The sequence below is a fragment of the Curtobacterium flaccumfaciens UCD-AKU genome (assembly GCF_000349565.1).
Taxonomy (GTDB): Bacteria; Actinomycetota; Actinomycetes; order Actinomycetales; family Microbacteriaceae; genus Curtobacterium; species Curtobacterium poinsettiae.
In genome coordinates this window covers 128,785-224,552 of the sequence record NZ_KB714609.1, presented here as the reverse complement: position 1 = coordinate 224,552, position 95,768 = coordinate 128,785, and the positions used below count along the sequence as shown (strand labels likewise).

Here is a 95,768-nt window from a genome sequence, read left to right as displayed (position 1 = left end):
CGGGCCTCCCGTCCGTCGTCCCGTCGCCTTCGCCCGCCACGCGCGCCGAATCACAACGACTGGTCATGGATCCTCGTCTGCGCCGGTTCCATCCGACACTTGCTGACCAGTCCGCGGAGCTGAGCGGGGTGTCGTGACCGGGCGGCTCCACCGAGGCCGAAACCGAGGTCGTCGCTCTGCACGAACTCGGCCGACACCCAGGTGGCGCGCCGGGTCCTGACAGGGCGTTCAGGGATGCTGGGGGCATGACGACTGCCGTGACCGCCCGCGCCATGACCGTCGCCAGTGGCGACTCCACCGCTCCTTCGGACCTCGGTGGGCTCTCCGGCGTGGTGCTCCAGCTGATCGACGCCCTGGGGGAGTGGGGTGTCGGGCTGATGCTCTTCGTCGAGACGGTGTTCCCGCCGATCCCGTCCGAGGTGATCCTGCCGCTGGCCGGGTTCCTGGCGGGTGCCGGTCAGATGAACCTGGTGCTGGTCCTCGTGCTGGCGACGATCGGCTCGTACCTCGGGGCCCTGGTGCTGTACTGGCTCGGCGCGAAGATCGGGTTCGAACGCACCACGCGGTGGTTCGGCAAGCTGCCCCTCGTCGACGAGGACGACTTCCGCAAGGCGGCCGGCTGGTTCCACCGCCACGGCAAGAGCGCGGTCTTCTTCGGCCGGTTCATCCCGATCGTCCGCAGCCTGATCTCGCTGCCCGCCGGCGCCGACCGCATGCACCTCGGCACCTTCTCGGTGTTCACGATCATCGCGAGCGGCATCTGGAACAGTGCACTCGTGCTGCTCGGTGCAGCGTTCGGGTCGCAGTACGACAAGGTCGAGGCCTACACCGAGTGGATCGACCGCGTGCTCTACGTGGCCATCGCGGTGGTCGTGGTGAGCTTCGTGGTGCGGCGGCTCCGCCGGGTGCGGGCCGAGCGTCGTGCGGGCGGGTCCGACGACCACGACGACCGCGGCAGCAGCAGCCCGGCCGCGAGCGGTGCCCGGGGTCGTCGTCGCGCCGAGCCCGCCCGCGACTGACCCTCAGGCCTTCGTCAGCGCCGACTCCTTGTGGGCGGCCTGCTTGCCGCTCTTGCCCGACTCGACGATCCAGTACGGGTCGTCGTCGGTCGGCTTGAAGTGCTGTCCGTCGAACTCGAAGTCGCTCGTGCGCTTCCGCACGAGCGTGCCCGTCGTCTTGCCTTGCGAGGTGTTCCAGCGCACCTCGTCACCCTTCGACAGCGCCATGCTGTCCTCCTTGCGCGTTCGGTCTTCCTGATGGGTGTCGGACTGTACCCCGGAGATCCCCGGAGATCCCCGGAAAACCGGGGAAGTACGGCGGTCACGATGTCGTAACGGCCCCTGCGGATCAAGAGTCGGACGCGTACCGTTTCCCACGAGCACCACACGTCGGCACCAGCCGCGGAACCACGGCGCTCTGGACGGGACGACGGACACCATGACCCTGCTGGACAGCGCGCGGGCGGACACCGTCCTCGCTGCGCGCTACCGGCTCGTGAAGCTCATCGGCACCGGCGGCATGGGATCCGTCTACGAAGCCCGTGACGAGCACACGTACCGCGCCGTGGCCGTGAAGCTCTTCGCCACCCCGGACAAGATGACCACCGCCGACCGTGTGCGCCAGGAGCGCGAGATCCGGCTGCTCAGCATGCTCTCCCACCCCGGCCTGATCCCGCTGTACGACGCCGGCACCCACGAGTTCGAGGACGGCCCGCACCGGTTCATCGTGATGGAGCTCATCGCCGACACGACGCTGCTGCGCCGCCTGTCCGAGGGCGCGCTGCACAACTACGAGGTGGCCGACCTCGGCGCACAGCTCGCCGACGCCCTGGCCTACGTGCACTCGCGCGGCATCGTGCACCGCGACGTCAAGCCCGCCAACATCCTGATCAGCGACGAGGGCTCGTCCGGGTTCGCCCGCACCGTCAAGCTCACCGACTTCGGCGTCGCCCACTTCGTCGACGGCTCCCGCTTGACCAACGACGGCACGGTCATCGGCACCGCCGCCTACCTCAGCCCGGAGCAGGTCGCCGGCGAGCCCATCAGCTTCGCCACCGACGTGTACTCGCTCGGACTCGTCCTGCTCGAGGCGCTGACCGGCAAGCAGGAGTACTCCGGCACCCTGATCGAAGCAGCGCTCGCCCGGCTCCGCCGAGACCCCGAAGTGCCGGACGACGTCGCCGACGAGTGGCGCGAGCTGCTCAGCCGGATGACCGCCCGCGACCCCGAGCGCCGGCCCACAGCGGTCGCGATCGCCAACGCGCTGCGCGGTGGGTCCACCCAGATCACCGGCCCCGTGCCGCTCGGCCCGGAGCGCGTGAAGCACCAGCGCGACCACCGCATGCACCGCGCTGCCCACCGCCACGCCCGGCGCGGCACGTTCTCGGCGGTCCGCCGGTGGCGCCGACGGAACGTCCTGGTGGGGTCCTTCGCAGCGTTCGGCGTCACCGCGGCCTGCGTGGCCGCCTACGTCGCGGGCGCCCTGCACTGAACCACCCGCGGATCCGGACTCCGGACTCCGGAGACCGGTGCGCTGCGGACAGCGGCACCCTGGCAAGATGGAAAGCATGACCGACCAGCGCTGGATCAAGATCTGCGGCCTGTCGACGCCCGACACCGTGGACGCCGCCGTCGACGCGGGTGCCGACGCCGTCGGGTTCGTCTTCGCGGCGGGCAGCCCCCGCACCGTCACCGCCGACCTGGCGAAGGAACTGGTGGAGCGGGTGCCGGACGGCATCGACGCCGTCGGGGTCTTCCGCGACCAGAAGATCGACGAGATCGTCGGCATCGCGTCCGAGGTCGGACTCACCACGCTGCAGCTGCACGGTGGCGAGTCGCCGTCCGACTTCGCCCGGGCGCGTGACGCCGGCTTCTTCACCATCCGGGCCCTCGCGGCCGAGGACTACCTGCGCGAGACGCCCGAACAGCGCGCCGCGTTCGACCACGACCTGCTGCTGCTCGACGCGGCTGTGCCCGGCAGCGGCCGACTGATCGACCCGGCCACGATCGACGGCGTCGACGAGGCCTGGATCCTGGCCGGCGGGCTGACCCCGGCCAACGTGGTCGCCGCGGTCGAGGCACTCGACCCCGACGGCGTCGACGTGTCGAGCGGCGTCGAGTCGGAGCGCGGCGTCAAGGACCCCGCGAAGATCCGCGCCTTCGTCGAGGCCGTCCGCAGCCTGGGCTGAGCGCGCGCTCGCGCCGATCGGCCGCAGTCGCGGCTCTGGACGCGACCGCGGACGGACAGGAGGCGCGGGGCGGGCCCGCCCCGGGCCTCCCGTCCGCCGTGCCGTCCGTGTCGGGCGCGGAAGACGCCGTCGTGTCCTGTCGACGCCGCGATGCGTCCGAGACGCCGCCGGATCCGGCGGCGTCTCGGCGACGCCGCGGCGTCCTGGCGAGACGACGGCGTCTCGCGCGGGGATCAGCGCAGGGTGGGGATGAGCTCGGTCAGGAACGCGTCGGTGTCCTCCCAGCCCTCGACCGCGTGGCAGGGGACGCCCAGCGCCTTCACCGGGTAGTCGTTGCCCTCGGGGTCGAGTCGGTCCCCGACGAAGAGCATGTCGTCGAGCGCGATGCCGGTGATCTCGGCGAGGCGCTGCATGCCGTAGGCCTTGTCGATGCCCTTGCGGGTGATGTCGATGCTCGTCGAACCGCCCGAGCGGACCTCGAGGTCGGCGAGGTCCTGCTGCACCAGGCGGCGCAGGTGGTCCTTCTTCTCGCCCGTCGGGTCCCACTGCTTCTTGACGTCCACCGGTGCCGACTGGCCGAGGGCGGAGAACGTGATCTGCGACCCGCGGTCCTCGAGGATGGGGCCCCAGGTCTCGGACTCCCAGTACCCGGCTTCCTTCGCACGGGTCTCGACCGCGGCGAGGGCGCGGTCCTTCTGCTCGTCGGTGAGGTCCTCGGCGTACTGCAGCGCCCAGTCCTGGTCCTGCCACCGGTAGTAGCGGGTGCCACAGGTCGGCAGGAGGTGCAGGGCGTCGAGCGTCAGCCCGTCGCGCTGCCGGAGCGGGGTGACCAGCTGCTGCTCGAACTGCGTGAAGTTGCCGCCGGAGATGACCGCGACCGGCACGACCTCGAGCAGGGACGCGAAGGTCTCGAGCATGCGGGGGTCGAGGGAGGACTTCGACGGGGCGAGCGTGTCGTCCAGGTCGAAGGCGACGAGGCGGGGCGTGGTCATGCCCCTGATCCTGCCAGAGGCCGCCGATCACATGCCGCGTGCGGTGCTCCGGGTTGCCGGGTGCTGCGTGATGTCTGCGGGGTCACGCGCGGTGCGTGGCGGGGACCCGGTCGCGGGCGTAGGTGATGTCGGTGTAGCCGTGCGGGGCGGGGTTGCCGTCCTCGTCGAGGTTCACGAACACGACCTCGTCGATCGTCAGGATGCTCCGGTGCGTGAAGAGGTTGCGCGCCTCGGCCCGCATGGTGAGCGACGTCCGGCCGAACCGGGTGGCAACGAGGCCGATCTCGACGATGTCGCCCTCCTTCGCCGAGGACAGGAAGTTGATCTCCGACATGTACTTCGTGACGACCTTGCCGTTGCCGAGTTGGATGATCGCGTAGACGGCGGCTTCCTCGTCGATCCAGCGGAGCAGGCTGCCACCGAACAGGGTGCCGTTCGCGTTGAGGTCCTCCGGTCGCACCCACTTCCGGGTGTAGAAGTTCATCTCCGGCGGGGCGTCGTCCTGGTGCTGATCCATGTCACGTCATGGTACGCCGACGGCCGCGCCCCCCGCAGGGACACGGCCGTCGTGACGATCGTGGGCGGCGGTGTGCCGCCGTCGCTCACTCCTTGACGAGGACGACCTCGTCGAGGGCGATGCGGCTGCGCGGGGCGACCTCGCGCTCGGCGGCCTTCTCGTCGAGCTGTGACGGGTGCGCGACGGTGCCGACTGCCGTGACGGTGTACGGGACGAACCGCTCCGGCAGGTCGAACGCGGTGCGCAGTCCGGCGGCGTCGATGCCCGCCATCTGGTGCACGTGCAGCCCCTCGGCGTGGGCCTGCACCGTCAGGGCGGCGAGCGACTGGCCGAGGTCGTACTGGGCGAAGGGACGCTCGTCGCCGTCGGCGGTCACGGTCTCGAGCACACCGACGACCAGGGCGCTGGCACGGAACGCCCACGCGGCGTTGAAGCCGAGCAGGTTCTCGTTGATCTTCCGGAACGTCTCGGTACCGCGGCGGCCGGCGATGAAACGGCGGGGCTGGAAGTTCATGGCCGACGGTGCCCAGCGAGCTGCCTCGAGGACGGCGTCGAGCTGGTCGTCCGAGATCGTCGCGGTCTCGTCGTACGAGCGGGGGCTCCAGCGCTCCTCGAGCAGCGGCACGAGCGGCTGGCTGGAGTCGGTGGACCGGGTCAGGGTGTCAGCGTTCGTCGAGGTCATGGTGCGCTCAACGGTATTCGATGCGTACGCATTTCCGACCTGAGTGACGTCACATCCCCGCCTCCAGGTGCCAGGATGGAGGGGATGGGTGGCGTGTTGACCGGCTTCGCGATCATCGGCGTGATCATCGCCGGTGGGTACGTCGTCGGACGCATCGGTCTGCTCGGCCCGCACGCGCAGTTCGTGATGAGCCGGCTCGCGTTCTTCGTGCTCATGCCGTGCCTGCTGTTCCACACCATCGCGACGGCCGACATCGCGTCGCTGCTGTCGTCGATGCTCTGGGTCTCACTGCTGAGTGCTGCCGTGGTCGCCCTCGCCGCCGCCGTGGTGTTCCGCTTCGTGCTGCGGCGGTCCGTCACCACGACCACCGTCGGAGCGCTGGCCTCGAGCTACGTCAACGCGAACAACATCGGGCTGCCGGTGGCCGTCTACGTGCTGGGGCAGGCGACCGCGGTCGTGCCGGTGATCCTGCTGCAGCTCGTCGTGATGGCCCCGATCGCGCTCACGATCCTCGACGCCGCGACGGCGGGTGGCGGCGGGTGGGGCAGGCGGATCGCCGGGCCGTTCCGAAACCCGATCATCATCGCCTCGCTCGTCGGGCTCGTGTGCTCGGCGACGGGGCTCACCCTGCCCGACCCCGTGCTCGAGCCGTTCTCGCTCGTCGGCGCTGCCGCGGTGCCCGTCGTGCTGCTGTCGTTCGGGATGAGCCTGCACGGTGCGACCCCGCTGCGGGACCCGGCGATCCGGACGGACGTCATCGTGGCGTCGTCGATCAAGCTCGTGGTGATGCCGGCGGTGGCGTTCGTGTTCGCGCGGTTCGTGTTCGGCCTGGGGGACCAGGACGTCTTCGTGCTCACCACGCTCGGCGCCCTGCCCGCGGCGCAGAACGTCTTCAACTACGCGCAGCGGTACGGGGCCGCGGTGCCGGTGGCGCGTGACGTCGTGCTCATCTCGACCCTCGGCTCGGTGCCCGTGCTGGTCGCGATCGCTGCCCTGCTGCACCCGTAGCGCTCGAGACGCCGGCGTGCGGCGTTGCGGAAGACGCCGTCGTGTTGTCGAGACGCCGGCGTGTGGCGTTCCGGAAGACGCCGTCGTGTTGCCGAGACGCCTCGATCTCGCCGAGACGCCGCCGCATTCGGCGGCGTCTCGCGCACTTGCGGGCGTCGTGCGCGCACGCCGGCGTCTTCCGTGTCCTGGACCTGCGGCGGGACGGACGGGAGGCGCGTGGCGGGGCTGCACCGGGCCTCCCGTCCGTCACGTGGTGGCGACCACCGCGGACCGTGCGCAGGAGCGGTCGGGTCGCGCCCGCCGACCCGACCGTTCCTGCTCACGAAGTGGGAACAGCGCGCGCGTATGGTGGCGGGCACGCGGGGCGGACCGCCTCGCGACCGATGACCACGACGAGGAGACCTCCGATGGACACGATGGCGATGATGCAGAACATGTCGACGACGGACATGCCCGTGCAGATGGACATGAGCACGATGCAGGACACGATGATGGCGATGAACGCCGCGTCGATGGCCGCGACGATGTGTTCCGCGGCCGACATGCGCATGGGCGGCGACATGGCCACCTGCGCCGCGATGTGCTCGAACACCGCGATGCTCGCCGACACCGGCATGCGGATGATGATGCGTCCGATGGGCATGGACCAGGCCGCGATGCAGGCGATGCTCATGGCCGTCGTCGCGATGGGCACCGCGTGCGCCGCCGAGTGCCGCACGCACCAGGACATGGACGAGTCGTGCCGCTACTGCGCGATGGCCTGCGACGAGATGGTGTCGAAGTGCCAGGCGATGCTCGACGCGATGACCGCGTGAGCCGCTCCGCGTGAGCCGCTCCGGCTGCGCTACGCGACGCGCGCGGTGGTCTGCCGGCTGCCGGCGCTGAGGATCTCGGCGACCGGGTGGTGGGCGACCGGTTCGCCGACCGACAGGACGCCGTCCGCGTCCGCCACCCGCAGCTGGGTGATGCTCCCGTCGAGGAACAGCACCACGGCGTCGGCTGCGCGGGTCTCGACGACGATGCCGTCGCGCCACGCAGCGGGGGCCGCGGTCGCCATGAGGCGCTGGATGGGAAGGATCGTCGTGCGTGACATGGCTTCACCTGCTCTCGAAGGGGTTCGGTGCAGGAAACCTACGTCGACGTGACGGTCCTCGGCGCGACGGCGGACGCCGGGCGTAACAGAGCGGGTGCCGACGTTCCGGCCTGGTGACCCGGCTCCGCTCAGAAGATCATCGGGCGGTCGTCGTCGAGCGACGTGTCCAGGTCGAGGTCCACCACCACGGGCACATGGTCGCTCGGGGCGTCGCCCTTCCGCTCGTTCCGGTGGATCGACGCGTCGGTGACGACGTCGGCGAAGGCTTGCGAGCCGAGCACGAAGTCGATGCGCATGCCCTCGTCGCGCGGGAACCGCAGCTGCTTGTAGTCCCAGTAGGTGTACCCGTCGGGCACGATCGGGCGGACGACGTCCTGCAGCCCCCGGGCCTCGAACTCGCGGAACGCTGCCCGCTCGGGCTCGCTGACGTGCGTGGACCCTTCGAACACCCGCAGGTCCCAGACGTCCTGGTCGAGCGGTGCGACGTTCCAGTCGCCCATCAGCGCGAGCGGGGTCTCCGGCGACGCCTCGATCCACTCCGACGTGCGGTCGGCCAGCTGCGCGAGCCAGTCGAGCTTGTACGTGTAGTGCGGGTCGCCGAGCTCGCGGCCGTTCGGCACGTAGAGGCTCCAGAGCCGCACGCCGTCGACCGTGACGCCGATCGCGCGGGCCTCGACCGGCAGGTCCGGCCCCTCGTGGCCCTTCAGGAACCCGGGCTGGCCCGGGAAGTCGCGGGTGACGTCCTCCAGCGGCAGACGGCTGGCGAACGCGACGCCGTTCCACTGGTTCAGGCCGTGGGCCTCGACGTGGTAGCCCGCAGCCTCGAACTGCTCGACCGGGAACTGCTCCGGCTTGCACTTGATCTCCTGCATACCGAGGACGTCGACGTCCTCACGCACCAGCCAGTCGACGATCCGACCCACTCGGGTGCGGACGGAGTTCACGTTCCAGGTCGCCACGCGCATGGAACAAGAACCTACCGGTGCCGACTGACGACGAGGTCGGCACGTGCATCGTCTGTGCGGCGTCCGGCACGATGGTGTTCGCTGGAGGCCAGCAATCGACCGCACGGAGGCAGCAATGGCATCGACGACGAACCGCGTCGACGGGACCCCGACCGGGGCCACGCTCGGCACCGGGGCCGGCAACACCCAGCCCGCAGGCACCACCACGACGCAGGTCACCGCCAAGGGCAAGACCATCATCGACGACACGGTCGTCGCGAAGGTCGCGGGCATCGCCGCTCGCGACGTGCCGGGCGTCTTCGCGCTCGGCGGCAACGCCTCGCGCGCGTTCGGCGCCATCCGCGACGCCATCGGCTCGAGCGCGCTCGGCCAGGGCGTCCGCGTCGAGGTCGGCGAGACCCAGGTGGCGGTCGACCTGACGATCGTCGTCGACTACCCGACGCCGATGATGGAGGTCGCCTCCGCGGTCCGCGCCGCCGTCACGAGCGCCGTGACCGAACTCGTCGGCCTCGAGGTCACCGAGGTCAACATCGCCATCAACGACGTGAACATCCCGGCCCTCAACGGCGTCGCGGACGAGCTCGACACCCGGGACGGTCGGGTCCGTTGAACGCCACCGTCGTCGGGATGGGCGTCGGTGCCCTGCTCGCGATCGTCGCCGTGACGCTCGGGTTCTGGGCGTTCGTCGTGGTCGCCGTCTGCATGGCGCTCGGCGCACTGGTCGCACGCATCGTCACCGGCGACGTCGACTTCCGTCGCCTGCTCGACGTGCTGCGCGGACGCCGGAGCTCGTCGTGAGCGGCGCCGCCGTCGCCACGACCGGCGACCGCGGCGTCCGGGTCCCCGGTTCCGGTCCTGGCGCTGCTCCCGTCGGTGTCCGGGTCCCCGGTTCCGACAGGATCGGAGCGCACGCGCTGGTGCGGACCGCGCAGGCGGTCGCCGCCGAAGCGCTGCGCGTTGCCGCCCGGGAGGTCCGTGCCCGCGTCGCCGACGACGGCCGCGGTGCGCTGGCGGTCGAGATCACGGCCCCGCTCGCCCTGCCGGTGCTGGGTTCGCACGCACTCCCCGACGAGCCGGTCGTCGCCACGGCGCACCGGGCCCGCGGCACGATCGCCGAGCGCTTCCGGACCATCACCGGCCGACAGGTCGCCCGCGTGACGGTGACCTTCGCGTCGTCGGTGGTGGACACCCCGCGGAGGGTCCGGTGACCGCAGCACCCACGGTCGGCCGCCCCGATCCGGTCGTCCCCGCCGGTCCGTCGCGCGACGACCACGCCCCGACGTACCGGCGTCTGCTGCGTCGCGAGACCCACGTCTCCCGCTCCGGTGCCGTCGTCGTCGCGATGCTCATCGCCCTGGTGCTCGCCGCCGCTGCGGTCTTCGCCGGGGCGCTCGTCCTGCTCGACCAGAACGTGCTCGGTGTCGACCCCCGTGCCGTGGTCGACGCCGCCCTCGCCGCGCCGGACGGCCTCGACACGACGATCGTGATCGGTGTCGGCGCCGTCGTCGCCCTGATCGGCCTGGTGCTCCTGCTGCAGGGGATCCTGCCGCAGCGGCGCCCACGCCACACGATGTCGTCCGACCGGCTCGCCGTGGTCGTCGACGACGAGGTCCTGGCCTCCGCCGCGGCCCGCGCCGCCCGATCCGCGACCCGTCTGGGCGCCGACGCCGCCGTGGGCACAGTCGGCCGTCGCACGGTCGACGTCGTGCTCCGGCCCGCAGCCGGGGTGGACGTCCCCGCGGTGGCCGCGACCGAGGCCGTCGAGCGGGAGTTCGCCGCGATCGACGCGCAGCCGGCCCTCGCCGCGCGCGTCCGGGTGCAGCCGACGGGGCGGGTGGACGGATGAACGCCACCAACCGTGCACTCGGACGCACGGCACTGATCGTGCTCGGGCTCGTCCTGCTCGTCGCCGGAGCGGCCGCGATCGTGGTGCAGACCGCACAGGGGGTGCCCCTCGTCGCGTCGTGGTGGCGCGCGGTCGGCGATGCCCTCGCCGGACTCGGCACGGGGGCACAACGGGACGACTCGGTGTTCGCGTGGACCTGCGTGCTCGGCGGTGGCGTCGTGCTCGGCGTGCTCGCACTCGTGGTGCTGACGACGCTCGGCGGGGGCCGCGAGAGCACCGTCGTGGACAGCGACGGTTCGGCCGACGGCGTCGCCGGCTCGGTGCGCATCGAGTCCACGGCCGTGCAGCACGCGCTCTCCTCGGCCATCGGCGACCTGCCCCAGGTCGGCTCGCTCGCCGTCGACGTCTACCGGGTCCGTGGTGGTCGGGCGATCCGGGTGCGGGTCCGTCCGCGCCGGGGTGCCGCGCCGCGCGAGATCACCGATCGGGTCGAGGCCGTCGTCGCCGACCTGGACGCCCTGCTCGGCGAACGCCTGCCGGTGCTGCTCGAGATCGCCCGTGGCGGGTCGGGGTCGTCCCGCCCGGACCGCGTGCACTGAGCGTCGCCGTGGTGCGCTCGATCGGTGGACTGCCCCGGCCGGGTGAGACCGTCCCGGAGCCGCGCGTGGTCACCCAGGCGGCCCGAGGGCGTGAGGTCGCGCTCGTCTGGCACAACCAGATCGGCGGGACGACGTTCCGCATCGGGCCGGACGCGCACGCCGAGGAGTTCGTGAAGGTCTTGCCGCACGCCTACGGGTCGTGGATCAGCGGCGAGGCCGCGCGGCTGACGTGGGCGTCCCGGTACGCCCGGGTGCCGGAGGTGCTCGACCACGGCGCCGACGAGGACGGCGTCTGGCTGCACACCCGCGCGGTGCCCGGCTGGAGCGCCGTCGACCCGCGTTGGCACGACGAACCCCGGACGGCGGTGGTCGCGGTGGGCGAGGGGCTGCGCGCGCTGCACGACGCCCTGCCGGTCGACGACTGCCCGTTCACGTGGTCCACGGTGGACCGGCTCGATCGCGCGCGTGCGGCCGACACCGACGCCGACCGTGGGCCGGGCTCGCTCGGTCCGGAGCCGCCGACCGACCGGATCGTCGTCTGTCACGGCGACCCGTGCACGCCGAACACGCTCATCGGTGCGGACCGGCGGTGGAGCGGGCACGTCGACCTGGACGCGATGGGGGTCGCGGACCGCTGGGCCGACATCGCGGTGGCGACGATGGCGCTCGGCTGGAACTACGGACCCGGGTGGGAGCCGCTGTTCCACCGGGCGTACGGGCTGCCGGACGACCCGGAGCGCACCGCGTGGTACCGGGCGCTGTGGAACACCGACGTGGACGACGTGGGGCCTGCCGCGGGCTGAGCCGGAGGCGGGCTGGTCCGCTAGAAGGCGACGCCGCGCGCCGACATGAACGGCACCGGGTCGGTGGTGGCGCCGTTGATGTGCACCTCGACGTGGCTGTGGCAGCCGGTCGATGCCCCGGTGGAGCCGACGAGTGCGATGAGCTGCCCCGCGGAGACCTGTTGTCCGGTGGCGACCCGGAAGCCGCCGTCGACGATGTGGCCGTACGCGGTCTGCACGCCGCCGCCGTGGTTGATCCGGACGTAGTTGCCGTACCCGCCGTACCAGCCGACGTAGTCGACGGTGCCGGCCGACGCCGCGACGATGGGCGTGTAGCAGCCGCTCGCCAGGTCGGTGCCCTCGTGCATGGTCACGACGCCGGTGATCGGGTGCACGCGGTACCCGTAGGGGCTGATGACGTAGCCGCTGGCGGGGCGGACCCAGCCGGTCCCCGAGCCCGCGCCGACGGAACCGCCGCCGCCGGAGCCGCTGCTGCCGGTCGAGCCGCCGCCTGACGGCGCGCCCCCGCCGGAGTTCGCGGCAGCCTGTGCGGCGGCCGCTCGCTGCGCGGCTGCTGCGCGCTCTGCAGCTTCGCGTGCCGCCTTCTCTTCCGCCGCCTTGCGGATGCGCTCACCCTTGGCGAACTCGGCTTCGGTGCGGACCCGGCCCGAGGTCAGCGTCGCGAGCTGGGCGTCGAGTCGTGCCTTGTTCGACTGCTGCTCGTCGTAGGCGGCCTGCACGGCGTCGGACGCCGTCTGGGCTTCCTGCATGCGGTCTTCTGCTTCGGCGGCGAGGTCGCCGAGTGCTTCGGCGGCGCGGTCTGCCTGCGCTTCGAGCGAGCTGGCGACGGCGGCGTCTGAGCTCGCGGCGGCCTGCACACGCTCGGCCTGCTCGGAGAGCTTGCTCAGTGCGCCGAGGTTGTAGAGGAGGTCGCTGGCGTCCTTGCCCTGGGTGATCACCGAGGTGGTGACGTCGGCACCACCGGAGCGGGACATCTGTGCGGCGAACTGGCCGGCCTGCGCGGCGCTCTGGTCGGCGACCTCCGCGTGCTCCTTCGCGTCGGCGCGGAGCTGCTGTTCCTTCTCGGCGGCGGTCTGGGCCTTGCGCTGCGCCTTGTAGAACACGTCACCGAGCTTCTGCGCCTTCGCCTCGGCAGCCTCGACCTTGGCGTCGAGTTCGCTGATGATGCCCCGGATCTCGGTGATCTGCCCCTGCTTCGCGGATTCCTTGCCACGGGCGGACTTCACTTCGTCCCACGTGGGGTAGGTCACCGCCTGGGCTGCCGGGGCATCGACCACGACCGTGCCGACGAGGCCCGCGAGCGCCAGGCCGGTGACGGCGAGGCGCAGGCGCACGGGGACACGGGGGACGCGGAGGCGTGAGGGGCGAGACATCGAGCACGAGCCTATACATCCGTACAGCGAGCATCGGACGGCAACGCGCCGCTGTGGACAACTTCAGCAGCGGATCAGAAGCCGCGCTCGCGGCGGATGACGTCGGCGCTCCCGACGACGTCGCGCCGCAGGAGGGCCTGCCCCGCGGTGCCGGCGTAGTCGTAGACGTCGAAGCCGGTGCAGTGGGTGATCGTCGCCGGCGGGCCGAGGGAGTCCTCGACCGCGGTGGTCCAGAGGTCGTGCGACCCGACCACCACGAAGCTCGGGTCGGCACCGCGGTACGCCCCGAGGTCGACGAGCCACGGGTACGTCTCGAAGGTGTCGCGGACCTGCAGCAGCTCGAGGTTCGTCGACGCGTAGGTGGCGAGGGGACGGACGGTCCAGAACTGTCCGACGCCGGTGACCTGGCGCCCGTGCGCCCAACGGTCGAGGCACGCCGCCGCCGGGTACCGGGCGGTCGCCACGGCGTGGGCGGTCCCGGGGGTCACCGCGACGCCCACCGCGAGCACGGCGGCCATCGCGACCGCGACCCCCGCTCGGACGCCCCGGTGGGGACGGTGGACCCGTGTCCGGCGCACCGCGGTGCGGGTGAGCTCGGCCACGGCGACGAGTGCGAGCAGCGGTGCGGTCACGATCGGCTGCAGGTAGCGCGGGGTCTCGGACCCGGCGACGACGACCCCGACGGACACCGCGACGACGGTCACCAGGGGGAGCAGCGTCGCGACCAGCACGGTGCGGGCGGTGCGGACCCGCCAGGCCCAGACCGTGCCGCCGACGGTGACGAGCACGCCGGCGAACAGCAGCAGCAGGCCGACGTCGCCCGGTGCCGTGCCCGCCCGGTCGTCGGTCAGTGCCGCGAAGAACCGCAGCGTCTCACCGGCCCGCGACGGCTGCACGTACGTCGCGGGGTCGAGGGAGACGAACGGCCGCAGCGGGATCCGCACCAGGTACCCGACGACCGAGCCGATGGTGACGGCACCGGACAGCAGCGCCGCCGGACGCCACGGCACCCGGCGCGCCAGCACCAGGAGCCCGAGCGTGACGACGACCGGAGCGGCGGACCACGGCACGTACAGCGGGTTCGACGCCGTCGTGCACGCGGCGACGAGTCCGAGCACCACGAGCAGCAGCACCGACGCCCGGCCGAGCCGCACCGACCGCAGCACGAGGACCGCGGTGCCGAGCATCGCCAGCACGGCACCGTAGTAGTAGGTCGTCGTGAGCAGCAGCGACGCCAGCTCGAGCGAGGTCGCCGTCGCCGACGACTCGGTCAGCACCAGCAGGGTGACGAGGCCGAGCGCCCCGGCCGACACCGCGATCCGGGCGGGGCGCCCGGCGGACGGCATCAGTTCGTTCGCGGCCGCACGCACCAGGGCGTAGACGGCGAGGAGCACGAGCACCCCGTTCAACGCCAGGGCCTGCTGTGGTGTCGCGGTCACCAGCGCGCTGAACAGGTACGCGGGCAGCTCCGGGAAGAAGAACAGCGCGGGCGACATCGCCCACTCGAACGGCTGCCCGGCCTGCAGCGAACGCTCGACGAGCGGCAGCAGCACCGAGTCGCCGTCGTACCAGAGCAACGCCACCCGTTCCGTCGCGATGACGTGGCGCAGGGCGATGACGGCCAGGGCCAGCGCGACCAGGCCGCCAAGGGCCTCCCGTCCGATCGTGACGGCCACGGCGCCGGGCCGGCGGCCGCCGGCCGGGGCCGGCTCCACGGCGGCGCGACGCGGTGCACGGGACATGCCCCGGAGCGTACCGACGCTGCCTCGGTGCCAGCACGCACAGACGCTCAGGCTGGGGGAGCGCGCTGCGGGCCCGACCGGCTACCCTTGTGCGCTGTGACCGACGCGCGCGAACAGTTGATCCAGTACATCTCCTCCGAAGCGGTGTTCCACGGCGACTTCACCCTGACCAGCGGGAAGAAGGCGACGTACTACATCGACCTGCGGAAGGTCAGCCTGGACCACCGCGTCGCGCCGCTGATCGGACAGGTCATGACCGAGCTCGTGCAGCAGGTGCCGGACGTCTCCGCCGTCGGCGGGCTCACCATGGGCGCCGATCCCATCGCCAGCGCCGTCCTGCACCAGGCCGCCGCCCAGGGACTGACCTACGACGCCTTCGTCGTCCGCAAGGAGCCGAAGGACCACGGCCGCGGCAAGCAGGTCGAGGGCCCGGACCTGCAGGGCAAGCGCGTCGTCGTGCTCGAGGACACCTCCACCACCGGCGGCTCGCCGCTCAAGGCGGCCGAGGCACTCGAGCGTGAGGGCGCGATCATCGCCGCCGTCGCGGTCGTCGTCGACCGGGACACCGGCGCCAAGGAGACGATCGAAGCGGCTGGCTACCCGTACTTCGCAGCCATCGGGTTGGCTGATCTGGGGCTGACCGCGTGACCGAGGAGCGTCCGGACGACGCACGCGAACCCGACGGCACCGCCGGCCCGGCAGACGGGGACGACGGCCAGGAGGCTCGGCGTGCGTCCGGATCGGACGCTCCGTTCCACGGTCTCCGCAGCGCTGCGGACATCTTCGGGGCGCCGCGGGGCGAGGAGGACTGGCCGTCGCGCCGGGAGCGTCGCGAGGCCGAGCGCACCGCGCGTGAGACGGGCGCACCGCTTCCCGAGCCGTTCGTGCCCGAGCCCGAAGATGCTGCGCCTGCGCCTGCTGCTGCTGCTGCTCCTGCTGCGCCGGACGACTCGACCCAGGCCATCTCGATGCCCGCCGAGCTGCTCGCGCCGTCGGAGAACCCTGACGCCGCCGTCGAGCACGAGCGCTCCACGCTGCACGACCGGATCCCGGCCGCCGCGGACGTCCCCCCGGACTCCACCGCACCGCACCCGTCGTCGATCGTGCTGCCGACGGCCCAGGCCCACCGCGACGAACGTGCCGCCGCGTCCAAGGCGATCGAGGACGAGCGTCGCCGCGTCGACCCGTTCGGCGAGGGCCGTGCCGACGTCGACTGGCTCGGCCGTGCGACGGGATCGCACCCGGAGCCCGTGGCGCCCGCTGCGCCGCAGCCCCTCGGCGTCGAGAACGTGCTGCCCCCGACCGAGGAGCCGCCGACCTTCACCGACCTGTTGCGCATCACGAGCACCGGGCCGGTCCCCACGCAGACCGGCGCCCACGACCGGCCGTTCGACTGGGCGATCGGCGACGACGACGAGCCCGGCGAGGTCCCGGCGACGCTGACCACCGACTCGTTCGACACCACCGCACAGTCCGCAGGGTCCTGGTCGCTCGCCGACGAGTTCGACGACGAGGACGAGGTCGTGGCCGGCGAGGTCGACACCCCGGCCGCCGGGCTGCCCCAGGCGCCGCGCACCTACCCGGTGCCGCCGGCCGTGCCGGTGCCGCCCGCGGTGCCGCCGGCTGTGCCCGCTGCCGCCGCTGCCGGCGCAGGTGCTGCCGCCGCTGCTGCCGGCGCCGCTTCGCCGGACGCGAGCGACCCCGCGGACCCGACCGAGGCAGTGGACGCGCCCCGTGCGTCCACCGGAGCCGACGAAGCGGAGGCGACCGAGGGCCTCCGATCCGACGCCCCGACCACCGCGATCCCGGCAGCCGGGACGCCCTGGTGGTCCGAGCCCGACGCGACCGTGCCGCCGACCGCTGCGCCGCCGCTCGTGGAGCCGACCGCGGGTGCCCAGGAGTACCCGGCACACCTGCCGCCGTCGGTCGGACAGGACCTGGACGCCGTGCTCGGACTGGGCCGGACCGACACCGGTCCTCAGTCGGAGTCGCTGCCCGCCGCCGCGCCGGACGACCTGGACCAGTCCGAGTGGGACGGCCGCGAGACCAGCGACACGAGCGCCATCAAGGACCTGTTCGGCACCGAGGCCGTCGGGCAGCTCGGCGACACCGGCTACGACCCCGAGGACACCGGCACGCGGATGATGCCCGCGGCTGCCGTGCCCACTGCTGCTGCGCCGGCTGCGGCCCGCCCTGCTGCTGGTGCTGGTGTCGGCCGGTCCGCGGCTGGTCCGGACCGACAGCCCGGCGAACGCGACAACTTCATCAACGAGGGCTTTGCGCGGCTGCGGAACGAGGGCAAGCGCGGCAAGCAGCTGCTGATCTACGGGTCGATCGCCCTGATCCTCGTGCTCATCGTGCTGGTCTTCCTGCTGTCGAAGTGGATCCTCGGCAACAACATCGCCGACCAGGCCGTCCCGACGAAGTCGCCCTCGGCTGCGTCCTCGGCATCGGCGGCCCCGACCGCCGCTCCCTCGACCGCGCAGTCGAGCGAGGCCACCGCACCCGCCGCCGCGCTGCAGTTCGCGACGACCCCTGCCCTGCCCGGTGAGCACCCGTGGACCGACCTGGCCGGTGGGGAGTGCCTGTCCCCGTTCACGAACGCGTGGTCGCAGACCTTCACGGTGGTGGACTGCGCGACGCCGCACATCGGGCAGCTGACCGCACGCCTCGCCGTCGAGGGTGACACCTACCCCGGTGCCGAGGCCCTTGCGACCCAGGCGGCCGACCAGTGCCAGTCCGACACGGCCCTGAACGCCTCGGCCGCGGCTGCCGTGGGCGACGTGCAGGTGCAGGGTTCCTACGCGCCGGACCAGGCGACGTGGGACCAGGGTGACCGGTTCATCGCGTGCTTCGTGACGCGGTCGTCGGGGCAGCCGCTGACCGGGTCGTTGGCTCCGGGGGCGTAGGGGCGCGGGGCGGGGCGCACCCGTTCTGCGACGATCCACCCCGTGATCGACGGGTGCTCTGTCGGAACTTGCACACGCAGCGGATGCGTGCGCAACGAACGACATCCCACCCGTCGAACGACGAGTGGGATGTCGGAACATGCACGCGCATCCGCTGGCGCGCGGGCGTCAGGCGCTCGCGGGCACCTTCGCCGACACGTCGGACAGCGTCTGCAGCTCGTCGGCGGAGAGCTCGAGCTCCGCCGAGGCCAGCAGCGCCGGCAGCTGCTCGGTGTTCCGGGCGCTCGCGATCGGCGCGACGACGTCGGGCTGCGCCTGCAGCCAGGCGAGTGCGATGGTGGCGATCTCGGAACCGTGCGCATCGGCGATCGAGGACAGCGCGTCCACGACGGCGAGCCCTTCGTCGGTGAAGTAGCCGGACACCTGGCCCTCGCGGTCCTTGCCGGCGAAGTCGTCCTTCGTGCGGTACTTGCCGGTCAGGAACCCCGCGGCGAGCGAGAAGTACGGCACGACGCCGAGCCCGTGCTCGTGGGCGAGCGGTGCGATGTCGGACTCGTACGGCTGGCGGGTGACCAGGTTGTAGTGCGGCTGGATCGCGACGGGCTGGGCGAGGCCGTTCTCCGTCGCGATGCGGATCCACTCCGCGGCGCGGTCCTTCGAGTAGTTCGAGATCGCGGTGTACCGGACCAGACCGTCCTGCACGAGCTGGTCGAAGGCGCGGACGGTCTCCTCGAGCGGGGTCGACTGGTCGTCGAAGTGCGCGTAGTACAGGTCGATCCGGTCGGTGCCGAGGCGCTCGAGGCTGGCGCGGGCAGCGGCGGCGACGGTGTCGGCGCCCAGGCCCTGGAACTCCGGGTGTTGCGAACCCTTGGTGGCGATGACGACGTCGTCCCGCTTGCCCGAGGCCCGGAGCCACGAACCGATCACACGCTCGGACTCGCCACCCGAGTTGCCCGGCGCCCACGCGGAGTAGACGTCGGCGGTGTCGATGAAGTCGCCGCCGGCCGCGGTGTAGGCGTCGAGGACCTGGTGCGAGGTCGACTCGTCCGCCGTCCACCCGAAGACGTTGCCGCCGAGGGCGAGTGGGAACACGTGCAGGTCACTGGTACCGATGCGGGGCATGCGGAGGTCCTTTCGTGGTCGGAGGTGCGGTGGGAGCGAACCGCACGTCTCCCGACGCTATGCCCCGATGCTTGACACGGCCCCGGCGCGAGGGGCTTCGATGGAGGGATGACCACGCTCACCGATGCCCTCACCGACGCGCGATCCTCTGCCCGGTTGCAGGCCGTGATGGCCGCGGGCACCACCCCGGACCCGTCGGACCTCGAGGTGCTCGTCGCGCAGTGCGCCGTGGAGCCGGACTTCTTCGTCCGCGACATGCTGACGTGGGCACTGACCCGACACCGGGCCGAGGACGTCGTGGCCCGGGTGCTGCCCGAACTCGAGCGCCCCGAGCCGCAGGCCCGCAGCCAGGCGCTGCACACCCTGTCGAAGATCGGTGACCCGGACGCCTGGCCGGCGGTGCGCCCGCTGCTCGGGGACCAGGACGACGAGGTGCTCCGAGCCGCCTGGCGTACTGCGGTCGCCCTGGTCCCCGGCGACGAGCGGGCGTCGCTCGCGCGGACCCTCGCGGTGCAGCTCGGCGTCGGCGACCGGGATCGTCGGCTCAGCCTGTCGCGTGCGCTGGTGGGACTCGGCGAGGACACCGTCGCGCCGGTGCTGGCAGCGGCTGCCGACCGGGGCTCCGACGTCGTCCGCGAGCACGTGCGCGAGACCGAACGCCTGCTGCACGACCCCGGCGTCGCCTCCGAGTACGCGCTCGAACGGGCTCGGCGCGAGGTCGCCCTCGGCCGGACGCGTTCGGTCAAGGGGTAGGGCCGGCGGGCGCGCCCGGCCGGGCGCGCCGGGTGGTCGCGGACTGTCGGTTTCGGGGCTGTCGGGCGACGGATGGTGACCGGTCGGCGGACGTGAGCGGGGTGTCGTGACCGGCGGGGGTGTCGGACGGGAGGCGCGTGGCGGTCGCGCGCTGAGCCTCCCGTCCGTCGCCACGCGCGTTCGCGGGGCGCGGTGCGGTCGCGACACCCCGTGCGCTGGGCGCCGAGCGGTCGCGAATCGTCGGTTGCGGGGCTGTCGGACGACAGTTCGTGACCGCTCGGCGGACGTGAGCGGGGTGTCGTGACCAGCCGACCAGCCGACCAGCCGACCAGCCGACCGGCCGACCAGCCGCGACCAGCCGGCCAGCGGCCGCAGCGCGGTCAGTCGCCGTCGGGCGCCAGCCAGATGGACGCGGCGGCGGCGGCCGGCAGGTCGACGAGGGACTCCGAACCGTCGGTCGAGCGTCGTGACACCGCGATGACGCCGGCGTAGTCGCGCACCCGCTCCACCCGCAGGTGCGTGCCCAGCCGGACCCCGAGCTCGTCGAAGTACCGCAGCAGCGACGGGTCGTCGTCCGAGACCCGGTCGACCGTGCCGCACGCACCGGGCTCGATCGCGCCGAGGAGCGTGCCGGGGGAGTCCGGCACGATGCCGTCCGCGCCGGGGATCGGGTCACCGTGGGGGTCGTGCGTCGGGTGCCCGAGGTCGGCGTCGACACGGTCCAGGAACCGCTCCGAGACCGCGTGTTCGAGCGCCTCGGCCTCGGTGTGGACCTCGTCCCACGAGTAGCCGAGCCGTCGCACCAGGAACGTCTCGATCAGCCGATGCCGGCGGACCATCGCCACCGCGACCTGCTGGCCCAGGGGCGTGAGGACGACGCCGTAGTACGGGGTGTGCTCGATCAGGCCGTCACGGTCGAGCTTCTTGAGGTTGCCCGACACCGTCGACGCCGACACCTTCAGCGACGCGGCGATGTCCCGCGTCGCCAGCCCGGGCCCGCCGCGCTCGCTGGCCTTCCAGATGAGCTTGACGTAGTCCTCTGCCATCGTGGACAGGGAGGGCAGGCGCATACCGCCAATCGTACGTCCCGCCTGGTACAACCGGGAGGTGACCACGACCACCCCCACCCGAGCCCGCCGCCGTCGCTGGCCGGTGCCCCCGTCGCTGCTGCTCGGGCTCGCGCCGCTCGTGGTGTTCGCGGCCATCAGCGCCTGGCGCTCGCGGCCGAGTGACGACTACGCGACCCTCGCGCAGACCGTCGACAGCGTCGTGCACGCCCTGGTCATCCCCGAGGGCATCGCCGTCGCCGCGCTCGCCGTGTTCGTCACGGCGCTCGGCTGGTGGCGGATCGCCACGGTCGACCCGGTCCGGACGCGGGTGCGGGTGCGGTGGACGATGCTCGCGCCGATCCTCGTGCTGGTGGTGTGCGTCGTGCGGCTGCCCCTGATCGACTGGACGGCGCTGCCGGCGCACTACTTCCTGCTGCTCGCCGTCGGGGTGCTGTTCGTCGGGGTGTTCGAGGAGCTGATGGCCCGCGGGACCCTGCTCGTCGGGCTGCGCCGCCGCCTGCCCGAGATGGGTGTCTGGGCGTTGTCGTGTGTGCTGTTCGGGCTGCTGCACCTGCTCAACGCGCTCGCCGGGGCGGGCATCGGACCGACGCTGATCCAGGTCGTGTTCGCGGCGTCGTTCGGGTCGACGCTGTACGTCGCGCGTCGGCTGACCGGGTCCCTGCTCGCACCGGTGCTGCTGCACGCCTTCTGGGACTTCGGGTCGATCGGGTTCTCGGCGACCGCGGACACGGGCGACTTCGGGAAGCTGACCCTGCTCGGCCTGATCGGGCTGTTCTCGTTCGGGGTGCTCGCGTTCGGCATCGTGGCGGGCGGGGTCGTCGCCTGGTACGACGACCGACCGCGGCGGCTGGCGAAGCGGTGGCGGACGGTACCGCCCATGGGGGCGGTCGTGGTGCCGGGAGGCGAGCCGCGCCTCCAGGCCGACGTGGTCTGAGGGAACGGACGCGACGGGCGCGGGGCGACCCCGCGCAGACGCGACGGTGCCCCGGAACGCAGCACGCTCCGGGGCACCGGTCTGTCGAGTCAGTCGGCCCGACACGTCGTGTCAGTCGGCCCGACGCGTGGTGTCAGTCGGCCCGACGCTCCGTGTCAGTCGGCCCGACGGCGGAGCTGGCGACGGCGGATGACGACCAGCGCGATGCCGGACATCAGGAACACGATCGCGGCGATCGTGACCCCGGTGAGCTGCGCACCGGTGAAGGCCAGGCGCGTCGCCGACGGGTCGGTCGCGGACGGGTCGGCGGCGACGGTCTGCCCCGTGGCCCCGGCTCCTGCTGAGGCACTCGAGACCGGCGCTGCCCCGCTCCCCGTGCCCGCACCCGTGCTCGAGCCGCTGCCGGTCCCACCAGCGGAACCGGTGCTCGCGCCCGTACCGCTGCCGGAGCCCGTGTGCGGCTTCGTCGTGGGCTTCGGGGTCGGCTTCGGCGTGACGGCCGTCGACACGATCCGCGAGACCGCACCCGTCTTGGTGTTCAGGAGCACCTCGCGGTGCTGCGGGTGCGTGAAGTCGAACATGCCCCGGAGGGACCCGGCACGAGCATCGAACGACTGGTCACCGATCCGGCCCGTCGACCAGTTGTCCTCGATGAACTTCGTGGTCGAGGTCTGCTCGATGGCGGTGTGGTCGACGTGGTTCTGCTTGGCGAACGGCGAGATGACCAGGTACGGCAGCCGCTGCGAGGGGCCGCAGCGGTCGAGGTACCCACCGGCGACACCGACCTTGGTCGCGGCCGTGGTGCAGACCGTGGTGTCGTTCGAGGAGTCCGTCGAGCCGTTCAGGATCGTCGGCGCGACGTGGTCGTACCAGCCGTCCGAGTCGTCGTAGTTGATGACGATGGCCGTGCTCGACCACTCCGGCGACCGCTCGATCTCGTTGATCTTCGACGTCAGGAACTTCTGCTCGTCGAGCGGGTCGGAGTACGCGGCGTGGCCGTCCTGGGCCTCGGGTGCCTTGAGGAAGGACACGGCGGGCATCCGGTGCTCGGCGAGGGCCGTGTCGAACGCGGACAGGTCGTACTGGTGGTTCGCCCGGTCGGTGGAGCCGATCATGCGGTCGCTCGTCGGTGCCAGGTGGTGCGGGTTCGACGTCGACGCGTAGTACGCGAACGGGTTGTGGTGCGGCGAGTAGTCGTTGCTGACCGAGCCGCCGACGTTCGTCGTGGTGGCGTCGCACTTGGCGAGCGTGCCGGTGCCCGCGTAGGCCGTCGTCGGGGTGAAGCCGCCCTGGAACCAGCCCCAGGTGACGCCCTTCGCGTTGAGCAGGTCGCCGATGTTCTTGCCCGACATCTTCACCAGGTTCGACGTCGACGTGTGGTCCTTGTCGGAGCAGTCGTCGTAGGCGGGGTCCGGGTCGGCGGTGACGGTGCCCTGGCCCGCGGCGTCCTTCGCGACGACGGCGGTCGAGGTCGGCACCGTGGCACCGGTGACCGAGTCCACGCCCGTGCCGCCGTGGGTGTTGCCGCTGATCAGGTTGAGCGCCCCGGGGGTGGAGGGTCCGAAGCCGGTGTCCCAGGCGTTGTCGCTCATCGCGTAGTTCTGGGCGTAGTTCCACAGCCCGGTCGTGGTGTTGCCGTCGTAGTAGTCCATCGTCAGGCCCGGCGAGCCGTACAGCCCGGTGCAGGTGTCCACCGAGGTGCTCTCGACGAACTTGTCCATGGCACCGCCGTCGACGGCCTTCTGCTCGGGCAGGTAGTTGTGGTTCTGGTCGCAGGTGAGCGCCTGGGCGGGCGTCAGCCGTGACGGGGCGTAGGCGTTCGGGTTCTTCGTCAGGGTGCCGGAGGACGCGAGCGTGTTCACCTTCGGGGTGCTCCGTGCGGCGGTGAAGCGGGTGCCGTCGGTGTTCGCGGCCTTCGGGTAGGTGCCGAAGTAGTGGTCGAACGACACGTTCTCGTCGTACATGACGACGACGTGCTTGATCGGGGTGGTGGTCCTGAGGGAGTTGTCCGCGGCGGACGCCGACTGCGGGATGGCGAGGGCCGTCCCGGCGACGGCCGCCAGGGCCATGATGGCGAGCGCGCCCTGTTGGACGCGTCGTTCGGAAGGTCGGAACACGTGGAACCTCTCACTGGTCGGGACGGTGGGGTGGTGGGGGAGCGGTGGGGCCCGGCGGGCGGGCGGGTCCGGGCGGGTCCGTGCGGGCGGGGCCGTGCGGGCGACGGCCCGGGCTGGGATGTGCGAGCGTCGGCCCTGCTAGGTCCGTGCGAGCAGTCGACGGCCCAGCCAGTCGTCCGCGTGGCGGACCCCGGGCAGGGCGAAGAAGTAGCCGCCGCCGACCGGTGACACGTAGTCGACCAGGGGCTCGTCGACCAGGCGCTTCTGCACGGCGACGAACTGCCGTTCCAGGTCGGCCTGGAAGCACGCGAACAACAGGCCCATGTCGAGGTCGCCGTTCGTGTCGGTGCCGTTGTCGTAGTTGTAGGGACGACGGAGCATCTGCTGCGCACGGGCCTCGGCGGTGCGCGGGTTCGCCAACCGGATGTGTGCGTCCATCTGGATGACGTCGCCGGTCGGGTCGTCCTGGTACCGGGGGTCGTCGAACTCGCCGCTGCGGGTGAGCGGGGCACCCGAGTCGCGGTGCCGGCCGATCATGTTCTCCTGCTCGTGCAGCGAGACGCGGTCCCAGAACTCGACGAACATCCGGATGGTCCGCACGACGTGGTAGCTGCCCCCGGTGACCCAGTCGGGTTCGCCGTCCTGTCCACCGCGGGTCCAGACCAGGTCGTCCATCACGCTGCGGTCCGCGGTGGAGGGGTTGCCGGTGCCGTCCTTGAACCCGAGGAGGTTGCGCGGGGTGCCGGAGGGGCGCGGCGGGGACGCGAAACCGTCCTGGCGCCAGCGCACCTGCATGCCGCCGCGGGTGGCCCGGGCGATGTCGCGGACGGCGTGCAGGACGGTGTCGGTGTTGTGCGCGCACACCTGCAGCAGCAGGTCGCCGTCCGAGATCGACCGGTCGAGGTCGTCGTTCGGGAAGTCCTCCATCGTCCGCAACCGCGCCGGGCGCTGCCCCGACAGGCCGTACCGGTGGTCGAAGAGCGAGGCGCCGACGCTCGCCGTCACGGTGAGCCCGTCGGCCGCGACCTGCGGTCCGAGCACGCCGGAGTCGGCCGGCGGCGCGGTGATCCCGACGTCGGCAGGCGTGCCGCCGCGGGTCAGGAACCGGGCCCGCTCGGTGATCGTCCGGAGCAGGTCGGCGAGGTCCCCGCGGTCGGCCGCGGTCACGTCGAACGCCAAGAACGCCGACTGTCGCTGCGCGGGTGTGGTGATCCCGGCCTGGTGCGCGCCGTGGAACGCGTACGAGGCGTCGGCACCGCCGGTGGTCGCGGCGGCTGCCTGGAGGCCCGTCCCACGCCCGGCGGTCAGGCTCGCTGCCGCCGCGGCGGCTCCGGCACCTGCCCCGACCGCGCTGGTCAGGAACGCGCGGCGTCCGACCCCGCGGGTGGGGCCGGGCTGCTGCTGGTCGTCCGGTGCGCCGGCGGGACACACACTGCCGTCGGCGGAGAGCCCGAGGCGGGCGTGCGCCTCGGCCATCCGGCGGTACGTCGCCGCGTCCATCCCGCGTGGGCGCTGCTGGCTCCGGGGGCCCGCCGGGCCCGGGCGCTGCGGTCGTTCGGTCACGAGGTCCTCCTCGGGTCGCAGATGGCGGCGACGGGCGCGAGCTGTTCGAGCGCAGCGTCGAGGTCGGCGTCCAGGTGCTCGCGGGCGCTGCGGTCGAGACCGTCGAGGGTGTCCCAGCTGCCGTCGGTCCGTCGGTGTGACTCGACGTCGGCGCGCAGGGTCGCCAGCGCACGGTCGGTGGCCCGGAGGCCCGGGTAGCGGGTCCGCAGGATCGACCGGAGCGGCTCGAGCGCGTGCTCCGTCCCGCTGATGTTCGCGTCGATCGTCGCCAGTGCCGTGTGGCTGCCGGCGTCGGTGGCCCCGGTCGCCTCGAAGCGGAGCGCGTTCTCGAGGATCTCGTGCGAGCGCAGGCCGATGTCGAGCGGGTCGACCCGCTGGGTGGGGAACGTCCGGCGCAGGTGTTCGACCGCGGCGACCAGGGCGTCGGCGGGTGCGACGGCGCGGCTGCCGGGCGCTGCCGACCACAGCAGCGCCTCGACGCGGTGGAAGCCGGTCAGGTGCGGGTCGTCGAGTGCGGTCCGTCCGGCGGCGGGGAGCCCGTCGATCGCGGTGTCGTCGTCCCCGAACGCGCCGTAGGCGGCTCCGAGCTGCTCGTACTCGCGGTGACCGACCAGCCAGTCCCGTCGTGCGGCCCGGACGTCACCCGTCCGGACGTCGGCGTCCAGTGCACGCACGTCGGCGAGCAGCGTCGGCAGGCGGCTCTCGATCCAGTCGCCGTACGACTTGGCGGCGGGGATCAGGTCGTCGCGGGTGACCGGGACGATCCCGGGGGTCTCGTCGCTGACGTGCGTGGCGCCGCGCAGGTGGACGACGGCCCCGGTGCCGGGGTTCGCGTCGGCGGGCAGGCAACGGAACCGGTACTGGCCGCGGGGGAGTCGGACGCCGTAGTCGTGCGTCGCACCCGCTCCCAGCCCCTCCGCGTCGAGGTAGACCGCGCCGTTCGTGGGGTCGACCAGCTGCACCTCGATCCCGGCGACGGAGGTGTTGTGGATCCGGAACGTCTGGGGGCCGGCGAGAGCGCGGTCCGGACTCGCGGGCCACCCCGTTCCGCAGGCGTCGGTGCCGGCCTGCACGGTGACCGCGCTCGTGTGCGGCGACGTCGGAGGGACCAGGTGCGGGGCGACGATCGCGGTCCCCACGAGTGCTCCGAGTGCGCCGACGACCACTGCCGTCGTGGCACGAACCGACATCGGCACCGATGACCCCATCCTGTAGCAATTCACAGAAAACCCTGGTCAGAGCCGCTTTCAGCTCGACCAGGGCAACCCTAGGGTCGCTCCCGGGGCAGTTTTCCCGTCGTTCACCGCGGAACGGTTCTGTTCACCGGATCGTCATCGTGCGCCGCGCCGCGCCGCGCCGCGCCGCACGGTGCGGGGTGCGCGCCCCCGTGCGAGCTTGACGGCTGGGTGCGGCGCTGCAGGCTCGCACGGAACCACCAACCCGGCACCAGCTGCCCAACCCCGCACCGTGCGCCGCCGCCAACCTCGCGCCCGGCCGCGGCACCCGCTGCTCAACCTCGCACGGTGCGCCGCCGCCAACCTCGCGCCCGCTCTGTCTCGCCGGGCTCGGCACGGTGCAGGTTCGTACATGCGGTGCGAGCTTGACGGCTGGGTGCGGCGCTGCAGGCTTGCACCGAACCAGCACCGCGGCACCAGCTGCCCAACCTCGCACCGTGCGCCGCCGCCAACCGAACGGCCCACCGCACGGCCTGCCACCGGCCACGTGTCCGGCTGCGCCCCGTCTCCCCGGGCTCGGCACGGTGCGGGTTCGTTCATGCGGTGCGAGCTTGACGGCTGGGTGCGGCGCTGCAGGCTCGCACGGAACCACCAACCCGGCGCCCGCTGCCCAACTCCGCACCGTGCGCCGCTGCCGCCCACCGAGCGCCGCCACCCACCCCGCGTGCGACCTCGCCCCCCCGCACGGCGCAGGCTGCACTCCGAAAGCCGCCCGGGGTGCGTGGGCCGCTAGGGTTCCACCATGAGCATGCAGCCGACCGGTGGGGCGCCGGCGCCGAGCCCAGTACTCGTCTCGATCGGATCCGTGGGGGTGACGCAGGACCGCATCGTCACGCCGAGCGGGACCTGGCCGGCCGCGCAGGTGAACATCACCGCGCAGGACCAGTCGTCGTCGACGTCGCACATCCCGACGTGGGCGATCGTGATGACCGTCATCACGGTGTGGTTCTTCCTGCTCGGACTCCTGTTCCTGCTCGCGAAGGAGCGACGGACGCAGGGCAACGTCTCCGTGTCGATCTGGGCCGCGAACGGCCAGTCGCACACCGAGTTCGTGCAGGTCTTCTCCGAGGAACAGCGCGTCGACGTGTTCAACCGGGTCTCCTACGCGCAGAACATCATCGGTCAGGCGCGCTGGCGCGAGTCGGCTGCCGGCAACTGACCGGCCACCGGCGCACTGCCGACGGCCCGACGCCGGTGGGTCGTCAGGGCTAGAGCTCGACCTCGAACGGCTCGGTGCGCACGAGTTCGTGCACGCCGGAGATGACCTCGCTCGGACGGAACGGGTACCGGTCGATCTCGGCCTGGTCGCTGATCCCCGTCATCACGAGCACGGTGTGCAGCCCCGCCTCGATGCCGGCCTGCACGTCGGTGTCCATCCGGTCGCCGATCATGCCGGTGTTCTCGGAGTGCGCGCCGATCCGGTTCATCGCCGACCGGAACATCATCGGGTTCGGCTTGCCCACCACGTAGGGCTGCTTGCCGGTCGCCTTCTCGATCATGGCCGCGATGGCGCCGGTGGCCGGCAGGACCCCCTCGGCGCTCGGGCCGGTGGCGTCCGGGTTCGTCACGATGAACCGTGCGCCGTCGCGGATGAGCCGCACGGCCTTCGTGATCGCCTCGAACGAGTAGTTGCGGGTCTCGCCGACGACGACGTAGTCGGGAGCGGTCTCGGTCATGATGAACCCGGCCTCGTGCAGGGCGGTCGTCATGCCGGCCTCGCCGATCACGAACGCGGACCCGCCCGGCATCTGCGACTTGCAGAAGTCGGCCGTCGCGAGCGCACTCGTCCAGATCCGCTCTTCGGGCACGTGCAGGCCGGAGCCCCGCAGCCGGGCGCTCAGGTCGCGCGGCGTGAAGATCGAGTTGTTCGTCAGCACGAGGAACTCGGTGCCGTCGTCGAGCCACTGCTGGATGAGCTCCGGCGCGCCGGGGAGCGCCTGGTTCTCGTGGACGAGCACGCCGTCCATGTCGGTCAGCCAGCACTCGACGTCGTCTCGGGTCGCCATGCGCCTCACCCTACTGCGCGGGGGTTCAGGTCCGGCTCGCGTCGGCTCGTGGTCGGCTCGGAAAGGGCCGGGAGGCCCGGGGCGGCTCTTGCGCGCTGCTGCCAGACCCGAGATGGTCGAGACACCGAACCGCGGTCGGGTTTGCCCTACGCTTTTCGGGACACGTACCGAATCAAGGAGGCCCCCTCGTGCTCGTCGAACCCGGAACCCCGTCCACCGCGCCCCGACCCACCCCGGTGTCGGAGACGGAGCTCGAGGTGACGCCGCGACGACGCCGAGGCCGCCCGAACGTGCTCTCCCGCGAGCAGGTGATCGACGCCGCCACGACCATCGCGAACGAGGACGGCCTCGACCGGCTGTCCTTCCGTGCCCTGGGCGTCCGGCTCGGCGTCGCCCCGATGACCGTGCACCGGACCATCGGCGGCCTGGACGACCTGCACGCCGAACTCGTCCGCCGCACGGTCGACGAGTTCACCGCCACCTTCGTCTGGCCCGACGAGTGGCACGCCGTCGTCCGCACCTTCGCCACGACGTTCCGCGACCTGATGCGCACCCACCCGCTCGTGCTCGAGTCGCACAGCCAGCGGGCCCCGCTCGCCTCGACCGAGTCGGACGCCGTCGTGGCGAAGGTCGTCGGTGCCCTGCAGGACGCCGGGCTGCCGCCGGCCGAGGCGATGTACGCCTTCTTCGTCGTGTACGACTTCGTGGTCGGGCACGCCGGGGTGCAGGTCGGACGCGGGGACTCCGAGGCCGGCCGACCCGAGCGGCACCGCCTGGTGGGCGAGATCCTCGGCGAGCACTCCTACGACGACCGGTTCGCGCTCGGCCTCGACATCCTGATCGCCGGCATCGAGGCGCGCATCGCCCGCACCGCCTGAGCCGGCGGCGCCCGACCCCGCGCCCGGCCGTACGCTGGTCGGGTGACCACTGCGCCCGAACCGTCGCACGAGCTGACGACCAACGGGGTGGGGCCGCACCCGGAACCCTGGCCCGACGACCCGAGGCTCGACCCGGAGCTGCTCGCCGCGGGGGACTCCCGGAACGTGCTCGACCGCTACCGGTACTGGTCGATGGACGCGATCGTCGCTGAACTCGACACCCGCAGGCACGCGTTCGACGTGGCGATCGAGAACTGGCAGCACGACCTGAACATCGGGTCGATCGTGCGGAGCGCCAACGCGTTCCTCGCCGGCACGGTGCACATCATCGGACGGCGGCGGTGGAACAAGCGCGGGGCGATGGTGACCGACCGTTACCAGCACGTCCGGTACCACCCCGACGTCGAGGCGTTCCTCACCGCGATGGCCGATGAAGCGCGTCCCGTCGTCGCCATCGACAACACCCCGGGTGCCGAACGCATCGAGACCGCGACGATCCCGGAGCGCTGCGTGTTCCTGTTCGGGCAGGAGGGCCCCGGGCTCACCGAGCAGGCGGTCGCCGGTGCCGACGCGCACCTCGAGATCGCGCAGTTCGGGTCGACGCGGAGCATCAACGCCTCGGCCGCCGCGGCGATCGTCATGCACAGCTGGGTCGTCCAGCACGCGGAGTTGCCCGGCGCGACGTCGTGAGCAGAAGTGGTCGGGTGCGGGCCCTGGACCCGACCATTCCTGCTCACGAAGCGGGCGTGACGGACGCGGGGCGGGCCTCCCGGCCGGGGGCAGGGGTGCCGCGTCAGCGCGCGGCGGTGGTGCGGCGCGCGACCAGGCGGGGTTCGACGAGCAGTTCCGTCGCGGCGATCCGCGGATCGGCGATGCGGGCGAGCAGACGCTCGCCGGCGCCGCGGCCGATCTCGACACTGCGGTCGTCGATGCTCGTCAGGCCGACGTACCGCATCGCGGCCACGGGGGTGTCGTCGTAGCCGATGACGGAGACGTCCTCGGGGACGCGCAGCCCGCGTTCGGCGAGTTCGGACAGGGCCCCCAGGGCCATCACGTCGTTCGCGGCGAAGACCGCCGTGACGTCCGGGTGCTCGTCGAGGAGCATGCCGAGGGCACGCGAACCGGCCTCTTCGGTGGGCTCGCCGGGCAGCACCGTCGTGACGACGGACGCACGTGTCGCCGCTACCTGCTCGAACCCGGCCTGGCGTTCCGCCGAGGCCGCCGAACTCGCACCGACGAACCCGAGTCGGGTGTGCCCGAGGTCGAGCAGGTGCTGCGCCGCGATGCCGCCACCGGCGTGGTCGTCGTTCGCCACCGTGTCGGCGCGCGGGATCGCGACGCGGCCGCCGGCGATCACGAGCGGCATCGAGGCGGGGATCGCCAGGTCGGTGGTCGGCTCGCCGGCGATCACGATGCCCTCGACGCGCATGGACAGGAAGCCCTCGACCGGTGAGGCGTCGAGCCCCGTGTTGAGGAAGCGGTCGGCGACCACGAGCCGGTGCCCCTGGTCCTGCAGGCTCTCGCGCAGGCCGGTGAGCAGGTCCACGAACCACTGGTTGCGGAAGTCGTCCAGCACCACACCGATGGTGCGGCTGCGGGTGCCGGCGAGGGACACTGCCGCGGTGGAGGGCCGGTAGTCGAGCTCCTGGATCGCCTTGAGCACCGCGGCCCGCCGCTGGTCGCTGACCCGGGGGGAGCGCTGCAGCACGAGGGAGACGAGGGACTTGGAGACCCCGGCGCGTGCGGCGACGTCGTAGATGGTCGCGGGCTTGCCGTCTCCCATGATGCGCTTCGACCTCCGTTGGCTCGTGCGTCGATCGTAGCGGTTGACGTGACATGGCCGGCGGGCGGGGTGGTGGTGCGGGTGGTCGAGTGAGCAGAAGACGACGGGTCCCGAACAGCCACTCGTCGTCATCTGCTCACTCCCTTGGGTTCGCGAGTCCTCCACAGGGGAGGCGCGGTGCCGGTTCTGCACGGAACTCCGGTTCGGTGAGCGGGGCGTCGGCGCGGGGCGCGAGCGTGTCGGCATGCGACCACGACCACTCCCTCCGGCGCTGCGAGGTCGGGCCTTCGACATCGGCGCGGCTGATCGAGCCGCAGTTCCCCGACAACGACTCCAGCGGAAGGACCTGACGTGCCCGACGCGATCGATCCGATGGCCCCGGGACCGACCACCCGATCCGATCCGCCGCATCCAGGCACTGCGGCCGGTCCTGTTGCCCGGACAGTTCGTCAGCCACACCTCGGCGGCGGTGTTGTGGGGTCTGCCGGTGCCTTGCGGCCCTGACACACCGGTGCACATCACCAGCGTGCACCCGCAGGCGCAGCCCCGGCGCGTCGGTGTGGTCGGGCACCGCGTGGCGGCTGACCGGGTGAACACCCGGCAACGCTGGGGTGTTCCGTCCAGCAGCCCCGCGACGCTGTGGGTGGAGTGCGGTGACCTGCTCGGACTCGATGAGCTCGTCGTCCTGGGTGACGCCATCGTCACGTCGCGGGCCTGCGCGACCGCGCTGGAGGACCTCGCCGCCGCGCTCGCCGGGGCGGGGAATCGTCGTGGCGTGCGGAAGCTGCGCGTTGCACTCGAGCTCGTGCGGGTGGGGGCCGGGTCACCGCAGGAGACCCGAGCGAGGCTGGCGATCGTCCGGGCGGGGCTGCCCGAGCCCGAACTGCAGGTCAACGTGCTCGACGAAGCCGGTCGGTTCGTCGGCCGTGTCGACATGGCCTACCCGGAGCACCGCATCGTCATCGAGTACGAGGGCGACCACCACCGGACCGACGCCGAGCAGTGGGGCCGTGACCTCCGCCGCTACCGTGAGATGGAACGACTCGGCTGGGTGGTGGTCCGGTGGACCAAGTCCGACCTGACGCTGCACCGCTCAGCCGCAGTGGCGCACCTGAAGACGCTCCTTGCACGCGGAGGTCGCGTCGAGTGAGCAGAAGACGACTGGTCGCTATTGCACACCCGTCGTCTTCTGCTCACTCGATGTCGCGGCGCCGCCGCCCGCGCCCCGCCGCCGCCCCGCGCCCGCTACCCGATCAGGCTCGGGCGCAGGTCACGCAGCGTGCGGGAGCGGGTCTGCCGCGCCGTGACCACGAAGGACACCAGGAGCGCCCCGAGCAGCCAGCAGAGCAGCACGCCCGCGTCGGACCACGCGGCGCCGAGGTTCCCGCCGTACATCGTCTGCCGGATCGCGTCGACCGAGTACGTCATCGGCAGCGCGAAGTGCAGCGCCGCCAACGGCCCAGGCAGCGTCTGCCACGGGAACGTCCCACCGGCGGTGACGAGCTGCACGAGCATGAGCACCAGGCCGAGGAACTGTCCCACCGATCCGAGCAGCACGTTGAGCGCCATGATGATCGCCGCGAAGGTCGCCGAGGCCAGCACCATGATCCCGATCGTGCCGCCGACGTGCACCACGTTCAGGTCGAGGGCGAAGCGCACGATGAAGAACAGCGCCACCATCTGCACCAGGCCGAGGAGCGCCGGGGTCAGCCAGCCGCCGAACACCACCGCGAGGGGCTTCCGCGCCGCCGTGATCGCACGCTTCGAGATCGGCTTGAGGATGAGGAACAGCGCGTACATGCCGATCCAGGCCGCGAGCGAGATGAAGAACGGCGCGAGGCCGGCGCCGTAGTTCGACGCGGCGGCGACGTTGTCGTCCCCGACCTTGACCGGGTCGGAGATGACCGAGGCCTGCGATGCACGCTCCGAGGCGTTCGACGCCGGGATCTTCGTGCGGCCCTGGTCGAGCGACGACGCGAGCTTCGACGAGCCGGTCGTGAGCTTGTCCAACCCTGACGCGAGCGACGAGGCGCCCTGGTCGGCGGTCTTCGCACCGGTCGCGAGCTGCGATGCACCGGACGACAGCGTCGGGGCGGCCGAGGCCAGATTCGACGTGCCGTCGGCCACCTGGGCGGCCCCCGATGCGAGCGTGGACGCCCCCGTCGCCGCCGAGGAGATGCCGGACGCGAGCGTCGGCGCCGCGGAGGCGAGCGACGACGTACCGGCTGCGACCTGCGCGGAGCCGTCTCGGAGCCTGTCCACCGAGGACTTCGTGCTCTCGTAGGTCTTCTTCGCCGAAGCGCCGGCGCTGTTGACCCGGGTGACGGCATCGGTGACGGACGACTGCAGGGCGGTCTGCTGGTCCTTCGTGAGCTCGACGCCCTCGGGCAGGTTGTCGGTGATGCCTGCGATCACCGTCTTGGCGTCCAGCGGCTGGAGCGACTCGACGTCGGGGCTGTAGGAGTCGACCGTGTCGGCGAGCTTCTTGTTGCCGGCCGCGACCCGCTGCGCCCCACTGTCCAACTGCTGCGTCTGCGACGGCAGCGCCGCCGTCTGCTGCTGCGCGCTGGCCAGCCCGGACGCCAGGGTCGACGCCCCCGACGCCACCTGCTGCGCCCCGCTGTCCAGCTGCTGGGTCTGGGACGGCAACGACGCCGTGCCGGAGGCGAGCTCCGCCGCACCGGACGACAGCTTGCCGGTGCCGTCCGCGAGCGTGTGGGCACCCCGGTCCGCCTTCTTGGCCCCGGAAGCGAGCTCATCGGCACCGTCGACGGCGTCGCCGAGGCTGTCGCGGACGTCGGCGAGCCCGACGAGCAGGGTCTTCGCGGCCTGCTTGCCGACGCGCTCGGCGACGGCGGTGCGCATGGTCTTGCCCGCCTGCTCGGCGATGGTCGAGGCCAGGTACGAGTTCGTGTCGGCCGTCGTCATGACGAGCTTCGCCTGCGTCGGGTCGTCGGACTGCGCGGACACCAGGTGCTCGGAGAAGTCGTGCGGGATGGTGACGACGAAGTCGTAGGTGCCGTTCCGGACACCGGAGCGGGCGTCGGCGGCGCTCGTCTTCGTCCACTTGAAGTCAGCGCCGTCGATGGCCTCCTTCGTGACGTCCTTGCCGTAGTCGACCTGGTCGCCGTCCAGCGTGGCGCCGGCGTCGAGGTCCACGATCGCGGCGGGGATCTGGTCGAGCTTCGCGTACGGGTCGCGGTTCGCCCACAGGTAGGCGCCGCCGTAGAGCAGCGGCACGATCATCAGCGCGATGAACGCCAGGCGTGCGAGCGGGGTCGCGGTGAGCCGCGCGAGTTCTGCGCGGACGAGCGAGGTGGTGGTCACTTCTGTGCCTCCGTCGGGACGGTTGCGGATGCTGTGGTGACGGAAGGAGCGGCCAGGAGGCCCGGCTCGGTTCCGTCGGTTCGGGCCACGTCCTCGGGGTCCTCGGTCTGGGGCTGTTCGAGCGTCTCTGCGACGCCGGGCGCCGCGACGTCGTCGTGCGTCTCGATCGTGTCGAGCAGGTGCTCGACGGTCGCGGCGGCGGCCTTCGAGGTCACCAGCACCACGGTCACGCCCCGTCGGGCGACGTCGCGGACCACCTGGAACCAGTCCTCGACGGCGCCGCCGTGCCGCTCGGGCGAGGTGATCACGATGCCGGTGACACCGTCGCGGAGCAGCGCGAGCTCGACGAGCAGCCGGATGCGCACGGCCGTCGGGACCCGCTGCACGGCGGTGTCGACGTAGTCCCGCAGTCCGAGCTCGTCGAGCACCGTGTCGACGTGCTCGCGGTTCGGGCGCTGCCCGGCGAACGCGAGTTCCTCGCGCACGATCTGCTTGAGGGTCAGGACGGGGAAGGGTTCGGCGATCCCGGGGGTGTCGACCAGCGCGAACGCGCGGCGGACGGCTGCCGGGTCCTCGTGCCCGTCGAGCAGCAGGCGGCCGGTGTCGGGCTGCATGCGGCCACCGGCGACGAGGGACGCGAGCACGGGTGCCTGCTCGGTCTCGACGGCGAGGACCCCCGGGCGTCCGGGCGCGGCGACGGCGGAGACGACGGGCAGGGGTGCGCCGGGCTCCTCGCCGATGCCGACGTGGTCGAGTTCGAGGGTCATACGTGGTCCTTCGGGGCGGGAGCGGGAGCTGCGGGTTCGGAGAGCAGTGCGGTGCGCCAGTCGATGCCGGCCGTGCCCAGCGCCGACACCACCACCATCCGCCGTCCGTCCTCGTCGCTCGTGCCGGAGCGGGTGGCTTCGTCGAGGACGGCGATGCACGCGCCCTCGACCAGGCGGCCGAGGGTCTCGGGGTCGACGTCGTCCCGCATCGCGCCGTCGGCGATGCCGAGCGCGCACGCCTGACGCACCTGTGAGCGCAACGGGGCGAAGACCTCGGCGACGGGTTCGGCGAAGGGGCTGCGCACGGCGATCCGGGCCATCGAGCGGACGTGCGAGACCTCGGTCCAGAGCGTCACCGCGATGGCTGCCAGGCGTGCGGCCGGCGGGAGCCCCTGCAGGTCCGAGGCGGTGGGCATGGCGGCGGCGATCCGGGCGGCGCCGGCGGTCACGACCTCGCGCACCAGGTCGTCGCGCGAGGGGAAGTGCCCGTACACCGCGCGACGCGAGAGGCCGGCCGCGGCGGCGATCGTCTCGATGGAGGCGTCCGGGTCCTGCTGCAGGCAGGTCCGCGCCGCGTCGAGGAGTGCTGCCCGGTTCTCCGTGGCGTCGCGGCGGGGCGCGCGGGAGGGGTGCTCGGTGGTGGTCACGCACCCCATCGTAATAACGTGCACACGTGTGTGCAACTTAACAGGTTCCGTCCCCTGGACGAGGGGTGTCCCCCAAAGTGCGGACTGTCTTCCCTGAGAACGAACGCATAGCTTCACAGGAATCTCATGCGAACCACGGACTGAGCCTGGAGTGCCCTCTTTGAACCGTGCAACACCGAACACCGACCCGAAACCCACCCCCCATCGCTTCACCCGCGTCCTGACCGCCGGCATCGCCGTCGCGGCCCTCGCATGCGGCGGTCTCGCAGTCGGGGGCGCGGCCTCCGCTGCTCCGGCCGGGATCCCGGTGGCCGACCTCAAGCTCTCCGCGCCGCTCCGCGACGCCAAGCCGACGAAGACCGTCGCGGCGTTCGTGCGCACGACCGGCCAGGGCGCCCTCGAGGTGGACGCCAAGGCCAAGGGCGGCGACCTGACCCAGTCGCGCAGGCAGTCCTCCGCCGCCGCGGACCGCGTCGAGGCGATCCAGTCCACCGTCGCCGCGGTGCGGTCGGCCGTCAAGCGCGCCGATGCCGACGCGACCGAGCTCTACTCGACCGAGTACACCGTGCCCGGCGTCGCGGTCGTCGCCGACGTCGACGCGTTCCGGAAGATCGCCGAGCGCTCCGACGTCGAGAGCATCATCCCGCTCACGCCGAAGAAGATCGTCGAGCCGACGGTCAACGAGAACGCCGACGCCGCTCCCTCGGGCGTCGACCCGAGCCTGGTGCGCCCCGGTGCCGACGGCGTCTCGCCGAAGAACGCCGCGAGCGACGTCTACACGCGCTCGCTCAACGCCTGGCAGCAGACCGGCCACACCGGCAAGGGCGTCAACGTCGCCGTCCTCGACACCGGTCTCGACTACACGCAGGCCGACTTCGGCGGCCCCGGCACCACCGAGGCGTACCAGCAGGCCCTGGCGAACGCGAGCAGCGGCGCCCCGGACCCGAGCCTGTACGACGCGTCGAAGTTCCTGGGCGGGTACGACTTCGCCGGTGCGACGTACAACGCCAACCCCGAGGACCCGAACACCTACGACCCGGTGCCGGCTCCCGACGACAACCCGATCGACGGCAAGGGCGGCGACCACGGCACGCACGTGTCCGGCTCGATCGCGGGCTACGGTCTGACCGCCGACAAGCAGCAGTTCGACGGCGACTACACCAAGCTCACCACGCAGCAGGTGCAGGACATGTGGATCGGTCCGGGCACCGCGCCCGAGGCCGGCCTGTACGCCCTGAAGGTCTTCGGTGACAACGGCGGTTCGACCGACGTCACCGGTGCCGCGCTCGACTGGGTGGGCAAGGCGCTCACCGAGGGCAAGGACATCAACGTCCTGAACCTGTCGCTCGGCTCCGACTACGGTGCACCGGACGACCCCGACAACGCCAAGATCGACGCACTGACCGCGCGGGGCGTGCTCCCCGTGATCGCCTCGGGCAACGCCGACGACTTCACCGACATCGGTGGTTCGCCGGGCAACGCCGAGGGTGCGCTCACCGTCGCCGCGAGCGCCACCGGCCAGTCGCTCTACGACGGCGTGCAGGTCACCGCACCGGCCGACGTCGCGAAGACCTACCGGTCGCAGTACTCGTCCAACTTCAAGGGCACCCTGCCGGTCGAGGGCGACGTCGTCGTCCCGACCGCGAACATCGACGGCTGTGCCGCGTTCAGCGCCGCCGACGCCGCGAAGATCAAGGGCAAGGTCGTCTGGCTGAAGTGGACGGACGCCGCGCTCGAGTGCGGTTCCGCCGTGCGCTTCGACAACGTCGAGGCCGCCGGCGGTGTCGGTGTCCTGCTGGCGGGCACGCTCGACACGTTCGAATCCGGCATCGGTGGCAACGCGACCATCCCGGGTGCCGAGCTGACCGCGAAGAGCGTGGCGAGCCTCCAGGCCACCGCGAAGGCGGGGACCCTGCACGTGCGCTTCGCGGACGAGCTGAAGGGCTTCGAGGTCGCCATCGAGGCGGACGCCGTGAACACGCTCGCGTCGTTCACCAGCCGTGGTGTGCACGGGTCGTTCGACGACATCGTCAAGCCGGACATCGCCGGCCCCGGGGTCAACGTGATCTCGGCGGCGAACGGCACCGGTGACGGCCGCATGTCGATGAGCGGCACCTCGATGGCCACGCCGGACGTCGCGGGCATCGCGGCGCTGACGTTCCAGTCGCACCCGACCTGGTCTGCCCCGCAGGTCAAGGCGGCGCTGATGAACACGGCGACGCACGACGTGAAGGACGGCAACCGTTCGGCCACCCTGCTCCGCCAGGGCACCGGTCGCGTGGACGCGCTGCAGGCGGTCACCGCCGGCACCACGGTCCGCAGCGCCGAGAACGACCAGCTCGTCACCGCGTCGTTCGGTGTCGTCGAGGTCGCGAGCGGGACGAGCGAGACCCGCACCCTGCAGGTCGACAACACCGACAGCACGGCGCACACGTACGACGTGTCGTACCAGCCGCAGGTGTCGCAGCCGGGTGTGACCTTCGCGCTCAGCTCGAAGCAGGTGACGGTGCCCGCCAACGGCTCCGCTTCGGTCACGCTGACGTTCTCGGTCGCCGACCCGACGAAGCTCCGTCGTGTCATCGACCCGACGCAGGACGCCGTCCAGAAGGGTTACCAGCGCGAGTTCGTGACCGCTGCCTCGGGCATCGTGGCCTTCGCGCCGACCGACAGCACGCTCAACCCGATGCGCCTCGGTGTCTACGTGGCACCGAAACCCGTCAGTGCGGTGCGTGCGCGGACCACGGTCCCCTTCACGGGGCCGGGCAAGTCGGCCGAGCTCACGCTCAAGGGCCGCACGCTCGACCAGGGCGGCCTGACGACCGGCTACCACGCGGCCGTCGCCCCGTTCGTGCTCGGTGGCACCGACCCGGCCGAGACGTTCCCCGAGGGTTCGGCGGAGCAGTCGCTGCTGGCGGCCGACGTCCGTTCCTACGGTGCGTCGTACGACAAGGCGTCGGGCACCATCGCGTTCGGTGTGCAGACCGCCGGTCCGGATGCCGACCCCGGTGCCGTGACCAACGTCGAGGTCCTCATCGACACGAACCGTGACGGTGAGCCCGACTACCTGGTGTACGACGCGAAGTCGGCCACCATCGACGCCACGCTCGCGACGACGATGAACCTGGCAACGGGCAAGACGGTCGACGCACAGCCGCTCAACGGCGGAGCGGCCGGCCAGGACGTCAACACCTTCGACAGCTCCGTCAAGGTGCTGACCGTCGGTGCCTCGGCGATCGGCGCGTCGACGAAGTTCGACTACACCGTGCTGACCGAGTCGGCCTACGCCCCGGGTGCCGCCACCAGTGGTTCGTCGGTGGTGGACGAGACCAAGCCGGTCACGTTCGACCCGACCAAGCCGAAGCTGTCGTTCTCGCAGGACGGCGCCACCGGCGTGCTGTTCGCCGACGCCGACTCGCTGACGGTCACCCGCGCCTCGGGTGTCACCAAGGCGACGGTGCTGCTGCTCCACCTCGACAACGCGGCGGGCAAGCAGGCCGACACGTCGACCATCAACGTGGTCCCGCCGAAGCTCGCGCTGGCGAAGGGGAGCAAGGTCACGGTGAGCGGGACGGCGAAGGTCGGCTCGACCCTCACCGCGAAGCACGGCACCTGGAGCACGACGAAGGCGACGTACAAGTACCAGTGGCTGCGTGACGGCAAGGTCGTGAAGTCGGCCACGGGGTCGAAGGTCACGCTCGGCTCGTCCGACCTCGGGCACCGCATCAGCGTGCGGGTGACCGCCCATGCCTCCGGGTACGAGGACGGTACGGCGAAGTCCGGCGCGACCGCGAAGGTCACGCGCCGCTAGGACGGAGCCGGGGCGCGGTTCGCGCGCCACACGGTGAGCAGGAGATGTCGGGTCCCTCGTGGGGACCGGGCATCTCCTGCTCCTTCGTCGCCCGGAACGCGTGTTCGGGACAGGTAGTTAGACAAACTAGTGAACCGGTGCCAGTGTGGCTCCCATGCAGAGCACGCTGAACCAGCTCCGGTCCAACCCGGTCGAGTGGCGCCGTCGTGGACTCACTCCGCCGGACGTCATCCAGGCCATGATCGAGCAGCGTCTGGCCGAGCCGGGGCACTCCCAGCTCGTCGGGGACCCGTCGTACCAGGACTTCTTCCGGAGCTGATCCGGACACCGTCGGACGGTCCGGGACGCACCGGACGACGGAGGGGAGGCGCGGTGCCAGCTGGNNCCGCGCCTCCCGTCCGTCCGTCTGGTCGCGTCCGGAGCCTCGCGCAGCGCGCCGTCCACAGGGGCGTCACGCCGGGTGGCGCGCAGGTGACCAGCCGATAGACTCGGGTGGACCACCGGCCCGGACGGCCGTGTGCGGTCCTCCGCCAACGTGAGGAGAACCAGATGCCCGCAGCAGTCATCATCGGCGCCCAGTGGGGCGACGAGGGCAAGGGGAAGGCCACCGACCTCCTCGGCTCCCGCATCGACTACGTCGTGAAGTTCAACGGCGGCAACAACGCCGGCCACACCGTCGTCGTCGGCGGCGAGAAGTACGCCCTGCACCTGCTGCCCTCCGGCATCCTGACGCCCGGCGTGACCCCGATCATCGGCAACGGCGTCGTCGTCGACCTCGAGGTGCTGTTCCAGGAACTCGACGCCCTGCGTGCCCGCGGCGTCGACGTCTCGAAGCTCCTCGTGTCGGCCAACGCCCACGTCATCACGCACTACCACCGCACCGTCGACAAGGTGACCGAGCGGTTCCTGGGCAAGCGCCAGATCGGCACCACCGGTCGCGGTATCGGCCCGACCTACGCCGACAAGATCAACCGCGTCGGGATCCGGATCCAGGACATCTTCGACGAGAACATCCTGCGCCAGAAGGTCGAGGCCGCGCTCGACCAGAAGAACCACCTGCTGGTCAAGGTCTTCAACCGCCGCGCGATCGACCCGGAAGAAGTCGTCGAGTCGCTGCTCTCGTTCGCCGAGCGCCTGCGCCCGATGGTCGCCGACACCGCCCTCGAGATCCACCGTGCGCTCGAGCGCGGCGAGACCGTCCTGTTCGAAGCCGGCCAGGCCACCATGCTCGACGTCGACCACGGCACCTACCCGTTCGTCACCTCGTCGTCCGCGACCGCCGGTGGCGCCGCGACCGGTTCGGGCATCGGCCCGGGCAAGCTCGAGCGGATCATCGGCATCGTCAAGGCGTACACGACCCGCGTCGGCGCCGGTCCGTTCCCGACCGAGCTGTTCGACGAGTCGGGCGAGTTCCTGCGCGCCAACGGCTTCGAGTTCGGCACCACCACCGGCCGCCCGCGCCGCTGTGGCTGGTACGACGCCCCGATCGCCCGCTACACGGCACGCATCAACGGTGTGACCGACTTCGTGCTCACCAAGCTCGACGTCCTGACCGGGCTCGAGACGATCCCGGTGTGCGTCGCGTACGAGGTCGACGGCGTCCGCGTCGACGAGGTCCCGGTCAACCAGTCCGACTTCCACCACGCGAAGCCGGTGTACCAGGAGTTCCCCGGCTGGACCGAGGACATCACCGGAGCCCGCACCTTCGACGACCTGCCGAAGAACGCGCAGGACTACGTCCTGGCGATCGAGGCGATGTCCGGCGCACGGATCTCCGCGATCGGTGTCGGCCCCGGCCGTGACGCCATCGTCGTGCGGCACGACCTGCTCGGCGACGACGAGCGTGCCGACCAGCGCGCCGGCGAGCGCACCGACGCAGCGTGACGATGCGGATCCTGTTCGTCTGCAGCGGCAACATCTGCCGGTCGCCGCTCGGCGCGCAGGTCCTGACGGCACGACTCGGCCCGGACGCCCCCGCGTTCGTGGTCGAGTCGGCCGGCACCATCGCCGACGACGGCGCCGCGATGGACGCCGCCGCGGCCGAGCAGTCCGTCCGGCTCGGGGGCGCCCCCTCGGCGCACCGGTCGCGGTACCTGACGGCCGAGATCGTCGCGAGCGCTGACCTGGTGCTGACCGCGGAGCGATCGCACCGTGCAGCCGCCGTCTCCCTGGCGCCCCGGGCCTCCAAGCGGACCTTCACGATCAAGCAGTTCGCGCGGGTGCTCGCCGGCCTCGAGCCCGGTGACCTGGCCGACGTGACGACCCCGCAGGAACTCGTGGAGCGCGTCGCCCGGCTGCGGGGCACGGTCCCGCCGCCCGCCGACCCGGCCGACGACGACGTGGACGACCCCTACCGTCGCTCGACGGCGACGCATCAGCGCGTGGCCGACGAGGTCGACGTGGCCCTGACGGGCATCGCGGACGCATTGCGCGCCGTGGTCTGACCCCCTGACGGACAGGAGGCCCGGTGTCAGTTGACACCGGGCCTCCCGTTTGTCCCGACTGCTCGTGTCCTGCGAGTGATAACGATTATCAGTTGCATGTAAGGTCGCTGTGGCAGCGCGCAGCGCTGCGTCCCCGCCTCTCAGCAGACCAGGAACCCATGCGTCCACGCTTCCTCATCGGTGCGCTCGCGCTCGCCGTGATCATCCCCGGCACGCTCCTCGTGCGCCCCGCACCGCCCTCGCCCGACCGACCGCTCGCGGACTCCGTCCCCGCCTGGACCGCACACGCCGAGCGCGGCGACCCGGTGACCGCCGACGAGTTGTCCCTCACCGTCCTCCTCGACCCCGTGCACCTCGACCGCGCCCCGGCCGTGGCGACCTGGTTGCGCGGTGCCGGGCTCCACGTCGGCCCCGTCGAGCGCTCGATCGCATCCCTGCCCGTTCGCGGGACGGCCGCGCGCATCGCGGACGCCTTCCACACCTCCTTCGCGCGGTGGGACGTCGCCGGACAGAGCGCCGTGGCACCGGTCCGCGCCCTCGCCGTGCCACGCGGGCTGACCGCCGTCGTCGGCGTGTCCGGAGCCGTTGACTCTGACGCCGTCCGACCGACCGAGACGACCACTGCAGCAGCGGCGGCACCCACCCCGGCACCGGGTGAGACCGTCCCGCGACCGCCGGTCCTGGCCGACGACGGACAGTGCGCCGCATGGTGGGGCGAGCGCCTCACGACGGACTGGCCCGCATCGGTGCCGGTCACGCACCGATCGAACGCGCTGTGCGGGTACCAGCCGGCCCAGTTGCGCGAGGTCCACGACGTGCCGGCCGGGTACACCGGACGCGGCGCGACCATAGCGATCGTCGCCGCCTACGACGACCCCGACGTCGAAGCGAACACGGACACCTACTTCCGGGCGGCGGGCGCCCAGCCGTTCCGCTCGGGGCAGTACCAGCACCACGCTCCGGCGTCGCCGGACACCTCCCGCTGCGGCGGGCCGCAGAGCTGGACAGAGGAGCAGCACCTCGACGTGCAGGCGGTGCACGCGATGGCCCCCGACGCCGACATCGAGTACTGGGGTGCCGACGACTGCAGCACCACCTCGTTGTTCTCGCGGATCCTCGACGTCGTCGAACACGGCAGTGCGGACGTCATCAGCCTGTCGTTCGGGTCCACCGAGGACCTGGACACCGCGGACGACCGGACGCTGCTGAACCGGGTGCTCGTCGAGGCGGGGGCCCGGGGCATCTCGGTGTTCGCGTCCTCTGGCAACGACGGCGACAACAGCGCCGTCGGTGACCACGACTCCGGCCCCGACGTGTCGTCGCCGGCGTCCAGCCCGTACGTGACCGCGGTCGGAGCGACCAGCACCGGGCTCGCCCGTGACGGTTCCGTCGCGGTCGAGGCTGGTTGGGAGACCGAGACCCGCTTCGCGCGCAACGGTGCCCTCATCCCGCCGGGCTTCGCGTACGGCGCCGGCGGCGGCCAGTCCGACGTCTACGGCCGACCGACGTGGCAGCGCCAGCTGCTCGACGAACCGGGGACCGGGCGACTCGTCCCCGACGTCGCGTCGATCGGCGACCCCAACACCGGCTTCGTCGTGTACGGGCCACACAAGGGCGTGACCGGCTACGTTACGCACGGCGGCACGAGTCTGGCGACCCCGATGGTCGCCTCGATGGTCGCCATGGCCAAGGCCGCCACGGGGGTCCGGATCGGGCTCGTCACGCCGATGCTCTACGAGATGCTCGGGACCGACGCCGTCCGCGACGTCCGCCCCGCTTCCGCTGCCACCTGGTCGCCGCGCGGGCCCGATGCCGGAGCGCTGTGGCCCGAGACCCTGTTCCTCTGGGACACCGGTCGGCAGGGACTCCGGTCCGCACCCGGCTGGGACGACGTGACCGGGGTCGGCGTCCCCGCCGGCCGCGCCTTCTTCACCGCGTTCGCCGAGGAGGCCCGCCGATGACCGATCGTCCACGCACCAGTTCCGTCATCGCGCTCGCGGCCTCGGCACTGCTCGGCATCGGCCTCGTGGCGCCCATGCTCGCGCTGCCGGCCAGCGCGGACACCGCGGCCGACGGCGCCACCCTCGCCGCCGCGTCGGGCGTCGAACTGACCGACATCGACGGTGGCACGCTCACCGCACCGACCCCGGCCGTGCGCTGGGACTCGGGCGACCCGACGGTGGCCCGGGTCGACACGACGCAGGACGTCCTGAAGCTCAACACCACCCGCACGAGCGGTCTGCGCTCGGAGGCCGGCCCGGACGGGGCGACCTCGACGATCGCGAGCGGGGAGTTCACCCTGCGCGATCGTCCCCCCGTCGTGTTCACCGGACTCCGCGCCGCGTGCACTCCCGGCGGCACCCCCGCGGTGTCGTTCGACCGCCTGACCATCGACGGCGACGACGTCACCACCGAGGCCACCGCGACGCCCGGGTGGAGCCGCGACCTGCCGGAGTCCCGTTACGGCGCCACCAAGGTCGTCGTCGGTAGCACCACGACGGCCGCCGACGGCACCACGACGACGGTCGCGCTCCGCATCGACGCCGAAGCCGGTGCCTCCGAGATCTGGCGCGTCCGTGCCGGATCGGTCTCCTGCGCGGCGGGTGACCGCTGGCCGGCACCCACCCCGACGCCGACGCCCACCCCGACCCCGGCTCCGACGCCTGATCCCGCGCCGCAGCCGACCCCGGCCCACGGCGACGCCCTGGCCACCCGGAGCGTCAGCGGTGTGCAGGTGACTGCCCCGGACGGAACCGTGCTCATCGACGGGCAGCCCACGGTGACCGGCGTCGCGAAGCGCACCGCCGACCGGGTCGACGCTGCCGACGGTTCCCCGTCGACCGCACGTGGGGTCACCGTCTCGACTGCGGCGGACGGTACTTCGGACGTGCACCTCGACTCGTTCGAGCAGATCCCCGACCGGGCCTCGGACCCGGTCGCGGAGTACCGCTGGCCAGCGCTGCGCGTGTACGGCCTCGACGCCCACCTCACGCCGGAGGGGACGATGACCGTGGACTTCGCGAACGAGTCGAACGCGGTGTTCGTCAACGGGGTGTGGATCAACACCGCCACCGACCTGTACACCGGCGTCGACGCTGACGGCAAGGAGCGGGTCAGCGTGGCCTTCGGGGAGCGCACGGTGCACGCGGACGGCAGCACGACCCTGACCGCGCTGCACTACCGCGACCTGACGGGGGCGCACCCCGACGTGCGGCTCGGCGCCGTCACGATCCCGGCGAGGGCGAGCAGCCCGACGGACGCTCGGGTCACCGCCGCCTTCGGGGTGGGCGTCCGGGGGACGGACGGTACGGCGCTGGTCGCCCCGCAGCCGCGGATCACCAGTGCCGGGGAACACCGTTCCGCCGCCCGCATCGACGCGACCGCCGGCTACCCCGCCCGGGCAACCGACGTCACGGCGGCGATCGGGGACGACGGCGACACCGCGACCATTTCGGTCGGGCACTTCGAGCAGATCCCGGACGAGGCCACCGACCCCGTCGCCGCCTACCGCTGGCCGGCACTCCGCGTGAACGGGTTGCACGCCGAGGTGACGGCGGCCGGCACGATGACGGTCTCCTTCGACGACGAGTCGAACGCCGTGTTCGTCAACGGGGTGTGGATCAACACCGCCACCGACCTGTACACGGGGCTCGCCCCGGACGGGACCGAACGGGTCCGCGTCCACATCGGCGAACGGACCGAGAACCCGGACGGGACCGTCACGCTCACGGCGCTCCGCTACGAGGACCTGACCGGGACGCACCCCGACGTGCTGCTCGGCCAGGTGACGTTGGCGGCGGCGCAGCCCGCCCCGGACCCGACCCCGGGAGGGGGCGGCACCACGCCGACACCGGAGCCGCACGACCCGGCCATCGCACGCTGGCACGCCTTCGCGCTCCGGGCATCCGGACCGAGCGACGTCCCGGCGCAACCCGTCGCTGCGCCCGCCGCCGACGGCACCACCGTGACCGAGCGGGCGGACGAGGCCGGGGACGGCGCCACCGGACAGCTGCGTGTCGACGGGGTCACGGTGCGGTCGGCGAGTGACCGCGGCGAGGTCCGACTCGAACGGGTCGTCCTCTACCCGGGCACGAGCATCGCCGGCGAGCTCCGTGACGTCCGTGTCCGGGTGACCCACGGCGGTGCCACCGTGACGACCGCGGGTGGGCAGATCGCGGGCACCACCATCCCGGCGGGCACGATCCGGGCGAACACCCGGATCGCCCTGCCCGGCGGGCTGGGGAAGGTCGTGCTCAACGAGCAGCGGACCCGCGGGCGGGACCGGACCGTCACCGCGCTGCACCTGAGCGACCCCGCCGGGTTGGCAGCCGACGTGTCGGCAGCGGTGGTCACCACGGCAAAGGTCGATCCGCCCGCGAACGGCGGGAATGGCGGGCAGGGCGGCGGCAGCGCAGCCGGAGGCCCGGGCAACGAAGCGGCTCCCGGTGCCCTGACGCCGGACGGCACGAGCCCGGCCGGTACGAGCGGTACGAACGGCATCGGGACGGGCAGCGGAGACCTCGCGTTCACCGGTGCCTCGCTCCTGCCGGGCCTCATCGCGGCGGTGCTCCTGTTCGGTGCGGGTACCGCGATGGTGGCGCTGCGGCGTCGACGGCGCGTGCGCTGACCGCAGGCCCGCGGGATCGCGGGACGTCAGGCCCGGTGCCGGTCGGCACCGGGCCTGACGTCCGCCGCGTGGGGGAGGCCCGCGCGACCGCCAAGTGCGAGGATGACTCATGCCCGTCGTCGAGTCCCGCTGCGTCGTCCCGGTCGAGCCCGACGTGGCCTTCGCCGTCTCGCAGACACAGGGGGCGATCCGGAAGCGTTGGGACCCCTTCATCCGCCGCCAGCACCTGATGGACGGGGCCACCGTGCCGGCGAAGGGCGTCCGGACGTACACGGTGCAGCGGTTCGGGCTGGCGATGGAGAGCGAGTACGTCTCGTACCACCCGCCGTCGAACGTGGGGATGAAGATGACGAAGGGCTCGTGGTTCTTCGAGCGCATGGGCGGGGGCTGGCGCTTCACGGCGGCCGAGGGGCAGCCCGGACACACGCTCGCGGTCTGGCGCTACAACTTCACGTGCCGGCCGAAGTGGCTCGCGCCGATCGCCGAGCGAATCGGCGTGCTGGTGCTGCAGCGGGACATCGACCGGCGCATCCTGGGGTTCGCCCGCGGCTGCGAGGACCCCGTCGTCCTGGCCCACGTGGCCGCACAGCGCGCTGCTTGAACGGACCCGCGAGACGCCGGCGTCGTGCGGGCGAGTCGGTTCGGAAGACGACGGCGTGTTGCGAAGACGCCGCCGAACGCTCGAGACGCCTCCGGATTCGGCGGCGTCTCGCGCATCAGGGGGCGTCGGACGAAGACGACGGCGTGTTCAGGAGCGCCGGACACGACCACGAGCACGAACACGAACACGAGCACGAGCCCGGACACGAGCACGAGCCCGGACACGACCACGAGCACCTGCATCCTTCGATGGAACTCCCGCAGGTGCGTCCCGAAGCCGGTCGTCCCCGGGCGTGATGATTCCTAGCGTCGTCTGCATGACGAACACCACCCAAGTCCGGCCTCCCGCCGGCACCGCCGCCCGCGACCGAGGGGGTGTCCGCGGCCTCATCGCCCGGCACCCGCTCGTGTCCTTCTTCACCATGGCACTCGGCCTGAGCTGGCTCGCGTGGGTGCCGTACATCCTGTCCCCGCACGGCATGGGGGTGTGGGACATCCACTTCCCCGAGGTCCTGGGCAGCGGTCAGTTCACGGGCGTCCTGCCCGGTGCGCTCCTCGGCCCGTTGGGCAGCGCGTTCATCGTCACGGCGGTCGCCGACGGTCGCGCAGGCCTGCGCCGCTGGGTGGGGCGACTGTTCCGCTGGCGGGTCGCCTGGTACTGGTACGCACTGGCGCTCGTCGTCGTGCCGGCCCTGATCGTCGTGTCCGCGCTGCCGTTCGCCGGTGGTGACGTGCGGGCTCCCTCGGGCCTGGCCTTCGCCATGCTCGTGCCCGGACTGATCATCCAGCTGTTCTCGACCGGTCTGAGCGAAGAGCCCGGCTGGCGCGACTTCGCCCTGCCCCGCCTGCAGCACCGCTTCGGGGGCCTCGGTGCGGCGGCGATCCTCGGTCCGATCTGGGCGCTCTGGCACATGCCGCTGTACCTCAGCGACTGGGGCGGGTGGCCGAACGCGCACTGGAGCGAGCCCGTCGTGTTCGCCCTGTTCACCATCACCTTCAACGTGGTGATGATCCAGGTGTTCAACAAGACCCGCGAGAGCCTGCCCCTGGCCCTGCTGCTGCACGTCGGCGTGAACAACACGATCTCGACCCTGTTCCCTGAGATGTACCCGAGCATGACCGCCGGCACGCTGATGATCGGCCTGACGATCATGTCGACGATCGCCGCCGTGGTGCTGCTCGTCGCGACCCGTGGCCGCCTGGGCTACGACCCCGCCCGACGCGCCCTGCCCCTCGACACACCGGTCCCCACCCGCGCCCGCCTCGTAGGATCCAACGATGGCACCCGCTGAGCACGACGCGCTGCGCGCACCGGATGAGCCGGCCGCGCAGCCGGCCCAGCCGGCCAAGCCCGCGCAGCCAGCCCAGCCAGCCCAGCCGGCCCAGCCCACGCAGCCCGCCCAGCCCGCGCAGTCGCCCCGACCCGCCCAGCGCGCCGGCCGCGTCGACGTCCTCGTCGCCCTCGGCACGGCCGTCGTCGCCCTCGGGCTGCTGCTCGGCCTGCCGCCCCTGGACAGCCTGGAACCGGACGGCCCCGCCCTGGCGCTGGGGGTCCCCGCAGTGTTCTCCGCCGCCTGGACCATCCTGGCCCTCGGCCTGCTGGCCCAGTCCGCCGCCCTGCTCGCCACCCGCCGGGCACCCCGCACCGCGCTGATCGTGGTCGCCGCACTCCCGGTGCTCGTCGCCGGGCTCGCCCCGCAGTCGTCCGACCTGTTCGGCCTGACCGCCCTGCCGGTGCTCGTCGGCGTCGTCGTCGCCGCACTCCGCGTGGCGCTGGCCCGCCTCTGGCCGACACTCGTGGTCGCCGCCGCCCTGGTGGCAGCCGGCAACGTGGTGCTCGCGCTCGCCGGTGACGCCACGACCGCCGGTGACGCCACGACCGCCGTGTCCGGCTCGCTCGGGCAGGGCGTGCTGCAGGCGATCGGCGCGGTCGGCCTGCCCCTGCTGGTCACCCTGCTCGTGCAGTCCCGCCGCGAGGTCCGCGTCGCCCGCACGGCCGAGGCCAGCGCCGTGGACCGTGAGCAGGACGCCCTGGTCGACGCCGCCGTGTCCCGTGAGCGTGCCGCGATGGCCCGCGAACTCCACGACATCGCCGCGCACCACCTGTCCGGGATCGCACTGATGGCAGCGGTCATCGACCGGCAGATCGACGCGGACCCGGAGCGTGCCCACGAGGGTGCCCGCCAGGTGCGGGAGCAGAGCACGGCCGTGCTCGAGGACCTCCGCCGCCTGGTCGGCCTGCTCCGCGACGACGCCCCCGCCGAGCGTGCGGTCGAGACGGTCGCCGGGATCGTCGACCTGGCCGAACGAGCCCGGTTCCGCAGCGACGTCCGGCTCGACGTGCTGCCGGGGGACCGGCCGCTCGCTGACGGCGTCGGCCCGCTCGCGCAGCTCGCCGCCTACCGCACCGTCCAGGAGGCACTGGCCAACGCCGCCCTGCACGCCCCGTCCGCCCCGTGCACCGTCACCATCGACGACCGCAACGCGACCCGGGCGGTGATCCGGGTGGAGAACGCACCCGCCACCGCGCCGGCAGCGGGGACCTCTCCCTCGGGCGGCAACGGCCTGCGGGGGATGCGTGAGCGGGCGGACCTGGTCGGGGCGCGCCTCCAGACCGGCCCGACCGCGACCGGCGGATGGCTGGTGGAGCTGGCGCTCGGCCGGGAGGCACCTGCCGCACCCACGCAGGCCGCCGGCGGCACCGGGGTGGTCGCGTGATCCGCGTGCTGGTCGCGGACGACCAGCCCCTGGTCCGCGCCGGGGTGTCCGCGCTCCTCGGCGCGGAGCCGGACATCGAGGTGGTCGGCGTGGCCGCCGACGGCGGCGAGGCGCTCGCGCTGGCGCGCGAGACGCGACCCGACGTCGCCTGCCTGGACATCCGGATGCCGGTGATGAACGGCATCGAACTCGCGCGGATCTTCTGCGCGCCGGACGCCGATCCGGCGATCCCGGCGCTCATGCTGACGACGTTCGACCTGGACGACTACGTGTTCGGGGCGCTCGAGGCCGGTGCCTCGGGGTTCCTGCTCAAGGACGCCGAGCCGGACACCATCGTCGACGCCGTGCGGCAGGTCGCCGCCGGCAACGGCACGCTCGACCAGGCCCTGACCCGGCGGGTGCTGCGGGAGTTCGTGTCACGGCGGAGCCTGCAGCCGGTGTCCGGCGACCGGGCCGACGGCGTGCTGACCGCCCGCGAGCGCGAGGTCCTGCTGCTGCTGGCGCAGGGGATGTCGAACGAGGAGATCGCGGTGGCGCTCGTGCTCGAGGTGTCGACCGTCAAGTCGCACCTGGCGCGGATGCTGCCGAAGCTCGGCGTGCGGTCGCGGTTGCAAGCCGTGGTGTGGGCGTACCAGAACCGGATCGTGACGGTGCCGGAGCAGCCGTAGTCGACCCGGTGTCAGCCGGCTGCTGCGTCAGGCTGCAGGATGCGGTGTCAGCCGGCGGGCTGCGGCTCGGCGGCGCCGGGGACGACGAGTCGCCAGACGGCGGCGTCCCCGGCGCCGCCGGCGTCCCCGTCGTCGTCGGCGGGGGAGAGGTACAGGCGGAAGGTGCCCTCGTCGGCGAGGGGGTCGCCCTCGAGGTACTCGACCGGTTCGCCGCTCGTCTCGCACTGGTCCGAGGTGCTGATCACCTGGATCGTGTCGCCCGGCTTCGGACCCGAGGCGTCCTCGTCGCCCTTCGGGACGTCGGTGACCGTCGCCTCGTACACGTCGTAGATCCCCTGGAGCTCGACGGTCCGGTCGGTCTTGGTGACGTCGGCGTCGACGACCAGGTCGGCGGCGTCGCGGCGCTCGGCCGAGGTCTTCAGCGGGACGTAGTCGGCGCAGAACCCGGACTGCAGCGGCCCGGCCTGCGTGCTCGGACCCGTGGGGCCGGCGTCGTCGTCGCCGCTCGTCTCGGTGGCGCAGCCGGCCAGGGTGCCGCCGAGCAACACGACGAGTGCCACGACCGGTGCGATCCGTCCCCACTGCATGGGCCGAGTATGACCCACGCGACCCGTCGAGACCAGGGCGTTCGGCCCCTGTCCGGGGAACGCACGTTCCCGTTCGGGGGACTGGTCGCAGCGGCCACGGGCTGGTGCAGTGTCTGGATGCACATCGAGCCGCCGCTGGTGACCAGCCCCGATAACCCCTCCCTGCGGGGCGAGGCCATCATCGGGATGATCACGGCGCTGCGGTCCCGCCCCCTGCACGAGGTGACCCCCGGGGTCGTCGCAGCGGCGGCCGGGGTGGACCTCGATGTCGTGGCACGTTTCCTGACGGCGACGCTGAACATCGCGGCGTCGCCCGAGCACCCGCTCGCGCCGATGCTGCACGCCCGGTGGCGACGGTTCCACGCCTTCGTGCAGCACGCACTGGAGCGGGACGTGCTGCTCGGGCGTGAGCCGGGCACGATGGAGCCGGCTCGCGGCTCGGAGCAGCTGCTCGCGACCTACGAGGGGCTGCAGCTGCAGTCCATGGTGCGGCCGGAGATGGACCTGCTCGAGGCCTTCGACCGCGCCGTGACGCGCCTGCGCGAGGGCTGGTCCCGCGCGTACGTGCCGCCTGTCTGGGAGCTCGACCTGGTCCACTGACCCGCCCGGTGGCCCGACGGGTCACCCCACAGACCGAGGACGCTAGGGCGTCCGAGGGCAGACGCACCGTCTGCACGCGTCGCCGCACGATTCGGGTTCGAGCGGCGGCGCGTACCAATCCGGCCCGCGGCCCGCGGCCCGTCTCACGCGTCCCGCGGACCCGCCGTCAGTCGGCGTGCAGCGCGAGCGGTCGCGCCGCGTCCACCTGGACCGGCTGCCGACGGATCGCGATCACCGTCACGTCGTCGTCGTGCGGCACCTCGTCGGCGCGGGCCGACAGGGCGAGCACGACCGCGTGCGGGTCACGTCCGGCGCGCGCGATCTCGGCCACCGCCTCGATGGTCTCCTCGAGCCCCTCGTACAGGTCGAGCACGCCGTCGCTGAACGAGACGAGCAGATCGCCCGGCTCCAGGGTGCTCTCAGCCGTCACCCACTCCTCGCGGATGCCGAGCCCGAGCGGCATGTCGCCGGACCGGAGTCGGTCGACGTGCCCGTCGGCCCGCAGCACGAAGCTCAGCCCGTGCCCGGCGTCGGACCACCGGAGGGTGCCGTCATCGGAGATCCGGGCGTGGAACAGCGTGGTGAAGGCCAGGTCGGGCCCGATGCCCTCGGCGCTCAGGCCGTCGGACGCCCGCTTCAGCGCCTCGGCCGGGTCGTCGACCGTCCGGGCGCTCCGGAGCGTCGACCGGACCGCTGCGGCGATCAGGCCGGCACCGACGCCCTTGCCCATGACGTCGCCGAGACTCACCGCCACGCCGCTGTTGGTCGGGTACCAGTCGAAGAAGTCCCCGCCGACGCTCCGGGCGGGCAGGCAGGCACCGGCGACGACGACGTCCTCGGTGATGCGGCCCGTCGTCGTCGGGAGCAGGGAACGCTGCACCGCGGCTGCCCGGTCGATCTCGGCACGGACCTTGCCCTCGCGTGCTTCGGCGGACCGCAGGCTGCGTCGGGCCCGGCGGGAGAGCTCGTGCACGACGACGGCGACGGTGCCGAACACGACGACGAGGATGCCCAGACGGACGAGTTCACTCGGGCCGGGCGCGTCGGACGGGGTCAGGACGTAGGGCGCGAGGATCACGAGCACGATGCCCGCGATCGCGAAGAGCACGGTGCGACGGCCCTCGAGCGACGCCCACCAGACCACGGGGAGCACCACGATCGCCGTGAACAGCGACGAGCCGGAACCCGTCCCGGTGCGCAGCAGCGCGATCGTCACGAAGTCGACGGTGAGCAGGACCGGCACCAGCCAGGCGGCGCCGTGCACGAGCGCGGGGACGGCGCTCATCAGGGTCGCGACCACCGTGCACACCAGACTCGCCGCGAACAGGTGGTGGGCCGTGATCGGCAACGACGGCATCACGATGCTGAGCAGCGCAGACAGCGCCAACAGGCCGCTGATCGGAGCCTGACGGACGAGGGGGTTGTCGACGATGCTGGTTGGGCGAGTCATGCTCAGTGCAGGTTAGTGCTCCGCGACGGCCGACGACCGGTGCTGACCCCTTCTGGGGACGCCAGCGTGGCCGATCAGCGCGGCCAGGTCGCGACGACCGCGACCGCGTTGAAGAGCACGTGCGCCAGGATCGCACCGCCGATGCGGTCGGTCATCGCCACGAGCGTGCCGGTGAGGACGCCGAGCAGGAACGTCGTCACGAACACCTGGAACCCGCCGAGCGTCGTGCCGCCGGCTCCGAGCAGCAGGTGGAGCAGCGCGAACAGGAGCGCCGTGACCAGCACCGCGAGGAACCGGGTGCGGGGCGTGAGCTCGGCGGCCAGTCGGCGCTGGAACAGCCCGCGGAACACCACTTCCTCGAGCACCGGGCTGACGACGACGATGCCAATCGCCGACACGAGCAGCAGCCCGACGTCCGGCGTGCCGAGGGTCGGTGCGGGGACCAGGCCGGTCGTCCCCGTGAACGACAGGGACAGGAACACGTCCACCACGCGGCAGATGATCACGATGCCGATCGCGAAGACCACGATCCCCAGGTCGAGCCGCAGCCGTGACAGCATCGCCGGCAACGGGGTCCGACGGAGCGCCACGGCGGCGGCGATGACGAGCGGCACCCACACGGCGGCGTCCGCGGCGAGCACCTGCAGGACCGGCGACGGGATGCCCCCAGTCCGGGTGACCTGTCCGACGATCCGGGTCAGGATCACGGCGACGCCGAGCGCGACGAGGATGACGATGAGGTCCCGCTGCCGCCGCACGCTCGGCGTGGTCGCGGTCTGGGCCGGCTCGGAACGCATGGGGCCACCGTAGAGGACACCGCGCGCCGGATGGCGACTTCCCCCGGGCAGGACTCGTTCCTGTGGCACTATTTGTATGCCGTGTGCTGGGAGTACCCCGGTGCGCCTGTGTCGGGACCACGGGGACGGCCATGATCGGGGAAGGCAAAGGCGTGGAACTCCGCGACTACATCACGGTGCTCCGCAAGGGATGGGTACTGATCGTCGTACTCGCCCTGGTGGGAGTGGCCGCAGCCGCAGGGTTCTCCCTGCTGAAGAAGCCGGTCTACTCGGCATCGGCGCAGGTCTTCGTCTCCACCGAGACGTCGGGCAGCGCCAGTGACCTGGCGCAGGGCAACACGTTCACCCAGCAGCGGGTGCTGACGTACTCCAACCTGGTGTCGACGCCGATCGTGCTGCTGCCGGTGATCTCGTCGCTCAAGCTCGACATGAACGCCGACCAGCTCGCGACGATGGTGTCGGCGACGGCGCCGACGAGCACCACCCTCATCGCCATCTCGGTCGAGGGCACCGACCCGGTGCAGGCCGCGAACATCGCGAACGCGACCTCGCAGAGCCTGACCAACGTCGTGCAGGACATCGAGGCCACCGACGCGAGCGGCAAGAGCACCGTCAAGCTCACCCGCGTCAAGCAGGCCGACGTGCCGAGCACGCCGGTCAGCCCGAACGTGCCCGTCAACGTCGCGCTCGGGCTGCTCGTCGGGCTCGCACTGGGCATCGGCATCTCCATCCTGCGCGAGACCCTGGACAACCGGATCCGCACCGAACTCGACGTCGAGAAGATCAGCGACAAGCCGGTCGTCGGCGGGATCGCCTTCGACGCCAAGGCGGCCGAACGCCCGCTCATCGTGCAGGTCGATCCGCGCAGCCCCCGCGCCGAGTCGTTCCGCACGCTCCGCACGAACCTGCAGTTCCTGGACATCGGCACCGGTGCCCGCACCTTCGTCATGACGTCGTCGATGCAGTCCGAGGGCAAGAGCACCACCGTCGCGAACCTGGCGATCGCCCTGGACAGCGCCGGGTTCCGCGTCATCCTGATCGACGCCGACCTGCGCCGCCCCCGCGTCGCCGAGTACATGGACGTCGAGAGCAACGCCGGGCTGACCGACGTGCTGATCGGTCGCGCCGACCTGGAGGACGTCGCCCACCCCTGGGGCCGCGGCAAGCTCGTCGTCCTGCCCGCCGGCCAGATCCCGCCGAACCCGTCCGAGCTGCTCGGCTCGCGGGCGATGCAGGACCTGATCGACCTGCTCGAGCAGCAGTTCGACTACGTCCTGTTCGACGCCCCGCCGCTGCTGCCGGTCACCGACGCCGCGATCCTGGCCAAGAAGGCGTCCGGTGCGATCATCGCCGTCGCCTCCGGGCAGACCCTGAAGGGCCAGCTCGCCGCTGCCGTCGCTTCGCTCGCGAACGTCGGCGCACCGATCTCCGGGTTCGTCCTGACGAAGATGCCGCTGAAGGGCCCGGGCGCCTACGGCCACGGCCGGTACGGCTACGGGTACAGCTACGGCCACGACGAGGACGACAACACCGTGACCACGTCGACGCACCCGCCGAAGCGTGCCAGCAAGAAGCTCGGCGTGCTCCGCCGCGCCGGACGCTGAGCGGAGCGGCGGACGATGAAGAATCGCCGGGGGACCCGGGGCCTCGGTCGTGCGCTGCCGAAGACCACCCTGATCGTGGTGGCCGTCGTGGTGGTGGCGCTGATCATCATCGACGTCGTGCTCGTCTCGCTCGCCCTGGGCCGCACCGCGCCCGAACAGAACGGACCCGCCGGTCCGATCCCGACCTTCACACGGATGCCGCACGCGAGCGAGTCCCCGCGGGCCAGCGCGACCGCTGACGCGGACGCCGCAGGGACCAAGCAACAGGGCCGGCGCCTGTTGGCAGCCGTCGACGGCCAGGAGGCATGGCGCGCGTCCGGCGGATCGTGCGGCGGCCCGCGGCCGGTGCTGGAACACTCCGTGGACGGCGGGGCGACGTGGGTCAAGGTGGGACTCGGGACGGATGTCGGATCGCTCATGGCGATCCGGGCCTCCAGTGCGGAGCTCTCGATCCTGGCGGGCGTCGGCGACGACTGCACCGCGACCGCGCGGACCAGCACCGACGCCGGTGTGACGTGGGCAGCCGGTGCGCCCGGCGCCGCCGGCGCCGGCATCAGCACCGACGGCGTCGTGCTCGCGAGCGGGACCGTCCAGGCGCCCTGCGCAGACCCCATCGACGCGTTCCAGGGCGACAAGACCTCGGTCGTCATCTGCGACGGCCAGCTCGAGTGGCGGACCGGCGAGGCAGCGTGGGTCGACGTGCCGCTGGGCGGCGTGCGCTCGGTCGGCGTCGACGGCGGGGAGTACACGCTCGCCCGTGTCGGCGCAGCGTCGTGCGACGGCGTGCAGATCGAGACCATGTCCGCTTCCGACGTGACGCCGTCGTCGTCCACCACGCCGATCGGCTGCGCCGACGGAGCCGACACCGACAACACCGTCACCATCGACCGCGCCGGGCAGGACGTGTGGCTGTGGGACGGCACGACCGTCCGGGTCTCGTCGGACGGTGGCGCGACGTGGTGACCGGACGGCGACCGTGACAGCGGACGCACTGCGCGCACCGCGACCGATCGGCGCGACGGACGAGTGGAGCCGGAGCTACTCACGCCGTGTGCTCTTCACCGACCTGCTGGCCCTGATCTGGGTCGTGTTCGGTGTGCAGATCGCCTGGCTCGGGCTGAAGTCGAACCTGGCGACGAACACCGCCGACCTGCGGCTGAGCTACTTCTCGATCTCCATCGTCGTGATCGTCGTGTGGATGAGCGCGCTCGCCCTGTACGACACCCGCGGCGCACGCGTCATCGGCGTGGGGAGCACCGAGTACCGGCTCGTCGCGGACTCCAGCGTCCGGGTGTTCGGCCTGCTCGCGATCGCAGCGTTCCTGCTGCACGTCGACCTGGCCCGCGGGTACGTGCTCATCGCGTTCCCCATCGGGATCCTCGTCCTGCTGCTCTCCCGGTGGATCTGGCGGCAGTGGCTGGTCGCCCAGCGCCAACACGGTGCCTACTCGGCGACGGTACTGCTCGTCGGCTCCCCGGCCAGCGTGCTGCACATCGGGCGCGAGCTCGCGCGTTCCCCCGAAGCCGGCTACCGCGTGGTCGGCGCCGTCGTGTCGACGAACCACCGCGGCCTGCTGGCGGGTTCGAGCATCCAGAGCCACGGCGGCTTCGACGACGTCGGCTCCGCGCTGCGTGAGACCGGCGCCGACACCGTCGTGATCACGAGCTCCGACGACCTGCCGCCGGAGCGCGTCCGCGAGCTCAGCTGGTCGCTCGAGCCGGGGCGGCAGCACCTGGTCGTCGCGCCGAGCCTGACCGACATCGGCGGCCCGCGCATCCACACCCGACCGGTGCAGGGCCTGCCGCTCATCCACGTCGAGACGCCGACGTACTCGGGGCGCAAGCTCTACACGAAGCGCGCCTTCGACCTGATCGGCGCAGCGCTGCTCGTCGTCGTCCTGTCGCCGCTGCTGCTCGTGCTCGCCGTGCTGGTGAAGACGACCTCGACCGGTCCGGTCTTCTTCCACCAGGAGCGCGTCGGCCTGAACGGCAGCACCTTCCGGATGATCAAGTTCCGTTCGATGGTCGTCGACGCCGAGGAACGGCTGCAGGAGCTCAGCGCACTCGACCGGGCCGAGGGGAACGACGTCCTGTTCAAGATGCGGAACGACCCCCGCGTCACCCGGGTCGGCGGGTTCATGCGCCGCTACAGCCTGGACGAGGTGCCGCAGCTGTTCAACGTCCTGGCCGGCAGCATGTCCCTGGTCGGGCCCCGACCGCCGCTGGCGCGCGAGGTCGCCCGCTACGACACACACGTCCACCGTCGGTTCCTCGTCAAGCCCGGCATGACCGGCCTGTGGCAGGTGAGCGGCCGGTCCGACCTGTCGTGGGAGGATTCGGTGCGGCTCGATCTGTACTACGTGGAGAACTGGTCGATCGTGGCAGACCTCCTCATCCTCTGGAAGACCTTTAAGGCAATCGCCAACAGCCGGGGTGCGTACTAGATGGTTGATCACAGCGACGCCCAGTCCGACGGTGAGAACAAGGCCAACCCCCGCGACAACCTGCTGGCCCTTCCCACGGTGCTCGTCGCGGGCGTGCCACTGGTCGCGGTGCTCGGATCGACGATCGTCGACGAACTGAGGCTCATCGCCGACCACCTGGACGACGTGGGGGTGCCGGTGCACTTCGTCAACGCCTACACCGTGTCGTTGACCGCTGATGAGCGCTACTTGCGTTTGTTCCAGTCGGACGGGCTGAACATCGCCGACGGGACGCCTCTCGCTTGGATCGCCCGTCGCGCGGGTGGCCAGGTGGCCCACCTGCGGGGTCCAGACGCATTCCGCGAGCTGCTCTCGTCGGACCCGTCCCACGGCATCCGTCATTTCCTCCTCGGCGGAAGCAACGCCTCACTTGCCCGTCTCGAACAGGCAATCGCGCGGGACTACCCCGATGCAGTGGTGGCGGGATCATTCAGTCCGCCCTTCACCGACTTCGAACCGAGCGATCGAGAACTGATCGACTCGTTGATTCGGGACTCGGGAGCGAACATGCTGTGGGTGGGTATCGGGACGCCCAAACAGGACTACGAGGTCCAGCGACTCGCTGAGCGGCACCCCGCAGTCGTGTTGGCGGTGGGAGCTGCCTTCAATTTCGTGTCTGGAGACGTGGTCGAAGCCCCGAAACTTTGGCGTCGGACGGGCCTGGAATGGTTGTACCGACTCTCCCGTGAGCCACGACGCCTCTGGCGACGGTACTTGCTCGGCAACGTGAAGTTCCTGCTCCTCGCGCTTCGGAGACAACATGGCTGAGGCAGGCGCGGACGTCGTCGTGATCAGCCAGCTTCCCCCGCCGGTGCACGGATCGACGATCATGACGAGGACGTTCCTGGACGCGATTTCTCGTTCCGGGCTGCGGGCGGTCCTCGTGGATCGACGATTCAGCAAGTCGGTCGACGAGATCGGCGGAACCAGCCTCAAGAAGGTCCTCAGCGCTTTCTCGCTCCTGCTCCGACTCGGGAACGCACTCCGACGCAACAGACGCGCGGTGGTGGTCTTCTTCACAACGAACCGGCCGCCGTCGTTCTGGGTCGACGTGATCATGAGCGCAGTACTCCAAGTGCTGCGGCGTCCCTACATCGCCTACGTGCACACATCGGGGTACCGCGAGCTTGCTGATCGAGGCGCAATGCAACGCCGCGGGGTCGCTCTTCTCCTCGGTGGCGCTACCTCCGTGGTCGTTCTCGGAGAGTCGATGGTCGCAGACGTCCGGCGATTCAACGACTCGCTCATCACGATCCCCAACGCTGTGTCGGCAAAGGAGCGGAAGCCCGCATCTGGCTCCGACGCATCGCCGATCGTCTTTTTGTCGAATCTCATCCCCGGCAAGGGTGCTGAGGACTTCATGCGCATCGCGAACCGGTGCCTCGCCAGCACGCCGGGATCGCGCGCCGTCGTGATCGGGCGCGCGTCGTCGGAGGAGTACCTCGATGGTCTCCGCGCGCTCCTTGCCCCGCACGTTCGCGATCGAGTGAACTTCACGGGTGCTCTGTTCGATGAGGAGCGCGACGATGTGCTCTCGACGGCAGCCGTGCTCGTCTTCCCCAGCACCTACCGCTACGAGGCACAACCCTTGACGGTGTTGGAAGCGATGCGGTTGGGCGTCCCTGTCGTGGCTTACGACGTCGGCGGCCTCGGTGACGTCATCGAAGACAACGAGAACGGATTCCTCGTCGCCTCGGGGGACTGGGAGGCAGCGTCCGATCGTTGTCGGGAGATCCTGTCGTCAGAGCGTGATCGCGAACGCCTTGCAGCCGGAGCGCTCGCAACCTCGCGTGAGGGCTTCGGACTCACTCGCTACAGCGCCGCTTGGGCCAAGGTCCTCAAGGCAGGTGTGTGAGGTGACAGGTCGACGGTTCGCAATCGTTCAGGAGTACGTTCCGGCGTACCGCGCGCCACTCTTCGACAAGTTGGCGGAAGCGCTGTCTGCGGAGGGTGATGAGCTCACCGTCTTCGCGGGAGAACCATCGGGCACGCTCGCACAACGACGAGATGCCGTTCGGGACCGCCCGTGGTTGCGCAAGATCCGGCAGCGAGAGGTACGTTTGCTCGGAAAGCGACTGACTTTCCGAGCCTTGCCTCGCGACGTCTGGCGAGCAGACCTCATCGTTGTGGAACAAGCTCGACGGAATCTCGACGTCCCGCTGCTGCTGCTCTGGCCCCGCATGGCGCGGAAGACAGCGCTGTGGGGTCACGGTCCCGACGTCGTGAAGGTACCGTCCCGCCTCGAACGCCTGTACAGCCGCCTGATAACGCGGAAGGCCGCCTGGTTCTTCGCGTACACGCCATCAGGTGCCGAGTGGGCAGCCGGGATCGGTCGAGATCCAAGGCGGACCACGACCCTGTACAACAGCATCGACGTGGGGCAGTTGCAGGAGGACCTCCGATCCGTCATGACGACGACGTCTGAGCACCAGGTGTGCTTCATCGGCGGCCTCGACGTCAGCAAGAAGATAAGCGAGCTGATAGCGATCGGTGAGGCTGCGCACCGTGCGGACCCCGCCTTCCGCCTGGCGGTCGGGGGCGACGGACGGCTTCGAAGTGTGGTCCAGTCCGCCGCTGACCGGCTTCCGTGGCTCGACTACCGCGGCGCTGTTTCCGGGCGGGCGAAAGCGGCCATGCTCCGCGAAAGCGAGTTGCTCCTGCTTCCGGGTCGAGTCGGCTTGGCAGCCATCGACAGCCTCGCAGCAGGCCGACCGATCGTCACACTCGCTTCTTCACTGCACGGACCGGAGTTCGGCTACCTCGAGCCCGGCCGGACCTGCGTCGTGTCTGATGGTATCGAGGCCGCCGCCCGGTCGGTCGTGATGCTCCTTCGCGATCCGCAGACGCTCGCGACGATGCAAGACAGCTGCCGCCGGGCGTCTCAGAAGTACTCCATCGAGAACATGGCGCAGTATTTCCACAGCGGTCTTAAGGAAGCGGTCAAGGACGACGATGAGTAAGTTGCACGTGATCGTGGCCAGCCACAACCGCGCTGAGACCACCGGAACCGCGTTGCGTTCGCTCCACGAAGCAGCTTCCGGTGCGGGCATCGAGTACGACGTCACGTTGTTCGACGACGGCTCATCAGATGACACCATCGCACAGGCCAACGCTGCCGTGGACCTGCTGATGGTGCTGCAAGGTGACGGTTCGGCCTTCTGGGCGTTGTCCATGGCCACTGCTGAGGCAGCGGTGCTGGCACGGAACGACGTCCAGGACGACGACTGGTTGCTGTGGTTCAACGACGATGTCCAGCTCGAGCGCTTCGGGTTCCGTGCCCTTTTCGAAGCGGGATCTCGTCTGCCGGGGGGAATCCTGATCGGGAGTACCGTCGACCCAGTTTCGGGCGAGCTGACGTACGGAGGCCTCCGCCGGGCGGGAATCCACCCGCTCTCGTTCGCTCTCGTCGAGCCGCCAGAACGCGTCGAGGAGGCGGTGCGAGTCGACGCGTTCAACGGCAATGTCGTGCTCCTACAGGTCGATGTCGCTCGGGTGGTCGGACCGATCGACGGAGGGTTCAGCCACGCGTACGCGGATGTGGACTACGGGATGCGGGCGACTTCGAGGGGTGTGCCGATCTGGGTGGTCGGGGGGACGGTCGGTTCCTGCAGCCGGAACCCGACCGTCTCGCATCGATCCATCATCACCGCCTGGCGCTCGTTCACCAGTCAGAAAGGCGCGGGCAATCCACGCTCGCTGCGGCGTTACCTGCGCCGGCACGGTGGGCGCTCGTGGTGGTTCTTCTACACAGCGTCCTATGCGCTCTGGTGGCTTCGGACCCTCCGCCGTACGATTCGCGACAAGGGGGCAAGCCGATGACGACCTTGCTCTTCCTCGTGGTGGCGATCATCTTGATGGTCCTCGCGATCGGCCTGGTGCGGATGCAGCCGCGCATCGTCTACTGGGCCGCCTCCCTGTACGCCGTGACGGCCTGGGAGTACCCGAACTTCGGAACGATCGGGACGTTCGGTGGCACGACCATCACCCTCGGCGACGGGCTTGCAGTGAGCCTGATCGTCGCGGGACTCCTGGACGCTCGGGCCGTTGTCCGGCGCTTCCCACCTGTTGCGGTCATCGCCGGTGCGGTGCTCGTCGCACTGCTCGCGATCTCGCTCGTGCACGGGATCGCGACCTTCGGGCTCGGCGTCGCCGTGAACGAAGCACGTGGGTTCTTGTACGTCCTCGGGATATTGTTTTGGGCTGTGACGCGTCCCTGGCCGCAATCCGAGGTCGTCTACGCGGAGAAGTTCTTCGTCATCGTGCAGGGTGTCGGTCTGTGCGTCGTCGGCCTTTACCACGTCGCGCGGTACGGGTTGGGCGGGACCGCGGACTTCGTGCTCGTCAGTGGAGAACTCAGCCAGACTGGCCGGCCTCTGGTCTCGGGCCAAGCCCTGCTCCTCACGCTCTGCGCAGTCCTTGCCCTCCGGCTCTGGCAACGCAATGCTCAGGCACGCTGGTTTTGGTTGTTCGGCTTGTTCATGGTGTTCGTGATAGTCAGCCAGCAGCGGACTGTTTGGGTGACGGCCCTCGCAGTCGCGGTCGTTCTCCTGCTTCGCGGACCTCGCGCGCTTCGCCAGAAGCTCGTGCTGCTCTTCGGGGTGCTCATCGTCGGGGGCGTCCTGGTGTCCGCTGCTCAGTCGTCGTCGAGCAGCATCGCGGCGGAGTTCGCCGGGTCAGCATCGAACACCGGGACGTACTCCGCGCGACTCACGAGCTGGATCGGGCTCATCGTGCAGTCGGTGAGCGAGGGCGTGCTGACTGTCCTGTTCGGAGCACCCTTCGGTCACGGTTTCGGCAGATTCGAGGGCGTTGGTCGATGGGTGGTCTTCGCCCCGCACAATTGGTACGTCACCGTGTACCTGCGGGAGGGGCTGATCGGGCTCGGTGCGATGTTGGTCATCTTCCTGCCTCGGTTCTTCGCAGGGTTCAGGGCCAACCGCGACGTGTTCTTGACAGCTGTGCTCGTGTGCTTCCTCGTCTACGGTTGGACGTACTCATGGCAGTGGTGGACTTGTCTGCCCCTCGCCCTGGCGTTCCTCGACCGTGACTTCCCCGAGGCGATCTCCCCGGAAGTACCCGCGTCCCGCGGCTCGCGGCGGCTTGAGGTGCACGGGTGAAGCCCAGGATTCGGGTCCTGCACGTCCTCGGGGATCTCAAACCGAGTGGCATGGAGCGAATGCTCGTATCCGGAGCACAGGAGTTCGAAACGGCGGGTGTTGACGGTCATGTCCTCGGCGTGGGCCGGCAACACCCGTTCGAAAGCGCGATCCGGGACGCTGGCTACTCGGTGACCACCACCGACCGCGCATTGCACACCACCGCTGGGCGCGAGGTGCTGCGGCACCTCCTCACTGACATCGAGCCGGATGTCGTGCACATCCACACCGAGGGCCGGTACTTGCAGACAGTTCTCGCCTTCCGGAGGGTGAATCGGAGACTCCCCATCGTGAGGACCATCCACAACGTGTTCGACGCGCGCGGTCGATGGTTTGTGCGTCGTGCCTTGCAGGCGGTCGTCGCTGACCGATTGATCAGTGCTCTGATCGCTCCGAGCCCTGACGTGGCGGGGAATGAGATGCGCTTCGGCCGTCGGCCCCAGGTGATCTTCAACTGGGTGGAGGACAGGTTCTTCGATCTGGCGCGTCAGCGCGCCGAGTCGGCGGTTGCGCCCTCAGCCCCGATCGTCATCGTGGGGAACTGCTCGAGGATCAAGAACCACGAAATCGCACTCGAGGCAGCGCTCCTCGGGAACCTCCGCGTTGCCCACGTCGGTTCCGAAGAAGATGCCGGGCCCGTTGAAGAAGAGCTCCTCGAACGTCTCGAGCGAGCAGGACTCCTCGTCGCTCGCGGGGTAGCTGATCCGGGAGAAGCGCTCGTCGCTGGGCGCGTGTTCGCGATGCCCAGCCGTCACGAGGGCATGCCCGTTGCGCTTGCCGAAGCGTTGGTCGTCGGCCTCCCCGCGATCGTTTCGGACGTTCCGGGGCTCCGGTGGGCCGTGGGGCAGAGTGGTGTCGTCGCACTCGCAGAACGGGAACCGGCGAAGTGGAGCGAACGTCTCCGAGCGGGAGCCGTGGCGAGTAGCGGTCCGACGATCGACTTCCATGCCGCCAGGGGAGTCGCCGAGTACACAGCGGTGTACCGAGCCACCACCACCACCAGCACCACCAGACGACGAAGAAGGGCTGCCCCGTGATCCGAGGAGTGCTGACAGGCATCCGGCGGCGGCGGTGGTTCCGTGCGCTGCCGACGACCGTGTCCTGCGAGCGCGGCCTGCGCTTCGGCGCACGCGTCCGTCTCTGGGCGCCGACGTCGCTGACCATCGGCTCGGATGTCCATCTCGGGTCTGACGTCCGTATCGAAGTCGACGGCAGCATCGGCGACGCGGTCCTCATCGCCAATCGGGCGGCCATCATCGGTCGACGTGATCACGACATGACGGTCGTAGGGGTCCCCATCACAGCGAGTCCTTGGGTTGGTGACACTCCGACCCTCAGCGCCGTCACGACGATCGGAAGTGACGTCTGGATCGGGTTCGGAGCGATCATCTTGTCCGGCGTCACGGTCGGGGACAGCTCCGTCATCGCGGCTGGCTCAGTCGTCACGCAGGACGTCGAGGCGAACACGGTCGTCGCCGGCAACCCGGCAAAGGTCCTCAGGCCTCGATTCCGCGAAGGAGAACTGAGCGCGCACTGGGACGTCTTGCGAAGACAGGGTGTCCGGCTCGCCGTTGACAAGGCGGCAGGTGCACCCGATGCCTGAATCATCGCCACGGATCTTCTACGTGCCGAACGAGTTTGGCGGTTTCCGGCAACTCGGCTTTCGTGATCCGCTGGAAGCGCTGGTCAGGGCTGGTCGCGTCGCTTCACTCGCAACCTTCAGCGTCCTGGACGCGATCCGGAACGGTGGAGACGCCGAGCGTCACCGTGCGGAGCTCGTGCGACGGGTGTCGGATTTCCGCCCGGACATCCTGCTCATGCAACACCTCGGACACACCGGACTGCGTCGGCAGCACTTCGCGGCCCTGCGCGCAGCCTGTCCCGGTGATTTCATCTACCACGAGGCCGACCCTTACTCGAGGTACCTTCATCCGATCCCTCCCGAAGCGAAGGCGGCAGGCAGGGCCGCGGACGTCGTCTTCACGGTGGGGAGCAGCGGGTTCAGCGAGAACTTCCGCAGGGCGGGGAGCGCAGACGTCCGCTGGATCCCTTCGGCCTACGAACCGACGAGGAGCGCCAACTTCGACCGACCGATCCGGAAGGACCGCCCGTACGACGTCGTCATCGTCGCCAACCGGAATCGTCCTCGGCTCCGGGGTCTGCCGGACTGGCGGGAACGCATTCGATTCGTCGAGTTGATGCAGCAGCATTTCGGAGACCGGCTCGCTGTCTTCGGGAGAGGCTGGGACGGAACGACAGCCAAGGGGCCCGTGCCCTTCGAAGCGCAGGACGAGGCCATCACCTCAGGCTGGGTCAGCGCCAACTGGGATCACTTCGCGGGCGAAGCGTCCTACTTCTCGAACAGGCTGCCCATCTCGCTGGCTGCAGGGTCGATCCATGCGACGACCGAACACCCCGGGTACGACGAGATATTCCCCGCGAGCAGCAGCCGATTCCTGTTGCGTGGACGGACGCCGGAGGCCCTCATCGGTTCCATCGAGCAGGTGCTGGCCGAGACGACCACGACCGACCGCCTCGACGCGATCGCCGCAGGCCGTCGCTTCGCTGACGAGTCCTTTCGACAGGACGATCTCATGGTTCAGATGCTGAACTGGCGCACCCGGTGGATTGACCAAGCGGACGCCCACGCGGTTTGGGGCCGGACGAAGGGAGGACGGCCGTGAGGATCGGACCGATCAGTACGCTCCCCCTGCGTGCTTCGCTTCGGATCGAGCGGGGCAGGAACGCCAACGAGCTTCGCAGGAGGAGCGTTGGCCGAACTGCGCCCGGGGACTGGACACCTCCGCGAAACTTGCTGGGACTCCGTGTGCGCATCGATCCGTACCCCGATCTCGGCCATCAGCTGTCGACGTGGATCGCGGGTTACCTCTGGTCCGCCGATCTCGGGGTGCCGTACCTCGGAGGGGAAGTGACGAAGGACACGAAAGGGCTCTTCGACCTGGCGCAGCTGACTGCTGCCGCACCGTCCGAGAACGTGCTCGAGCATCGCCTCGCCGCTACTGGGTTCGAGACCGACGATTGGTCGCTTCACGCTCTCCAAGGATCGACGAGTCGTGCAGCACCTCGTTCGAGCCGTCCGTGGATCGGGCGCCTGGCGTTGGATCAGCGGCGCTGGGACCAAACGCCGGCTGCAGAACCGCTCCGACGCGCAGTCCTCGGGGGTTACCTCGGCGACCATCTCCAGAGCCTCGAGTCGAGTGCGGACTACATCGCTGTCCACGCTCGGCGCGGCGACATCGGCCCTCAGTCACATCCCGACCGCTGGATCGGTCTCGACTACTACGACCGCCTGATCAACGAGATCAGGGGCGTGCCAGCTCTCAGCAGCATGCCGATCAGGCTCTTCACATCGGGCGACGCTGCAGACCTGCGCGACCTGGAGCAAGTCGGAGTGTCGATCAGCGACGGAGGTGAGCGCGATCAGGACTTCATTGAGATTGCGGCAGCTCGGGTGGTCGTAGCGGCACCGAGTTCCTTCGGTTTCCTCGCCGCGCTCGTGTCGCGGGCTCCCGTCATCGCTCGGACCCCCTGGTGGCACCATGTGCCCGACTCCGGCCGCTGGCTTGCCTACCAGGAGGACAAGGGCCTCGATACCGCTCGTCTCGGCCGTCTGGTCGCGGGTGCCTCTTCGTGACGTCGAACGGGCGACGCCTCATGGCGGGGGCATCATGGGTCTACGGGCTGCAACTCCTCACCGTCGTCGTGCAACTCGGCTACGCGGCCCTCACGTCGAGGCTCGCTGCTCCCGGCGTCTTCGGTGCGTACAGCGTTGCGCTTTCCATCGCGGCACTCGTCAACCTCCTGGGTTCCGGTGGACTGTCGCAGACGGCCGCTCGTGCACCTGATGCGGAACGTTCGTCGACACGGCCCCTCGCGACCTACGCGCTGCTCCTCGGAGTGGCGGCGGCACTCTTCACCTTGGTCACAGCCGATCTCTGGAGCGCATTCTGGGGCGCTCCAGAGGCCGCCGGCGCAGTTCGTCTCCTCGCCTTGAGCGCGCTGGTGATGCCGTTCCTCAGCTTGAGCACGGGCCTCCTGCGCCGCCAGGGCGCTTTTCGTGAGATGGCGATCGCCACCTTCTGTTCCAACGTCGTCGGAATGGCCGCGGGTGCCGGAGCGGTGCTCCTCTTCCGAAGCCCGGAATCACTCGCCGTGTCGGCAATCATCGGACAGTGGGGGACCTTGCTCTGGGCGGGCACCCGGCTCCGCGGTGATCTCGTACCAGGCCGACTCGCCCTCCGGTCCGACAACGTCAGCTTCAGCACCAAGCTGGTCGCGGTCTCGGTCTTCCAGTACATCTCCGGCAACGCCCCTCGGTGGAGTGTCAGTCAGTTCGTCGGAGCCAGTGTGCTCGGGGCGTGGAACCGCGCTGATGTCCTCTCGACGATCCCGTTCTCGCAACTCCAGAACGCGTTGATGCAGGTGATCTACCCGGAATTCCGTCGTTACCAAATCGGCTCGTCGGCCGCGAGAGCCGCATGGCTCGACATGCTGAGCCTCGTTGCCTGGTTCACGTTGCCGTTGGGTGCAGTCATCGCTGGAGTGGGACCAGAACTCGTTCACGTGGCGTTGGGGCCGGGGTGGGGACTCGCAGCTCAGATCCTTCCTCTGCTCGCCGTTCTCGGAGCTGTCCAGCCCTTGATGGTGCTCCTGGCCGGTGCGCTCGAATCAGCGGCGCTGTTCCGGGCCATCTGGATGTCCGAGGCCATCGCATTCGTTCTCAGTGCCGTCGGGGTGGCGATGGTCGCAGTCCACCAGCAGTACGTCTTCGCCCTTGTGGCGCTCATCGCAGCGACGGTCGGGAGGCACGTGGTCCACATCTTCGCGGCCCGTCGAGTCCGAGCGATCCGTCTCCGGCGACTCGTGCTCGGATATGCCCAGCCCGCCGCATTCGCGCTCGTGCTCTACTTCGCGCTCCTCGCGCTCTTCCGCGACTCATCAGTCTCACTCGCAAACGTCGCCGGTGGGAGTGTCGGGCTCGTCCTCCTTGCAGGGTGGGTCCTCGTTGCGCGTCGAGCTTTCCCACCACTTGAGATCCTTCGGCGCCGGGGGATCTTGGGGCGTCGCGGCAAGGCCGCCTAGTGGGCCACCGAAGCCCGGTTCGACGGGTGACCGAGCCTTACCCTCGTACGGTAGATTCGGCCACTCAGGAGACGGGTCGCGCCGCGGCGTGGACCGGGTTTCCCTCCACCATGAAGGGTCGACAGTGAAGCCCATATTCCTCGTCTACACCTTCCAAGACGCGGAACACCTCCGGGAGCTCGTCGACGCCTTGTCACCGCACGAAGTGATCGTGCATGTCGATGCAAAGGTCGAACTGTCGGCGTTCAGGCGAGCTGTTGCGGGCAGGTCCAACGTCCGGATGATCGAGGACAGGGTCCAGGTCAACTGGGGCGGCTACTCGCAAGTGCGGGCCATCCGGAAACTCGTGGAGCGAGGTCTCGAATTCGCAGACGACGATGACTACCTGATCCTGCTCTCCGGGTCCGACTATCCCCTTCGCGCAATGGGCGAGCTGATCGCGCAGCTAGTGGACCACCCGGGGCGGCAGTACCTCCGTGCTTTCGAGATATCGAAGAGCGAGCAGAAGTACCGTAGCCAGATCGACCGCCGTCATCACCGCGACCTACGTCTTCTGTCGACGCGGACGAACAACAGGGTCCTCCGGAAGATCCGGAACGGACTCATACGGATCATCGACGGCCCCTTGAGCATGCGGCGGGCTCCGCGCGTGCCTGACGGACTTCGAGTGGGCCACGGTGGGACACACTTCGCGTTGACCGCCACCTGCCTTCGCGAGATGGAGGCGCTGGTGACGCCGGAGGTCGAGCGTTACTTCGCGTCGATCTTCTGTCCGGAGGAGAAGTTCTACCAATCGTTGATCATGCAAACGCGGTTCGCGTCGTCGACCCCAGCGGGTGGCTTCGAGGACTACGTCGGGCCAGGGAACTGGCGGTACGCCAACCTGCATCTGATTGATCCGACTCTCATCCGGGTGTTCACTGCGGAGGATTGGCCACTGGTGGCCTCCAACGACGCGTTCTTCATCCGCAAGATCGTGTCGGGCCCCAGTACGGCTTTGCGAGACAAAATCAAGGCGGAGCGGCTCTGAGCCGCACGTTCGAATCAACGACGTGAAGTAGAGGACCAAGTTGCGTAAGAAGGCCTTGATCACAGGCATCACCGGACAGGACGGCTCCTACCTGGCCGAGCTGCTGCTCCGCAAGGGGTACGAGGTGCACGGACTCATCCGTCGTGCGTCCACGTTCAACACATCGCGGATCGACCACCTGTACGTGGACCCGCACAACCCCGATGCCAAGTTGTTCCTGCACTACGGGGACCTCGGTGACGGTGCGCGGCTCGTCAGCCTGCTCAGCGAACTGAAGCCCGACGAGGTCTACAACCTCGCCGCGCAGTCGCACGTGCGGGTGTCGTTCGACGAGCCGGAGCACACCGGCGACGTCACCGGTGTCGGCACGATGCGCATGCTCGAGGCGGTCCGCGTCTCCGGCATCCACACGCGCTTCTACCAGGCGTCCTCGTCCGAGATGTTCGGTGCCACCCCGCCGCCGCAGAACGAGGAGACGCCGTTCTGGCCGCGATCCCCGTACGGCGCAGCGAAGGTCTACAGCTACTGGGTGACCCGGAACTACCGCGAGGCCTACGGCATGTTCGCGGTGAACGGCATCCTGTTCAACCACGAGTCGCCGCGTCGCGGTGAGACGTTCGTCACCCGCAAGATCACCCGCGCCGTCGCTCGGATCAAGGCCGGCCTCGAGGACCACGTGTACCTCGGCAACCTCGACTCCGTCCGCGACTGGGGGTACGCCGCCGAGTACGTCGAGGGCATGTGGCGGATGCTGCAGGTCGACGAGCCGGACGACTTCGTCCTGGCGACCGGCGGTGACTTCACCGTCAAGGACTTCCTGACGACGGCGTTCTCCCACGCCGGGCTCAACTGGGAAGACCACGTCCGGTTCGACGAGCGCTACCTGCGGCCGAGCGAGGTGGACGCCCTCGTCGGTGACGCCTCGAAGGCCAAGGAGAAGCTCGGCTGGGAGGCCACGGTCGACACCGCCGAACTCGCACGGATCATGGTCGACGCCGACATCTCGGCGCTCGAGCACGAAGGCCGTCCGTGGATCGACAAAGTCCGACTCGAGAGCTGGGGTTCCTGATGTCCACGACCGACTTCACCCCCGGTCCAATCGACCGGTCCGATCGCGTGTACGTCGCCGGGCACCGCGGCCTGGTCGGCTCGGCGGTCCTCCGCAAGCTCGAGTCGGAGGGATTCACCGACCTGGTCGGGCGGACCTCGTCCGAGCTCGACCTGAAGGACCGCAGCGCCGTCTTCGCGTTCTTCGCGGAGCAGCAGCCGAAGCACGTCGTGCTCGCCGCCGCGAAGGTCGGCGGGATCATGGCGAACAACACCTACCCGCACGACTTCCTGAGCGAGAACCTGCAGATCCAGGTCAACGTGATGGACGCCGCGGTGGAGCACGGTGTCGAGCGCCTCGTGTTCCTCGGCTCCTCCTGCATCTACCCGAAGATGGCCGAGCAGCCGATCCACGAGGACGCGCTGCTCACCGGCCACCTGGAGCCCACCAACGACGCGTACGCCATCGCCAAGATCGCCGGCATCCTGCAGGTTCAGGCCGTCCGCCGACAGTTCGGTCGTCGGTGGATCTCGGCGATGCCGACCAACCTCTACGGCCCGGGCGACAACTTCTCGCCGACCGGCTCCCACGTGCTGCCGGCGCTCATCCGCCGGTACGACGAGGCAGCCCGCAGCGGTGCGTCGACGGTGGAGAACTGGGGGACCGGGTCGCCCCGCCGCGAGTTCCTGCACGTCGACGACATGGCGGCTGCCGTGTTCCACCTGATGGAGCACTACGACGGTCCTGACCAGGTCAACGTCGGGACCGGTTCGGACGTCACCATCAAGGAGATCGCCGAGACGATCGGCAAGATCGTCGGTTTCGAGGGTGAGACGGTCTGGGACACCAGCAAGCCGGACGGGACGCCGCAGAAGCTGCTCGACGTGTCGAAGCTGGCGGAAGCCGGGTGGACGGCGCAGATCGGGCTCGAAGACGGGCTCCGCAGCACCATCGACTGGTACCGCGAACACGCGGATTCCGTCCGTAAGTGATGGGTGCTGGACCCACGGAACCGTAGGATCGCTTCATGTCCGACCAGCCCGAGTCGCGACGCACTGCAGCACGCCGGGGGTCCAGGGCCCGGATCGTCCTGTGGGTCGTCCTCGCCCTTGTCCTGCTGCTGATCCTCGCCGTCGCGTGGGTCGGTGTGCGTGGCCTGCTCGCGAAGGGGCACCTGGAGCGTGCCGTCGGGGACGTCGACACGCTGCGGACCCAGCTGACGAGCGGCGACACCGGCGCTGCCCAGAAGACCGCACGCCACCTGGAGGACGAAGCCGCGTCGGCTCGGTCGCTGACCGGTGACCCGGTCTGGGGTGCGGCGCAGGCTGTGCCGTTCTTCGGAACCAACCTGCGGGCCGTGCGGGACGTGTCGGTCGTCGTCGATGATGTGGCCCGCGATGCTGTCAGCCCGGTGGCCGGAGTCGTCGGGAAGCTCGGGTCGGACTCGTTCGCGCCGAAGAACGGCCGGATCGACCTGCAGCCGATCGAGGATGCGCAGCCGGCGGTCGCGAAGGCCACCAAGACGCTCGAGCAGGCGCGCACCGACGCGGCACGGATCGACACCAGCGGAACCCTGTCGCCGGTCACCACCGCCGTGGGACAGCTCCGGAACGCGCTGTCGACTGCCTCCGAGCAGGCGGTCGCAGCGAACCGCATCGTGCAGCTCGCGCCAGCCATGCTCGGTCACGACGGGGACCGGAACTACCTGCTGCTGTTCCAGAACAACGCCGAACTCCGAGCCGGAGGCGGGATCCCCGGCGCAGTGGCGGAACTCGAGGCGAAGGACGGATCACTGCATCTGTCGGCGCAGGCCTCGAGCGGAGACTTCGGGCCGTACGACCAGCCAGTCCTGCCCTTGACCGCCGACACGCGTGGGCTCTACGGCAACATCACCGGCGAGTACATGCAGGACGTCACCCTCACGCCGCGGTTCGACGTCTCGGCGAAGCTCGCGCGGGAGATGTGGAAGCAGAAGTTCGGGCAGCAGGTCGACGGGGTCATCGCCATGGACCCGGTGACGCTGAGCTACATCCTCAAGGCGACCGGTCCGGTGCAGCTGCCGACCGGTGACACCCTGACGTCCGACAACGCGGTGAAGCTCCTGCTGAGCGACGTCTACGCGAAGTACCCCGATCCGGTGGTGCAGGACGCGTTCTTCGCGTCGGCCGCCGGCGCGGTGTTCGAGAAGATCTCGTCGGGCGGGTTCGACACGAAGGCGTTCGTGTCTGCGCTGACCCAGAGCTCGGACGAGGGCCGTCTGCGGCTCTGGAGCGCCGACAACGCCGAGCAGCGCAGGATCAGTGGGACCCCGGTCGCCGGTGAGCTCCCGACGGCGACCGCCGACTCGAGCCAGTTCGCCGTCTACCTGAACGACGGCACCGGCGCGAAGATGGACTACTACCTCGACAAGAGCGTCTCCGTCGGCAGCTCGGTGTGCCGCAAGGACGGTCGCCCCACGTCCGTCGTGCAGATCACGATCAAGAACACCGCGCCGGCCGATGCCGCGACGAGCCTGCCGCGGTACGTCACCGGTGGCGGCGACTTCGGCGTGGACCCCGGCAAGATCAAGACCCTGCTCGCCGCGTACGCGCCCGAGGACGCGATCTTCCTGGGCGCGACGAAGGACGGCAAGACGACCGCGGTGCAGACGGCCACCGACGGTGGGCACCCGGTCGCGCAACTGCAGACACTGCTCGCCCCCGGCGAGAGCCTGACCTTCCGGGTGGCCTTCCTCGGCGAGGCGAAGTACGCGAAGGCAGCCGTGCAGGCGAGTTCCACTCCAGGCGTCCAGCAGACGAAAACGAAGCCCCTGACGTTCGACTGTCAGCAGCCACTCGCCACTCGGTGACGGCAGAACCTCCGCAAAACGAACCGGCACGTTGCCCCCACTCCGAGGGGCGCCGGACGATCCTGTTCGAGCGCAAAGACTCTTGATCTCACGCACAGCGCACGTGTGTGGCGTCGCTCAGGCCGTCTCATCAGGGCTTTCGGTCGGTTGATGCCGGAATCGAGCGACCGCGCCGCTGCTCGTCCCGCCGATGTCGAGGGTGAACACACGTCGACCAGTGACCAAAATCCACGTGATCTGGCACCAAGCTGGGAAACTCCGCTAGATTGAGTCAACATCGCCATCACAACCGCCATTTCTTTGGCTGGGGTCAACCACCGGCGAACAGCGGGCTCTGGGTGTCAGGGTCTGGATATTCAGATCTTTAGGGGAACCATTCATGAAGAAGCTCATCGCAGCGGTGGTGCTGGCTGGCGCCGCACTGCTCGCCACTCCGGCCGTCGCCAACGCCGCCGGTTACACGCCTGACTCCGACGTCTCCGTCTCCGGCAGCGCCGTCGCCGGTGGCACCGCGGCCGTGAACTTCACGCCGGGTGCCTTCCAGGACAACGAGACCGTCAACGTCCAGGTCACCGGTGCCGGTGCGGTCACGCTCGGCGCGCTGCCGACCACGACCGTCTCGAAGACCTACACGGCCGCCTCGGATGGTTCGCTCGACGTCAAGGTCACGTTCCCCCAGGGCGCCTCGGGCACCTACAACCTGACCGCCACCGGCGCCACCTCGGGCGTCGTCGGCTTCGCGGCCTTCACCGTCGCCCCGGCTGACGCTGCTGCGGTTCCCGCAGCCGGCGCCGGCGCTGGCAACGGCACCGACGGCACGCTGGCCTTCACGGGTTCGACCGTCTCCGCCCTGGCCCTCTGGGTCGCCGGTGGCGCAGTCGTCCTCGGTGGTGGCCTCCTGCTGGTCCGCGGCTCGGTCCGCCGCCAGCGCGAGTCCGTCTGAGTCTCGACACACTGAACGAAGCCCCCGGAGCACCTGCTCCGGGGGCTTCTTCGTGCGCGGGGATCGTCGTCAGCGACGCCGGGCCGCACGGCTGAGGAGCAGCACGCCCGCCACGGCCCCCAGGAGCGCCCCCACGCCGTTCGCGACGACGTCGTCGATGGTCGCGGTGCGGGCCGGCAGGAACAGCGCCTGGCCGGTCTCGATGCACGCGCTGACGACGAGCCCCGTGGCGATGGCGGCCCACCACCACCGTGCACCGGCGAGCAGCACCACGAGCAGGCCGAGCGGCACGAAGTACACGACGTTCGCGAACGACTCGACCGCTGCGTAGTCGATGCGGTCCGGCAGCCCGTGACGGTGTGCGGCCGCGAGCGCACGGGTGAGCCACGGGCCGCCCGAAGCGTCGACGGGGGAGCCCCAGAAGCCGACGAGTGCCAGGGCGACGCCGTAGGCGACGGCCAGCCCCGTCGCGAACCGACGGCTGCGCCAGGTGGCGGGTGCGCGGTCGTCGACGCGGGGCTTGTCGGAGGTCACATGCCGACGCTAGCGAGTCGCGCCTCCAGACCGGTGATCGCACCGTTTCGTCCCCCGATCGCGTCGATCCGGAAAACGAGTACCCCGATCCTGGCCCTGTACCCCGGAAGTGCGACGCACCTGCCCGGAAATCCGGGGCTGGCCGATGGGTCGCATTGACGGAACCCGTGAATCCACGGGCCTCGCTGGCGATCCACGCGGCTGTTCTCGTAGCGTTCTGGTGTCAGCAGATGTACCCCGGATCGTGAAGGAGAGCGACATGAGCATCACCGTGAACAACGCGACGCAGGCCGAGGTCACCCTCGACACCGAGACCGTGGACACCATCGCGATCCTCGAAGCCGACGCAGAGCTCTCCTCGCGCCCGAAGCGCGCCAAGGTCACCTGGGTGCAGGAAGACCAGGGCGAGTGGATCGCCGGTTACGGCGGGTACTTCGGCGGCAGCGTCGACAAGCGGCACGACCGCTACGTGGCTTCCGACACCTTCGGACTCGTCGTGGGCGAGTTCGCCTCCCTCGAAGAGGCACAGACCAAGCTCGAGGACCAGCTGCACGTCATGCTCCCGCCGGTCATCCGGCCGGTCGAGTGACGACGGCGGACACCAAGACCCCCGGCGTCGACCGCGACGCCCGCACCACCCGGAACCACCGGCGCCACCCAGCACGCAGCACAGCACGAAGGAGCAGCACCATGAGCACGACCGTCGCCCACCGCCAGCAGGCCGAGGTGACCCTGGACACCCAGACGATCGAGGTCATCGCCGAGATCGAGGCCCAGGTCGTGGCTCCGGTGCAGGCAGCCCCCGTCCACATCACGTGGGCACAGGCTGACATCGGCCTGTGGGTCGCGAACTACGGCGGCTACTACGGCGGCACCGTCGACCGTCAGGGCACCCACTTCTTCGTCGCCGACACCTTCGGCCAGTACGTCGGGGACTTCCGCTCCCTCGACGAAGCGAAGGCGCGACTGACCGAGCGCCTGCACGTGGTGCTGCCGGACGTCATCCGTCCCGCCGCTTGATCTGCTGCTGACCGATCGCTGATCCTCGAACCCCCGCCGGCATGCCGGCGGGGGTTCTTCGCGTCTGCGTGCCAGCCCTGCCCCGTCCGCGCGCGGGGCGCGACCCTACGCGACGGGCTCGATGAGCTGCGGCCCGTCGTTCCGCACGCTGTTCACCGTGCGGGAGACCTCGTACTGCGCAAGTCCCGCGGCCACCGTCAGCGACTCGTGGTCGAGCAGGGCCAGCAGGTCGTCGGTGTGCAGGTCGCCGCCGAGCCAGTCGTCGTAGCCGTCGGGCGTCAGGAACGCCGGCATGCGGTCGTGGACCTCGCCCGGAGCGACGTGGGCGTCACGGGTGATGATCGCGAGCGACAGCCGCCACTTGTCCGGGTCGCCCTCGGGCTTCGTGGGGTCGGGCCAGGCGCTCACGACGCCGGCCATCGCCAGGGCGCCGCCGGGTTCGTGCACGAAGTGGGGTTCCTTGCCGTCCTCGCGCACCACCCACTCGTAGTAGCCCTGCGCCGGGACGATGCAGCGGTTCGTGGCGAAGGCCCGCTTGAACATGCCGCTCGTCGCGACCGTCTCGATGCGGGCGTTGATCGGCTTCGGGCGCTGCTTCTGGAAGTCCTTCGCCCAGCTCGGCACGAAGCCCCAGCTGATCTGGGGCAGTTCGCGTTCGCCGTGGCGCTGCCGGACGGCGTACACGGGGTCGGTCGGGGCGACGTTCCAGCTCGGGGCGAGGCCGGGGTGCACCTCGCCGGTGTCCTGGTCGACGTGCTCGGTCCGGGCGGCGAGCTCGCCCATGAGCTCGGGCAACAGATCGGCTGTGGTGTCGGAGACGACGAACCTTCCACACATGCGCCCAGTGTGCCCGTCGCCGCCGACAGCGGTGCGGTGCGGTTCCTGCTCACGAAGTGGGGCGTGCGGGCGTCTCGGGTGCGGGCTCGAGGGACTCGGCGGCCACGCGGGCTCGTTCGGAGCGGCCGATGCGGACGAAGTACTCCGACAGCCCGACTGTGTACGCCGCGATCGCGAGCACGAGGAAACCGCTGGCGGCCCCGAGGACGAACGCCCCGAGGACGGCGACGAGACCCGAACCGAGCAACGGTGCGACGCGGGCGAGCATGCCGATCAGCCCCCGCCGCAGCAGGACCGTGTCAGTGCGGACGATGTCGCGGTGCTCCGGCAGGACCGGCACCGGACGACGCTGCACGTACAGCTGCGTGGCACCCCGCGCGGCGAGCTGCCACGAGGGCCGCACCTGCCGGCCGTTGATCGTCGTCGAGGGGTCCGGCGGCTGCCACGTCGGGATGCACGCGAACGTCAGGAGCCCGACGCCGAGCGCCAGCAGCACCATCGCGACCACGCTGCGGACCGGAGTGGTCCCCGTCCAGTCGACCCGGGCCTCCAGGACGGCCATGCCGACCAACACGACGACCGCTGCGACGCGGGACCACACGGCGGCGCGTCGGACGCGTGCCGGATCGAGCACGTCCGTGACGTGCCGACGGAAGACCTGCCAGCCGAGCGTGAACACGGCTCATTCCTCCGGCAGTGCGAGCTTGCTGCCGCTCCGCGCGCCGGGGCGGCCGCGGGGTGGCAGGGGCGGAGGGACCGGCGGGAGCGCTTCGGCCTCGACGCGGAGTTGCTCCTGCCGGCCGAGGGTGCGCAGACCGCCGATGCCCGTGGTCGCGCCGGTGATGCCGAGGAAGAACCAGAACAGCGGCAAGCGGGACAAGCCGGTGCCGGCCGAGATCGCGGCGACGTCGACGATCACCACGGCGAGCAGGGTGGCCGCGCACCCGGTCAGGAGCAGGAGGCCGCCGAGCGCCGAGCGGACGAGCAGGTCGCGGGTCTCCGGCAGCCGGTCGAGGACGGCGTCGCGGTGCTTCGGGTCGACCGGGGGTGGGTTCCTGCGGTGGTACCGGGCAACGGCCTCCTGCGTGCGCCACCCGATGCCCGGGATCGGCGCGATCGCCCACCCCTTCGGCCCGGACGGCACGCAGGCGGCTGCGAGGCACCCGAAGCCAACGGACAGGAGCAGGCCGACGACGACCCTTCCGGCGGGCGGGAGCGGAGTGGCGTCGAACGCGTCCGTCGTCAGCGCGAGCACCACCAACCCGACGAACGCCACGACCACCGCGATGCTGCCGACGAGCCGGATGCGGCGGCGGCGCCGGGCGTCGACGAGTGCGGGGAGGCGCTCGCGGAACACCTGCCACCCGATCTTGAACACTCATCATGTCTACCCGGTGCTGGTGCGGGGTGTCTGCGCGCTTTGCGTTCAGTGAGCAGAAGATGTCGGGTGCTGGCGGGGGACTCGACGTCTTCTGCTCACTCGATGCGCGGCGTCCCGCGCCCTCGCCCCGGCCGCGCCCGCACCCTCCCCACCCGGACACGCCCGAGCGCGCGCCTCCCGGAGCGACCGCGCCCGCGACGTGGTGCTGCCCCTCAGCGATCGTCCAGGCGGGCACGGTGACCTCGGACCATGAGTCTCGACATCGTCTACACCGCCGCTGCCCACGCCACCGGGGGCGGCCGCGACGGGCACGTCCGCAGCGAGGACGACCGGCTCGACCTCGACACCCGTCCGCCCAAGGAGATGGGCGGCAGCGGCGAGGGCACGAACCCCGAGCAGCTCTTCGCCGCCGGGTACGCCGCGTGCTTCCTCGGTGCGCTGCACGCCGCTGGCAAGGAGCTCGAGCTCGACACCACCGGCGCCGAGGTCTCCGCCGAGGTCGGCATCGGCGGCATCGGCAACGGGGGCTTCGGCCTCGCCGTGGAGCTCGACGTCTACGCCCCGAACGCCCCGCAGGAGCAGCGGCAGCGTCTGGCCGAGCGTGCGCACGAGATCTGCCCGTACTCGAACGCCACCCGCGGCAACATCACGGTCACGCTGTCCATCGTCGACTAGCGTTCCGCCGGTGGTCACCGACGAGACGCGCTGCCCCTGCCTGAGCGGCAACCCCTACGGCGAGTGCTGCGGCCCCCTGCACGCCGGGGCGGTGGCGCCGACCGCGGAACGGCTCATGCGCTCCCGCTTCAGCGCCTTCGCGCTGGGCCTGCCGGAGTACCTGCTGCTCACCTGGCACCCGCGCACGCGTCCGGCGGGCCTCGAGTTGGATGCGTCCCAGCGCTGGACACGGTTGGACGTGCTGGCGACCACCTCGGGAGGCCCGTTCGACTCCCACGGCACCGTCACGTTCCGCGCGTGGTGGCGTTCCGACGACGAGCGCGGCACGCTCGAGGAGACGAGCGACTTCGTCCGCGAGCAGGGACGATGGTTCTACGTGGACGGGGTCGTCGCCTGACGGCTCCGCACCACGCCAGCTGACAGGAGCCCACATGCCCGCACGCGACCTCACCCGCTACGGCGAACGGACCACGGCCGCCGAGGTCGTCGACGGCCTCGACCTGACGGGGCGCACGGCGATCGTCACCGGTGCTGCGTCCGGCATCGGGGTGGAGACCGCCCGAGCGCTCGCCGGAGCCGGGGCCCGCGTGACGCTCGCGGTGCGGGACGTCGAGGCCGGCCGACGGGTGGCGGACGACATCGCGCGGACGACGGGGACGGACGCACCGGCCGTCGTCGAGCTGCACCTGGACCGGCCGGCCTCCGTCGAGGCCTGCGCCGCAGCGTGGTCCGGGCCGCTCGACGTGCTCGTCGCCAACGCGGGCATCATGGACGCGCCCGAGTCGTACACGCCCGCCGGGTGGGAGTCGCACTTCGCGACCAACCACCTGGGGCACTTCGCCCTCGCGCTCGGGCTGCACGACGCCCTTGCCGCCTCGGGTTCGGCACGGATCGTCTCCGTGTCGTCGAGCGGACACGGTGGTTCGCCCGTCGTGTTCGACGACCTGTTCTTCCGCCGACGTCGCTACGAGCCCGGACTCGCGTACGGGCAGTCGAAGACCGCCAACGTGCTGTTCGCCGTCGCTGCCGGCCGACGGTGGGCCGCCGACGGCATCACCGCGAACGCCCTGATGCCCGGCGGGATCTGGACCGGGCTGCAGAAGCACTGGGACCCGGCGGTCCTGGCCGCCACGAAGCTCGCCGCGGCCGACGCCGTGAAGTCCCCGGAACAGGGAGCCGCGACCTCGGTCCTGCTCGCCACCGCACCCGAACTCGACGGGGTCACGGGTCGCTACTTCGAGGACTGCCACGAAGCAGCGGTGGTGGAGCGGATCGAGGACGGCCTGCACGGCGTGCTGCCCTGGGCGCTCGATCCCGACCAGGCCGATCGGCTGTGGGACGTCTCCGTCGCGCTGCTCGATGCCGAGGCGCGGTCCCGCGGCTGACCGAGGGCTGCCCGGTTCGGCTAACCGCTGATGACGGCGGGCAGGTCGACCGCGGTGCGCATCGCCCGGCGGACCCCGGCCTCGTCGGGGAGCAGCTCGTCCTCGTCGCCGGTCAGGAAGAACCGGATCTGCCCGATCGCCTGCTCGGTCAGCATGTCCAGGCCGTTCAGGACCAGCCCCCCGGCCTCGGTCCAACGGCTGGCGACCGCGGTGGGCCACGGTTCGTAGGCGACGTCGAACAGGACGGCGTCGGGTCCCGACGGCCGGACGTCCAAGGCGTCGGCGGCTCCGCCCGGCAGCGTCGACAGGACGAACCCGTGGTGGGTGCCCGTGAGTTCGGTCAACGGGTGGACCTCGAGCGTCACCCCGAGCCGGACGGCCAGGCCGACCAGCGGGTGCGTCTTCGCGGTGTCGCGGACGAACACCCGCACGAGCGAGGCGCCGAGCCGCACGGCAGCGGTCAGGGCACTCGCCGCGGTGGCACCGCCGCCCAGGATCGTGGGCTCACCGGGCAGGTGTCCGAGCGCCTCGACCGGTCGGACGAGGCCCTGCACGTCGGTGTTCGCGCCGGCTCGCACGATCGTGGAGCCCTCGTGGCGGAACGCGACCGTGTTGGCGACCCCGAGCTCATCGACGAGCGGGGTCGTGCGGTCGAGCAGCGGAAGCACCTCGCGCTTGAGCGGCATCGTGAGGCTCAGCCCACGCCATTCAGGACCCAGCCCCGCGACGAACGCGGCGAGCCCGCCGGACGCGACCTCGTGCCTCCCGTACGTGAAGGGCAGGTCGAGCGCATCGTAGGCCGCTGCGTGGAGCGTGGGCGAGAGCGAGTGCGCGATGGGTGAGCCGAGCACCGCGAGGTGCGTGCGGCCTGGTTCGGTGAACGCCACGGTCACCCAGCCTAGCCAGCCGTTTTCTTGAGCACCCCGTTAGGTTAGGCTACCCTTCGTGAACCGTTCCCCCTTGCGTCTCCGACGCGTGCTCGCCGCGGCCGGCGCCGTCGTCGCCGCGTCCCTCGTCCTCGCCGGCTGCGCGTCCGGCTCCGGCTCCTCGACGGACTCGGCGTCCTCGGGGTCGTCCGACGCCGCGTTCCCGGTCTCGATCACGACCGGTCTCGGCACCACCACCATCGAGTCGGCACCGAAGCGCGTCGTCGCACTCGGGTGGGGCGACGCCGAGACCGCTCTCGAACTCGGTGTGCAGCCGGTGGGCGCGAGCGACTGGCTCGCCTTCGGTGGCGACGGTGTCGGCCCGTGGCTCAAGGGTGCGTACGACAAGTCCCCGAAGATCATCCAGACGCTCGAGCCGAGCTACGAGGACATCCTCAAGCTCAACCCCGACCTGATCCTCGACGTGAAGTCCTCGGGTGACAAGGAGCGGTACGACAAGCTGTCCGCGATCGCGCCCACCCTGGCGATCCCGAAGGGCGGCGCGAACTACCTCGCCTCGACCGAGCAGCAGACGACCATGATCGCGAAGGCGCTCGGCAAGGAGTCCGAGGGCAAGAAGCTGCTCTCCGGCCTCGACGACGCCTACGCCGCGGCCCGCAAGGCGCACCCGGACTTCGCGGGCAAGACGGCCGTCGTCGGTGCCTACAGTTCCGAGGGCTTCGGGGCGTACGCCTCCACCGACAGCCGCTCGACCTTCATGCGAAACCTGGGCTTCGAGATCCCGAAGGCCATCGACCAGCAGGCCGGCAAGGAGTTCTCCGTGCACCTGTCCGACGAGAACCTCGACCTGCTCGACGCCGACCTGACGCTGATCCTGCCGATCTACGTGGACGCGTCCGAGGCTTCATCGAACAAGCTGTTCCAGAAGGTGCCGTCGGTCGAGGCCGGGCACGCGATCGTGTTCGACGACAAGGACGTGTCGTCGGCGTTCTCGATGGGCACCACGGCCGCGATCGAGTGGGCGCTCGACAAGCTGCCGGCGGAGTTCGAGAAGAAGCTCGGCTGACCCAGAGCGCTTCTCCACCGCGAAAGCGACAGGGTGCCGCCGATGTTCGGCGGCACCCTGTCGCTTTCGCAGTTCGGGGGGACGGACTAGGCGCCGACGGTGGACCCCAGCAGCGCGAAGAGCAGGGCGATCAGGGGGAGCGTGCCCTGCTTGAACGCGGAGTTGACGTACTTCCGGCCGGAGCCGATCAGGACGACCGCTGCCCCGAGCATGCTCGCGGTGGAGAACACCACGAGCGTCCAGCCGCTCACCGTGTTGCCCGCGAGCACGAGCACGACGCCGAGGATGGCCCCGATCGCCAGGAACAGGTTGTAGAAGCCCTGGTTGAAGGCGAGCGAGCGGGTCGCCACGGCTTCGGTCTCGGAAGCGATGCCGAAGATCCGGCGCGCTTGCGGACTGGTCCAGATGACCGATTCGAGGAAGAAGATGTACACGTGGATGAGGCCCGCGAGGACCGCACAGACACCCGAGATCACCAGCAGGACCGACATGTGCACATTCTCGCAGGCGCGGGCGGGGTTCCGCTGCACGTCCGCCAGTAGGCTCGGACCATGAACGACGAGGTCACCCCGCCCGAGGCCGAACCGAGCGCGGAAACCAGCGCCGTCGCCGAACTCCGCAGCATCCGGCAGAGCATCGACAACATCGACGCCGCCGTGATCCACATGCTCGCGGAACGCTTCAAGTACACGCAGCGCGTGGGACACCTGAAGGCCGACTCGGGCATGCCGGCTGCCGACCCGGACCGCGAACGGACCCAGGTCGCCCGGCTCCGGTCGCTCGCCACCGACTCCCACCTCGACCCCGCCTTCGCCGAGAAGTTCCTCAACTTCATCGTCGCCGAGGTCATCCACCACCACGAGCGCATCGCGGGCCGCGACGAATGAACGTCGGGCTGCCGTCGCTGCTGATCGGGTCGTACACGGCGACCGGCGGCGGGAACGCCACGGGCATCTCGCTGGTCGACGCCGGCCCGGTCGGAACCACTCCGGCGCCCCGGACCGTCGCGGTGCTCGACGACCCCTCGTTCCTGGCCGTCTCGGGTGACCGGGTCTACGCGGTCTCCGAGACGAACGACGGCGCCGTGTCGGCCTTCCGGCTGCAGGGCGGCGCGCTCGAGCACCTGTGGGACGCCCCCGCCGGTGGGGACGCCCCGTGCCACATCCGGGTCGACCCCTCGGGCGCGCTCGTCGTCACGAACTACGTCTCCGGCACCGTCACGGCGATCTCGTTGCTGGCAGCCGAGTCGCACGCGGCCTCGCTGACGGCGAGCGACGGTGTGGTGCTGCACGGTGACGCCGACCAGCGCTCGGTGCCGGCCGACGCGGCCGAGGTCGCCGTGCTGCCCGACGTCACCGGCCCCGACGAGGACCGCCAGGACGGCCCGCACGCGCACCAGTCGATCGCCACCCCGGACGGCACGGTCCTGGTCGCCGACCTGGGCGGCGACGCCCTGCACGAGTTCCGCATCACGGTGTCCGTCGACGGGGTCCCCGACATCGAGGCGGTCCGCGTGCACCACGTGGCACCGGGTGCCGGCCCGCGGCACATGACCTGGATCGACGGCGACCTGCTCGTCGCCGGTGAGCTCGACGGCCGCGTGTACCGGCTGCGTCGCGATGACTCGGGGTCGCTGGTGACGATCGCCGCGGTGCCCGTGTTCGACGGTGCCGTGGGGGAGTCGCTGCTCAGCCACATCGAGGTCGACGACGCCGGCCGTGTCTACGTGGCCGTGCGTGGGCGTGACCTGCTCGTGGTGCTCGACGCGCGTGACGGCGGGCTCTCCGTCATCGGGTCCGTTCCCTGCGGTGGGGTCTGGCCGCGGCACTTCGCGCGGGTGCCCGGGTTCGTGCTGGTCGCGAACCAGATGTCCGACGCGGTGGCCGTGCTGCCGCTCGACGCCGATGGCATGCCCGGCGAAGCCGTCGCGCAGATCCCGGTCGCCACCCCGACCTGCATCGTCCCCGTCTGACGCCGGCGTGTTCGTGCGTGCGTGCCTGCGTGACGCCGGCGTGTTCGTGCGTGCGTGCCTGCGTGACGCCGGCGTGTTCGTGCCTGCGTGACGCCGGCGTGTTCGTGCGTGCGTGCCTGCGTGACGCCGGCGTGTTCGTGTGACGCCCCGAAGTCGTCGAGACGCCCCCGAATTCGGCGGCGTCTCGACGACACTGCGGCGTCGGAGAGACACGACGGCGTCTGGACAACGCCGCAACGCCGCAATGCCGCAGCGGGACGAGACGAGACGGGACGCCGGCGTGTTCGGAGCCCCGCGGGCTAGAAGTCGATCAGGTTCTCGAAGGGGCGACCCTCGGCCAGCGCGGCGACCTGCTTGCGCATGAGCTCGATCGACCTCGGCACGCTCAGGTCCGTGTTGCCCCCGACGTGCGGGGTGAGCACGGTGTTCGGCGTCGTCCACAGTGGGTGTCCGTCGGGCAGGGGTTCCGGGTCGGTGACGTCGAGCGCCGCGAACAGCCGCTCCGACCGCAGCTCGGCGACCAGGGCATCGGTGTCGACGACCTTGCCGCGCGCCACGTTCACCACGAGGGCGCCGTCCGGCAGCGCCGCGAGCAGCTCCGCGTCGACCAGCCGTTCGGTCTCTGCGGTGAGCGGGGCGATGAGCACGAGCACGTCCGTCGTCAGGGCCAGGTCGGGCAGCTCGCCGAACGCGTGCACGTGCCGACCGTCCTGGTCGCGGGCGGTCCGGGCGACCGCGGTCACCTCGGTGCGGAAGGCCTCGAACCGGGTGGCGATCGCGGACCCGATCGCCCCGTAGCCGACGACGGTCACCCGGCGGTCGGCGAGCGATCGGGTCTCGCGGGCGTCCCAGACGCCGTTCGCCCGGTCGACCTGGAACGCCGAGATCTCGCGGAGCGAGGTCAGCGCCAGGCCGACGGCGAGCTCGGCGGTCTCGTCGTCGTGGATGCCGCGACCGTTCGCCAGCTGCGCGTGCCCGGGCACGTGCGGGATCGCGTGCTCGTACCCGGCGCTCGGCAGCTGCAGCAGCTGGAGCTCGGGCAGGTCGTGCACGAACTGCCAGCGGTGCCGCCCCGCGAAGTAGAACGGCAGGAACGTGATCGCGACGTCGTCCGGGCGACCGTACGGCGACTCGACGTCCCAGACGTCCAGCTCGATGCCGTCCGGCACGGGGCCGAACCGGTCGACGAGTTCGGCGAACGGCAGGGTGACGATCGGCATCCGCGGACCGGGCCTAGGCGTCGGTGCGCGGCGAGAAGGCACCGTCGGAGTCGAGCGGCCCGCGGCCGACGTACCCCTCGGTGACGTCCTCGACGATCACGTCGCCGAAGCGGGCCGGCAGCGTCGCGGCGTGGGTGCCGCGCAGCTCGTCGACCGTGGCCTCGAACGCGCCCTGGACCTCGAGCGTGCTCGACGTCGCGTCGGTCACGCCGATGCGCAGCACCGGGAAGCCCCGGCCGGCGCACATGCCCTGGAACCGCACGTCGTCCTCACGCCGGACGGTCACGATGACGCGACCGGTCGACTCGGAGAACAGCGCCGTCGCGGTGTCGATGCCGTCACGGGTCTCGAGCTCGTCGAGGACCACGCGGGCACCGATGCCGAAGCGGAGCACGGACTCGGCGAGCGACTGGCCGAGGCCGCCGTCCGCCAGGTCGTGCGCGCTGGTGAGCAGCTGCTCACCGGACGCCGCGTACAGCAGCTCGGCGAGGGCCTTCTCGCGCTCGAGGTCGACCGCCGGCGGACGCCCGCCCAGGTGGCCGTGCACGGTGCCGGCCCACGCGGAGCCGTCGAGCTCCAGGCTCGTGGTGCCGAGCAGGTAGATGTTGTGGCCGTCGTCCTGCCATCCCGACGGCACGCGCTTGGCGACGTCGTCGATGATGCCGAGCACGCCGACGACGGGCGTCGGGTGGATCGGGGTCGAGCCGGTCTGGTTGTAGAACGACACGTTGCCGCCGGTGACCGGGATGCCGAGCTCCATGCAGCCGTCGGCCAGGCCCTCGACCGCCTCGGAGAACTGCCACATGACCTCGGGGTTCTCGGGGGAGCCGAAGTTCAGGCAGTCGGTGACGGCAGCGGGAACGGCACCGGTGACGGCGACGTTCCGGTACGCCTCGGCGAGGGCCAGACGGGCACCCTGCTTCGGGTCGAGCTGGCAGTAGCGGCCGTTGGCGTCGGTGGCGATCGCGACGCCGAGCCCGGTTTCCTCGTCGACGCGGATCATGCCGCCGTCGTCGGGGAAGGACAGCGCGGTGTTGCCGAGCACGTAGGTGTCGTACTGGTTCGTGACCCAGTTCTTCGACGCCAGGTTCGGCGAACCGAGCAGCTGCAGGAACTGTGCCCTGAGCGCGGGGCCGTCGGCCGGACGGTCGAGCGAGGCGGCCGTGTCGGCCTGCAGCGCGTCGATCCAGGTCGGGTAGGCGACCGGGCGGTCGTAGACCGGGCCGTCGACGGCGACGGTGCGCGGGTCGACGTTCACGATCTCCTGGCCCTGCCAGTCGATGACCAGGCGGCCGGTGCCGGTGACCTCGCCGAGCACGCTGGTCTCGACCTCCCACTTGCCGACGACGCTCAGGAAGTCGTCGAGCTTGTCGGGGCGGACGACGGCCATCATGCGTTCCTGGCTCTCCGACATCAGGATCTCTTCGGCGGTGAGCGTGGGGTCGCGGAGCAGGACGTCGTCGAGCGAGATGTGCATGCCGCCGTCACCGTTGCTCGCGAGCTCCGAGGTGGCGCAGGAGATGCCCGCCGCACCGAGGTCCTGGATGCCCTCGACCAGGTCCTTCTGGAACAGCTCGAGGCAGCACTCGATCAGGACCTTCTCGGCGAAGGGGTCGCCGACCTGCACGGCCGGGCGCTTGGTCGGGCCGCCCTCGGTGAAGGTGTCGGACGCCAGGATCGATGCGCCGCCGATGCCGTCGCCGCCGGTGCGGGCCCCGAACAGGACGACCTTGTTGCCGGCACCGGAGGCGTTCGCCAGGTGCAGGTCCTCGTGGCGCAGGACGCCGACGGCCAGGGCGTTGACCAGCGGGTTGCCCTGGTACACCGGGTCGAAGTAGGTCTCGCCGCCGATGTTCGGCAGGCCGAGGCAGTTGCCGTAGAACGAGATGCCGCCGACGACCCCGTGCACGACGCGTGCGGTGTCCTCGTGGTCGATCGCGCCGAAGCGGAGCTGGTCCATCACGGCGACGGGGCGGGCACCCATCGAGATGATGTCGCGGACGATGCCGCCGACGCCGGTGGCCGCACCCTGGTAGGGCTCGACGTAGGACGGGTGGTTGTGCGACTCGACCTTGAAGGTCACCGCCCAGCCGTTGCCGACGTCGACGACACCGGCGTTCTCGCCCATGCCGACCATCAGGTTCTTGGTCATCTCCGGCGTGACCTTCTTGCCGAACTGCCGCAGGTAGTTCTTCGAGGACTTGTAGGAGCAGTGCTCGCTCCACATCACCGAGTACATCGCCAGCTCGCCCGAGGTGGGGCGGCGGCCGAGGATCTCCTTGATGCGGGCGTACTCGTCCGGCTTCAGGCCCAGCGCGTCGTACGGCTGCTCCTTGTCGGGGGTCGCTGCCGCGTCCTGCACGGTGTCGGGCTTCGGGCGAACGGGTGTCGTCACGGTGTCGTTGTTCCCTGTCACTTGACGAGCGCGTGCTCGATCACGGAGGTGAAGAAGGTCAGGCCGTCGGTGCCCGAGGCCATCGCGGCGGGGGTGTCCGGGCCGAACCCGGCCTCGGTCGCGTGCTCGGGGTGCGGCATCAGGCCGACGACGTTGCCGCGCTCGTTCGAGACGCCGGCGATGTCGTCGATGGAGCCGTTCGGGTTCACGCCGAGGTAGCGGAACACGACCTGGCCGTTGTCCTCGATGCGCTTGATGGTGTCGGCGTCCGCGACGAAGCGGCCGTCGGCGTTCTTCAGCGGGATGGTGATCTCCTGCTGGGCGCTGAAGCCGGAGGTCCAGGCGGTCGCGGTGGTCTCGACGCGGAGCTTCTGGTCGCGACGGATGAACTGCTGGTGTGCGTTGCGGGTGTGTGCCCCGGGGACCAGACGGGCCTCGGCCAGCATCTGGAACCCGTTGCAGATGCCGAGCACGGGCATGCCCTTGCCGGCTGCGTCGATGACCTCGGCCATGATCGGGGCCTTCGCGGCGATCGCGCCGGCACGCAGGTAGTCGCCGTACGAGAACCCGCCGGGCAGCACGATCGCGTCGACACCCTGCAGGTCGTGGTCGCCGTGCCACAGGGCGACGGGGTCGGCGCCGGCGAGACGGACGGCGCGCTGGGCGTCGCGGTCGTCGAGCGAGCCCGGGAACGTGATGACGCCGATGCGCATCCGGGTCACTGGCCTTCCACGGTCACGGACACGACGTCCTCGATGACCGCGTTGGAGAAGACGTCGGCTGCGATGTCGCGGACCTCGGCGAGCTTGGCGTCGTCGACGGGGCCGTCGACGGTCACCTCGAAGCGCTTGCCGATGCGGACGTTGGTCAGGTCGGCCTTGCCGAGGCGGGCCAGGGCGTTGCCCACGGCCTTCCCCTGGGGGTCGAGGATCTCGGCCTTGGGCATGACCTCGACGACGATCGTTGGCACGTGTTCTCTCCAGCACTTCAGGGGTGGGGGGACGCGACCAGTCTACGGGGCGCACGCGACACGCCGGGACGGCCTCGGGCCTCCAGGCGGGCACTTCCTGTGCGGTTGCTCACGTCTGTTCCAACGCGTATATTCCAATTCGAATAGTCAACAACGAACAAGCGGACTGGAGGCACGTGTGCCGTCGCTCACGCCACTCGCGTTCGCCGCGCTCGGGCTCCTGGCCGAGGGTCCGACGCATCCCTACGAGATGTTCCAGACGATGACGCACCGCCGGGACGGCCGGAACGTCAAGGTCCGGCCCGGAACCCTGTACCACCAGGTCGGCCGACTGGTGGAGCTCGGCCTCGCCGAGATCGTGGGGACCGACCGGGCGGGCAACCGTCCGGAACGCACCACCTACGCCATCACGGACGACGGGTGGACGGCCCTGCACGACGGGCTCGTCCGGCTGATCGCCGAACCGGCCGAGGAGTACCCCGTCTTCCACCTGGCCGTCGCCGAGATCGAGAACCTGTCGGTCGACGAGGCCGAGTCCGCGCTGCGGGCGCGGGTCACGGCACTCCGGGCCCAGCGCGACGAGGCGGACGAGATCCTCGGGATCGTCCGGGCGAAGGACCTGCCCGAGCGGTACTGGCTCGACGTGTCGTACGTGCGTGCGATGCTCACGACGCAGATCGAGTGGCTCGCCGCCACGGCCGACCGGATCGCCGCCGGCCACATCTCCTGGGACGCCCACGCCGCGTCCGCAGACACCACCACGAACAGCAAGGAAACCACTCGATGACCACCGTCACGCCTCCGCGGACGACCGAGAAGAAGCCGTGGCCTGCCCTGTGGGCACTCGTCGTCGGGTTCTTCATGATCCTCGTCGACTCGACCATCGTGTCGGTCGCCACCCCCACCATCGCCCAGAAGCTCGACGCGGACATCAACTCCGTGATCTGGGTGACGAGCGCCTACCTGCTCGCCTACGCCGTGCCGCTGCTCATCACCGGCCGGCTCGGTGACCGCTTCGGCCCGAAGGTCATGTACCAGATCGGCCTCGTGGTCTTCACGCTCGCCAGCCTGTGGTGCGGCCTGGCCGGCTCGATCGAGGTGCTGATCGTCGCCCGCGTCGTGCAGGGCCTCGGCGCCGCGATGATGAGCCCGCAGACCATGTCGGTCATCACCCGCATCTTCCCGCCGCAGAACCGCGGTGCGGCGATGGGCCTCTGGGGCGCCGTCGCCGGTGTCGCCTCGCTCGTCGGCCCGATCGTGGGCGGCCTGCTCGTCGACGGCTTCGGCTGGGAGTGGATCTTCTTCGTGAACGTCCCCGTCGGTGTCGTCGCGTTCGTGCTCGCGCAGCGCTTCGTGCCGTCGTTCGAGCGGCACGGGCACCGGTTCGACTACCTCGGCATCTTCCTGTCCGCAGCGGGCCTGTTCCTGCTCGTGTTCGGCATCCAGGAAGGCGAGACCTACGACTGGGGTGTCATCGCCGGTCCGATCTCGGTGTGGTCGCTCATCATCGTCGGTCTCGTGGTGCTCGCCGGCTTCGTGGTCTGGCAGGGCGTGCAGAAGGGCGAGCCGCTGCTGCCGCTCGGTCTGTTCAAGGACCGCAACTTCACGCTGGCCAACGTCGCCATCACGGCCGTCGGTGTCGCGATCGCCTCGTTCGCGCTGCCGATCATGCTGTGGGCGCAGGACGTCCTGCGCTTCTCGCCGACCCAGGCCGCACTGCTCCTCGTGCCGCAGGCCGTGCTGTCCGCCGCGCTCGCGCCGGTCGTCGGCAAGAACCTCAACCGCTGGAACCCGCGCTGGGTCGCCGCGTTCGGGCTCGCCTGCTTCTCGGTCGGCCTGTTCTGGTTCGGTGCCCTGCTGACGAGCGGCGCCGAGTGGGGCTGGGTGCTCCTGCCGAGCGCGCTCCTCGGGCTCGCCAACGCCTGCATGTGGGGGCCGCTGTCCGTCTCGGCGACGCGCAACCTGCCGCCGAAGCTGGCCGGTGCCGGCTCGGGCGTCTACAACACCACGCGGCAGATCGGTGCGGTGCTCGGTTCCGCCGGCATCGCCGCCCTGATGGAGGCCCGGATCACCGCGAACTTCCCGGCGTCGTCCGGTGGGGCCACGGCCGGTGGCGCGGAGCAGCAGGTCGGCGCTCTGCCGGGCTTCCTGCTCGAGCCGTTCTCCACGGCCATGGGTGAGTCGCTCTACCTGCCGGCGATCGTGCTCGTCGTGGCCATCGTCGCGGCGCTGTTCCTGGCGAAGCCGAAGCAGACCGTCGCCTGGCAGCAGACCGGTTCGGTCACCACGCAGCCCGACGCCGAGCCCGCGGGGGCCCCGGCGAAGTAGGGCACGAGCGCTTCGGCGCCCAACGAGTGAGCAGAAGAAGTCGAGTCACCTCCGGGTACTCGACTTCTTCTGCTCACTCGTGTCGGGGACGCACCCCCGCCCGTCAGCTGCGGCGCTGCAGGTGCGCCCGGGTGAGCTCGTCCATCTGTTCGTCGGTCAGAGCATCGACGTCCCGGGCCTCGCGGCGGTCGGTCCGCTGCCACCGGATGAACAGCGCGACGAGCACGGGGATGTCCGCCACCTCGGCGATGAACCACAGCAGGTCGCCCGCCAGGTGCTGGTCCTGCAGCGGGGACGGGTACCAGGCCCGTCCGACCACGGGCACGAGGGACCCGTCGAGCACGTGGTTCGTGATCCGCAGCACGATGCCCGGCACCGCGTCGACGACGAGCTCGACGAACGCCAGCAGGAACTCGGCCGTGGCGAACGTCGACGAGACGAGCACACCGACCTCGGACAGCGGCGCGAGCAGGCCGAACCCGAGCGCCGGCACGGTCACGGTGATGACGGCGGCCCAGACGGGGGACTCCCGGATCACGCTCGAGAACGGGGTGAGCAGGACGGCGAACAGCGCCAGCGCGACCAGCGGGGCGACGATCGCGTTGCCGAGCAGACGCACCGGACGTGACCCCATGACGGCGTCGGCGGCCTGCGCCAGGCGAGCCGGGCCTCCGATCCGGAGCAGTGCGACGGGCGCACCGAGCGCGGCGAAGGTGGGGACCGCGAAGAACAGCAGGGCGGCGCGCAGGACGAACGCCCAGCGCAACCGCTCGTCGTCGACGCCGACGATGCCGAACTGCAGGACGCCGAACAGCACGAGCGCCGTGACGAAGGCGAGCGTGCGCCACCACGGCCACCGGGCACCTCGTCGGACCGCTCCGACGACCCAGCGGCCGTAGGCGAGCGCGGCGACGACGAGGAGCACCGCCGCCAGGGGGTCGAACCGCCAGGTGCTCCAGAACTCGGGTGTCGACGGCGTGGGGAGCCTCCTGGGGATCAGGCGGACTCGTCCGTCGTTCCGCCGGAGCCATCCTCCGTCCGCCCGGGGTGCGCCGGGGGTCCGGCGTGCCCCCGGGACGGTGAGAACCGGTTCAGATCCGGGCGACCCCGCGTGCCGGGACGGTCCGCGACAGCAGCCAGACGCCCACCGGAACGGCCACGGCTCCGACGAGCGCGACACCGAACGACAGGTGCAGCTGCATCACGAGGAACGCCGGGCCGATGGTGCAGAGGGCCGCGACGGCGACGACCGGCCAGGCCGGACGGTCCGCCGACGGCAGCAGGCGGGGGAGCGGCCGGTCGAACCAGCGCAGGGCACGTGCCACCCCGAGGGCGACGGCGAGCACCACGACCAGCGCGACGATCCGGGACGCCCACCACGGGCCGGAGCCCGGCGCCGGGAACGGCACCCCGACGAGCAGGGCGATGCCGTTCAGCGCGATGAACAGCGGCAGGTGCCACAGGTAGATCGTCATGCCGTCGCGGCCGAGCACGAACACGGCCCCGAGCGCGGCACGGGTGCGCATCAGCCGGGTGAGCGGCGCGTGCACGAGCTGGACCAGGCACGCCTGCGCGATCGCCAGGAACGCCAGCGGCAGCATCGGCGGGTTCAGGTCCTGCAGCATGTCCGGCGCCCACAGCCCGACCGAGGTCATCGGCACGAGCACGGCGTAGGCGGCGACCGCGATGGCCAGCAGGAGCACCTTCGACCGGCGCGCGAACCACCCGTCGGCCCAGAGGAACCCGAGCTGCTGCGCGAAGAGCCACACCGGTCCCAGGTTGAGCAGCCCGACCTCGGCGACCCCGGTGGCCAGGCGGACGGCGTCGACCACCGCGGCGAGCACGAGCAGCACGGCGAGGGTGGCCCAGGGTGCTCGCTCGTGCAGGCGCATCATCACGGGGACGCAGCACTGGGTGATGCCGTAGGCGGCCAGGAACCAGAGCGGCGACCCGATGCCGAACGCGACCTCGGCCAGCAGCTCCGGCGGCGTGCCCGCGGCCGTCGCGACCCCGAGCCCGAGCGCGAGGAACACGAAGAGCGGCACCGCGGGCCGGAACAGCCGCACCAGGCGGGTGGCCAGGTAGTCGCGGGCGGGGCTCGGCGCACCACGGGCGACGGTGCTGCGCCAGCCGACGGCGCTCGCGAACCCGCCGACCACGAAGAACAGCGGCATCACCTGCCCGACCCAGGTGGCGGCGACGTACCAGGGGAGTTCCTGCAGCGGGCTCGTCACCCGCACCCCCTGGGCATCGGCGGCGACGCCGACCATCGTGACGTGCACGATGACGACGAGGACGACGCAGGCCGTCCGGATGAGGTCGACGACCAGGTCCCGCTTCGCGATGATCCCCCGGACGTCCGCACTGCTGTTCGCCTGTTCAGGCAGACCTTGGCTCGTGGACATGTCCGGACGTTAGCGTGCGGAACGGTCGGTCCAGTGTCGTTCCAGCTGATCGCGACCGGATCGTGACACTTCGTATTCCGGTAGCGGCATGCGTCACCTCGCTGGCCAGCAGCAACAGCTCGTGTACAGTGGACGTGTTGTCTTGATTCCTGCAAAAGAAAGGCTCAGCATGGATGCCGACGCCGATCTGCTCCGCACGTCGGGGCTCCGGGTCACGACCCCGCGCCTCGCCGTGCTCCGCGCGACGGACTCGATGCCGCACGCCACCGCGGACGACATCGTCGTCGCGCTCGCCGCCGAGCTGCCGACCACCAGTCACCAGGCCGTCTACGGGGTGTTGAACGCCCTGACCGGCGTCGGGCTCGTCCGCCGCATCGAACCGGCAGGCAGCCCCGCGCGCTACGAGCGCCGGACCGGTGACAACCACCACCACATCGTCTGCACGCTGTGCGGCGCGATCGAGGACGTCGACTGCGCGGTCGGCCACTCGCCCTGCCTGACACCGTCCGAGACCCACGGCTTCGCGGTCACCACCGCCGAGGTCACCTACTGGGGCATCTGCGACCGCTGCGCAGCGGCAGAGCGCGACGACGCAGACGCCCCCACGCCCGCCTGACGGCGACCGCCCCACCGCACCGGCGCCACGACGCGCCGGACCCCGAGCCACCCGAGCACCCCTGACCGAACCAAGTCCCACCCCAGGAGGAACCGTGTCCGACCAGAACACGCCGACCGGCACCCCGACCACCACGACCAACAGCGGCGCACCCGTCTCGAGCGACGAGCACTCGATGGGCGTCGGGGCCGACGGCCCCCTCGCGCTGCACGACCACTACCTGGTCGAGAAGCTCGCCCAGTTCAACCGTGAGCGCATCCCGGAGCGTGTCGTGCACGCCAAGGGCGGCGGCGCCTTCGGCACCTTCACCGTCACGCAGGACGTCTCGCGCTTCACCCGTGCCGCGTTCCTGCAGCCCGGGCAGACCACCGAGATGCTCGCCCGGTTCTCGAGCGTCGCCGGTGAGCAGGGCTCGCCCGACACCTGGCGCGACCCCCGCGGCTTCGCGCTGAAGTTCTACACGTCCGAGGGCAACTACGACCTCGTCGGCAACAACACCCCGGTGTTCTTCATCCGCGACGGCATCAAGTTCCCGGACTTCATCCGTTCGCAGAAGCGTCTGCCCGGCTCGCACCTGCGCGACCACGACATGCAGTGGGACTTCTGGACCCTGTCGCCCGAGTCGGCGCACCAGGTCACGTGGCTGATGGGCGACCGCGGTCTGCCGGCGAGCTGGCGTGAGATGGACGGCTTCGGCTCGCACACCTACCAGTGGATCAACGCCGACGGCGAGCGCTTCTGGGTGAAGTACCACTTCATCACCGAGCAGGGCCACAAGACCCTGACGCAGGATGACGCCGACCGCATCGCCGGTGAGGACGCGGACTTCCACATCCGTGACCTGCACGCCGCGATCGAGCGTCAGGACTTCCCGCGCTGGACCCTCAAGGTGCAGGTCATGCCGTACGAGGACGCCGCGACCTACCGCTTCAACCCGTTCGACCTGACGAAGGTGTGGCCGCACGCGGACTACCCGCTCATCGAGGTCGGCACGATGGAGCTCAACCGCAACCCGGAGAACTACTTCGCGCAGATCGAGCAGGCGACCTTCGCCCCCTCGAACTTCGTGCCCGGCATCGCGGCGAGCCCCGACAAGATGCTCCTCGCGCGCATCTTCAGCTACGCGGACGCCCACCGCTACCGCGTCGGCACGAACCACGCCCAGCTGCCCGTGAACGCCCCGAAGAACGAGGTCCACTCGTACTCGAAGGACGGCGGCATGCGCTTCGACTTCCAGAAGTCCGAGGTGCCGGTGTACGCGCCGAACTCACTCGGTGGTGCGCACGCCGACCCGACCGCGACCGACGACGCCCCGGGCTGGGAGTCCGACGGCGCGCTGCAGCGTTCCGCCGCGACCCTGCACCCGGAGGACGACGACTTCGGTCAGGCAGGCACGCTCGTCCGCGAGGTCCTGGACGACGCCGCCCGTGAGCGCCTGGTCGGCAACATCGCCGGTCACGTCTCGAAGGTGACGCGCGACGACCTGCGCGAGCGCGTGTTCGCCTACTGGACGAACGTCGACGCCGACCTGGGTGCGCGCGTGCGCGCCGCGGTCGCGCCGAGCGCGCCCGGCTCGAACGAGAACCCCGAGAAGGTCGCGGTCGAGGCGTAAGCCCAGGCCGCAACGAGCGGACGGGAGGCCCGGT

At 70.8% G+C, this 95,768-nt stretch carries 93 protein-coding genes; 60 read left to right on the top strand and 33 right to left on the bottom strand.

Annotated features, from left to right (window positions below):
- Nucleotides 1-245 precede the first annotated feature (245 nt).
- Complete coding sequence (locus H489_RS24600; protein WP_152427186.1) at nucleotides 246-1,019, top strand: DedA family protein; 774 nt, start codon at nucleotides 246-248, stop codon at nucleotides 1,017-1,019.
- A 3-nt stretch (nucleotides 1,020-1,022) separates the two neighbouring features.
- On the opposite strand, the gene H489_RS24595 is transcribed toward H489_RS24600, so the two are convergent.
- Nucleotides 1,023-1,226, bottom strand: coding sequence for a DUF2945 domain-containing protein (locus H489_RS24595; RefSeq protein WP_017886355.1), 204 nt, complete (start codon nucleotides 1,224-1,226; stop codon nucleotides 1,023-1,025).
- Nucleotides 1,227-1,437: 211 nt separating this feature from the next.
- On the opposite strand from H489_RS24595, the gene H489_RS24590 reads away from it, so the two are divergent.
- Complete coding sequence (locus H489_RS24590) at nucleotides 1,438-2,490, top strand: serine/threonine-protein kinase (protein WP_051067362.1); 1,053 nt, start codon at nucleotides 1,438-1,440, stop codon at nucleotides 2,488-2,490.
- A gap of 76 nt (nucleotides 2,491-2,566) precedes the next feature.
- Complete coding sequence (locus H489_RS24585; RefSeq protein ID WP_017886354.1) at nucleotides 2,567-3,187, top strand: phosphoribosylanthranilate isomerase; 621 nt, start codon at nucleotides 2,567-2,569, stop codon at nucleotides 3,185-3,187.
- A gap of 233 nt (nucleotides 3,188-3,420) precedes the next feature.
- Here H489_RS24585 and H489_RS24580 read toward each other — a convergent pair whose 3' ends face one another.
- From H489_RS24580 to H489_RS24570, 3 genes are all read right to left on the bottom strand, one after another.
- Nucleotides 3,421-4,179, bottom strand: a complete 759-nt coding sequence (locus H489_RS24580) for an HAD-IIB family hydrolase (RefSeq protein WP_017886353.1) — start codon at nucleotides 4,177-4,179, stop codon at nucleotides 3,421-3,423.
- Between the two features lie 82 nt (nucleotides 4,180-4,261).
- Nucleotides 4,262-4,696, bottom strand: coding sequence for an acyl-CoA thioesterase (locus H489_RS24575; protein WP_017886352.1), 435 nt, complete (start codon nucleotides 4,694-4,696; stop codon nucleotides 4,262-4,264).
- Nucleotides 4,697-4,781: 85 nt separating this feature from the next.
- Complete coding sequence (locus H489_RS24570; protein WP_017886351.1) at nucleotides 4,782-5,378, bottom strand: nitroreductase family protein; 597 nt, start codon at nucleotides 5,376-5,378, stop codon at nucleotides 4,782-4,784.
- An 84-nt stretch (nucleotides 5,379-5,462) separates the two neighbouring features.
- On the opposite strand from H489_RS24570, the gene H489_RS24565 reads away from it, so the two are divergent.
- Entirely contained in the window at nucleotides 5,463-6,386 is a 924-nt protein-coding gene (locus H489_RS24565) for an AEC family transporter (protein ID WP_017886350.1), read from the top strand.
- A 407-nt stretch (nucleotides 6,387-6,793) separates the two neighbouring features.
- A complete protein-coding gene (locus H489_RS24560) occupies nucleotides 6,794-7,201 on the top strand; it encodes a hypothetical protein (protein ID WP_017886349.1) in 408 nt (135 codons plus the stop codon).
- Nucleotides 7,202-7,230: 29 nt separating this feature from the next.
- Here the strand turns inward: H489_RS24560 and H489_RS24555 are convergent, their stop codons facing one another.
- Both H489_RS24555 and H489_RS24550 read right to left on the bottom strand, forming a co-directional pair.
- Nucleotides 7,231-7,479, bottom strand: coding sequence for a hypothetical protein (locus H489_RS24555; RefSeq protein WP_056069500.1), 249 nt, complete (start codon nucleotides 7,477-7,479; stop codon nucleotides 7,231-7,233).
- A gap of 128 nt (nucleotides 7,480-7,607) precedes the next feature.
- Nucleotides 7,608-8,444, bottom strand: a complete 837-nt coding sequence (locus tag H489_RS24550; protein WP_017886347.1) for an exodeoxyribonuclease III — start codon at nucleotides 8,442-8,444, stop codon at nucleotides 7,608-7,610.
- Nucleotides 8,445-8,559: 115 nt separating this feature from the next.
- Between H489_RS24550 and H489_RS24545 the strand changes: the two genes are divergently transcribed.
- Genes H489_RS24545 through H489_RS24525 form a run of 6 tightly spaced genes read left to right on the top strand, consistent with a single transcriptional unit; the run spans nucleotide 8,560 to nucleotide 11,692 of the window.
- On the top strand, nucleotides 8,560-9,054 hold the full coding sequence (locus tag H489_RS24545; RefSeq protein WP_017886346.1) for an Asp23/Gls24 family envelope stress response protein: 495 nt from the start codon (nucleotides 8,560-8,562) through the stop codon (nucleotides 9,052-9,054).
- Nucleotides 9,051-9,242: a DUF2273 domain-containing protein gene (locus tag H489_RS24540; RefSeq protein WP_017886345.1), complete on the top strand. Its 192-nt coding sequence runs from the start codon at nucleotides 9,051-9,053 to the stop codon at nucleotides 9,240-9,242. Before H489_RS24545 ends, H489_RS24540 begins: the two co-directional genes overlap by 4 nt.
- On the top strand, nucleotides 9,239-9,652 hold the full coding sequence (locus H489_RS24535) for a hypothetical protein (protein WP_017886344.1): 414 nt from the start codon (nucleotides 9,239-9,241) through the stop codon (nucleotides 9,650-9,652). Before H489_RS24540 ends, H489_RS24535 begins: the two co-directional genes overlap by 4 nt.
- Nucleotides 9,649-10,290 (top strand): hypothetical protein, encoded by a 642-nt coding sequence (locus H489_RS0118525; RefSeq protein WP_017886343.1) that lies wholly within the window; start codon nucleotides 9,649-9,651, stop codon nucleotides 10,288-10,290. The genes H489_RS24535 and H489_RS0118525 overlap by 4 nt, the downstream gene beginning before the upstream one ends.
- Nucleotides 10,287-10,889, top strand: coding sequence for a hypothetical protein (locus H489_RS24530; protein WP_017886342.1), 603 nt, complete (start codon nucleotides 10,287-10,289; stop codon nucleotides 10,887-10,889). Before H489_RS0118525 ends, H489_RS24530 begins: the two co-directional genes overlap by 4 nt.
- A gap of 8 nt (nucleotides 10,890-10,897) precedes the next feature.
- Complete coding sequence (locus tag H489_RS24525; protein WP_017886341.1) at nucleotides 10,898-11,692, top strand: aminoglycoside 3'-phosphotransferase; 795 nt, start codon at nucleotides 10,898-10,900, stop codon at nucleotides 11,690-11,692.
- A gap of 20 nt (nucleotides 11,693-11,712) precedes the next feature.
- Here the strand turns inward: H489_RS24525 and H489_RS24520 are convergent, their stop codons facing one another.
- On the bottom strand, nucleotides 11,713-13,065 hold the full coding sequence (locus H489_RS24520; protein WP_083389219.1) for a M23 family metallopeptidase: 1,353 nt from the start codon (nucleotides 13,063-13,065) through the stop codon (nucleotides 11,713-11,715).
- 74 nt (nucleotides 13,066-13,139) lie between these two features.
- Complete coding sequence (locus H489_RS24515) at nucleotides 13,140-14,807, bottom strand: hypothetical protein (RefSeq protein ID WP_017886339.1); 1,668 nt, start codon at nucleotides 14,805-14,807, stop codon at nucleotides 13,140-13,142.
- Between the two features lie 96 nt (nucleotides 14,808-14,903).
- On the opposite strand from H489_RS24515, the gene pyrE reads away from it, so the two are divergent.
- Entirely contained in the window at nucleotides 14,904-15,455 is a 552-nt protein-coding gene (pyrE, locus tag H489_RS24510) for an orotate phosphoribosyltransferase (RefSeq protein ID WP_017886338.1), read from the top strand.
- Nucleotides 15,452-17,716: a septum formation family protein gene (locus tag H489_RS24505; protein WP_020381106.1), complete on the top strand. Its 2,265-nt coding sequence runs from the start codon at nucleotides 15,452-15,454 to the stop codon at nucleotides 17,714-17,716. Before pyrE ends, H489_RS24505 begins: the two co-directional genes overlap by 4 nt.
- A 168-nt stretch (nucleotides 17,717-17,884) precedes the next feature.
- Here the strand turns inward: H489_RS24505 and H489_RS24500 are convergent, their stop codons facing one another.
- The gene (locus H489_RS24500; RefSeq protein ID WP_017886337.1) at nucleotides 17,885-18,838 is read right to left on the bottom strand and encodes an aldo/keto reductase; all 954 of its coding nucleotides are present in this window, start codon (nucleotides 18,836-18,838) and stop codon (nucleotides 17,885-17,887) included.
- Nucleotides 18,839-18,946: 108 nt separating this feature from the next.
- Here H489_RS24500 and H489_RS24495 point away from each other — a divergent pair, with 108 nt between their 5' ends.
- Nucleotides 18,947-19,591, top strand: a complete 645-nt coding sequence (locus H489_RS24495; protein ID WP_017886336.1) for a HEAT repeat domain-containing protein — start codon at nucleotides 18,947-18,949, stop codon at nucleotides 19,589-19,591.
- Nucleotides 19,592-19,971: 380 nt separating this feature from the next.
- On the opposite strand, the gene H489_RS24490 is transcribed toward H489_RS24495, so the two are convergent.
- The gene (locus H489_RS24490; RefSeq protein ID WP_017886335.1) at nucleotides 19,972-20,661 is read right to left on the bottom strand and encodes a metal-dependent transcriptional regulator; all 690 of its coding nucleotides are present in this window, start codon (nucleotides 20,659-20,661) and stop codon (nucleotides 19,972-19,974) included.
- A 37-nt stretch (nucleotides 20,662-20,698) separates the two neighbouring features.
- Between H489_RS24490 and H489_RS0118520 the strand changes: the two genes are divergently transcribed.
- Nucleotides 20,699-21,595: a CPBP family intramembrane glutamic endopeptidase gene (locus tag H489_RS0118520; RefSeq protein ID WP_152427183.1), complete on the top strand. Its 897-nt coding sequence runs from the start codon at nucleotides 20,699-20,701 to the stop codon at nucleotides 21,593-21,595.
- 155 nt (nucleotides 21,596-21,750) lie between these two features.
- On the opposite strand, the gene H489_RS24485 is transcribed toward H489_RS0118520, so the two are convergent.
- The 3 genes from H489_RS24485 to H489_RS24475 all read right to left on the bottom strand — a co-directional run bounded on the left by H489_RS24485 (nucleotide 21,751) and on the right by H489_RS24475 (nucleotide 26,465).
- Nucleotides 21,751-23,712 (bottom strand): phospholipase C, encoded by a 1,962-nt coding sequence (locus tag H489_RS24485; RefSeq protein ID WP_081612207.1) that lies wholly within the window; start codon nucleotides 23,710-23,712, stop codon nucleotides 21,751-21,753.
- A gap of 138 nt (nucleotides 23,713-23,850) precedes the next feature.
- Complete coding sequence (gene efeB / locus H489_RS24480; protein WP_235045660.1) at nucleotides 23,851-25,275, bottom strand: iron uptake transporter deferrochelatase/peroxidase subunit; 1,425 nt, start codon at nucleotides 25,273-25,275, stop codon at nucleotides 23,851-23,853.
- Nucleotides 25,272-26,465: an EfeM/EfeO family lipoprotein gene (locus H489_RS24475; RefSeq protein ID WP_031259338.1), complete on the bottom strand. Its 1,194-nt coding sequence runs from the start codon at nucleotides 26,463-26,465 to the stop codon at nucleotides 25,272-25,274. Before H489_RS24475 ends, efeB begins: the two co-directional genes overlap by 4 nt.
- 787 nt (nucleotides 26,466-27,252) lie before the next feature.
- Between H489_RS24475 and H489_RS24470 the strand changes: the two genes are divergently transcribed.
- Complete coding sequence (locus H489_RS24470) at nucleotides 27,253-27,669, top strand: hypothetical protein (RefSeq protein WP_042539144.1); 417 nt, start codon at nucleotides 27,253-27,255, stop codon at nucleotides 27,667-27,669.
- Nucleotides 27,670-27,718: 49 nt separating this feature from the next.
- Here the strand turns inward: H489_RS24470 and H489_RS24465 are convergent, their stop codons facing one another.
- Nucleotides 27,719-28,516 (bottom strand): HAD-IIA family hydrolase, encoded by a 798-nt coding sequence (locus H489_RS24465; RefSeq protein WP_017886329.1) that lies wholly within the window; start codon nucleotides 28,514-28,516, stop codon nucleotides 27,719-27,721.
- A gap of 188 nt (nucleotides 28,517-28,704) precedes the next feature.
- Between H489_RS24465 and H489_RS24460 the strand changes: the two genes are divergently transcribed.
- On the top strand, nucleotides 28,705-29,394 hold the full coding sequence (locus tag H489_RS24460) for a TetR/AcrR family transcriptional regulator C-terminal domain-containing protein (RefSeq protein ID WP_017886328.1): 690 nt from the start codon (nucleotides 28,705-28,707) through the stop codon (nucleotides 29,392-29,394).
- Nucleotides 29,395-29,436: 42 nt separating this feature from the next.
- Nucleotides 29,437-30,084, top strand: coding sequence for a TrmH family RNA methyltransferase (locus H489_RS24455; protein ID WP_017886327.1), 648 nt, complete (start codon nucleotides 29,437-29,439; stop codon nucleotides 30,082-30,084).
- A gap of 103 nt (nucleotides 30,085-30,187) precedes the next feature.
- On the opposite strand, the gene H489_RS24450 is transcribed toward H489_RS24455, so the two are convergent.
- A complete protein-coding gene (locus H489_RS24450) occupies nucleotides 30,188-31,177 on the bottom strand; it encodes a LacI family DNA-binding transcriptional regulator (RefSeq protein WP_017886326.1) in 990 nt (329 codons plus the stop codon).
- A 511-nt stretch (nucleotides 31,178-31,688) separates the two neighbouring features.
- Between H489_RS24450 and H489_RS24445 the strand changes: the two genes are divergently transcribed.
- The gene (locus H489_RS24445) at nucleotides 31,689-32,327 is read left to right on the top strand and encodes an endonuclease domain-containing protein (RefSeq protein WP_017886325.1); all 639 of its coding nucleotides are present in this window, start codon (nucleotides 31,689-31,691) and stop codon (nucleotides 32,325-32,327) included.
- 95 nt (nucleotides 32,328-32,422) lie between these two features.
- Here H489_RS24445 and H489_RS24440 read toward each other — a convergent pair whose 3' ends face one another.
- Genes H489_RS24440 through H489_RS24435 form a run of 3 tightly spaced genes read right to left on the bottom strand, consistent with a single transcriptional unit; the run spans nucleotide 32,423 to nucleotide 35,927 of the window.
- Entirely contained in the window at nucleotides 32,423-34,504 is a 2,082-nt protein-coding gene (locus tag H489_RS24440; RefSeq protein ID WP_017886324.1) for a YhgE/Pip domain-containing protein, read from the bottom strand.
- Nucleotides 34,501-35,271 (bottom strand): hypothetical protein, encoded by a 771-nt coding sequence (locus H489_RS0118515; protein ID WP_017886323.1) that lies wholly within the window; start codon nucleotides 35,269-35,271, stop codon nucleotides 34,501-34,503. Before H489_RS0118515 ends, H489_RS24440 begins: the two co-directional genes overlap by 4 nt.
- Entirely contained in the window at nucleotides 35,268-35,927 is a 660-nt protein-coding gene (locus H489_RS24435; protein ID WP_031259333.1) for a TetR family transcriptional regulator, read from the bottom strand. Before H489_RS24435 ends, H489_RS0118515 begins: the two co-directional genes overlap by 4 nt.
- Nucleotides 35,928-36,078: 151 nt before the next feature.
- On the opposite strand from H489_RS24435, the gene H489_RS0118510 reads away from it, so the two are divergent.
- The 10 genes from H489_RS0118510 (at nucleotide 36,079) to H489_RS24395 (ending at nucleotide 50,783) form a co-directional block, all read left to right on the top strand.
- Nucleotides 36,079-39,726, top strand: coding sequence for a S8 family peptidase (locus tag H489_RS0118510; protein ID WP_017886321.1), 3,648 nt, complete (start codon nucleotides 36,079-36,081; stop codon nucleotides 39,724-39,726).
- Between the two features lie 154 nt (nucleotides 39,727-39,880).
- The gene (locus H489_RS38080) at nucleotides 39,881-40,045 is read left to right on the top strand and encodes a hypothetical protein (RefSeq protein WP_159557278.1); all 165 of its coding nucleotides are present in this window, start codon (nucleotides 39,881-39,883) and stop codon (nucleotides 40,043-40,045) included.
- 230 nt (nucleotides 40,046-40,275) lie between these two features.
- Nucleotides 40,276-41,610 (top strand): adenylosuccinate synthase, encoded by a 1,335-nt coding sequence (locus tag H489_RS24430; protein ID WP_017886319.1) that lies wholly within the window; start codon nucleotides 40,276-40,278, stop codon nucleotides 41,608-41,610.
- Between the two features lie 2 nt (nucleotides 41,611-41,612).
- A complete protein-coding gene (locus H489_RS24425) occupies nucleotides 41,613-42,170 on the top strand; it encodes a hypothetical protein (RefSeq protein ID WP_031259331.1) in 558 nt (185 codons plus the stop codon).
- A gap of 158 nt (nucleotides 42,171-42,328) precedes the next feature.
- Nucleotides 42,329-44,131 carry a S8 family serine peptidase gene (locus tag H489_RS24420; RefSeq protein WP_017886317.1) on the top strand — a complete coding sequence of 601 codons (1,803 nt, stop codon included), beginning with the start codon at nucleotides 42,329-42,331 and terminating at the stop codon, nucleotides 44,129-44,131.
- Nucleotides 44,128-46,797 carry a hypothetical protein gene (locus tag H489_RS24415; protein ID WP_020381105.1) on the top strand — a complete coding sequence of 890 codons (2,670 nt, stop codon included), beginning with the start codon at nucleotides 44,128-44,130 and terminating at the stop codon, nucleotides 46,795-46,797. Before H489_RS24420 ends, H489_RS24415 begins: the two co-directional genes overlap by 4 nt.
- 109 nt (nucleotides 46,798-46,906) lie before the next feature.
- The gene (locus H489_RS24410) at nucleotides 46,907-47,398 is read left to right on the top strand and encodes an SRPBCC family protein (RefSeq protein WP_017886316.1); all 492 of its coding nucleotides are present in this window, start codon (nucleotides 46,907-46,909) and stop codon (nucleotides 47,396-47,398) included.
- A 316-nt stretch (nucleotides 47,399-47,714) separates the two neighbouring features.
- Nucleotides 47,715-48,689 (top strand): CPBP family intramembrane glutamic endopeptidase, encoded by a 975-nt coding sequence (locus H489_RS24405; RefSeq protein WP_017886314.1) that lies wholly within the window; start codon nucleotides 47,715-47,717, stop codon nucleotides 48,687-48,689.
- Nucleotides 48,676-50,115, top strand: a complete 1,440-nt coding sequence (locus H489_RS24400; RefSeq protein WP_017886313.1) for a sensor histidine kinase — start codon at nucleotides 48,676-48,678, stop codon at nucleotides 50,113-50,115. The genes H489_RS24405 and H489_RS24400 overlap by 14 nt, the downstream gene beginning before the upstream one ends.
- Entirely contained in the window at nucleotides 50,112-50,783 is a 672-nt protein-coding gene (locus H489_RS24395) for a response regulator (RefSeq protein ID WP_017886312.1), read from the top strand. Before H489_RS24400 ends, H489_RS24395 begins: the two co-directional genes overlap by 4 nt.
- Nucleotides 50,784-50,830: 47 nt before the next feature.
- On the opposite strand, the gene H489_RS24390 is transcribed toward H489_RS24395, so the two are convergent.
- The gene (locus H489_RS24390; protein WP_017886311.1) at nucleotides 50,831-51,370 is read right to left on the bottom strand and encodes a hypothetical protein; all 540 of its coding nucleotides are present in this window, start codon (nucleotides 51,368-51,370) and stop codon (nucleotides 50,831-50,833) included.
- Nucleotides 51,371-51,487: 117 nt separating this feature from the next.
- On the opposite strand from H489_RS24390, the gene H489_RS24385 reads away from it, so the two are divergent.
- The gene (locus tag H489_RS24385) at nucleotides 51,488-51,970 is read left to right on the top strand and encodes a hypothetical protein (RefSeq protein ID WP_152427180.1); all 483 of its coding nucleotides are present in this window, start codon (nucleotides 51,488-51,490) and stop codon (nucleotides 51,968-51,970) included.
- 166 nt (nucleotides 51,971-52,136) lie between these two features.
- Here H489_RS24385 and H489_RS36665 read toward each other — a convergent pair whose 3' ends face one another.
- Both H489_RS36665 and H489_RS24375 read right to left on the bottom strand, forming a co-directional pair.
- The gene (locus H489_RS36665) at nucleotides 52,137-53,420 is read right to left on the bottom strand and encodes a PP2C family protein-serine/threonine phosphatase (protein ID WP_017886309.1); all 1,284 of its coding nucleotides are present in this window, start codon (nucleotides 53,418-53,420) and stop codon (nucleotides 52,137-52,139) included.
- Nucleotides 53,421-53,494: 74 nt separating this feature from the next.
- A complete protein-coding gene (locus H489_RS24375; RefSeq protein ID WP_017886308.1) occupies nucleotides 53,495-54,217 on the bottom strand; it encodes a CPBP family intramembrane glutamic endopeptidase in 723 nt (240 codons plus the stop codon).
- A 131-nt stretch (nucleotides 54,218-54,348) separates the two neighbouring features.
- Here H489_RS24375 and H489_RS24370 point away from each other — a divergent pair, with 131 nt between their 5' ends.
- From H489_RS24370 to H489_RS24295, 18 genes are all read left to right on the top strand, one after another.
- A complete protein-coding gene (locus H489_RS24370; protein ID WP_235045659.1) occupies nucleotides 54,349-55,821 on the top strand; it encodes a polysaccharide biosynthesis tyrosine autokinase in 1,473 nt (490 codons plus the stop codon).
- Between the two features lie 15 nt (nucleotides 55,822-55,836).
- Complete coding sequence (locus H489_RS36660) at nucleotides 55,837-56,784, top strand: hypothetical protein (protein WP_017886306.1); 948 nt, start codon at nucleotides 55,837-55,839, stop codon at nucleotides 56,782-56,784.
- 13 nt (nucleotides 56,785-56,797) lie between these two features.
- Complete coding sequence (locus tag H489_RS24360) at nucleotides 56,798-58,264, top strand: sugar transferase (RefSeq protein ID WP_235045658.1); 1,467 nt, start codon at nucleotides 56,798-56,800, stop codon at nucleotides 58,262-58,264.
- Nucleotides 58,265-59,071: a WecB/TagA/CpsF family glycosyltransferase gene (locus H489_RS0118495; protein ID WP_017886304.1), complete on the top strand. Its 807-nt coding sequence runs from the start codon at nucleotides 58,265-58,267 to the stop codon at nucleotides 59,069-59,071.
- Nucleotides 59,064-60,158, top strand: coding sequence for a glycosyltransferase family 4 protein (locus H489_RS24355; protein ID WP_017886303.1), 1,095 nt, complete (start codon nucleotides 59,064-59,066; stop codon nucleotides 60,156-60,158). Before H489_RS0118495 ends, H489_RS24355 begins: the two co-directional genes overlap by 8 nt.
- Nucleotides 60,159-60,228: 70 nt before the next feature.
- Entirely contained in the window at nucleotides 60,229-61,263 is a 1,035-nt protein-coding gene (locus tag H489_RS24350; protein ID WP_167578290.1) for a glycosyltransferase family 4 protein, read from the top strand.
- Complete coding sequence (locus H489_RS24345) at nucleotides 61,256-62,122, top strand: glycosyltransferase family 2 protein (RefSeq protein ID WP_017886301.1); 867 nt, start codon at nucleotides 61,256-61,258, stop codon at nucleotides 62,120-62,122. The genes H489_RS24350 and H489_RS24345 overlap by 8 nt, the downstream gene beginning before the upstream one ends.
- Nucleotides 62,119-63,420, top strand: a complete 1,302-nt coding sequence (locus H489_RS24340) for a hypothetical protein (protein ID WP_017886300.1) — start codon at nucleotides 62,119-62,121, stop codon at nucleotides 63,418-63,420. Before H489_RS24345 ends, H489_RS24340 begins: the two co-directional genes overlap by 4 nt.
- Nucleotides 63,417-64,496 (top strand): glycosyltransferase, encoded by a 1,080-nt coding sequence (locus H489_RS24335; RefSeq protein WP_017886299.1) that lies wholly within the window; start codon nucleotides 63,417-63,419, stop codon nucleotides 64,494-64,496. The genes H489_RS24340 and H489_RS24335 overlap by 4 nt, the downstream gene beginning before the upstream one ends.
- Nucleotides 64,493-65,062: an acyltransferase gene (locus tag H489_RS38775; RefSeq protein WP_269429903.1), complete on the top strand. Its 570-nt coding sequence runs from the start codon at nucleotides 64,493-64,495 to the stop codon at nucleotides 65,060-65,062. Before H489_RS24335 ends, H489_RS38775 begins: the two co-directional genes overlap by 4 nt.
- Complete coding sequence (locus tag H489_RS24330; RefSeq protein WP_152427178.1) at nucleotides 65,055-66,143, top strand: hypothetical protein; 1,089 nt, start codon at nucleotides 65,055-65,057, stop codon at nucleotides 66,141-66,143. The genes H489_RS38775 and H489_RS24330 overlap by 8 nt, the downstream gene beginning before the upstream one ends.
- A gap of 143 nt (nucleotides 66,144-66,286) precedes the next feature.
- Nucleotides 66,287-67,114, top strand: a complete 828-nt coding sequence (locus H489_RS24325) for a hypothetical protein (protein WP_017886296.1) — start codon at nucleotides 66,287-66,289, stop codon at nucleotides 67,112-67,114.
- Nucleotides 67,115-67,134: 20 nt separating this feature from the next.
- Entirely contained in the window at nucleotides 67,135-68,562 is a 1,428-nt protein-coding gene (locus tag H489_RS24320; RefSeq protein WP_017886295.1) for an oligosaccharide flippase family protein, read from the top strand.
- Between the two features lie 124 nt (nucleotides 68,563-68,686).
- Complete coding sequence (locus H489_RS24315; protein ID WP_017886294.1) at nucleotides 68,687-69,592, top strand: beta-1,6-N-acetylglucosaminyltransferase; 906 nt, start codon at nucleotides 68,687-68,689, stop codon at nucleotides 69,590-69,592.
- Nucleotides 69,593-69,632: 40 nt separating this feature from the next.
- Nucleotides 69,633-70,661: a GDP-mannose 4,6-dehydratase gene (gene gmd, locus H489_RS24310; RefSeq protein ID WP_017886293.1), complete on the top strand. Its 1,029-nt coding sequence runs from the start codon at nucleotides 69,633-69,635 to the stop codon at nucleotides 70,659-70,661.
- Complete coding sequence (locus tag H489_RS24305) at nucleotides 70,661-71,632, top strand: GDP-L-fucose synthase family protein (RefSeq protein WP_017886292.1); 972 nt, start codon at nucleotides 70,661-70,663, stop codon at nucleotides 71,630-71,632. The genes gmd and H489_RS24305 overlap by 1 nt, the downstream gene beginning before the upstream one ends.
- A gap of 35 nt (nucleotides 71,633-71,667) precedes the next feature.
- Nucleotides 71,668-73,488 carry a DUF4012 domain-containing protein gene (locus tag H489_RS24300; protein ID WP_017886291.1) on the top strand — a complete coding sequence of 607 codons (1,821 nt, stop codon included), beginning with the start codon at nucleotides 71,668-71,670 and terminating at the stop codon, nucleotides 73,486-73,488.
- Nucleotides 73,489-73,867: 379 nt separating this feature from the next.
- Entirely contained in the window at nucleotides 73,868-74,431 is a 564-nt protein-coding gene (locus H489_RS24295) for a hypothetical protein (RefSeq protein WP_017886290.1), read from the top strand.
- A 69-nt stretch (nucleotides 74,432-74,500) separates the two neighbouring features.
- On the opposite strand, the gene H489_RS0118485 is transcribed toward H489_RS24295, so the two are convergent.
- Nucleotides 74,501-74,965, bottom strand: a complete 465-nt coding sequence (locus tag H489_RS0118485) for a VanZ family protein (protein WP_017886289.1) — start codon at nucleotides 74,963-74,965, stop codon at nucleotides 74,501-74,503.
- 259 nt (nucleotides 74,966-75,224) lie between these two features.
- Here H489_RS0118485 and H489_RS24290 point away from each other — a divergent pair, with 259 nt between their 5' ends.
- The gene (locus H489_RS24290; protein ID WP_017886288.1) at nucleotides 75,225-75,554 is read left to right on the top strand and encodes a hypothetical protein; all 330 of its coding nucleotides are present in this window, start codon (nucleotides 75,225-75,227) and stop codon (nucleotides 75,552-75,554) included.
- 101 nt (nucleotides 75,555-75,655) lie between these two features.
- Nucleotides 75,656-75,985 carry a hypothetical protein gene (locus H489_RS24285; protein WP_152427176.1) on the top strand — a complete coding sequence of 110 codons (330 nt, stop codon included), beginning with the start codon at nucleotides 75,656-75,658 and terminating at the stop codon, nucleotides 75,983-75,985.
- A gap of 105 nt (nucleotides 75,986-76,090) precedes the next feature.
- Here the strand turns inward: H489_RS24285 and H489_RS24280 are convergent, their stop codons facing one another.
- From H489_RS24280 to H489_RS24270, 3 genes are read right to left on the bottom strand one after another with little or no spacing between them, the layout of a single operon-like run.
- Nucleotides 76,091-76,822: an SOS response-associated peptidase gene (locus tag H489_RS24280; protein WP_040419122.1), complete on the bottom strand. Its 732-nt coding sequence runs from the start codon at nucleotides 76,820-76,822 to the stop codon at nucleotides 76,091-76,093.
- Nucleotides 76,823-76,871: 49 nt separating this feature from the next.
- Nucleotides 76,872-77,501: a hypothetical protein gene (locus tag H489_RS24275; protein WP_017886285.1), complete on the bottom strand. Its 630-nt coding sequence runs from the start codon at nucleotides 77,499-77,501 to the stop codon at nucleotides 76,872-76,874.
- 3 nt (nucleotides 77,502-77,504) lie between these two features.
- Complete coding sequence (locus H489_RS24270) at nucleotides 77,505-78,200, bottom strand: hypothetical protein (protein WP_017886284.1); 696 nt, start codon at nucleotides 78,198-78,200, stop codon at nucleotides 77,505-77,507.
- A gap of 252 nt (nucleotides 78,201-78,452) precedes the next feature.
- Here H489_RS24270 and H489_RS24265 point away from each other — a divergent pair, with 252 nt between their 5' ends.
- The 3 genes from H489_RS24265 to H489_RS24255 are packed head-to-tail and all read left to right on the top strand — an operon-like array spanning nucleotide 78,453 to nucleotide 80,263.
- A complete protein-coding gene (locus H489_RS24265) occupies nucleotides 78,453-78,878 on the top strand; it encodes an organic hydroperoxide resistance protein (RefSeq protein ID WP_017886283.1) in 426 nt (141 codons plus the stop codon).
- Nucleotides 78,879-78,888: 10 nt separating this feature from the next.
- Nucleotides 78,889-79,275: a YchJ family protein gene (locus H489_RS24260; protein ID WP_017886282.1), complete on the top strand. Its 387-nt coding sequence runs from the start codon at nucleotides 78,889-78,891 to the stop codon at nucleotides 79,273-79,275.
- 34 nt (nucleotides 79,276-79,309) lie between these two features.
- Nucleotides 79,310-80,263 (top strand): SDR family NAD(P)-dependent oxidoreductase, encoded by a 954-nt coding sequence (locus H489_RS24255; protein WP_017886281.1) that lies wholly within the window; start codon nucleotides 79,310-79,312, stop codon nucleotides 80,261-80,263.
- A 20-nt stretch (nucleotides 80,264-80,283) separates the two neighbouring features.
- On the opposite strand, the gene H489_RS24250 is transcribed toward H489_RS24255, so the two are convergent.
- On the bottom strand, nucleotides 80,284-81,150 hold the full coding sequence (locus H489_RS24250; protein WP_031259323.1) for a shikimate dehydrogenase family protein: 867 nt from the start codon (nucleotides 81,148-81,150) through the stop codon (nucleotides 80,284-80,286).
- Nucleotides 81,151-81,208: 58 nt separating this feature from the next.
- On the opposite strand from H489_RS24250, the gene H489_RS24245 reads away from it, so the two are divergent.
- Nucleotides 81,209-82,216, top strand: coding sequence for an iron-siderophore ABC transporter substrate-binding protein (locus H489_RS24245; protein WP_031259322.1), 1,008 nt, complete (start codon nucleotides 81,209-81,211; stop codon nucleotides 82,214-82,216).
- Nucleotides 82,217-82,302: 86 nt separating this feature from the next.
- On the opposite strand, the gene H489_RS24240 is transcribed toward H489_RS24245, so the two are convergent.
- Nucleotides 82,303-82,707: a DUF1304 domain-containing protein gene (locus H489_RS24240; protein ID WP_017886278.1), complete on the bottom strand. Its 405-nt coding sequence runs from the start codon at nucleotides 82,705-82,707 to the stop codon at nucleotides 82,303-82,305.
- A gap of 60 nt (nucleotides 82,708-82,767) precedes the next feature.
- On the opposite strand from H489_RS24240, the gene H489_RS24235 reads away from it, so the two are divergent.
- On the top strand, nucleotides 82,768-83,103 hold the full coding sequence (locus H489_RS24235) for a chorismate mutase (RefSeq protein WP_017886277.1): 336 nt from the start codon (nucleotides 82,768-82,770) through the stop codon (nucleotides 83,101-83,103).
- Nucleotides 83,100-84,188, top strand: a complete 1,089-nt coding sequence (locus H489_RS24230) for a lactonase family protein (RefSeq protein WP_017886276.1) — start codon at nucleotides 83,100-83,102, stop codon at nucleotides 84,186-84,188. Before H489_RS24235 ends, H489_RS24230 begins: the two co-directional genes overlap by 4 nt.
- A gap of 299 nt (nucleotides 84,189-84,487) precedes the next feature.
- Here the strand turns inward: H489_RS24230 and H489_RS24225 are convergent, their stop codons facing one another.
- The 4 genes from H489_RS24225 to purS are packed head-to-tail and all read right to left on the bottom strand — an operon-like array spanning nucleotide 84,488 to nucleotide 88,773.
- Nucleotides 84,488-85,408, bottom strand: coding sequence for a 2-hydroxyacid dehydrogenase (locus H489_RS24225; RefSeq protein ID WP_017886275.1), 921 nt, complete (start codon nucleotides 85,406-85,408; stop codon nucleotides 84,488-84,490).
- 13 nt (nucleotides 85,409-85,421) lie between these two features.
- Nucleotides 85,422-87,803 carry a phosphoribosylformylglycinamidine synthase subunit PurL gene (gene purL / locus H489_RS24220; protein ID WP_081612230.1) on the bottom strand — a complete coding sequence of 794 codons (2,382 nt, stop codon included), beginning with the start codon at nucleotides 87,801-87,803 and terminating at the stop codon, nucleotides 85,422-85,424.
- Between the two features lie 17 nt (nucleotides 87,804-87,820).
- The gene (gene purQ / locus H489_RS24215) at nucleotides 87,821-88,516 is read right to left on the bottom strand and encodes a phosphoribosylformylglycinamidine synthase subunit PurQ (protein WP_031259320.1); all 696 of its coding nucleotides are present in this window, start codon (nucleotides 88,514-88,516) and stop codon (nucleotides 87,821-87,823) included.
- Nucleotides 88,517-88,521: 5 nt separating this feature from the next.
- Complete coding sequence (gene purS, locus H489_RS24210) at nucleotides 88,522-88,773, bottom strand: phosphoribosylformylglycinamidine synthase subunit PurS (protein WP_017886272.1); 252 nt, start codon at nucleotides 88,771-88,773, stop codon at nucleotides 88,522-88,524.
- A gap of 178 nt (nucleotides 88,774-88,951) precedes the next feature.
- Between purS and H489_RS24205 the strand changes: the two genes are divergently transcribed.
- Both H489_RS24205 and H489_RS24200 read left to right on the top strand, forming a co-directional pair.
- Nucleotides 88,952-89,560, top strand: coding sequence for a PadR family transcriptional regulator (locus H489_RS24205; protein WP_017886271.1), 609 nt, complete (start codon nucleotides 88,952-88,954; stop codon nucleotides 89,558-89,560).
- The gene (locus tag H489_RS24200) at nucleotides 89,557-91,101 is read left to right on the top strand and encodes a DHA2 family efflux MFS transporter permease subunit (protein ID WP_017886270.1); all 1,545 of its coding nucleotides are present in this window, start codon (nucleotides 89,557-89,559) and stop codon (nucleotides 91,099-91,101) included. The genes H489_RS24205 and H489_RS24200 overlap by 4 nt, the downstream gene beginning before the upstream one ends.
- Before the next feature lie 103 nt (nucleotides 91,102-91,204).
- On the opposite strand, the gene H489_RS24195 is transcribed toward H489_RS24200, so the two are convergent.
- Entirely contained in the window at nucleotides 91,205-92,026 is an 822-nt protein-coding gene (locus H489_RS24195; protein WP_017886269.1) for a cytochrome c oxidase assembly protein, read from the bottom strand.
- Nucleotides 92,027-92,192: 166 nt separating this feature from the next.
- Nucleotides 92,193-93,506, bottom strand: a complete 1,314-nt coding sequence (locus H489_RS24190; RefSeq protein WP_017886268.1) for an acyltransferase family protein — start codon at nucleotides 93,504-93,506, stop codon at nucleotides 92,193-92,195.
- 169 nt (nucleotides 93,507-93,675) lie between these two features.
- Between H489_RS24190 and H489_RS24185 the strand changes: the two genes are divergently transcribed.
- Both H489_RS24185 and H489_RS24180 read left to right on the top strand, forming a co-directional pair.
- A complete protein-coding gene (locus H489_RS24185) occupies nucleotides 93,676-94,122 on the top strand; it encodes a Fur family transcriptional regulator (RefSeq protein WP_017886267.1) in 447 nt (148 codons plus the stop codon).
- 94 nt (nucleotides 94,123-94,216) lie between these two features.
- Nucleotides 94,217-95,734 (top strand): catalase, encoded by a 1,518-nt coding sequence (locus tag H489_RS24180; protein WP_017886266.1) that lies wholly within the window; start codon nucleotides 94,217-94,219, stop codon nucleotides 95,732-95,734.
- Nucleotides 95,735-95,768: the final 34 nt, after the last annotated feature.

Excerpts from the sequence above, each read along its gene's own strand:
- H489_RS24435 (WP_031259333.1), bottom strand. The coding sequence starts at position 35,927 with ATGGGGTGCGTGACCACCACCGAGCACCCCTCCCGCGCGCCCCGCCGC.
- H489_RS24300 (WP_017886291.1), top strand. The coding sequence starts at position 71,668 with ATGTCCGACCAGCCCGAGTCGCGACGCACTGCAGCACGCCGGGGGTCC.
- H489_RS24585 (WP_017886354.1), top strand. The coding sequence starts at position 2,567 with ATGACCGACCAGCGCTGGATCAAGATCTGCGGCCTGTCGACGCCCGAC.
- H489_RS24465 (WP_017886329.1), bottom strand. The coding sequence starts at position 28,516 with ATGGCGACCCGAGACGACGTCGAGTGCTGGCTGACCGACATGGACGGC.
- H489_RS24550 (WP_017886347.1), bottom strand. The coding sequence starts at position 8,444 with ATGCGCGTGGCGACCTGGAACGTGAACTCCGTCCGCACCCGAGTGGGT.
- H489_RS24340 (WP_017886300.1), top strand. The coding sequence starts at position 62,119 with ATGACGACCTTGCTCTTCCTCGTGGTGGCGATCATCTTGATGGTCCTC.
- H489_RS0118515 (WP_017886323.1), bottom strand. The coding sequence starts at position 35,271 with ATGACCCTCGAACTCGACCACGTCGGCATCGGCGAGGAGCCCGGCGCA.
- H489_RS24495 (WP_017886336.1), top strand. The coding sequence starts at position 18,947 with ATGACCACGCTCACCGATGCCCTCACCGACGCGCGATCCTCTGCCCGG.
- H489_RS24375 (WP_017886308.1), bottom strand. The coding sequence starts at position 54,217 with ATGCGTTCCGAGCCGGCCCAGACCGCGACCACGCCGAGCGTGCGGCGG.
- H489_RS24255 (WP_017886281.1), top strand. The coding sequence starts at position 79,310 with ATGCCCGCACGCGACCTCACCCGCTACGGCGAACGGACCACGGCCGCC.
- H489_RS24420 (WP_017886317.1), top strand. The coding sequence starts at position 42,329 with ATGCGTCCACGCTTCCTCATCGGTGCGCTCGCGCTCGCCGTGATCATC.
- H489_RS24490 (WP_017886335.1), bottom strand. The coding sequence starts at position 20,661 with ATGCGCCTGCCCTCCCTGTCCACGATGGCAGAGGACTACGTCAAGCTC.
- H489_RS24595 (WP_017886355.1), bottom strand. The coding sequence starts at position 1,226 with ATGGCGCTGTCGAAGGGTGACGAGGTGCGCTGGAACACCTCGCAAGGC.
- H489_RS24295 (WP_017886290.1), top strand. The coding sequence starts at position 73,868 with ATGAAGAAGCTCATCGCAGCGGTGGTGCTGGCTGGCGCCGCACTGCTC.
- H489_RS24305 (WP_017886292.1), top strand. The coding sequence starts at position 70,661 with ATGTCCACGACCGACTTCACCCCCGGTCCAATCGACCGGTCCGATCGC.
- H489_RS24320 (WP_017886295.1), top strand. The coding sequence starts at position 67,135 with ATGGCGGGGGCATCATGGGTCTACGGGCTGCAACTCCTCACCGTCGTC.
- purQ (WP_031259320.1), bottom strand. The coding sequence starts at position 88,516 with ATGCGCATCGGCGTCATCACGTTCCCGGGCTCGCTCGACGACCGCGAC.
- H489_RS24565 (WP_017886350.1), top strand. The coding sequence starts at position 5,463 with ATGGGTGGCGTGTTGACCGGCTTCGCGATCATCGGCGTGATCATCGCC.
- H489_RS24580 (WP_017886353.1), bottom strand. The coding sequence starts at position 4,179 with ATGACCACGCCCCGCCTCGTCGCCTTCGACCTGGACGACACGCTCGCC.
- H489_RS24370 (WP_235045659.1), top strand. The coding sequence starts at position 54,349 with ATGATCGGGGAAGGCAAAGGCGTGGAACTCCGCGACTACATCACGGTG.
- H489_RS24415 (WP_020381105.1), top strand. The coding sequence starts at position 44,128 with ATGACCGATCGTCCACGCACCAGTTCCGTCATCGCGCTCGCGGCCTCG.
- H489_RS24475 (WP_031259338.1), bottom strand. The coding sequence starts at position 26,465 with ATGTCGGTTCGTGCCACGACGGCAGTGGTCGTCGGCGCACTCGGAGCA.
- H489_RS24285 (WP_152427176.1), top strand. The coding sequence starts at position 75,656 with ATGAGCACGACCGTCGCCCACCGCCAGCAGGCCGAGGTGACCCTGGAC.
- H489_RS24355 (WP_017886303.1), top strand. The coding sequence starts at position 59,064 with ATGGCTGAGGCAGGCGCGGACGTCGTCGTGATCAGCCAGCTTCCCCCG.
- H489_RS24235 (WP_017886277.1), top strand. The coding sequence starts at position 82,768 with ATGAACGACGAGGTCACCCCGCCCGAGGCCGAACCGAGCGCGGAAACC.
- H489_RS24515 (WP_017886339.1), bottom strand. The coding sequence starts at position 14,807 with ATGTCCCGTGCACCGCGTCGCGCCGCCGTGGAGCCGGCCCCGGCCGGC.
- H489_RS24225 (WP_017886275.1), bottom strand. The coding sequence starts at position 85,408 with ATGCCGATCGTCACCCTGCCGTTCGCCGAACTCGTCGACCGGTTCGGC.
- H489_RS24410 (WP_017886316.1), top strand. The coding sequence starts at position 46,907 with ATGCCCGTCGTCGAGTCCCGCTGCGTCGTCCCGGTCGAGCCCGACGTG.
- H489_RS24500 (WP_017886337.1), bottom strand. The coding sequence starts at position 18,838 with ATGCCCCGCATCGGTACCAGTGACCTGCACGTGTTCCCACTCGCCCTC.
- H489_RS0118495 (WP_017886304.1), top strand. The coding sequence starts at position 58,265 with ATGGTTGATCACAGCGACGCCCAGTCCGACGGTGAGAACAAGGCCAAC.
- H489_RS24470 (WP_042539144.1), top strand. The coding sequence starts at position 27,253 with ATGAGCATGCAGCCGACCGGTGGGGCGCCGGCGCCGAGCCCAGTACTC.
- H489_RS24570 (WP_017886351.1), bottom strand. The coding sequence starts at position 5,378 with ATGACCTCGACGAACGCTGACACCCTGACCCGGTCCACCGACTCCAGC.
- H489_RS24200 (WP_017886270.1), top strand. The coding sequence starts at position 89,557 with ATGACCACCGTCACGCCTCCGCGGACGACCGAGAAGAAGCCGTGGCCT.
- H489_RS24280 (WP_040419122.1), bottom strand. The coding sequence starts at position 76,822 with ATGTGTGGAAGGTTCGTCGTCTCCGACACCACAGCCGATCTGTTGCCC.
- H489_RS36665 (WP_017886309.1), bottom strand. The coding sequence starts at position 53,420 with ATGACTCGCCCAACCAGCATCGTCGACAACCCCCTCGTCCGTCAGGCT.
- H489_RS24290 (WP_017886288.1), top strand. The coding sequence starts at position 75,225 with ATGAGCATCACCGTGAACAACGCGACGCAGGCCGAGGTCACCCTCGAC.
- H489_RS24265 (WP_017886283.1), top strand. The coding sequence starts at position 78,453 with ATGAGTCTCGACATCGTCTACACCGCCGCTGCCCACGCCACCGGGGGC.
- H489_RS24575 (WP_017886352.1), bottom strand. The coding sequence starts at position 4,696 with ATGGATCAGCACCAGGACGACGCCCCGCCGGAGATGAACTTCTACACC.
- H489_RS24240 (WP_017886278.1), bottom strand. The coding sequence starts at position 82,707 with ATGTCGGTCCTGCTGGTGATCTCGGGTGTCTGTGCGGTCCTCGCGGGC.
- H489_RS24545 (WP_017886346.1), top strand. The coding sequence starts at position 8,560 with ATGGCATCGACGACGAACCGCGTCGACGGGACCCCGACCGGGGCCACG.
- H489_RS24430 (WP_017886319.1), top strand. The coding sequence starts at position 40,276 with ATGCCCGCAGCAGTCATCATCGGCGCCCAGTGGGGCGACGAGGGCAAG.
- H489_RS24390 (WP_017886311.1), bottom strand. The coding sequence starts at position 51,370 with ATGCAGTGGGGACGGATCGCACCGGTCGTGGCACTCGTCGTGTTGCTC.
- H489_RS24530 (WP_017886342.1), top strand. The coding sequence starts at position 10,287 with ATGAACGCCACCAACCGTGCACTCGGACGCACGGCACTGATCGTGCTC.
- H489_RS24405 (WP_017886314.1), top strand. The coding sequence starts at position 47,715 with ATGACGAACACCACCCAAGTCCGGCCTCCCGCCGGCACCGCCGCCCGC.
- H489_RS24185 (WP_017886267.1), top strand. The coding sequence starts at position 93,676 with ATGGATGCCGACGCCGATCTGCTCCGCACGTCGGGGCTCCGGGTCACG.
- H489_RS36660 (WP_017886306.1), top strand. The coding sequence starts at position 55,837 with ATGAAGAATCGCCGGGGGACCCGGGGCCTCGGTCGTGCGCTGCCGAAG.
- H489_RS24345 (WP_017886301.1), top strand. The coding sequence starts at position 61,256 with ATGAGTAAGTTGCACGTGATCGTGGCCAGCCACAACCGCGCTGAGACC.
- H489_RS38080 (WP_159557278.1), top strand. The coding sequence starts at position 39,881 with ATGCAGAGCACGCTGAACCAGCTCCGGTCCAACCCGGTCGAGTGGCGC.
- H489_RS24385 (WP_152427180.1), top strand. The coding sequence starts at position 51,488 with ATGCACATCGAGCCGCCGCTGGTGACCAGCCCCGATAACCCCTCCCTG.
- H489_RS24190 (WP_017886268.1), bottom strand. The coding sequence starts at position 93,506 with ATGTCCACGAGCCAAGGTCTGCCTGAACAGGCGAACAGCAGTGCGGAC.
- H489_RS24400 (WP_017886313.1), top strand. The coding sequence starts at position 48,676 with ATGGCACCCGCTGAGCACGACGCGCTGCGCGCACCGGATGAGCCGGCC.
- H489_RS24520 (WP_083389219.1), bottom strand. The coding sequence starts at position 13,065 with ATGTCTCGCCCCTCACGCCTCCGCGTCCCCCGTGTCCCCGTGCGCCTG.
- H489_RS24425 (WP_031259331.1), top strand. The coding sequence starts at position 41,613 with ATGCGGATCCTGTTCGTCTGCAGCGGCAACATCTGCCGGTCGCCGCTC.
- H489_RS24330 (WP_152427178.1), top strand. The coding sequence starts at position 65,055 with ATGCCTGAATCATCGCCACGGATCTTCTACGTGCCGAACGAGTTTGGC.
- H489_RS24590 (WP_051067362.1), top strand. The coding sequence starts at position 1,438 with ATGACCCTGCTGGACAGCGCGCGGGCGGACACCGTCCTCGCTGCGCGC.
- H489_RS24555 (WP_056069500.1), bottom strand. The coding sequence starts at position 7,479 with ATGTCACGCACGACGATCCTTCCCATCCAGCGCCTCATGGCGACCGCG.
- H489_RS24450 (WP_017886326.1), bottom strand. The coding sequence starts at position 31,177 with ATGGGAGACGGCAAGCCCGCGACCATCTACGACGTCGCCGCACGCGCC.
- H489_RS24560 (WP_017886349.1), top strand. The coding sequence starts at position 6,794 with ATGGACACGATGGCGATGATGCAGAACATGTCGACGACGGACATGCCC.
- H489_RS24230 (WP_017886276.1), top strand. The coding sequence starts at position 83,100 with ATGAACGTCGGGCTGCCGTCGCTGCTGATCGGGTCGTACACGGCGACC.
- H489_RS24600 (WP_152427186.1), top strand. The coding sequence starts at position 246 with ATGACGACTGCCGTGACCGCCCGCGCCATGACCGTCGCCAGTGGCGAC.